The sequence below is a fragment of the Streptomyces sp. NPDC006923 genome (assembly GCF_040635655.1).
GTDB lineage: Bacteria > Actinomycetota > Actinomycetes > Streptomycetales > Streptomycetaceae > Streptomyces.
On record NZ_JBEYIF010000004.1, the window covers coordinates 36,952 to 151,592 of the forward strand.

The 114,641-nt window shown below is 71.0% G+C and carries 98 protein-coding genes, 2 tRNA genes, 2 pseudogenes and 1 riboswitch; of the genes and pseudogenes, 41 read left to right on the forward strand and 61 right to left on the reverse strand.

Annotated features, from left to right (window positions below):
- Positions 1–103: 103 nt before the first annotated feature.
- A complete protein-coding gene (locus ABZ707_RS08650; protein WP_360170017.1) occupies positions 104–1,276 on the reverse strand; it encodes an acyl-CoA dehydrogenase family protein in 1,173 nt (390 codons plus the stop codon).
- 195 nt (positions 1,277–1,471) lie between these two features.
- On the opposite strand from ABZ707_RS08650, the gene ABZ707_RS08655 reads away from it, so the two are divergent.
- Complete coding sequence (locus ABZ707_RS08655; RefSeq protein WP_360170020.1) at positions 1,472–2,818, forward strand: UDP-glucose/GDP-mannose dehydrogenase family protein; 1,347 nt, start codon at positions 1,472–1,474, stop codon at positions 2,816–2,818.
- Positions 2,819–2,841: 23 nt separating this feature from the next.
- On the opposite strand, the gene ABZ707_RS08660 is transcribed toward ABZ707_RS08655, so the two are convergent.
- Positions 2,842–3,369, reverse strand: coding sequence for a CGNR zinc finger domain-containing protein (locus tag ABZ707_RS08660; protein WP_360170023.1), 528 nt, complete (start codon positions 3,367–3,369; stop codon positions 2,842–2,844).
- 144 nt (positions 3,370–3,513) lie between these two features.
- Between ABZ707_RS08660 and ABZ707_RS08665 the strand changes: the two genes are divergently transcribed.
- Positions 3,514–3,876, forward strand: coding sequence for a VOC family protein (locus ABZ707_RS08665; protein WP_360170026.1), 363 nt, complete (start codon positions 3,514–3,516; stop codon positions 3,874–3,876).
- Between the two features lie 58 nt (positions 3,877–3,934).
- Here ABZ707_RS08665 and ABZ707_RS08670 read toward each other — a convergent pair.
- The 3 genes and pseudogenes from ABZ707_RS08670 to ABZ707_RS08680 form a co-directional block, all read right to left on the reverse strand.
- Positions 3,935–4,551, reverse strand: a pseudogene (locus ABZ707_RS08670) (membrane dipeptidase).
- 5 nt (positions 4,552–4,556) lie between these two features.
- On the reverse strand, positions 4,557–5,081 hold the full coding sequence (gene purE, locus ABZ707_RS08675) for a 5-(carboxyamino)imidazole ribonucleotide mutase (protein WP_360170029.1): 525 nt from the start codon (positions 5,079–5,081) through the stop codon (positions 4,557–4,559).
- Positions 5,078–6,229: a 5-(carboxyamino)imidazole ribonucleotide synthase gene (locus ABZ707_RS08680; protein WP_360170032.1), complete on the reverse strand. Its 1,152-nt coding sequence runs from the start codon at positions 6,227–6,229 to the stop codon at positions 5,078–5,080. The genes purE and ABZ707_RS08680 overlap by 4 nt, the downstream gene beginning before the upstream one ends.
- Positions 6,230–6,396: 167 nt before the next feature.
- Between ABZ707_RS08680 and ABZ707_RS08685 the strand changes: the two genes are divergently transcribed.
- Positions 6,397–6,903, forward strand: coding sequence for a GtrA family protein (locus ABZ707_RS08685; protein WP_360170035.1), 507 nt, complete (start codon positions 6,397–6,399; stop codon positions 6,901–6,903).
- A 24-nt stretch (positions 6,904–6,927) separates the two neighbouring features.
- Here ABZ707_RS08685 and ABZ707_RS08690 read toward each other — a convergent pair whose 3' ends face one another.
- The 4 genes from ABZ707_RS08690 to ABZ707_RS08705 all read right to left on the reverse strand — a co-directional run bounded on the left by ABZ707_RS08690 (position 6,928) and on the right by ABZ707_RS08705 (position 10,447).
- A complete protein-coding gene (locus ABZ707_RS08690; RefSeq protein WP_360170038.1) occupies positions 6,928–8,202 on the reverse strand; it encodes an ATP-binding protein in 1,275 nt (424 codons plus the stop codon).
- 196 nt (positions 8,203–8,398) lie between these two features.
- Positions 8,399–9,076, reverse strand: a complete 678-nt coding sequence (locus ABZ707_RS08695; RefSeq protein WP_030351003.1) for a response regulator transcription factor — start codon at positions 9,074–9,076, stop codon at positions 8,399–8,401.
- 342 nt (positions 9,077–9,418) lie between these two features.
- Complete coding sequence (locus ABZ707_RS08700) at positions 9,419–9,907, reverse strand: ATP-binding protein (RefSeq protein WP_360170041.1); 489 nt, start codon at positions 9,905–9,907, stop codon at positions 9,419–9,421.
- Positions 9,908–10,078: 171 nt separating this feature from the next.
- On the reverse strand, positions 10,079–10,447 hold the full coding sequence (locus tag ABZ707_RS08705) for an STAS domain-containing protein (protein ID WP_360170044.1): 369 nt from the start codon (positions 10,445–10,447) through the stop codon (positions 10,079–10,081).
- A gap of 281 nt (positions 10,448–10,728) precedes the next feature.
- Between ABZ707_RS08705 and ABZ707_RS08710 the strand changes: the two genes are divergently transcribed.
- Positions 10,729–11,634, forward strand: a complete 906-nt coding sequence (locus ABZ707_RS08710; protein ID WP_360171268.1) for an RNA polymerase sigma factor SigF — start codon at positions 10,729–10,731, stop codon at positions 11,632–11,634.
- A gap of 99 nt (positions 11,635–11,733) precedes the next feature.
- On the opposite strand, the gene ABZ707_RS08715 is transcribed toward ABZ707_RS08710, so the two are convergent.
- On the reverse strand, positions 11,734–12,591 hold the full coding sequence (locus tag ABZ707_RS08715) for an integrase (protein WP_360170047.1): 858 nt from the start codon (positions 12,589–12,591) through the stop codon (positions 11,734–11,736).
- Between the two features lie 225 nt (positions 12,592–12,816).
- Between ABZ707_RS08715 and ABZ707_RS08720 the strand changes: the two genes are divergently transcribed.
- Together ABZ707_RS08720 and ABZ707_RS08725 are read left to right on the forward strand one after the other, a co-directional pair.
- Positions 12,817–13,971: a DegT/DnrJ/EryC1/StrS family aminotransferase gene (locus ABZ707_RS08720; RefSeq protein WP_360171270.1), complete on the forward strand. Its 1,155-nt coding sequence runs from the start codon at positions 12,817–12,819 to the stop codon at positions 13,969–13,971.
- 10 nt (positions 13,972–13,981) lie between these two features.
- On the forward strand, positions 13,982–16,105 hold the full coding sequence (locus ABZ707_RS08725) for a lipopolysaccharide biosynthesis protein (protein WP_360171273.1): 2,124 nt from the start codon (positions 13,982–13,984) through the stop codon (positions 16,103–16,105).
- Here ABZ707_RS08725 and ABZ707_RS08730 read toward each other — a convergent pair.
- From ABZ707_RS08730 to ABZ707_RS08755, 6 genes are all read right to left on the reverse strand, one after another.
- On the reverse strand, positions 16,075–17,139 hold the full coding sequence (locus ABZ707_RS08730) for a glycosyl hydrolase (protein WP_360170050.1): 1,065 nt from the start codon (positions 17,137–17,139) through the stop codon (positions 16,075–16,077). The genes ABZ707_RS08725 and ABZ707_RS08730 overlap by 31 nt on opposite strands.
- The gene (locus tag ABZ707_RS08735; protein WP_360170053.1) at positions 17,136–17,552 is read right to left on the reverse strand and encodes a hypothetical protein; all 417 of its coding nucleotides are present in this window, start codon (positions 17,550–17,552) and stop codon (positions 17,136–17,138) included. Before ABZ707_RS08735 ends, ABZ707_RS08730 begins: the two co-directional genes overlap by 4 nt.
- A gap of 20 nt (positions 17,553–17,572) precedes the next feature.
- Entirely contained in the window at positions 17,573–19,492 is a 1,920-nt protein-coding gene (locus ABZ707_RS08740; protein WP_360170056.1) for a hypothetical protein, read from the reverse strand.
- Positions 19,493–19,660: 168 nt separating this feature from the next.
- The gene (locus tag ABZ707_RS08745; protein WP_360170059.1) at positions 19,661–20,497 is read right to left on the reverse strand and encodes a polysaccharide deacetylase family protein; all 837 of its coding nucleotides are present in this window, start codon (positions 20,495–20,497) and stop codon (positions 19,661–19,663) included.
- Positions 20,498–20,534: 37 nt separating this feature from the next.
- Positions 20,535–21,836: a glycosyltransferase gene (locus ABZ707_RS08750; protein WP_360170062.1), complete on the reverse strand. Its 1,302-nt coding sequence runs from the start codon at positions 21,834–21,836 to the stop codon at positions 20,535–20,537.
- Between the two features lie 47 nt (positions 21,837–21,883).
- Positions 21,884–22,981, reverse strand: a complete 1,098-nt coding sequence (locus ABZ707_RS08755; RefSeq protein ID WP_360170065.1) for a GNAT family N-acetyltransferase — start codon at positions 22,979–22,981, stop codon at positions 21,884–21,886.
- 344 nt (positions 22,982–23,325) lie between these two features.
- Between ABZ707_RS08755 and ABZ707_RS08760 the strand changes: the two genes are divergently transcribed.
- The gene (locus ABZ707_RS08760; RefSeq protein ID WP_360171276.1) at positions 23,326–24,555 is read left to right on the forward strand and encodes a cytochrome P450; all 1,230 of its coding nucleotides are present in this window, start codon (positions 23,326–23,328) and stop codon (positions 24,553–24,555) included.
- Between the two features lie 13 nt (positions 24,556–24,568).
- Here the strand turns inward: ABZ707_RS08760 and ABZ707_RS08765 are convergent, their stop codons facing one another.
- Positions 24,569–24,766, reverse strand: coding sequence for a hypothetical protein (locus tag ABZ707_RS08765; RefSeq protein WP_360170068.1), 198 nt, complete (start codon positions 24,764–24,766; stop codon positions 24,569–24,571).
- Positions 24,763–25,131: a DUF6415 family natural product biosynthesis protein gene (locus ABZ707_RS08770; RefSeq protein WP_360170071.1), complete on the reverse strand. Its 369-nt coding sequence runs from the start codon at positions 25,129–25,131 to the stop codon at positions 24,763–24,765. Before ABZ707_RS08770 ends, ABZ707_RS08765 begins: the two co-directional genes overlap by 4 nt.
- Positions 25,132–25,263: 132 nt before the next feature.
- Here ABZ707_RS08770 and ABZ707_RS08775 point away from each other — a divergent pair, with 132 nt between their 5' ends.
- Positions 25,264–26,616 carry a hypothetical protein gene (locus ABZ707_RS08775; protein ID WP_360170074.1) on the forward strand — a complete coding sequence of 451 codons (1,353 nt, stop codon included), beginning with the start codon at positions 25,264–25,266 and terminating at the stop codon, positions 26,614–26,616.
- A 70-nt stretch (positions 26,617–26,686) separates the two neighbouring features.
- Here the strand turns inward: ABZ707_RS08775 and hutI are convergent, their stop codons facing one another.
- The 4 genes from hutI to hutU form a co-directional block, all read right to left on the reverse strand.
- On the reverse strand, positions 26,687–27,913 hold the full coding sequence (hutI, locus tag ABZ707_RS08780; RefSeq protein WP_360170077.1) for an imidazolonepropionase: 1,227 nt from the start codon (positions 27,911–27,913) through the stop codon (positions 26,687–26,689).
- A gap of 86 nt (positions 27,914–27,999) precedes the next feature.
- Positions 28,000–29,439: a formimidoylglutamate deiminase gene (locus ABZ707_RS08785; protein ID WP_360170080.1), complete on the reverse strand. Its 1,440-nt coding sequence runs from the start codon at positions 29,437–29,439 to the stop codon at positions 28,000–28,002.
- Positions 29,436–30,626 (reverse strand): allantoate amidohydrolase, encoded by a 1,191-nt coding sequence (locus ABZ707_RS08790; RefSeq protein ID WP_360171279.1) that lies wholly within the window; start codon positions 30,624–30,626, stop codon positions 29,436–29,438. Before ABZ707_RS08790 ends, ABZ707_RS08785 begins: the two co-directional genes overlap by 4 nt.
- Before the next feature lie 83 nt (positions 30,627–30,709).
- Entirely contained in the window at positions 30,710–32,383 is a 1,674-nt protein-coding gene (gene hutU, locus ABZ707_RS08795; protein ID WP_360170083.1) for a urocanate hydratase, read from the reverse strand.
- A 112-nt stretch (positions 32,384–32,495) separates the two neighbouring features.
- Here hutU and ABZ707_RS08800 point away from each other — a divergent pair, with 112 nt between their 5' ends.
- A complete protein-coding gene (locus tag ABZ707_RS08800; RefSeq protein WP_360170086.1) occupies positions 32,496–33,899 on the forward strand; it encodes a diaminopimelate decarboxylase in 1,404 nt (467 codons plus the stop codon).
- Between the two features lie 13 nt (positions 33,900–33,912).
- A pseudogene (locus ABZ707_RS08805) lies at positions 33,913–34,167 on the forward strand (hypothetical protein); the annotation flags it as partial.
- Positions 34,168–34,191: 24 nt separating this feature from the next.
- On the opposite strand, the gene ABZ707_RS08810 reads toward ABZ707_RS08805, so the two are convergent.
- The 3 genes from ABZ707_RS08810 to ABZ707_RS08820 form a co-directional block, all read right to left on the reverse strand.
- Entirely contained in the window at positions 34,192–34,758 is a 567-nt protein-coding gene (locus tag ABZ707_RS08810; protein WP_360170089.1) for a hypothetical protein, read from the reverse strand.
- Positions 34,759–34,936: 178 nt separating this feature from the next.
- The gene (locus ABZ707_RS08815; RefSeq protein WP_360170092.1) at positions 34,937–35,773 is read right to left on the reverse strand and encodes a MurR/RpiR family transcriptional regulator; all 837 of its coding nucleotides are present in this window, start codon (positions 35,771–35,773) and stop codon (positions 34,937–34,939) included.
- Positions 35,770–37,347: an aromatic amino acid ammonia-lyase gene (locus ABZ707_RS08820; protein ID WP_360171282.1), complete on the reverse strand. Its 1,578-nt coding sequence runs from the start codon at positions 37,345–37,347 to the stop codon at positions 35,770–35,772. Before ABZ707_RS08820 ends, ABZ707_RS08815 begins: the two co-directional genes overlap by 4 nt.
- Before the next feature lie 141 nt (positions 37,348–37,488).
- On the opposite strand from ABZ707_RS08820, the gene ABZ707_RS08825 reads away from it, so the two are divergent.
- The 5 genes from ABZ707_RS08825 to ABZ707_RS08845 all read left to right on the forward strand — a co-directional run bounded on the left by ABZ707_RS08825 (position 37,489) and on the right by ABZ707_RS08845 (position 41,554).
- Positions 37,489–38,634: an ATP-binding cassette domain-containing protein gene (locus tag ABZ707_RS08825; protein WP_360171285.1), complete on the forward strand. Its 1,146-nt coding sequence runs from the start codon at positions 37,489–37,491 to the stop codon at positions 38,632–38,634.
- Positions 38,631–39,290 carry an ABC transporter permease gene (locus ABZ707_RS08830; RefSeq protein ID WP_360170095.1) on the forward strand — a complete coding sequence of 220 codons (660 nt, stop codon included), beginning with the start codon at positions 38,631–38,633 and terminating at the stop codon, positions 39,288–39,290. Before ABZ707_RS08825 ends, ABZ707_RS08830 begins: the two co-directional genes overlap by 4 nt.
- Positions 39,291–39,296: 6 nt before the next feature.
- Positions 39,297–39,959: an ABC transporter permease gene (locus ABZ707_RS08835; RefSeq protein WP_360170098.1), complete on the forward strand. Its 663-nt coding sequence runs from the start codon at positions 39,297–39,299 to the stop codon at positions 39,957–39,959.
- Positions 39,960–39,971: 12 nt separating this feature from the next.
- Complete coding sequence (locus ABZ707_RS08840) at positions 39,972–40,910, forward strand: ABC transporter substrate-binding protein (RefSeq protein ID WP_360170101.1); 939 nt, start codon at positions 39,972–39,974, stop codon at positions 40,908–40,910.
- Between the two features lie 146 nt (positions 40,911–41,056).
- Entirely contained in the window at positions 41,057–41,554 is a 498-nt protein-coding gene (locus ABZ707_RS08845; protein ID WP_360170104.1) for an FBP domain-containing protein, read from the forward strand.
- 60 nt (positions 41,555–41,614) lie between these two features.
- Here the strand turns inward: ABZ707_RS08845 and ABZ707_RS08850 are convergent, their stop codons facing one another.
- Positions 41,615–42,499: a prohibitin family protein gene (locus ABZ707_RS08850; protein ID WP_360170107.1), complete on the reverse strand. Its 885-nt coding sequence runs from the start codon at positions 42,497–42,499 to the stop codon at positions 41,615–41,617.
- A gap of 276 nt (positions 42,500–42,775) precedes the next feature.
- Here ABZ707_RS08850 and ABZ707_RS08855 point away from each other — a divergent pair, with 276 nt between their 5' ends.
- A complete protein-coding gene (locus ABZ707_RS08855; protein WP_360170110.1) occupies positions 42,776–43,648 on the forward strand; it encodes an alpha/beta hydrolase in 873 nt (290 codons plus the stop codon).
- Positions 43,649–43,699: 51 nt separating this feature from the next.
- On the opposite strand, the gene ABZ707_RS08860 is transcribed toward ABZ707_RS08855, so the two are convergent.
- On the reverse strand, positions 43,700–44,683 hold the full coding sequence (locus ABZ707_RS08860) for an aldo/keto reductase (RefSeq protein WP_360170113.1): 984 nt from the start codon (positions 44,681–44,683) through the stop codon (positions 43,700–43,702).
- Positions 44,684–44,968: 285 nt separating this feature from the next.
- Between ABZ707_RS08860 and ABZ707_RS08865 the strand changes: the two genes are divergently transcribed.
- On the forward strand, positions 44,969–45,385 hold the full coding sequence (locus ABZ707_RS08865) for a hypothetical protein (RefSeq protein ID WP_360170116.1): 417 nt from the start codon (positions 44,969–44,971) through the stop codon (positions 45,383–45,385).
- Positions 45,386–45,712: 327 nt separating this feature from the next.
- On the opposite strand, the gene ABZ707_RS08870 is transcribed toward ABZ707_RS08865, so the two are convergent.
- Complete coding sequence (locus tag ABZ707_RS08870; RefSeq protein ID WP_360170119.1) at positions 45,713–47,107, reverse strand: cystathionine beta-synthase; 1,395 nt, start codon at positions 47,105–47,107, stop codon at positions 45,713–45,715.
- Between the two features lie 134 nt (positions 47,108–47,241).
- Between ABZ707_RS08870 and ABZ707_RS08875 the strand changes: the two genes are divergently transcribed.
- From ABZ707_RS08875 to ABZ707_RS08885, 3 genes are all read left to right on the forward strand, one after another.
- Entirely contained in the window at positions 47,242–48,225 is a 984-nt protein-coding gene (locus ABZ707_RS08875; protein ID WP_360171288.1) for an SGNH/GDSL hydrolase family protein, read from the forward strand.
- Positions 48,226–48,398: 173 nt separating this feature from the next.
- A complete protein-coding gene (locus tag ABZ707_RS08880) occupies positions 48,399–49,619 on the forward strand; it encodes an acetyl-CoA C-acetyltransferase (RefSeq protein ID WP_360170122.1) in 1,221 nt (406 codons plus the stop codon).
- Positions 49,620–49,995: 376 nt separating this feature from the next.
- Complete coding sequence (locus ABZ707_RS08885; protein ID WP_360170125.1) at positions 49,996–50,874, forward strand: hypothetical protein; 879 nt, start codon at positions 49,996–49,998, stop codon at positions 50,872–50,874.
- On the opposite strand, the gene ABZ707_RS08890 is transcribed toward ABZ707_RS08885, so the two are convergent.
- Positions 50,858–51,178 carry a hypothetical protein gene (locus ABZ707_RS08890; protein WP_360170128.1) on the reverse strand — a complete coding sequence of 107 codons (321 nt, stop codon included), beginning with the start codon at positions 51,176–51,178 and terminating at the stop codon, positions 50,858–50,860. The genes ABZ707_RS08885 and ABZ707_RS08890 overlap by 17 nt on opposite strands.
- 101 nt (positions 51,179–51,279) lie before the next feature.
- On the opposite strand from ABZ707_RS08890, the gene ABZ707_RS08895 reads away from it, so the two are divergent.
- Positions 51,280–51,510 carry a DUF4287 domain-containing protein gene (locus ABZ707_RS08895; protein WP_360171291.1) on the forward strand — a complete coding sequence of 77 codons (231 nt, stop codon included), beginning with the start codon at positions 51,280–51,282 and terminating at the stop codon, positions 51,508–51,510.
- A gap of 109 nt (positions 51,511–51,619) precedes the next feature.
- On the opposite strand, the gene ABZ707_RS08900 is transcribed toward ABZ707_RS08895, so the two are convergent.
- Together ABZ707_RS08900 and ABZ707_RS08905 are read right to left on the reverse strand one after the other, a co-directional pair.
- On the reverse strand, positions 51,620–52,486 hold the full coding sequence (locus tag ABZ707_RS08900; RefSeq protein WP_360170131.1) for a Bax inhibitor-1/YccA family protein: 867 nt from the start codon (positions 52,484–52,486) through the stop codon (positions 51,620–51,622).
- A 449-nt stretch (positions 52,487–52,935) separates the two neighbouring features.
- Positions 52,936–53,020: transfer RNA gene (locus ABZ707_RS08905), tRNA-Leu, on the reverse strand.
- A 387-nt stretch (positions 53,021–53,407) separates the two neighbouring features.
- On the opposite strand from ABZ707_RS08905, the gene ABZ707_RS08910 reads away from it, so the two are divergent.
- Together ABZ707_RS08910 and ABZ707_RS08915 are read left to right on the forward strand one after the other, a co-directional pair.
- The gene (locus ABZ707_RS08910; protein WP_360170134.1) at positions 53,408–54,178 is read left to right on the forward strand and encodes an ABC transporter ATP-binding protein; all 771 of its coding nucleotides are present in this window, start codon (positions 53,408–53,410) and stop codon (positions 54,176–54,178) included.
- Positions 54,179–54,261: 83 nt separating this feature from the next.
- Positions 54,262–56,805: an ABC transporter permease gene (locus tag ABZ707_RS08915; protein WP_360170137.1), complete on the forward strand. Its 2,544-nt coding sequence runs from the start codon at positions 54,262–54,264 to the stop codon at positions 56,803–56,805.
- 95 nt (positions 56,806–56,900) lie between these two features.
- Here ABZ707_RS08915 and ABZ707_RS08920 read toward each other — a convergent pair whose 3' ends face one another.
- The 11 genes from ABZ707_RS08920 to ABZ707_RS08970 form a co-directional block, all read right to left on the reverse strand.
- Positions 56,901–58,199, reverse strand: coding sequence for a cyclopropane-fatty-acyl-phospholipid synthase family protein (locus tag ABZ707_RS08920; protein ID WP_360170139.1), 1,299 nt, complete (start codon positions 58,197–58,199; stop codon positions 56,901–56,903).
- Positions 58,200–58,594: 395 nt separating this feature from the next.
- Positions 58,595–59,977 carry an NAD(P)/FAD-dependent oxidoreductase gene (locus ABZ707_RS08925; RefSeq protein ID WP_360170142.1) on the reverse strand — a complete coding sequence of 461 codons (1,383 nt, stop codon included), beginning with the start codon at positions 59,975–59,977 and terminating at the stop codon, positions 58,595–58,597.
- 479 nt (positions 59,978–60,456) lie between these two features.
- Positions 60,457–61,398 carry a Ppx/GppA phosphatase family protein gene (locus tag ABZ707_RS08930; RefSeq protein WP_360170145.1) on the reverse strand — a complete coding sequence of 314 codons (942 nt, stop codon included), beginning with the start codon at positions 61,396–61,398 and terminating at the stop codon, positions 60,457–60,459.
- The gene (locus ABZ707_RS08935) at positions 61,395–61,958 is read right to left on the reverse strand and encodes a DUF501 domain-containing protein (RefSeq protein WP_360170148.1); all 564 of its coding nucleotides are present in this window, start codon (positions 61,956–61,958) and stop codon (positions 61,395–61,397) included. Before ABZ707_RS08935 ends, ABZ707_RS08930 begins: the two co-directional genes overlap by 4 nt.
- Positions 61,959–62,048: 90 nt before the next feature.
- Positions 62,049–62,522 carry a septum formation initiator family protein gene (locus ABZ707_RS08940; RefSeq protein ID WP_360170151.1) on the reverse strand — a complete coding sequence of 158 codons (474 nt, stop codon included), beginning with the start codon at positions 62,520–62,522 and terminating at the stop codon, positions 62,049–62,051.
- Between the two features lie 167 nt (positions 62,523–62,689).
- On the reverse strand, positions 62,690–63,973 hold the full coding sequence (gene eno, locus ABZ707_RS08945) for a phosphopyruvate hydratase (protein WP_360170154.1): 1,284 nt from the start codon (positions 63,971–63,973) through the stop codon (positions 62,690–62,692).
- A gap of 321 nt (positions 63,974–64,294) precedes the next feature.
- The gene (locus ABZ707_RS08950) at positions 64,295–65,026 is read right to left on the reverse strand and encodes a transglycosylase family protein (protein WP_360170157.1); all 732 of its coding nucleotides are present in this window, start codon (positions 65,024–65,026) and stop codon (positions 64,295–64,297) included.
- A 3-nt stretch (positions 65,027–65,029) separates the two neighbouring features.
- Positions 65,030–65,202: riboswitch (cyclic di-AMP (ydaO/yuaA leader) on the reverse strand.
- A 265-nt stretch (positions 65,203–65,467) separates the two neighbouring features.
- Entirely contained in the window at positions 65,468–66,385 is a 918-nt protein-coding gene (locus ABZ707_RS08955; protein WP_360170160.1) for a transglycosylase family protein, read from the reverse strand.
- 225 nt (positions 66,386–66,610) lie between these two features.
- Positions 66,611–67,852 carry a cytochrome P450 gene (locus ABZ707_RS08960; protein ID WP_360170163.1) on the reverse strand — a complete coding sequence of 414 codons (1,242 nt, stop codon included), beginning with the start codon at positions 67,850–67,852 and terminating at the stop codon, positions 66,611–66,613.
- Positions 67,853–67,974: 122 nt separating this feature from the next.
- On the reverse strand, positions 67,975–68,985 hold the full coding sequence (locus tag ABZ707_RS08965; RefSeq protein WP_360170166.1) for a nucleoside triphosphate pyrophosphohydrolase: 1,011 nt from the start codon (positions 68,983–68,985) through the stop codon (positions 67,975–67,977).
- Positions 68,986–69,034: 49 nt separating this feature from the next.
- A complete protein-coding gene (locus ABZ707_RS08970; RefSeq protein ID WP_360170169.1) occupies positions 69,035–69,691 on the reverse strand; it encodes a SurA N-terminal domain-containing protein in 657 nt (218 codons plus the stop codon).
- Between the two features lie 438 nt (positions 69,692–70,129).
- Here ABZ707_RS08970 and ABZ707_RS08975 point away from each other — a divergent pair, with 438 nt between their 5' ends.
- Complete coding sequence (locus ABZ707_RS08975) at positions 70,130–71,284, forward strand: acyltransferase (protein ID WP_360170172.1); 1,155 nt, start codon at positions 70,130–70,132, stop codon at positions 71,282–71,284.
- Between the two features lie 68 nt (positions 71,285–71,352).
- Here the strand turns inward: ABZ707_RS08975 and ABZ707_RS08980 are convergent, their stop codons facing one another.
- The 4 genes from ABZ707_RS08980 to ABZ707_RS08995 all read right to left on the reverse strand — a co-directional run bounded on the left by ABZ707_RS08980 (position 71,353) and on the right by ABZ707_RS08995 (position 76,226).
- On the reverse strand, positions 71,353–71,766 hold the full coding sequence (locus ABZ707_RS08980) for a GtrA family protein (protein WP_360170175.1): 414 nt from the start codon (positions 71,764–71,766) through the stop codon (positions 71,353–71,355).
- Positions 71,767–71,958: 192 nt separating this feature from the next.
- Positions 71,959–73,491 (reverse strand): serine/threonine-protein kinase, encoded by a 1,533-nt coding sequence (locus ABZ707_RS08985; protein WP_360170178.1) that lies wholly within the window; start codon positions 73,489–73,491, stop codon positions 71,959–71,961.
- Positions 73,488–74,078 carry a hypothetical protein gene (locus tag ABZ707_RS08990; protein ID WP_360170181.1) on the reverse strand — a complete coding sequence of 197 codons (591 nt, stop codon included), beginning with the start codon at positions 74,076–74,078 and terminating at the stop codon, positions 73,488–73,490. The genes ABZ707_RS08985 and ABZ707_RS08990 overlap by 4 nt, the downstream gene beginning before the upstream one ends.
- A 105-nt stretch (positions 74,079–74,183) precedes the next feature.
- A complete protein-coding gene (locus ABZ707_RS08995) occupies positions 74,184–76,226 on the reverse strand; it encodes an N-6 DNA methylase (RefSeq protein ID WP_360170184.1) in 2,043 nt (680 codons plus the stop codon).
- 293 nt (positions 76,227–76,519) lie between these two features.
- Here ABZ707_RS08995 and ABZ707_RS09000 point away from each other — a divergent pair, with 293 nt between their 5' ends.
- Positions 76,520–77,311 (forward strand): hypothetical protein, encoded by a 792-nt coding sequence (locus ABZ707_RS09000; RefSeq protein WP_360170187.1) that lies wholly within the window; start codon positions 76,520–76,522, stop codon positions 77,309–77,311.
- An 89-nt stretch (positions 77,312–77,400) separates the two neighbouring features.
- On the opposite strand, the gene ABZ707_RS09005 is transcribed toward ABZ707_RS09000, so the two are convergent.
- From ABZ707_RS09005 to ABZ707_RS09020, 4 genes are all read right to left on the reverse strand, one after another.
- The gene (locus ABZ707_RS09005; protein WP_360170190.1) at positions 77,401–78,144 is read right to left on the reverse strand and encodes an HNH endonuclease family protein; all 744 of its coding nucleotides are present in this window, start codon (positions 78,142–78,144) and stop codon (positions 77,401–77,403) included.
- Between the two features lie 75 nt (positions 78,145–78,219).
- The gene (mfd, locus tag ABZ707_RS09010; protein WP_360170193.1) at positions 78,220–81,771 is read right to left on the reverse strand and encodes a transcription-repair coupling factor; all 3,552 of its coding nucleotides are present in this window, start codon (positions 81,769–81,771) and stop codon (positions 78,220–78,222) included.
- 317 nt (positions 81,772–82,088) lie between these two features.
- Positions 82,089–84,665 carry an FtsX-like permease family protein gene (locus tag ABZ707_RS09015; protein ID WP_360170196.1) on the reverse strand — a complete coding sequence of 859 codons (2,577 nt, stop codon included), beginning with the start codon at positions 84,663–84,665 and terminating at the stop codon, positions 82,089–82,091.
- The gene (locus tag ABZ707_RS09020; RefSeq protein ID WP_360170199.1) at positions 84,662–85,450 is read right to left on the reverse strand and encodes an ABC transporter ATP-binding protein; all 789 of its coding nucleotides are present in this window, start codon (positions 85,448–85,450) and stop codon (positions 84,662–84,664) included. Before ABZ707_RS09020 ends, ABZ707_RS09015 begins: the two co-directional genes overlap by 4 nt.
- Positions 85,451–86,059: 609 nt before the next feature.
- On the opposite strand from ABZ707_RS09020, the gene ABZ707_RS09025 reads away from it, so the two are divergent.
- Positions 86,060–87,607 carry an MFS transporter gene (locus ABZ707_RS09025; RefSeq protein WP_360171294.1) on the forward strand — a complete coding sequence of 516 codons (1,548 nt, stop codon included), beginning with the start codon at positions 86,060–86,062 and terminating at the stop codon, positions 87,605–87,607.
- A 41-nt stretch (positions 87,608–87,648) separates the two neighbouring features.
- Here the strand turns inward: ABZ707_RS09025 and ABZ707_RS09030 are convergent, their stop codons facing one another.
- The 3 genes from ABZ707_RS09030 to ABZ707_RS09040 all read right to left on the reverse strand — a co-directional run bounded on the left by ABZ707_RS09030 (position 87,649) and on the right by ABZ707_RS09040 (position 92,094).
- Positions 87,649–88,539 carry a cellulose-binding protein gene (locus ABZ707_RS09030; RefSeq protein WP_360170202.1) on the reverse strand — a complete coding sequence of 297 codons (891 nt, stop codon included), beginning with the start codon at positions 88,537–88,539 and terminating at the stop codon, positions 87,649–87,651.
- A 217-nt stretch (positions 88,540–88,756) separates the two neighbouring features.
- Positions 88,757–91,111, reverse strand: a complete 2,355-nt coding sequence (locus ABZ707_RS09035; RefSeq protein WP_360170205.1) for an SUKH-4 family immunity protein — start codon at positions 91,109–91,111, stop codon at positions 88,757–88,759.
- A 5-nt stretch (positions 91,112–91,116) separates the two neighbouring features.
- Positions 91,117–92,094: an SMI1/KNR4 family protein gene (locus tag ABZ707_RS09040; RefSeq protein WP_360170208.1), complete on the reverse strand. Its 978-nt coding sequence runs from the start codon at positions 92,092–92,094 to the stop codon at positions 91,117–91,119.
- Between the two features lie 278 nt (positions 92,095–92,372).
- Here ABZ707_RS09040 and ABZ707_RS09045 point away from each other — a divergent pair, with 278 nt between their 5' ends.
- Complete coding sequence (locus tag ABZ707_RS09045) at positions 92,373–92,873, forward strand: YwqJ-related putative deaminase (RefSeq protein WP_360170211.1); 501 nt, start codon at positions 92,373–92,375, stop codon at positions 92,871–92,873.
- Between the two features lie 2 nt (positions 92,874–92,875).
- Entirely contained in the window at positions 92,876–93,364 is a 489-nt protein-coding gene (locus ABZ707_RS09050; protein ID WP_360170214.1) for an SUKH-3 domain-containing protein, read from the forward strand.
- 59 nt (positions 93,365–93,423) lie between these two features.
- Here the strand turns inward: ABZ707_RS09050 and ABZ707_RS09055 are convergent, their stop codons facing one another.
- Entirely contained in the window at positions 93,424–94,761 is a 1,338-nt protein-coding gene (locus ABZ707_RS09055; protein WP_360170217.1) for a histidine kinase, read from the reverse strand.
- Positions 94,762–94,917: 156 nt separating this feature from the next.
- Between ABZ707_RS09055 and ABZ707_RS09060 the strand changes: the two genes are divergently transcribed.
- The 7 genes from ABZ707_RS09060 (at position 94,918) to ABZ707_RS09090 (ending at position 100,591) form a co-directional block, all read left to right on the forward strand.
- Positions 94,918–95,790: a hypothetical protein gene (locus tag ABZ707_RS09060; protein WP_360170220.1), complete on the forward strand. Its 873-nt coding sequence runs from the start codon at positions 94,918–94,920 to the stop codon at positions 95,788–95,790.
- An 11-nt stretch (positions 95,791–95,801) separates the two neighbouring features.
- Positions 95,802–95,872: transfer RNA gene (locus ABZ707_RS09065), tRNA-Gln, on the forward strand.
- 109 nt (positions 95,873–95,981) lie between these two features.
- Complete coding sequence (gene glmU / locus ABZ707_RS09070; protein WP_360170223.1) at positions 95,982–97,439, forward strand: bifunctional UDP-N-acetylglucosamine diphosphorylase/glucosamine-1-phosphate N-acetyltransferase GlmU; 1,458 nt, start codon at positions 95,982–95,984, stop codon at positions 97,437–97,439.
- Positions 97,440–97,548: 109 nt separating this feature from the next.
- On the forward strand, positions 97,549–98,526 hold the full coding sequence (locus ABZ707_RS09075; protein ID WP_360170226.1) for a ribose-phosphate diphosphokinase: 978 nt from the start codon (positions 97,549–97,551) through the stop codon (positions 98,524–98,526).
- 202 nt (positions 98,527–98,728) lie between these two features.
- Positions 98,729–99,325, forward strand: coding sequence for a 50S ribosomal protein L25/general stress protein Ctc (locus tag ABZ707_RS09080; RefSeq protein ID WP_360170229.1), 597 nt, complete (start codon positions 98,729–98,731; stop codon positions 99,323–99,325).
- A gap of 134 nt (positions 99,326–99,459) precedes the next feature.
- A complete protein-coding gene (gene pth, locus ABZ707_RS09085) occupies positions 99,460–100,056 on the forward strand; it encodes an aminoacyl-tRNA hydrolase (protein ID WP_360170232.1) in 597 nt (198 codons plus the stop codon).
- Between the two features lie 64 nt (positions 100,057–100,120).
- The gene (locus ABZ707_RS09090) at positions 100,121–100,591 is read left to right on the forward strand and encodes a hypothetical protein (RefSeq protein WP_360170235.1); all 471 of its coding nucleotides are present in this window, start codon (positions 100,121–100,123) and stop codon (positions 100,589–100,591) included.
- Between the two features lie 143 nt (positions 100,592–100,734).
- Here the strand turns inward: ABZ707_RS09090 and ppc are convergent, their stop codons facing one another.
- Positions 100,735–103,464, reverse strand: coding sequence for a phosphoenolpyruvate carboxylase (gene ppc / locus ABZ707_RS09095; RefSeq protein ID WP_360170238.1), 2,730 nt, complete (start codon positions 103,462–103,464; stop codon positions 100,735–100,737).
- A 213-nt stretch (positions 103,465–103,677) separates the two neighbouring features.
- Here ppc and ABZ707_RS09100 point away from each other — a divergent pair, with 213 nt between their 5' ends.
- Together ABZ707_RS09100 and ABZ707_RS09105 are read left to right on the forward strand one after the other, a co-directional pair.
- Positions 103,678–104,676: a fatty acid desaturase gene (locus ABZ707_RS09100; RefSeq protein WP_360170241.1), complete on the forward strand. Its 999-nt coding sequence runs from the start codon at positions 103,678–103,680 to the stop codon at positions 104,674–104,676.
- A complete protein-coding gene (locus tag ABZ707_RS09105; RefSeq protein WP_360170244.1) occupies positions 104,673–105,371 on the forward strand; it encodes a TetR/AcrR family transcriptional regulator in 699 nt (232 codons plus the stop codon). Before ABZ707_RS09100 ends, ABZ707_RS09105 begins: the two co-directional genes overlap by 4 nt.
- Before the next feature lie 83 nt (positions 105,372–105,454).
- Here the strand turns inward: ABZ707_RS09105 and ABZ707_RS09110 are convergent, their stop codons facing one another.
- Positions 105,455–106,273, reverse strand: coding sequence for a trans-aconitate 2-methyltransferase (locus tag ABZ707_RS09110; RefSeq protein WP_360170247.1), 819 nt, complete (start codon positions 106,271–106,273; stop codon positions 105,455–105,457).
- Between the two features lie 129 nt (positions 106,274–106,402).
- Here ABZ707_RS09110 and ABZ707_RS09115 point away from each other — a divergent pair, with 129 nt between their 5' ends.
- Entirely contained in the window at positions 106,403–106,900 is a 498-nt protein-coding gene (locus ABZ707_RS09115; RefSeq protein ID WP_319680142.1) for a MarR family transcriptional regulator, read from the forward strand.
- Here ABZ707_RS09115 and ABZ707_RS09120 read toward each other — a convergent pair.
- Entirely contained in the window at positions 106,859–107,632 is a 774-nt protein-coding gene (locus ABZ707_RS09120) for a response regulator transcription factor (protein ID WP_360170250.1), read from the reverse strand. The genes ABZ707_RS09115 and ABZ707_RS09120 overlap by 42 nt on opposite strands.
- A 242-nt stretch (positions 107,633–107,874) precedes the next feature.
- On the opposite strand from ABZ707_RS09120, the gene ABZ707_RS09125 reads away from it, so the two are divergent.
- Positions 107,875–108,321, forward strand: a complete 447-nt coding sequence (locus tag ABZ707_RS09125) for an N-acetyltransferase (RefSeq protein WP_360170253.1) — start codon at positions 107,875–107,877, stop codon at positions 108,319–108,321.
- A gap of 74 nt (positions 108,322–108,395) precedes the next feature.
- Here the strand turns inward: ABZ707_RS09125 and galK are convergent, their stop codons facing one another.
- The 3 genes from galK to galT are packed head-to-tail and all read right to left on the reverse strand — an operon-like array spanning position 108,396 to position 111,570.
- Positions 108,396–109,565 (reverse strand): galactokinase, encoded by a 1,170-nt coding sequence (gene galK, locus ABZ707_RS09130; protein ID WP_360170256.1) that lies wholly within the window; start codon positions 109,563–109,565, stop codon positions 108,396–108,398.
- The gene (galE, locus tag ABZ707_RS09135; RefSeq protein ID WP_360170259.1) at positions 109,562–110,530 is read right to left on the reverse strand and encodes a UDP-glucose 4-epimerase GalE; all 969 of its coding nucleotides are present in this window, start codon (positions 110,528–110,530) and stop codon (positions 109,562–109,564) included. Before galE ends, galK begins: the two co-directional genes overlap by 4 nt.
- Positions 110,527–111,570, reverse strand: coding sequence for a galactose-1-phosphate uridylyltransferase (galT, locus tag ABZ707_RS09140; protein ID WP_360170262.1), 1,044 nt, complete (start codon positions 111,568–111,570; stop codon positions 110,527–110,529). Before galT ends, galE begins: the two co-directional genes overlap by 4 nt.
- A 254-nt stretch (positions 111,571–111,824) precedes the next feature.
- On the opposite strand from galT, the gene ABZ707_RS09145 reads away from it, so the two are divergent.
- Positions 111,825–113,495: a sodium:solute symporter family protein gene (locus ABZ707_RS09145; RefSeq protein ID WP_360170265.1), complete on the forward strand. Its 1,671-nt coding sequence runs from the start codon at positions 111,825–111,827 to the stop codon at positions 113,493–113,495.
- Positions 113,496–113,530: 35 nt separating this feature from the next.
- Positions 113,531–113,821, forward strand: a complete 291-nt coding sequence (locus ABZ707_RS09150) for a hypothetical protein (RefSeq protein WP_360170268.1) — start codon at positions 113,531–113,533, stop codon at positions 113,819–113,821.
- Positions 113,822–113,854: 33 nt separating this feature from the next.
- Here ABZ707_RS09150 and ABZ707_RS09155 read toward each other — a convergent pair whose 3' ends face one another.
- Positions 113,855–114,574 (reverse strand): response regulator transcription factor, encoded by a 720-nt coding sequence (locus ABZ707_RS09155; RefSeq protein WP_360170271.1) that lies wholly within the window; start codon positions 114,572–114,574, stop codon positions 113,855–113,857.
- Positions 114,575–114,641 lie beyond the last annotated feature (67 nt).

A 114,641-nucleotide genomic window follows, 5' to 3' on the forward strand; every position in this document is an offset into this window, starting at 1 on the left:
GGAGCGTCCGGCCGCCCGGAAGCTGGTGGAGGCTGCCGCCCGTAGCGAGCTGGCCCGGGTGGTCGGCCTCCCCCCCGGGGGGTGCCACCGGCCCGCCCGCGTACTACGGAAGGTTCCGCGCCATGACGATCCGCTGGATCTGGTTCGTGCCCTCGTAGATCTGAGTGATCTTGGCGTCACGCATCATGCGCTCCAGCGGGTAGTCCCGCGTGTAGCCGTAGCCGCCGAGGAGCTGGACCGCGTCCGTCGTTATCTCCATGGCGGCGTCCGAGGCGAAGCACTTCGCCGCGGCCCCGAAGAAGGTCAGGTCCTCCTTGCCGCCGCCCCCGGAGACGCGCTCCGACCGGGCCGCCGCCGCGTAGGTGAGCTGGCGCGCGGCCTCCAGCTTCATCGCCATGTCGGCCAGCATGAACTGCACGCCCTGGAAGTCACCGATCGGCTTGCCGAACTGCTTGCGCTCCTGGACATAGCCCTTGGCGTAGTCGAGAGCGCCCTGCGCGATACCGAGGGCCTGGGCCGCGATCGTGACGCGTGTGTGGTCCAGGGTCTTCATCGCCGTGGCGAAGCCCGTGCCCTCCTCGCCGATCAGCCGGCCGGCGGGGATACGGACGTCGTCGAGGTAGACCTCGCGGGTCGGGGACCCCTTGATGCCGAGCTTCCGCTCCGGGGCGCCGAAGGAGACACCGGGGTCGGACTTCTCCACCACGAACGCGCTGATGCCCTTGGTCCGCCTGTCCGGGTCGGTGACGGCCATCACCGTGTAGTACTCGGAGACACCGGCGTTGGTGATCCAGCGCTTCACGCCGTTCAGGACGTAGTGGTCGCCGTCCCGCACCGCCCTGGTCTTCATGCCGCCCGCGTCGGAGCCGGCGTCCGGCTCCGAGAGGCAGTACGAGAACATCGCGTCGCCCTTGGCCAGCGGGCCCAGATACTTCTTCTTCAGGTCCTGGGAGCCGGCGAGGATGACGGGCAGCGAGCCGAGCTTGTTCACGGCCGGGATCAGGGAGGAGGAGGCGCAGACCCGCGCCACCTCCTCGATGACGATCACGGTGGCGAGGGCGTCGGCGCCCGCGCCGCCGTACTCCTCCGGGACATGGACGGCGTGCAGATCGGAGGCGATCAGCGCGTCCAGCGCCTCCTGCGGGAAGCGGGCCTCCTCGTCCACCGCGGCGGCGAACGGCGCGATCTTCGCCTCGGCCAGCGCGCGCACGGTGTCGCGGAGCATGTCGTGTTCCTCGGACGGGCGGTACAGGTCGAAATCAGCCGATCCGGCCACGGTCTTTCACTCCCCTGGATGCTAACTACCGTTAAGTAACTCAATTTTAGGGGCGGAGCCGCCGTCGGTGAAGGTGAGTTTGCCGACAACGGTCCCGCAGCGGCATCACCCACCCGTGAGAGGCAGCAGCGAGGCCCCGGCGGCGCGCGGCTATGCTCGGGCACCGCACTCCCGCCCGAACTCTCTGGAGTACCCATGGCCCTCAAGATCACAGTGATCGGCACCGGCTACCTCGGCGCCACGCACGCCGCGGCCATGGCCGAGCTGGGATTCGAGGTCCTCGGACTCGATGTGGTGCCGGAGAAGATCGAGATGCTGTCGGCGGGCCGGGTCCCGATGTACGAGCCGGGCCTTGAGGAGCTGCTGCGCAAGCATGTCGCCGGGATCGAGGGATCGACCGGCCGGCTGCGCTTCACGATGGACTGGGCCGAGATCGCGGAGTTCGGCGATGTGCACTTCGTCTGTGTGAACACCCCGCAGAAGCACGGCGAGTACGCCTGCGACATGTCCTACGTCGATTCCGCCGTCGAGAGCCTCGCCAAGCATCTCGCCAGGCCCGCGCTGGTCGTCGGCAAGTCCACCGTGCCCGTGGGCAGCGCGGAGCGGCTCGCGGCCCGGATCGCCGAACTGGCCCCCGCGGGCGGCGAGGTGGAGCTGGCCTGGAATCCGGAGTTCCTGCGCGAGGGCTTCGCCGTACAGGACACGCTGCGTCCGGACCGGATCGTGGTGGGTGTGCGGAGTGAGCACGCCGAGCGGGTGCTGCGTGAGGTGTACGCGAAGCCGGTCAGCGAGGGGTCACCGTTCGTGGTGACGGATTTCCCGACCGCCGAGCTGGTGAAGACCTCCGCCAACTCGTTCCTGGCCACGAAGATCTCGTTCATCAACGCGATGGCCGAGCTCTGCGAGGCGGCGGGCGGCGATGTGCAGAAGCTGGCGGAGGCGCTCGGGCACGACGAGCGGATCGGCAAGAAGTTCCTGCGCGCGGGCATCGGCTTCGGCGGCGGCTGTCTGCCCAAGGACATCCGGGCGTTCATGGCGCGGGCGGGTGAGCTGGGCGCGGACCAGGCGCTGACGTTCCTGCGCGAGGTCGACTCGATCAATATGCGGCGCCGCGGTCATATGGTCGAGCTGGCGCGCGAGGCCGTGGGCGGCGACTCGTCCTTCCTGGGCAAGCGGGTCGCGGTGCTGGGCGCGACCTTCAAGCCGGACTCCGACGACGTACGGGACTCGCCCGCGCTCAACGTCGCCGGCCAGATCCATCTCCAGGGCGGCCAGGTGACGGTGTACGACCCGAAGGGCATGGAGAACGCCAAGCGGCTCTTCCCGACGCTGGGTTACGCCGACTCCGCGGTGGACGCGGTGCGCGGCGCGGATGTGGTGCTGCATCTGACGGAGTGGCGCGAGTTCCGCGAGCTGGACCCGGCGGTGCTGGGCGAGGCGACCGCGCGCCGGCTGATCCTGGACGGCCGCAACGCGCTGGACCCGGAGCTCTGGCGCGCGGCGGGCTGGACGTACCGCGCGATGGGACGCCCGCGCGCCTGACACCGGCCACTCCCGCGCCCGGCTTACGCGGGCCCGTCCTGCCGCGTGCGGCGGGCGCGGTAGGCGCGCATCTTGGCGCGGGCGCCGCACACCGACATCGAGCACCAGCGGCTGCGGCCGGCCGGGCTGCGGTCGTAGTACGCCCACTCGCAGTCGGCCGCCTCGCACGCCTTGAGACGCGCCCACGTACCGTCGGCGACCGCCGCCGCGATCGCCGCCGCGACCCGGGAGAGCAGCGCGTCCGGGGCGGCGGCGGGACGGAGCGCCGCCAGGCCCCGCGCGTCGACCGTGAGCCGCAGCGGGGCGCCCGCCAGCAGGTGGTCGAGGACGGCCGTCGAGCGGCCCGGCGGGTGATGGCCCGCATGGGCGAGGCAGACCGTGCGCAGGGCCTCCCGGAGTTCGCGGGCCCCGGAGACGTCCCGCTCGGTGAGCCCGAAGGGAGCGCGGCCGTCCTCCGTGTCGAGGGCGTCGGCGCCCGTCTCGATGTCGAGCGTGTTCACCAGCGCCTCGACCAGGGCGAGCCCTCCGGGTGCGGGCGGTCTGTCCGTCATGCTTGCGACGTTACCTCTTCTGCGGGAGCATGCAGTAACGGTTACCGGCGGCGACTTTTTGACGGTAACCGAGCGGCACTCCATGACCAGCACGCGAAGCGCCGGAACTCACAGCGCCGGACGGTGTAATGAGAGGGAAAAGACATGGCCATCGCCACTCTGGGCAGCGTCGTCCTGGACTGCCCCGACCCGGTCGCACTCGCCGGTTTCTACTCCCAGGTGCTGGGCGGTGAGATCGAGGACGACGGCAACGGCTGGGTCGATCTCACCGGCGCTCCCGGCGCCCCGCTCGCCTTCCAGTCGGCGCCCGGCTTCGTACCGCCGGTCTGGCCCCGCCCCGACGGCTCGCAGCAGTTCCATCTGGATCTGACCGTCGAGGACCTGGACACGGCGGAGAAGCAGGTGCTCGCGCTCGGAGCGACGCTGCTGGACGCGGCCGACCCCGCGCGCAACTGGCGGGTCTACGCCGACCCGGCGGGCCATCCGTTCTGTCTCTGCGCCGCCTGACACGGCGGACGTACGCGCCCGCTGTCGCGGTCGGCTGCGACAGCGGGCGGAGGTACCGTCAGACGGCCGTGCCGTCCAGCTCGCCGATCGTCGCCAGTGACGGTCCCCGCTCGGCCCGGAGGCTCCGGGCCACGTCTTCCGCCGCCCGCAGCGCCCGGACCGCGTTCTGCCAGGTCAGCTTGGACAGGTCCGACGCGGACCAGCGACGGGACAGCAGCTCCGCGATCAGGTTCGGATAGCCCGCGACATCCTCCAGGCCGGCCGGGGTGAACGCCGTCCCGTCGAAGTCCCCGCCGATGCCGATGTGGTCGACGCCCCCATGAGCGAGGCGATCCTGCCCTCGCCGCGCGCGGTCTCCATGTCGTCCGCCGTGAGCGCCCGCGCCAGCTCCCGGGGATGGCGGGCGAGCAGCCGGCCGACCACGTCGATCTGTTCCAGCGTCGCGCTGACCGCGTCGTCGCCGGCCACCGACCAGAACTGTCCGCCGACGCCGCCCCGGCGCAGCCGGGGGATGTCCGTGTGCAGCCGGCCGGTCTGGTCACCGGCGATGTCGAGGCGGTCGAGGTCGTAGCGGACGTGCTCCCGCAGCGCCCACGGCAGGTCGTTGTGACCGTCGACCACCGGGAAGGCGGCCAGCAGTTCGCGTGCCTCGTCGAGGAAGTCCGCGGCGGCCACCGGCGTCACTTCCCGAATCCGAAGTGGTCCGCGCCCTGGACCTTCGAGCGGAGCCGCTTGCCCTTCTCCGTCGCCTGGTCGTTCAGCTCCTGGAGGAAGTCACGCATCCGGGTCTGCAGCTCCGGGTCGTGGGACGCGAGGATCCTGGCGGCCAGCAGGCCCGCGTTCCGCGCACCGCCGACCGAGACGGTGGCGACCGGCACACCGGCAGGCATCTGGACGATGGACAGCAGCGAGTCCATGCCGTCGAGGTACTTCAGCGGTACGGGCACACCGATCACCGGCAGCGGGGTCACCGAGGCGAGCATGCCCGGAAGGTGCGCCGCTCCGCCCGCACCCGCGATGACGGCCCTGAGGCCGCGCCCGGCCGCTCCCTCGCCGTACGCGATCATCTCGCGCGGCATCCGGTGGGCGGAGACGACATCGACCTCATAGGCGATCTCGAACTCGTCCAGGGCCTTCGCGGCGGCCTCCATCACGGGCCAGTCGGAGTCGGAGCCCATCACGATGCCAACAACGGGGGAAGTCATTCGGTGATCGTTCCTCGGAGGTAGCCGGCGGCATGGCGGGCGCGTTCCAGTACGTCGTCCAGGTCGTCGCCGTAGGTGTTGACATGACCCACCTTGCGGCCGGGCTTCACGTCCTTGCCATACATGTGGATTTTGAGCTGCGGGTCCCGGGCCATGCAGTGCAGGTAGGCCGCGTACATGTCGGGATAGTCGCCGCCGAGGACGTTGCACATGACCGTCCAGGGCGCGCGCGGGCGCGGGTCGCCGAGCGGGAGATCGAGCACGGCCCGCACATGGTTGGCGAACTGCGAGGTGATCGCGCCGTCCTGGGTCCAGTGGCCGGAGTTGTGCGGCCGCATCGCCAGTTCGTTGACGAGGATGCGGGAGGTGCCGTCGTCGGAACGGACCTCGAAGAGCTCCACCGCGAGATGGCCGACGACACCCAGCTCGGCCGCGATCCGCAGCGCGAGCTGCTGGGCCTCGCCCGCCAGCTCGTCCGAGAGGCCGGGCGCGGGCGCGATGACGGTGTCGCAGACACCGTCGACCTGCTGCGATTCGACGACCGGATAGGCGACCGCCTGGCCGTGCGGTGAGCGGACGATGTTCGCCGCCAGCTCCCGTACGAAGGTGACCTTCTCCTCGGCGAGGACCGGGACCCCGGCGCGGAACGGCTGCTCGGCGTCCTCCTCGGAGCGGACGACCCAGACGCCCTTGCCGTCGTAGCCGCCGCGCACCGTCTTGAGGACGACCGGGAAGCCGCCCACCTCGGCGGCGAAGGCCGCGGCGTCGGCGGGGTCGGAGACGATGCGGTGGCGCGGGCAGGGGGCGCCGAGCTCGGTGAGCCTGGCCCGCATCACCCCCTTGTCCTGCGCGTGCACCAGCGCGTCGGGGCCCGGCCTGACGGGTATCCCGTCCGCCTCCAGGGCGCGCAGATGCTCCACCGGCACATGTTCGTGGTCGAAGGTGATCACGTCACAGCCGCGCGCGAAGGCGCGCAGCGTGCCGAGATCGCGATAGTCGCCGATGACGACCTCGTTCACCACCTGGGCCGCCGAGTCCTGCGGGGTGTCACTGAGAAGCTTGAATCTGAGGCCGAGGGGGATGCCCGCCTCGTGGGTCATACGGGCGAGCTGACCGCCGCCGACCATGCCGACTACCGGGAACGTCACGTCCCCAGGATATCCGCCGCCCGGACCCGGCCGGTCGCCGAGCGGCGGCGGTGCCCGGCGTCAGGGCGCCGTCACCGCCGGTAGCGGGGCGACCCATGGGCGACGCCCGGAGCCGCTCGTTAGCATGGCGGGTACTGACACTCGACCGGACGGGGCTGAACGGGCCAATGAGCGAACGGGGCGCACTCCGCGCGCGACTGGGCCGGCTCGCGCGCGAGGTGGCCAAGTTCGGCGCGGTGGGCGGCGCGGGGGTGCTGGTCAATCTCCTGGTCTTCAACCTCGTACGGCACACCACCGGGCTGCCCGTGGTGCGGGCCAGCATCCTGGCCACCGTCGTCGCGATCGCCTTCAACTACGTGGGCTTCCGCCACTTCACCTACCGGGACCGCGACAAGAGCCGCCGCACCAAGGAGCTGACGCTCTTCCTGGCGTTCAGCGCGGCCGGTCTGGTGATCGAGAACGGCGTGCTCTACACCGCGACCTACGGCTTCGGCTGGGACACCCCGCTGCAGAGCAATGTGTTCAAGTTCCTCGGCATCGGGATCGGGACCCTCTTCCGCTTCTGGTCGTACCGCACCTGGGTCTTCCGGGCGCTGCCGCCCGCCGGGGCCGGTGCGCCGGGCGAATCGTTCCTCGACGAGCAGCGGCCCCAGCCCGGCCGGGTCGGCGGCTGATCCGCGGCGGGGCGCCGTCGCGCGTCAGCGGACCGGCCGCTCCGGCTCCTTCGCCGCCTTGTGGGTACGGGCCTCGCGGCTGAGGAAGAGCGCGAAGACCGGCGGCTGCTGCTGGAGCAGCTCCAGCCGTCCGCCGTCCGCCTCCGCCAGGTCGCGGGCCACGGCGAGACCGATCCCGGTGGAGTTGCGGCCGCTGATGGTCCGCTCGAAGATCCGTGCCCCCAGGTCCGCCGGTACGCCGGGGCCCTCGTCGGTCACCTCGATGACGGCCTGGTTGCCGGTGACGCGGGTGCGCAGGGCGACCGTACCGCCGCCGTGCATCAGTGAGTTCTCGATCAGCGCGGCGAGCACCTGGGCGACCGCGCCGGGTGTGGCGACGGCCCGCATCCCGGAGCGGCCCGAGCAGACGATGGCCCGGCCGGCGCTGCGGTAGGCGGGGCGCCACTCCTCAAGCTGCTGTTTGACGACCTCGTCGAGGTCGAAGGCGACGGCCGAGCCGGTACGCGGATCGCGGGCGTTGGTCAGCAGCCGCTCCACCACGTCGGTCAGCCGCTCCACCTGGGCCAGCGCGATCGTCGCCTCCTCCTTCACGGTGTCCAGATCGTCCGTGGCGGAGATCTCCTCCAGCCGCATGGACAGCGCGGTCAGCGGTGTACGGAGCTGGTGCGAGGCGTCCGCGGCGAGCCGCCGCTCCGCCGTGAGCATCCGTGCGATCCGCTCGGCGCTGGAGTCGAGGACATCCGCGACCCGGTCCAGCTCGGGCACCGCGTACCGCTTGTGACGCGGGCGCGGGTCGCCGGAGCCGAGCCGCTCCGCGGTCTCCGCGAGGTCGGTGAGCGGCGAGGCCAGCTTGTTGGCCTGGCGTACGGCCAGCAGGACGGCGGCGATGACGGCGAGCAGTGCCACCATGCCGATGATCAGCAGGGTGCGGCCGACCTCACGCGTGACGGAGGAACGGGCCTCCTCCACGGTGACGACCTCGCCCTCCTCGCCCTCCTCCGTGCCCCGGATGACGCTGCCCTCGGGGCGCACACCGATCTCGACCGGGGCGCGGCCCGGGATCTCGATCCTGGCGTAGCGCTCGTTGTCGACCTGTTCGGCCAGGATCTGGGAGGTGATGTTCTCCCCGCCGAGGAGACGGCTGTCGACGATGCTCACCAGCCGCAGCGCCTCGGAGTCCACGCTCTCCTGGGCACTGCTGCTGATCGTGCGGGTCTCCACGATGACAAGGGAGACCCCGAACACGGCGATGACGACGAGCACCACGGCGAGCGTGGAGTTGATCAGACGACGGCGCAAGGTGCCCTCCGGGCGGGTGACGCGATGGCGGTGGTGCCCCTCCGAGCGTAAGCACCCGTGGCGGTCCCGGAGCCGCGGCCACCCGCCGGGCCCTGTCGGCGCCGGCTCTTCCCGAAGGCGTCAGCCTCTTCCCGGGGAAGGCGTCAGCCTCTCCTCGAAGACGTCTTCCCGAAGGCGTCAGCTCTTCTCGGAGGCGTCAGCTCTTCTCGAAGCGGAAGCCGACGCCCCGTACCGTGGCGATGTAGCGCGGATTGGCGGCGTCGTCACCGAGCTTCTTGCGCAGCCAGGAGATGTGCATGTCGAGGGTCTTGGTCGACGACCACCAGGTGGTGTCCCAGACCTCCCGCATCAACTGATCCCGGGTGACGACCCGGCCCGCGTCCCGGACCAGGACCCGCAGCAGGTCGAACTCCTTCGCGGTGAGCTGGAGCTCCTCGTCACCCATCCAGGCACGGTGCGACTCCACGTCGATCCTGACGCCGTGCGTCGCGGGGGCCGGGACGGGGTCGGAGGCGCCGCGCCGCAGCAGCGCCCTGACGCGCGCCAGCAGTTCGGCGAGACGGAACGGCTTGGTCACATAGTCGTCGGCTCCGGCGTCCAGGCCGACCACGGTGTCCACCTCGTCGGCGCGGGCGGTCAGCACCAGGATCGGCACCGCGTGGCCCTCGGCGCGCAGTCGGCGGGCGACTTCGAGGCCGTCCATCCCGGGCAGTCCCAGGTCGAGTACGACCAGGTCGACACCGCCCTGAAGTCCGGCGTCCAGCGCGGTCGGACCGTCTTCACGGACCTCGACCTCGTAACCCTCCCGACGCAGGGCGCGGGCCAGCGGCTCCGAGATGGAAGCGTCGTCCTCGGCGAGCAGTACACGGGTCATGGGGTGATGGTAGACCGCACGGGGCGGGCCCAGGGCCCTGCTCCGCAATGCCTTGAGGTAGGGGGTTCAATCCGAGGAACCACCTTCGGATATAAGCAGTTAGTTCCCTCGGACCCTGTGATCCATCTCTCAAAACCGTCATATCCCACTCCATCACGCCATGGGTCGATGACATGGATGACGTACCACCTGTGGACCTTTACCCCGTTGAGCGCCATAAGTCTCTTTTCCGTACCGCGTCCGGTCCCGGTCCCGCCGTGACCCGGCGGCAGCGAAAAAGAGCACGCCCCGGGGACGTGCTCTCGCTCACAAGGAGTGCCGGTGGCGGACCGGCGCGACGCGCTACTCCGGTGCGGCCAGCTCCGCCCAGACGGTCTTGCCGGTCTCACCCGGCGTCCTGACGACACCCCAGTCGAGGCAGAGCCGCTGGACGATGAACATGCCGTGGCCGCCGGGGCGTCCCGCGCGGTGCGGGGTGCGGGGCGCCGGCTGTCCCGCACCGAGGTCCGCGACCTCCAGCCGCAGCACCTTGGAGGTGGCCGATACCAGCAGCGACTCGGGCCCCTCCGCGTGCAGACACGCGTTGGTGACCAGCTCGGAGACGACCAGCAGCACATCCTCTGCCGCGGCACGCCGGTCCGCGCTCTCGCCCGGGAGCCATCCCCAGTCGTAGAGCGCCTGGCGGGTGAAATCGCGCGCCAGCGGTACGACACCGCTGGCGCCGGACAGCGCGAGCGTCCGTACCCGCCTGTCGGACGTCGCGGAAGGGGGTACCGCGCCGCCGGACTCGGGGCCGATGTCGCCCGGCTGAGGCTGCCGGGTGGTGCTCATCAGCGCTTCACCTCACCGATTCACCAATTGCCAGTTCATCAATACAGAGAGTGCAGGGTCCTGAGTGGCCTGCCGGGGGTCTTCTGCCCCTCCGGCTCGCGACAACACTTACTCCGCGATCCGGAAGTGGTGACGCGAGCGACACGCGGTGCGCCCAGGTCGGCGCGGGGCTCAGCCGGCGAGGGCCTCTTCGACGGTGGCGTGGACCGTGAAGACGGCGTCCGCTCCGGTGATCTCGAAGACTCTCGCCACCACGGGCAGCATCCCGGCCAAATGGACCCCTCCCCCGGCGGCGTCCGCCTTGAGGCGGGCACCGAGCAGCACATTGAGTCCGGTGGAATCACAGAACTCAAGCCGTGAACAGTCGACCACCAGCCGTACGCGGCCCTGTTCGATCGCATCGTCCAGAGGTTCGCGCAACAGTTCGGCCGTATGGTGATCCAACTCACCGGCCACTGTCACAACCTCGCTCCGGCCTTCGGTCCGAACTTCGACCCGAAGCCGGCCCCGGTTCGTGCTGCCGACCGTCTGGCGGTCCATGCCCGTCCCTCTTCGCCGTGTCGTGCGTCGTCGTCAGTTGGTGGTGTCTACGCCATCACAGTCGATGACGCCGGTCGAACATTACGCCTTTCGCACGCCCACCGGTAGCCGAACTCCCCCACAATACAGACATATAGAACAATTAGCACTTGCAACTGCCCATGCCGACCGGGTAGGGCTTGTAGGGACACACCCGAGACGGCCGGCTTCGGAGGCGCCCGCAGACCGCGGCAACACGTAGTGGCTTCGGCAGCCATATGCCGAGGACGATGGAGGAGACCATGTCACCCCGGCTCGACGCGACGCGTACCCCCCACGTGCCGTCGACAACTCCGCCCGTACCCGATGAGGCCGGTCTCACACCGGCCGCCGGCGCCGAGGGCCTGGAGGATCTGCCCGAGATCCCGCCCTTCGCCGAGGTGGGAGCCCTGGACGCCAGGGCCCTGTCGAAGACGCTGTTCGCCCGGCTGGAGACCCTCGAAGAGGGCACACACGCATACGCGTACGTCCGTAACACCCTGGTGGAACTGAACCTGGCCCTGGTGAAGTTCGCGGCCTCCCGGTTCCGCACGCGCAGCGAACCGATGGAGGACATCGTCCAGGTCGGCACGATCGGCCTGATCAAGGCCATCGACCGGTTCGAGCTGAGTCGCGGCGTCGAGTTCCCCACCTTCGCGATGCCGACCATCGTCGGCGAGATCAAGCGCTTCTTCCGCGACACGTCGTGGGCGGTGCGCGTGCCGCGCAGGCTCCAGGAACTCCGCCTCGACCTGGCCAAGGCCGGCGACGAGCTGGCGCAGCGCCTCGACCGCTCCCCCACGGTCGGCGAACTCGCCCAGCGGCTCGGCATCACCGCCGAAGAGGTCGTCGAGGGCATGGCCGCGAGCAACGCGTACACCGCCAGCTCACTGGACGCACAGTCCACCGACGACGAGAGCGAGGGCGCGCTCGCCGACCGGATCGGCTACGAGGACCACGGGCTTGAGGGCGTTGAGTACATCGAGTCGCTGAAGCCGCTCATCGCGAGCCTTCCCGCCAGGGACCGCAAGATCCTGTCCCTGCGCTTTGTCGCCAATATGACGCAGTCGGAGATCGGCGAGGAGCTCGGCCTCTCGCAGATGCATGTGTCGCGGTTGCTTTCGCGCACCCTCACCAGGCTCAGGAAGGCTCTGACGGTCGAGGAGTGAGGGCCGGCCCGGGCCCTTGGCCGCGCCGGTCGTTCGCCGGCGCGGCCCCGCACCGCACCCAGTCGTCGGCCCCGGTCCGGCCGGTCGGGCGGCGCGAGCTCAGCGGTCGGCTGCCGGCCGCGGCAGTTCGCCGGCCTCGGAGCGCGGCAGGTCGGTGCAGTGCGCCACCGTGGCGTCGTCAGGGACCGGAACGTCGGGGCCTCCGGGGGTGCGGGCCTCGGCCTGCCGGACGCGGCGGATGATCTCTGCCGGGCCGTGGGCGCCGAGCAGTTCCACTACGCCGGGCCAGTCGGTCAGGCCGTAGGGGTTGACGAGGCGGCCGGCGCCATTGCTGAGCAGCGCGAAGCCGTCCAGGTCATGAAGAGGCCGGCTGCCGGTGACCGCTTCCTCCGCCGCTCGCGGATCGTCCTTGGCGATCCAGTAACCGCCCGGCTGGTTCCGGCGAGCCCGCAGCGCCTGGACGCAGGATTCCCGGACGCGGTCGTACTCCGGTGTACCCGGAGGAATGCCGTCCAGCGGCTCCGAGCAGACGCGCCTGGCGGCGACCTCGCGCTCGTCGGTGATCACCTCCGGGCCGCCGCGGACCTGGTCGAGCAGGAGAAAGGAATCCGCGAGCAGGAGATGGTCCAGGCGGCCCCGGTCGGCGCGGACCATCAGCACCGTCGCCTGCGGGCTGCTGGGGTGCGCGAGGTCGCAGGTGGCGCGGTGATCGGCGGCCGTCTCACCGATCGCGGCGGCGAGGATCGCCGCGAGGTCCCGACCGTCGGCACGCGACAGCCGGCCGAGCAGCGCGCCGCCGAGGCGGTGCGTGTACCAGGCGACCCCGTGGGAGCAGACCGACTCACTGCCCGGGATGCCGGCGCCATCGAGCAGCACAGCGGCGCCGGGGACGGCGCCGACGAAGTCCTCGTTCGGCCGGTTGGCCCTGCCGGCGCTGGTCGCCATGCTGACACGCACTCATGGGCTCCTGAGTCAGAGGCGGGCGGGGACGGGCGTCGCTGTGCGGGAGGTGCGGGCAGGTCGTGGTCCTGCGCCGAGTGTGAACGAGTGGCGCCGCCGGGTGGGCCGTATTGACGGGGCCGTCCGGTATGGGCCACATTGAGCCGGGCAGGGGGGAACGGAATGGCTCTTGGGGAGAGCTGCCCGGCGGAGCACTCGGCGTACTCGGCGTTGGAGACGCTGATGCGCCATCGCCTCGGCAGGGAGTGTCTGTATGTGCCGTCGTGCCGGCTCGGGTTGTATGTGGCGCTGCGCCACTGGTGCCCGCCCGGCGGACGGGTTCTCATGTCGCCGGTCAACGACGATGTGATCTTCTTTGTGGTGCTGGCCGCCGGGCTGCGTCCCGTGCAGGCTCCGTTGGACGCGCGGGACGGTTCGATCGACATGGCGGCCGTTCCGGAGTCCGACTGGCGCGGTCTCTCGGCCGTCCTCACCACCAATCTGTACGGGAATCCCGATCCGGCGCCGGGACTGCGCGCCCGCTGCGACGCGTTGGGGATCCCGCTCATCGAGGACGCCGCCCACGCCATAGGGAGTGAGGTGGGAGGCCGGCCGGTCGGCGGTTTCGGTGACGCGTCCGTGTTCAGCCTCTCCAAACACGTGGGAGCGAAGACCGGTGGCTTTCTCACCGTCGCGGACCCGGCGCTGCGTAAGGGACTGGCGAAGGCCAGGGACGAGCTGCTCTCACCGTCCAGGCTGGGCGCCGAGATCCGCTACGCGTTACGGCCGTACGCCGAGGCCGGGGTGCGCGGGCTGCGGATGGTACGGGCCGCGCACGCGGCGCTGCGGCTGCTCGGCCAGGAAGAGCGTGAGGACATCCGGATGCCGCTGCGCCCCGGCGAGCTGCGGCGGGCGCTGGCCGGAGCCCCCGGGCTCACGGACTTCCACTCCTGGGTCCGGGTGGACATGCACGACTACCGGCTCCGGCCCGGCCGGACCCGGCTCAGAAGGACGGAACGGCTGCTCGCCGGGCTCGACGAACGGCTCGACGCCCACCGGAGAGGCACCGAACGGCTGTTGGCCACCGCGTGGGCGGCGCCCGCTGCCGAGGGCCCCGTACAGCCGCTGTTCCGGGTCCCGCTGCTGGTCGAGGACCGCGACGCGGCCATCGCCGCGCTCGCCGGACACCGCGTCAGCACCGGCTATCTCTACGATCCGCCGCTCGACGCCTACGCGGGCGCGGCCTTCACCGATCCTTCGCCGTCGCCGGGCCCGGCCGCCTGGTTCGCCCGCCACGCGCTGCCGGCCGATCCGCGCCGCGCGGACCAGGTGATCGCCGTCCTCACCGAACTGGGCGCCAGGCCCGCCGTGCGCGGAAGGGCCGGGGTCGGTGGCTGACACCGCCCGGATGGGGAAACCGGCCCCGGCCGGTCCAGCCCGGAGCGGCGAGCCGGCTCGGCCGCCCGACGGCGACTCGATGTTCCGCAACGCCTATGCGCTGATGCTCTCCACCGGTGTCTCCGCCGCTCTCGGACTGGGCTTCTGGCTGGTCGCGGCCCGCTACTACACGGAGGAGGCGGTCGGCCAGGGATCGGCCGCCATCGCCGCGATGCGGCTGCTGGCCTCGATCACCGCCACCACGATGATCGGCGCGGTGGTGCGGTATGTGCCCAGGGCCGGCCGGGCCACCGGTCCGCTGGTGTGGCGGGTGTACGCCATCAGTTCGCTGGTGGTCTGCGTCGCCTGCGTGGTGTTCCTGCTGACGCTGGAGCTGTGGGGCCCGTCCTACGCGCCGCTCGACGGGCTCACGGCGGGGCTCGTCTTCACCGCGTCCTGTGTCGCCTGGGCGCTGCTCACCCTCCAGGACGGGGTGCTGACGGGGCTCAGAAAGGCGTTCTGGGTGCCGGTCGGCAACGCCGTGTTCTCCCTCGGCAAGCTGCTGATGCTCGCCGCGTTCGCCACCGCGCTGCCGGTCCTCGGCGTCTTTGTCTCCTGGGCCGCCGCCATCGCCCTGTCCGTGCTGCCGCTCGGCTGGCTGATCTTCCGCAGGCTCATCCCCCGCCAGGCCGCGGCCGATCACGACCGGGAGCCGCCGCAGGCGCGGGACATCGGGCGGTTCCTCGCCGGTGACTCGGTCGGCGCGCTGTTCAGCCTGGCGATGATCAATCTGCTGCCGGTGATGGTCGCGGTCCGCTTCGACGCCGCGCACAACGCCTTCTTCTACACGGCGTACACCGTCGGCGGCACCATGGAGTTCATGGCCATCAACATGGCCTCCTCCCTCACCGCGCACGCCTCGCACAGCCCGGACCGGCTGGCCGAGGGCGTACGCGGGGCGCTGCGCCGGATGACCGTGCTGCTGGTGCCCGTCGTGCTGGTGCTGGTGGTGTTCGCACCGCGGGTCCTCGCGCCGTTCGGCGACGACTACGCGCGCCACGGCACCACGGTGCTGCGGCTGCTGGCCGCCGCGGCCCTGCCCAGGGTCGTGGTCGAGCTGTACATCGGAGTGCTGCGGGTCCAGGGCCGTACGGGCATGCTCGCCCTGCTCCAGGGCGTCATGTGCCTGCTCGTGCTGGGCAGCGCGCTGTTTCTGCTGGGCCCGGCGGGGATCTCCGGCGCGGGTCTGGCGATGCTGCTGTCGATGACCCTGGTGGCGCTGGTCGCGGCGCCGGGGCTGCGCGCGGCCCTGCGGGACGGCCACCGCCCGGGCGGCGACCTGAGCGGCGAAAGCCCGGAGGAGTACGGCACGCGCTGGGCCCGCGAGGCTGCCGGGCACGGTCCCGAGGCGGCCGGGGAGGCGGCGGCGTACGGCGCGGTCCTGGCCGGGTATCCGCACGGCCCGCACGACACCCCGCCCCTGACCGCAGGCCCGCCCGCGCCCGGCGGGCGGCCGGGCGGCGCGGAGTCCGTCGGCGGCGGCCGGCTGGTCACCCTGCTGTGGCTGCTGACCGGGCTTGCCGCCGGGCTGTTCTGGACCCCGCTGGTCCGCGCCGGGGACACCGGCCACGACCGGCTCGGCGGGGTCCGGCTCCTGGACGCCCTCCACCCGCTCACCCTGGTCGCCGGGATTCTGCTGGTCCTCGTGCAGGGCGCGGCGGTCTCGCTCGCCCGGCCGCGCCCGGTGCTGCTGACGACGGGGGTGCTGCTCACGTTCGCCGCGCTGCACACCGCGCTCCCGCTGCTGGGCACACGGCCCGACCCGGTGTCGGGCCACTGGCACGGCCCGGTCGCGGACCTCCTGGCCGCGCTCGCCCCACCGGCCGGTACCGACGCGCTGCTCAGGGCCCTGCCCGTCGCACTGCAACTGCTCTGCCTGGGACTGACCGCGGTCACCCTGCGGGCACTGCGGACGGATGGCCGGATCGCCGCCGCTGTGGTGTGGGCGCTCGCGGTGTGCGGCTGGGCGGCGCGGGACACGTTCGCGGCGGCCGCCCTGCCGCTGTCCCTGGGACTGGGACTGGGGCTCGCGGTGGTGGCCGCCGGCGCGCTGGGCGTACGCCGCTACCGCGGCGGCAGCGGCTGGTTGAAGTAGTCGGCGCGGCCCGCGTCGCGGTATCCCTCCAGCGCCGGGCCCTTGTCGACGGTGAGATCGCAGTTGTCCCCGGGCACCGGCCGGTTCCAGTGCACCAGCGCCTTCACCTCCGGCAGAGTCGGCGCCACCTGCGGGATCCGCCGGTACCAGTCGCGCTGCCGGTCCGGCCGCGCCGGGTCCGGCGCCGTACTGAACTCGGAGAGCATGTAGGGCTTCGTGTCGGAGATGTTGGCGCGCAGCCACTCGTAGGAGGGCCGCTGGCTGCGCTCGAAGTCCAGCCAGTCGGGCGAGTCGTGGCAGAGAAAGTAGTTGTACTGATCCATGCCGATCCAGTCCACGTACGCGTCGCCGGGATACAGCGACTTCATCAGCGCGGCGTTGCCCAGATAGCCCGAGACCGTCCACACCCACACCACGTTGTCCACGCCGAGCTTCTCGAACCGGTCGTGGACATGGCGGTAGGCGGCGATGAACTCCTCGGGGGTGCCGGCGTCCGGCGTGCGGAAATCGGTCTCCTGGTCGAAGGAGAAGAAGATGGTCCTGCCGTACTCCTTGATGCGCCGGGCCCCGGGATCGATGATCTTCGCGTCGAACTTCCCGGCGGCGACATCGCGCCAGCCGAGCTGGGTCTCGGTCCAGTTCCGGTGGTGCGGCTCGGTCCATACGGTGGACTCCCAGGCCAGCATCAGCATCCGGTCCCGGCCCAGTTCCCGCTCGTCGGGGGTGAGCAGCACGCCGTCCCGCTCGGTGTTGGACATGTCGTGGTAGTTGTAGACGAGATCGAGCCTGCGTCCGATCTTCTTCTCGAAGCCGTACACCGCGTCCTTGAGCGAGCCGTTCTCCGCGTACGGGACGTACGCGCCCCACCAGGCCCCGCACGGCGGTTCCAGGATCGCGCTGGGCGCGCACCGGCTCTCCTTCTCCTCCCGCGCGGTCCACCACACTCCGGCGACCGCCAGCAGCGCGCCCACCGCGGCCAGGGCGAGAGCCAGGCGGGTACTCCGGCGGGCGTCCTGGGCGTACTGTCCGCTCACCGGCCGGTCCAGGGGCCCGGTTTGACGCGCTCGGCCGCCCCCCGGGTCGCGGCGGGCAGCGGTACGGCGGGCAGCGGCGCCGCGACCGTGCAGATCACCGCGAGCGCCACCAGGAAGACCGTGGCCGAGAACGACTCGGCCAGGAAGAGCGCGGTGGCGGTGAGCGTCGCGAGGGAGAGGCTCAGCGGCGCCGCCAGCGCCAGCGTCTCCAGCCGGGCGGCGGGCCGGGGCGCGGCCGGTCCTGGGAGAAGCAGCGCGAGTCCCGGGCCGAGGGCGACGAAGAGCAGGACCGGGATCCAGCGCAGGGGCGATCCGCCGGGCAGCGCCGTCACCGCGAGCGCCGCCCATCCGGAGAGCGCGACGGCGGCCCGGGTGCGGCCCTGGCTGCCCGGCGGGGCGGCGTTCTGTGGCATGGCTGCGACCTCCGCGTAAGTCATCGAGTGGGTGCGGCCGGTACGTGTTCCAGTACGAGCCCGTGCGCGTTCTCCTCCACCACCCGGAAGAGCGGCGAGCGCCGCAGCGCCTCGCTCATCCGGTCGAACCCGCCGGCCGGCAGATATCCGTCGCCGGTGGTGGCCTGCTCCTGGGTCGGCGTGAGGATCACATACGCCGGGCGCCCGTCGGGGACACCGGCGTCGAGATACGCGGCGGGATCCTTGAGCATTTCCAGGTTCTCGGGCACTTCCTGTTCCGTGAAGAACCAGCGCTCGAAGTGGTCGTACCGGTAGTAGGCGCCGGGGAACGAACCGGTGGTGGCGAGGATCAGCGCGCCGTCCGGCGCCCGGTCGTAGGCCCGTTTCACCAGTGCGGTCTCCGCAGGCGGGGCGTACTGCATGCCCTCCTTGCCGTAGTACGACGGCAGGAAGCCGGCCAGCAGGGCGAACAGCGCCACGGGCAGCGCCACCACGGCGGTCCTGCCCGCGAGGCGCCGGGCCCTCCCGGCCCCGGCGGCGGCCGGGACGAGCGCGGCTGCGGCGAAGAACGCCGTGCCGGGCAGGCCGAACAAATACACCCGGAAGAGCATCTCGCCGCCGTAGTCGTTGACGGCGAACAACGGCACGGGCGCCGCGGCGGCCAGCAGCAGCGGCAGCGCGCTCCGGACGAGCCGGCGGCGCAGCAGCACCGCCGTGCCGGCCAGTCCGCCGAGCAGGACCACCATCAGGATGTTGGCGTCGCCGACCAGTTCGGGCCCCGGCCCCGTCGGTTCACCGGCGAAGCCGGCCCGGGAGTTGTTCAGCAGGTCGCCCGCCGAGTCACGCAGGGTGCTCAGGGTCTCCAGGAACAGCACCCGGCCCATGGTCAGGTCCCAGACGAGCATGATGACGCCGGTGACCGCCAGCAGCCCGACATTGCGGTAGCGGCGGGTGAGGCAGAGGGCCAGCAGGGTCATACAGAGCATCACCGGGGTGAGCTGGTGCGAGGCGTTGACGGCCACGACGAGCGGGACGAGCAGCGCCACACAGACCGCCCGCTGCCGGTTCCCGGTGGGCGGTGGCACGGAGGCCGCGGCCGGGTCGAGCAGGGAGCGGTCACGCAGCCGTCCTGCCGTTCCCGGCCGTACGAAGTGCCGTACGACCACGGCGAAGACGGTCAGGAAGAGCAGATAGGCGAAGCCCTGCGGGGAGAGGTAGTCCTGCCCGACCCAGTTGGCGAGCTGGAAGATCCACACCGCGGTCCACACCAGCCGCCGGTCGTCACTGAAGGTGCGGTAGATCAGCACCAGGACCGGCATCATCAGCAGGCCGAACGCGACGGGGGCCCAGTTGGTGTACGAGGCGGCGCCCGTCACCCCGAAGCCCCTGACCAGCGCCGCGTTGAGGGAGAAGAACCCGGGCCACTGGTCGTACGCGGACATCCCGCCGGACAGTTCGACGGAGGGACGGACCGTCCCCTCGGTCAGCAGCCGGGCGATCACGGCGTCGTGCTTGGACGCCCAGGGGTAGCGCACGGAGTCGTAGAGCAGGGCCGGCGGCGCCTTCAGCGCCACCAGCATGGCGACGCTGTAGACCGGGGGCCACCAGGGCGCGGCGGCCGCCCGGCGCAGGCTGATCAGAAAGCCGGCCGTGAGCACGGCCAATGAGGCGTAGAAGGCGATCGGGAAACGGTCGAGGAGTCCGAAGTCCCCGATGTCACGGAACCCGATCCGGGGTAACGACCAGGCCCAGAGGGCCGCCGCGACCGCCAGCGGCAGCCAGCGGACCAGGACGTGCGGCCGGATCAGCGCGGAAGGGGCCGGTCGGCGGCGGCGTGCCGCGTCCGGCGCGGCGGGCGGCTCGCCCGGGTCCGGACCGGACTCGGTCACGGCCGGCGGCTCGCCGCTCCCCGTGACCGGCGTGGGCACACGTTGCTGCACGGTGCGACTCCCCCCACAGATGTGGTCGCGGCCGTCACGCCGCTGTCCCTGAAGTGAAGTATAGGAACTGTCTACGTTTTTGTGTGGCTCTTGAACGTCTGCGTCGCACCGGGGAGTTGACCCGGGCCGGGTCCGCCCGCCACCGGGATCCGCCCCGGGGGCCGTCCCTCAGCCGGGGAACTCCGGGCCGCGCAGCCGGGCCCGCGCCGCGCGGTAGAGACGCCAGCCCAGCGTGGCCGGCGAATCCGGGAACGGAGCGACCCTGACCCGTTCGCCCCGGGCCGCCCCGCCGGCCATCCAGGAGGCGACGTCCGCCGCCGTGTGGTGCCGGCGCACGATGAGCCGCGCGATGCGGTAGCTCTCGTCCCGCTCCGAACTGAGCGCGTGGCGTACGGCGACGGCGGAGGCGTATCCGGCGCGCGCGGCGGCCCGGCGCACGGCGCGGCTGTTGTAGCCGTGCGGATAGGCGAGGTGCGCGACCTCGTGGCCGAGGACGTCCTCCAGCGTCTCCTTGGACTCGCGCAGCTCACGGCGGAGTGCCGCGGCCGGGAGCGTGTCGAGCTGGGCATGGGTGACGGTGTGGGCGCCCACCTCGATGCCGTAGGACCGCTCCAGCCGTGGCACCTGCGCGAGCGTCATCATCGGGGCCGGTGGCAGCAGGCTGGTCCGGCCGGGAGTGATGGCACCGGTGGTCAGATAGGCGGTGGCGGGCAGGCCGCGCGCGGCGAGCGCCTCGGCCGTGGCGCCCGGCAGATCGGCGAAACCGTCGTCGAAGGTGAGGACGACGGGGCGGGACGGCAGCGGCGCGCCGCCGGCCAGCCGGTCCGCCAGCGCGCCGGCCGGGACCGGGGTGCGGCCGCTGGCGACGACGGCGTCGAGCTGGGCGGCGAACTCCCGCGGGGTGACGGTGAACTCGGCGATCCATGCCGGTGGGTCGTCCGTCACGGCGTGATAGAGCAGCACCGGTACGACGGGGGCACCGGGCGGCTCGGGCGGGTGGGTCATGGCTGTCCTCCGTGCGTCGTGGCGTGCCCGGCATCCGTCATGGCTTCCCTCCGCCGCGCAGTCGTCCGCGCGCCATCGCGTAGCCGAGCGGCCCGTACAGCATCCCTCTGCGCTCCAGCCGGGAGAGGCCGCGCGGCCAGGGGTGGGCCCCGGCGCCGTGCGCGCCGGGCGCCGTCCCGCCGCCTTCGGCCCGGTGGGCGGTGATCGCGCGGGCGTGGGCCAGACCGCGCGGCACCTTCGCGAGCAGCGCGGGCAGCAGCGCGGGCCGGCGGACCAGCAGGGCGGTGAGACAGGCGGTCAGCCCGGCGCCGTAGCCGTACGCCTGGTTCCGCAGGTCCTGCCAGGTCTCGCGGTGGTGGTGCCAGACGAGCGCGCCGGGTGTGTAGCGCAGCCGGTGTCCGGCGGTCAGGATCCGGACGAAGGCGTAGAGGTCGTCGCCGCCCCTGGCGGGGGTGCCGGTGCCGGTGGCCGGGTCGAAACCGCCCACGGCCCGCAGGGCCCGGGTCCGGAACGCCATATTGGCGCCGGAGCCGAAGCTGCCCGCCGTGAACGGGAAGAGCGGTTCGTCGGCCGGCGGTCTGGCCGGGTCGTACAGCCGGGGCTCGAAGCCCTTGGCGAAGCCGCCGTGGCTCTCCAGCAGGATCTGCGCGGGGGTGGTCAGCCGGGCCGGGAGGATCAGGCCGGTGACGCACCCGAGGCCGGGGTCCGCCGCGAAGGGCGCGGTGAGCGCGGTGAGCCAGTGCGGGTCGGCGATCACATCGTCGTCGGTGAAGGCGAGCACCTCGCGGTCGGGGGCGGTGGTGAGGGCGCGGTTGTGCGCGACGGCCAGTCCGGGGACCGGCTCATGGACATAGCCGACGCGGCCGGCGTAGGCGCCCTCGACCAGATCGCGGGTGGCGGTCGTGACGGGCGCGTTGTCGACGACGAGGACACGGAAATCCGGATGATCCTGGGCGAGAAGCGAGTCGAGGGCGCGGGCGAGCGGTGCGGCGCGCTCCCGGGTGGCGACGACGACGGTGGTGGAGGGCGGGACGACGGGCTCGTCCGGCGGCGGTTGCCCGTACCGTCCGCCGCGCGCGCGGAAGGCCGCGGTGAGGACCTCGGCCGGGTCCTCACCAGGGGCCACCCGGCCGAGCACGGTGGCGGCGGGCCGGCCCCGGAGCCGTACCAGGGCGTAGATCCCGCCCGCGCCGAGGGCCGGGCCGCCGGGCACGGGCCGCAGGGAGAGCACCCTGCCGTCGGGCCCGTCGAGATCGAGCTCGGCGACGGCGATGGACGACAGCTCAGGCCCCCTCTCCGGCGCGTACGGCTGATTCGGCGTGCGTGCTGTGTACGGCATCGGCTCCCCCGTTCGTAGTGCCCTGGTGGTCCCGCGTCAGCCCCGGCTCAGTCGCGCCGCAGCCGGCCCGCCCGGCTCAGCGTCCGCTGCGCGTAGCCGGCCAGCCTCGGCCGGTCGCGCACAAAGCCATGGGCTCTTCGGAACGGCTCACGGCTCAGCCAGTGGAGCGCCGCCCCCGGTCCTGGCCGCACCGATGAGCCCTCGTACACCCGCAGCCCGCCGGTCTTGAGCGCGTCCTTGTACTCGGCGGCCCCGCGTCCCAGGTCGAGCATGCCGATGCCGTCGGCGGCGGCGGCCCCCGCCATCCGCAGATGCAGGATCAGCCCCGGCGAGTACCTGGCGAACTCCGGGTCGTACGCCGGGAACCAGCAGGACAGCACCGTGCGCGAACGCAGCCCGAAGTGCGCGGCGACGGGCCGGCCGGCCGCGTAGAGCACGGAGAGCACACCGGAGCAGCCGGGTGTCCGGGTCCCGGCCAGCGCCCGCACCAGTTCGCTGATCCACTCCTGGGCGAACCGGTCGCGGCGCCCCGTCCTGCGGTACTGCGCGGACTTCCACTCCATGAGGGTGCGCAGCACGGCGGGATCGCGTTCGTCGAACACGAACCGGACCTCGCCGGCCTGGCGGCCGAGTCTGCGTTCCTTCGCCGCCGTCGTCCTGAAGAACTTCGGCGACCGCTCGCGCAGACCCCTCTCGAACATCTCGGCGCCCTGCCCGACATCGATGACCGGGGACTCGAACTCCCCGGCGGCGGACGGCACGAACAGCTCCTGTCCCGCCTCCAGGTTGTCGAACTCCCAGGCCGACAGCGAGCAGGCCCTCAGCAGTTCACGGGCCGGCAGCCGCAGACCGGCGCGGAACACGGCGCCCTGCGCGTCGGACACCCCGAGGCCGATGGCCCGGCCGTGTCCCCAGGGCCCCTTCTCGTAGGGGAAGAAGCCGGCGAGCTCCTCGCCCTCCCGTATGACGGCGACCCGTGCCGCGGGCCGCACCCGGCCGACGGCACGGGTGAACTCCGGTTCCATGAACGGATTGGCCGGCGCACCGGACTTGACGCGCAGCTCGCGCCAGGCCTCGGCCTCCGTCTCGTCCAGCTCCTCCGGCAGGACCACACGCACGCGTGCGGCGGTGCGTTCCTCACTCAACTCGACCCCCCGGTCGCATCCCCCCGTGAGCCCGCTTCCCCACCGGCTCACGCACGCCCCACAGGACGGTACCGGCCCACATCCCTCCGGGACAGTGCCAGTCGCCCACCGTGTGACGGATCAGTGGAAAACGTGCGCCGGGTGAGGTCCGGGGGGCGGAGGGGACGGCCGAGGATGTCCGAAGAGCGCCCACCGGGGGCCGAACAACTACTGCCCGAAGTCGTGTGGTTGCTCATAGGATTGGACCGCCCGTGGCGCACCGCGCGGGCTCCGGCCGTCCGTTGGCCGGGTCGGCCGGCAGTCCGCGCCCGGGGAGGTGAGCTCCGTTGACCGCGTCACACCGGATGGATCCGGCGGGCGGCTGCCCGCACGCCGCCAACGCCGAGCTGCTCGCCGCCGGCGCGGTGGCCGGGGTGGCGCTCCCCGGTGGCATACCCGGCGTGGCGGTGCTCGGGCACGAGGCGCTGCGGGAGTTCCTCGGGCATCCGGATGTCGCCAAGGGGGCCGAGCACTTCACCGCGCTGCGCGAGGGACGGATACCGGACGGCTGGCCGCTGAAGACCTTCGCCACGGTACGGGGCATGACCACGGCGGACGGCGCCGACCACCGGCGGCTGCGGTCGCTGGTGAGCAGGGCGTTCACCCTCGCCCGGGTGGAGGCCCTGCGGCCGGGGATCGAGCGGCTGACGGCCGGACTGCTGGACGGTCTTGAGCGGGCCGCCGCCACCGGGGACGGCGTCGTGGATCTGCGCCGGCTCTTCGCGCTGCCGCTGCCGCTGGGCGTCATCGGCGAACTGCTCGGTGTGAACGAGGAGTACCGCGAGCGGCTGCATGAGCTGTCGACGCTGGTGGTGAGCACCGACACCGGCCCCGAGGAGGCCGTCGAGGCCAACCGTGAACTGCTGGCGCTTCTCGGCGCGGTCGCGGTGGCCCGTACGGCGGATCCGGGCGACGATCTCACCAGCGCGCTGATCGCGGCTCGCGAGGAGGACGGCGACCGGCTCAGCGAGCCCGAACTGATCGGCACGCTGCTGCTGATGATCGTGGCCGGGCACGAGACCACGCTGAGCCTGATCACCAACGCCGTCCGCGCCCTGTGCGCGCACCGCGATCAGCTCGGCCTGCTCATGGAGGGCCGGGCCGACTGGGCGGACGCGGTGGAGGAGACCCTGCGCTGGGACAGTCCGGTCAGCTTCTTCCCGTTCCGCTATCCGGTCCGTGATCTGACCGTGGACGGCACGGTGATCCCGCGCGGCACTCCGGTCCTGGCCGGTTACTCGGCGGCGGGCCGCGATCCGTCGGCGCACGGCCCCGACGCGGACCGGTTCCGGGTGACCCGGCAGGGGCGCCGTCATCTCTCGCTCGGCCACGGCGCCCACTTCTGTCTGGGTGCGCCGCTGGCGCGAATGGAGGCCGTGACAGCCCTGCGGCAGTTGTTCGTCCGCTTCCCGGAGCTGGATCTCGCGGTCCCGGAGCGGGAACTGCCGCGCCACCCGAGCTTTGTGGGCAACAGCGTCCGGGAACTGCCGGTGCGGCTGAGGCCGTTGGCCGGCGCCGGCCGGACGGGGGGATGACCCGGCTGCGGGGTCAGTCCCGGAGCGCGGGGCGCGACGCCGGGACCTCGCGGACGCTTCGCGCCGGGCTCACCGGGCCGTTCTTCGGCCGGGCCGGCGTGGCGATCATGGGCGGCAGTCCATGGCGGGCGATGAACACCCGGGCGGGCGGGTTCGCCGGGGCGGGACGTCGGGGCTGTTCGGGAGACGGCGGAGGTGCTTCGTCGGTCATGGTCGGCGTCGTCCTTCTCGTTCACGCAAGTAGTCCATGAAGGTACGGCACATACGGGCCATGGCGCGCATATAGACCCAGTTCGCCATGGCTCCCTCGCCGGGTCCGCCCCCGATCAGGTCGTGCCAGTCCTTCAGCGCCCCCTTCGCCCGGACTGTGTGCTCGGTCTCGGGGAAGCCGTTGACAATGTCGACGAGCAACGCGCCGTGGGTGATCAGCCGGGTGGTGAGATCGGCGATCTCCGCGGGCGGGGGCATCAGCCGGTGCGGCGCCAGGGCGCGGTCGGCGTCGAAGGCGACAGCGTCGTGGTCCAGTGCCGCGGTGTGCGCGTTTTCGCCTGTGCCACCTGCTCTGTGGTCTGTCACTGTGGTCACCTTGGCCCCCGTCTTCGTGTGATCAGCGTCCTCGAAGAGAGAACCGTGTAATCGCACTCCACGAGTACCGTGGAGAGCAGGTCTGATGATGAAAGCCATGAACGCTGTGGGGGAGTTGAAGGCATGGCGAGTAATTCACGCATACCCAACACCGGGCTGGCCCTCCTGCTTGAGCAGGCGCGGTGGTCCCGTTCGCAGTTCGCGCAGATCATCAACCGGATGGGCGCCGAAGCCGGTCTTGAGCTTCGTTACGACCAGTCGGCAGTGTCCCACTGGGTCGCGGGTACAACACCGAAGGAGCAGGTCAGGGCGCTGATCGTCGAGGCGTTCGCGCGCAAGCTGAAGCGTCCGGTCACTCATGCGGAAGCCGGCCTGCCGGTCGCGCCGTCCGCTCTCGCCTCCTCCCGCGTCGACACCTTCGAAGAACTCGTCGACATGGGAAAAGCCGATATGGACCCGTCGCGGCGGGGTCTGATCGCCGCGGGGCTGTTCTCCGCCGCCGTCGTGGTCCCGCTCTTCCCCGATCTGGCGCACGCGGCCACCGCGCCGGTCCCGCCTCCCGGGAAGCGGACGGTCCGGATCGGCGCGGCGCAGGTCCAGGCGGTGCGCACGATGACGGTCCGGATCGCGGACATACTCGACGAACTCGGCGGCGGTCACGCGCGTCCGATGGCCGCCGCGTTCCTGGTCAACACGGTCATGCCGTGGCTGAAAGCGGAAGCGGCCGGCGGAGTGCGCAACGACATGCTGGCCGCGGCGTCCGACCTGGTCTATCTGACCGGGTGGATGGCGATGTACGAACGGGCGCACGGGCTCGGCCAGCGGTACTACCTCCGGGCCCTGGAGCTGGCCGGCGCCGCCGAGGACCATGTCACGTACTGCCGCACCCTGCGCGGCATGTCCCTCCAGGCGTCGAACCTCGGCTACGGCAAGCGGGCGCTGGAACTCGCCGACTCGGCCGCCGAGGCGTCACCGAAAGCGGAACCGGGACTGCAGGCGTTTCTGTCCGGGCAGCAGGCGCACGCCGCGGCGATGGTCGGCGACAAGCGCCAGGCGTTCTCCCGGCTCCGGCAGACCGAGGCCGCTCTCACCAAAGCGGAGAACAGACGGGAGTCCATCGGCGGCTACGACCAGACCTCGTATCTCTTCCATGTGTCGCATGTGCTGTACGAGTGCAAGGACCTGCCGGGCTCGATCGCCGCGCTCCAGCAGTCCCTGAAGGCACAGCGCAAGAACGAGCGTCAGGGCCGGGTCCATTTCCTTGCCGTACTGGCCCAGCGCCAGTTGGAATTCGGCCATCTTGAGGCGGCTTGCGGAAGCTGGTCGCAGTTCCTCGACGACTACGAACACGTGTCGACGGCGCGTGGTGACGAGCACTTCGAAACGCTGCGGCGGCTGCTGAAGCCGTACGCGAAGACGCGTGCCGTACGGAGGCTGCGGCCGAGGATGGACGAGGTCGCCGCGCTGAAGGGGTGACGTCGGGCGTGCGCCGGGCCCCGCCCGGCACACGCGCGCGGCACACGCGCGCGGCACACGCACGCGGCACTCAGTGGACGCGTTCGCCGCGCCGCCACACCGCGGAGACCAGGGGGACTCCGGGGCGGTAGGCGAGATGGACATGGCTCGGGGCGTCGAGGAGGGCGAGGTCGGCGCGGGCGCCGGGGGTGAGGCGGCCGATGTCCTGGCGACGCAGGGCCGCCGCGCCGCCGGCCGTCGCCGACCAGACCGCCTCGTCCGGCGTCATGCCCATGTCGCGTACGGCGAGTGCGACGCAGAACGGCATGGACGAGGTGAAGGACGAGCCGGGGTTGCAGTCCGTGGAGAGCGCGACCGTCGCGCCCGCGTCGAGCAGCCTGCGGGCGTCCGGCCAGGGGGCGCGGGTGGAGAATTCCGCGCCGGGCAGCAGCGTCGCCACCGTGTCGCTGTGGGCGAGGGCGTCGACGTCCGCGTCGGTGAGATGGGTGCAGTGGTCCGCCGACGCGGCGTCGAGTTCGACGGCAAGCCGCACTCCGGGGCCCCGGGTGAGCTGGTTGGCGTGGACGCGCGGACGCAGGCCCCTGGCCCTGCCCGCGGTGAGGATCGCACGGGCCTGGTCGCCGTCGAACGCTCCCTCCTCGCAGAACACGTCGATCCAGCGGGCGTGCGGGGCGCAGGCGTCGAGCATCTCGCCGGTGACGAGCGCGACATAGCCCGCGGGGTCGTCGGCGTACTCGGCCGGGACGACATGGGCACCGAGATAGGTGACTTCGTCGGTGTGTTCCCGTGCGACACGGAGCGCGCGGGCCTCGTCCTCGACGGTCAGGCCGTAACCCGACTTGGTCTCCGCGGTGGTGGTGCCCTGGCGGAGCGCCTCGGCCAGATAGCGCGCGACATTCGCGCTCAGCTCGGCGTCGGTCGCGGCGCGGGTCGCCGCGACGGTGGTGCGGATGCCGCCGGCGGAGTAGGGGCGGCCGGACATCCGGGCGTTGAACTCCTGGGTGCGGTCGCCCGCGAAGACGAGGTGGGAGTGGGAGTCCACGAAACCGGGGACGACGGCCCTGCCACCGGCGTCGACGGCGTTGTCAGTGGCGGGTGCTTTGCTTGATTCACCGACCCAGACGACACGGTCGCCCTCGATGACGACGGCCGCGTCCTGGATCAGACCGATGGGGGTTCCGTCTCCGAGGGAGGGATCGTTGGTGACCAGGCCGGCGATGTTGGTGATGGTGGTCGACGCGGCCGGCGCGGTCGGCGCGGTCGGCCCGGTCGGGGGGTTTGTGCTGCTGGTCGTCATCGCGGGGATGTTCTCCTTCGGCGGCTTCGGTCCCGTCGGTGGTGATGGCGTCGGTGGTGGCGGTGGCCGGGTCATGGGCGGTGCGGTCAGCCGCGCAGGGCCCCGATGGACGCGGCGAGGGCGGCGGGGACGTCCGGGACAAGGGTGTGGACCCCGTCCCGTACGAGATGGCGCCCGGCCACGACGGTGTGGCGTACATCCGCCGCGGAGGCGGCGAATACGGCGGTCTCCGCTCCGAGCCTCGGCGGCGGGCCGGCCGTTCTGACCGAGTCCAGGGCGATCGTGACGAGGTCGGCGAGCGCGCCCCGCTCGATGCGGCCCGCCTCGGGCCAGCCGAGCGCCGCGTGACCGTCGGCTGTGGCGGCGTGCAGCAGTGCCGCCGCCGTCCAGTGCCCGCGGGTGCGGGAGCGCAGGCGTTCGTCGAGTTCCATGGCGCGGGCCTCTTCGAGGAGGTCGATCACGGCGTGGCTGTCGCTGCCGAGCGACAGGGGCGAGCCCGCGCGCTGGAGTTGGGCGGCGGGGCCGATGCCGTCGGCCAGATCGCGTTCCGTGGTCGGGCACATGCAGGTGCCGGTGCGGGTGGAGCCCAGCAGGGCGATGTCCTCGACGGTGAGATGGGTGTTGTGGACACCGGTGGTGCGGGCGTCCAGCACACCGTGGTCGGCGAGGAGCTGGGTGGGGGTGCGGCCGTGGACGGCGAGGCAGGCGTCGTTCTCCGCGGTCTGTTCGGAGAGATGCACATGGAGCGGCGCGGCGCGCTCGCGCGCCCACGCGGCGACGGTGGCGAGCTGGTCCGCGGGTACGGCGCGTACGGAGTGGATCGCCGCGCCGATCCGGGCGTGGTCGCTTCCCCGGAGGGCCGAGGCGCGCTCGGCCCAGGCGTCCGCGGTGCCGTCGGAGAAGCGGAGCTGGCGGCGGTCGGGCGGCGCCCCGCCGCGCCGCCCGGTGACGCCGGAGGAGACATAGGCGGTGTCGAGGAGCGTGATCCTGATCCCGGCCTCGGCAGCCGCCGCGATCAGGGCCTCGCCCATCGCGTTCGGATTGTCGTAGGGCGTGCCGCCCGGGGCGTGATGGAGGTAGTGGAATTCCCCGACGGAGGTGATGCCGGCGAGTGCCATCTCGGCGTACACGGCGCGGGCGAGCGCGTGATAGGAGTCCGGCGTGAGCCGGGCGGCGACCCCGTACATCACTTCGCGCCAGGTCCAGAAGGTGCCGGAGCCGACCTGGACGGTGCCCCTGAGGGCCCGGTGAAAGGCGTGGGAGTGGGCGTTGGCCAGGCCGGGGAGGGTCAGTCCGCGCAGGACGGTGGCGCCGGCGGGCGGGGTCTCCGTCCCGGAGCGGACCTCGGTGATCCGGCCGTCCGCGACGAACACGGCCACGCCGGGCTCGACATGGTTGTCGAGCCAGGCGTGCTCCAGCCAGTACGCGGCGCCGCCGCGCGTGTCCGGGGTCGCCCGCGCGCCGGATGTCTCCTGGGTGCTGTGTGCGGCCCGCGGCCCGCGCGGCCCCGCTGTGGACCCCGTCATGCGCACGCGAGTCCTTCCAGTACGTCGGCGAGTGCCAGCACTCCGGCCACGCAGTCGTCCTCGGCCGCGTATTCGGCCGGCGAGTGCGAGACCCCGGTGGGGTTCCGCACGAACAGCATGGCGGTGGGGACGGAGGCGGAGAGGATACCGGCGTCATGTCCGGCGCCGGTGCCGAGGACGGGGAGCCGCCCGCCGAGGATCTTGCCCAGCTCGTCCCGCAGGGCGTGCTCGAACTCGACGACCGGGGTGAAGGACTCCTGGACGACCCGCAGCTCGACACCGGCCCGGTCCGCGTGTTCGCGGGCGGCGGCCTCGATACCGGCGACGACGGTGTCCAGGGCGGCCTGGTCGGCGGCGCGGGAGTCCAGCCAGCCGCGGACGAGGGAGGGGATGGCGTTGACGCCGTTGGGTTCGACGGAGATCTTGCCGAAGGTGGCGAGGGCTCCGGCGAGTTCGGCCTCGCGGCGGGCGGCGAGGACGGTCTCGGCATAGGTCAGCATCGGGTCGCGGCGGTCGGCGAGACGGGTGGTGCCCGCGTGGTTGGCCTCGCCCCGGAAGTCGAACCGCCAGCGGCCGTGCGGCCAGATCGCGGAGGCGATACCGACGGGGTCGCCGGACAGGTCGAGCGCGCGGCCCTGTTCGACATGCAGCTCGATGAACGCGCCGATCCCGGCGAGGCGTTCGGAGTCGGGACCGATGGCGGACGGGTCGTGGCCGGCCGCCTCCATCGCGCGGGTCAGCGGGACGCCCTCGCCGTCGCGCAGCTCATGGGCCTTCTCGACGGTGAGCTGTCCCGCGGTGAGCCGGGAGCCCACGCAGGCGAGCCCGAAGCGCGCGCCTTCCTCGTCGCCGAAGTTGGTGATGGCCAGCGGCTTGGCGAACCGGGCTCCCCTGCGGCGGAGTTCGTCGAGAGCGGCGAAGGAGGACACCACACCGAGCGGCCCGTCGAAGGCGCCGCCGTCGGGCACGGAGTCCAGATGGGACCCGGTGACGACGGCGTCCCCGGCGGACGGGTCACCGAGCCAGGCCCACTGGTTGCCGTTGCGGTCGAGTTCGTAGGCCAGCCCACGGGTCTCGGCCTGCTCCCGGAACCACGCCCGGCAGTCGGCGTCGGCCCCGTTCCAGGCGTACCGCCGGTAGCCGCCGCTGCCCGCGTCGCGTCCGACAGGGGCGAGATCCCGCCACATCTCCTGGAAGGAGGGCGGCTCGAACGAGCCGGTGCCCGCGCGGTCCGCCGTGGTGCGTGCCCCCGCCGGTCCCTGGTCCCGTGTCACTTGCCCTCCCGCATCGGGACCCGGACACCGCGCTCGTCCGCGACCGCTTCCGCGATCTCGTAGCCGGCGTCGACATGCCGGATGACGCCCATGCCCGGGTCGTTGGTGAGGACACGGCGGATCTTCTCGCCCGCGAGCTTCGTACCGTCGGCCACCGTGACCTGGCCGGCGTGGATGGAACGGCCCATGCCGACACCGCCGCCGTGGTGGATGGAGACCCAGGAGGCCCCGGAGGCGACATTGACCATGGCGTTGAGAAGGGGCCAGTCGGCGATGGCGTCGGAGCCGTCGAGCATGGCCTCGGTCTCGCGGTACGGGGAGGCGACCGAGCCGGCGTCGAGATGGTCGCGGCCGATGACCACCGGCGCCGCCAGTTCGCCGCTCGCGACCATGTCGTTGAAGCGCTCGCCGGCCCTGTCCCGCTCGCCGTAGCCGAGCCAGCAGATCCGGGCCGGCAGGCCCTGGAAGTGGACGCGTTCGCCGGCCAGCTTGATCCAGCGGTGCAGCGACGCGTTCTGGACGGACTCGTCCTCGGGGAAGAGGTCGAGGATCGCCCGGTCGGTCTTGTGGATGTCGGACGCCTCGCCCGAGAGCGCGGCCCAGCGGAACGGTCCCTTGCCCTCGCTGAACAGCGGCCGGATATAGGCGGGCACGAAGCCGGGAAAGGCGAAGGCCCGGTCATAGCCAGCGAGCTGGGCCTCGCCCCGGATGGAGTTGCCGTAGTCGAAGACCTCGGCCCCCGCGTCCATGAAGCCGACCATCGCCTCCACATGCCGTGCCATCGACTCACGGGCGCGCTGGGTGAAGTCGGCGGGCTTCTCGGCGGCGTAGGAGGCCATGTCGGCGAAGTCGACGCCGAGCGGCAGATACGCCAGCGGATCGTGCGCGGAGGTCTGGTCCGTGACGATGTCGACCGGGGCGCCCTCGGCGAGCATCCTCGGCAGCAGCTCCGCCGCGTTGCCGAGCAGTCCGACGGAGAGCGGACGCCGGGCGTCCCGGGCCTCCGTGGCGAGCTGGAGGGCGTGCTCCAGGCTGTCGGCCCGCACATCGAGATAGCGGTGCTCGATCCGGCGGTCGATGGCACGCGGGTCGCAGTCGATACAGATCGCGACGCCGTCGTTCATGGTCACGGCGAGCGGCTGGGCGCCGCCCATGCCGCCGAGACCGGCGGTGAGCGTGATCGTCCCGGCGAGCGTGCCGCCGAACTTCTTCGCGGCGACGGCGGCGAACGTCTCGTAGGTGCCCTGGAGGATGCCCTGGGTGCCGATGTAGATCCATGAACCGGCCGTCATCTGGCCGTACATGGTGAGGCCCAGGGCCTCCAGACGCCGGAACTCCTCCCAGTTCGCCCAGTCGCCGACCAGGTTGGAGTTGGCGATCAGCACGCGCGGCGCCCACTCGTGGGTTTGCAGCACGCCCACCGGACGGCCGGACTGGACGAGCATCGTCTCGTCCTGCTTGAGCGTCCGCAGCGTACGCACCATGGCGTCGAAGGAGCGCCAGTCACGGGCGGCCCGGCCCGTGCCGCCGTAGACGACGAGCTTGTCGGGGTGCTCCGCGACCTCGGGGTCGAGGTTGTTCTGGAGCATGCGGAGGGCGGCCTCCTGCTGCCATCCCAGGGCGCTCAGTTCCGTACCGCGCGGTGCCCGTACGGGGCGGGGTCCTGACATGGCGGTGCCTCCTCCATGGTGGGCCTGTTGGCTTATCTATTCACATCCTGACTGGATGAATAGTTGTAGTCAACAGCTGCGGGGCCGCCCGCCCGGTGATTGGCTGACGCCCATGGCTTCGGATCAGCACAACGGTCAGAACACGGATCACGGCACGCCGGGCGCCCCGGACAGCGGCAGCGGCGCGGCGGCCCGCCGCCACCGGGCGGTGCGCGCGGCGGTGGAGCAGGGGCTGATCTCCGGGACGGAACCCGTCGTGGCGCTGCTCGACGTGGCGGGAATCCGCTCCTCCGCCGCCGCGCTCCGCACCGCCTTCGAAGAGGTCACCGCGCCTGGCACCGCTGTCCTGCACGCCTTCGCGGTAAAGGCCGCGCCGCTGGTGGCCGTCCTGCGCCTGCTGTCCGAGCAGGGCATCGGCGCCGAGGTGGCGAGCCCGGGAGAGCTGGCCCTCGCGCGCGCCGCCGGCGTCCCGGCCGGCCGCACCGTCCTCGACTCCCCCGCCAAGACCACCGCCGAGCTGCGTGAGGCGCTCGCCCAGGGCGTCGCCGTGAACGCCGACAACCCGCAGGAGCTGGCGCGGATCGACGCGCTGATCAGCTCGGGCGCCAGCCGCTCCCCGCTCGGCCTGCGGGTCAATCCCCAGCTCGGCGCGGGCTCCATCGGCGCCCTGTCCACCGCGACCGCCACCTCGAAGTTCGGCGTCGCGCTGCGCGACGAGGGCGCGCTCGACTGGATCGTCCGGGCGTTTCTGGACCGCCCCTGGCTGACCCGGCTGCACACCCACTCCGGCTCGCAGGGCGTTCCGCTGGAACTCATGGCCCAGGGCGTACGGACGGTCTACGAGCTGGCCGAGGAGATCAACGCGGCCGCCGGCCGCCGGCAGATCGACACCGTCGACATCGGCGGCGGCCTCCCGGTCAACTTCGGCTCCGACGAGGAGACCCCGACGTACGCGGACTACGCCCGGCTGCTCAAGGAGACGGTGCCGGGACTGCTGGACGGCCGCTACGGGCTGGTGACGGAGTTCGGCCGCTCCCTGCTCGCCAAGCACGGCCTGGTCCTCGCCCGGGTCGAATACGCCAAGTCCGCCGGCGGCCGGCCCATCGCGGTGACCCACGCGGGCGCCCAGGTCGCCGCCCGTACCGTCTACGTCCCCGCCTCCTGGCCCCTGCGCATCGCCGCGTACGACGCCGGGGGACGGCCGAAGCAGGGCCCCGCCGTGGCCCAGGACATCGCGGGCCCGGCCTGCTTCGCGGGCGACCTGCTCGCCGAGAACCGGCCGCTGCCGCTGCTCGAACAGGATGACCTCGTCGCGGCCCTCGACACCGGCGCCTACTACTTCAGCAACCACTACGCCTACAACAGCCTGGCGAGGCCCGGCATTCACGGCTTCACGACGGCCCCCGAGAGCGAGGGCGGCGGGGTGCGCTTCGCGACGGTACGGGCCCCGCAGACGGTCGAGGAGATCGTCCACGAGTCGGGCGGCACCTACCGCGACGCGCTGCTCGGCGGCTGACCGCGCCCGGGGCCTCGATCTGGCGGTCGCCGCGGCCGGCAACACCGATGTCGTCCGCGCCAAGGTCCGCACCATGGAACTGCTCGGCATCAAGGACGAGATCGAGGACATCCTGATCACTCTCGGCGGCCAGTACCACCTGATCCGGCTGCTCAAGGGACGCGGCAACGCCGGTCTCTTCCTTTATCTGGCGCTGGACAAGTCACGGGCGAATCTGGCGATGGCACGCCATCAGCTCATGAAGATCGAGGCCGGTCTGGAGGTCTGAGGCGGACGGCGCCGCCCCGCCGGTTCAGCGGCGGCGCCGTGCCCCGCCGGGCGCGGCGTCACCGGCTCCGGTCCCGGTGGTCCGGTAGCCCTTCACCAGCTTGCCGGTGGGCCGCCCGGCCCCGGCCCAGTCGGTACGCACCCACAGCAGCGCGTCGTCCCGGCGCTCACGGCGGCCCAGCCACACCGCCTTGAGCCAGAGTCCGGCGCCCGCGCCCGCCAGGGCCGCGCCGCCCGCCACCGGCAGCGCGAACGAACTCGCCACGGCCAGCAGGAAACCGGCCGCGAGCCACCAGCGGTGCGACCACCGCCAGTTCCGCAGGGTCACGGCGCGGTCCTGGAGGTAGTCGAACTTCCCGGCGCGCGAGGCCCGTTCCGCCCACGCCGTATATCCACGCCGGCGTACGAGCGCGACCACGGCGGCGCACACCACAAAGAGCGCCGCGCCCGCGTAGACACCGATCCTGCGCCCGGTCAGTCCGGGGATCAGGAATCCGATCCCGGCGGCGAGCACCCCCAGCCACCAGAGCGGGACCGCGCCCGCCCGCACGATCACTGCCACCCGTGCCAGAGACTGCCCTCCGCGCCCCACTGCCTGCCTCCTCATGCCTGTGTGTGGCGGCAGATTAATGGCGTTCTCTGAGCATTTCGTGAGAACGAGGGAAGCTCACCCGGGCTCGCCCTCACACACCCGGCTCCGCTCCGGCTCACGCGGGCGCGAGGGCTCCCGCCATTCGGCTGTTCGACTGTTCGGCTATGCGGCTATGCGGCTATTCGACGAACAGCCCGCGCGCCGCCGCGCGCGCGTCGAAGTCCTCCAGCCGCGCCTGCGCGTCCGGCAGGTCGTCGCACATCGCCTCCAACAGCACCCGTCCCAGCAGCATCGGCGCACACGCCGTGTCGAAGGCGAGGCCCGTGCCGACGGCCGCGGGGATCAGCAGATCGCTGTGTTTGGCGACCGGCGCGAAGGCGGAATCGGCGACGGTCACCACCGTCAGTCCGGCCGACCGCGCGTACGCCAGCGTCTCCACGACCTCCTTCGGATGGCGCGGCAGCGCGAAACAGAGCAACGCGCTGGCGCCCGCGTTCAGGGCCGCGTCGATCCGGTCGGGCAGCATCGTGCCGCCCTCGTCCAGCAGCCGTACGTCCGGATGGACCTTGGCCGCGAAGTACGAGAAACCACGGGCTTGCGAGGAAGCCGCGCGCAGCCCCAGCACCGGCAGCGGACGGGAGGCGGCGAGCAGCCGGCCGGCCCGCTCGACCGGCGCCGGGTCCGCGAGAAGCTCGGCGAGGTGCCGCAGATTCTCGATCTCGCCCTGGACGGCCTGCTGGTACTCGTTGTACGCGGACTCGCCGCCCGCCGGCTCGGCGGGCGCCACCTCCCGCAGATGTCTGCGCAGCGCCGGATAGCCGTCGAAGCCGAGGGCGACCGCGAAGCGGGTGACGGACGGCTGGCTGACCCCGGCCAGGTCCGCCAGCTCGACGCTCGACAGGAACGGCACGTCCGCGGCCCGCCGCACCATGCTGTGCGCGATGCGCCGCTGGGTGGGGGTCAGCCGGTGGCCCTCGAAGAGCTGCTGGAGTCGGGCGGCAGGGCTGTCGCTCATGCGATCCCCCTTGTGGTGTCGTGGCTCTGGTGGTCCGCCGGATCCTCCGCCGGACCGGACCGCGGGCCGTCCACCAGACCGGCGAACCGGTCGAGCAGCGCGGCTGCCGCCGTCACATCATCGGTCAACGGCCGGTCGGAGACCGCCTCGTCGAGCACGGTCTCGGCCAGCCCGAAGGCGCGGCCGACCGGAAGACCGGGCTCCGGCCGCAGCCCGCGCTGGCGCAGCGCCCTGACGGCGGCGACGAGTTCGCAGCCGACGACCAGGCGGTACGCGTTGCCCGCCCGGAGCGTCTGGCGCGCGGCCAGCGAGGCGAAGCTGGCCTGCTCCTCCACGCCCCGGGACAGTACCGCGTGGCCGAGCGAGGCCGGTGCGGAGTACGCGCGCAGATCGCCGAGCGCGGCCCCGGCCGCGTACTCCAGGATCATCACGCCGGAGCTGGCGGGTTCGGCGTCGGCGAGGAAGGGCCGCAGCCTGGTGAAGGCGGGTTCGTTCAGGGCCGAGAGCCGGGACGTGGACAGGCGCGCGGTCTGGACGAGGGAGAGCCTGAAGTGGTCCAGCGCCAGCGCGAGTTGGGCCAGATAGAAACCACCGTGGTGATAGGCGGCGGGGATCGGGTCGGCCTCCGTGCCGGCGATGATCAGCGGATTCTCGGCAGCCGCGTTGATCTCGACGGCGAGCGTGCTCTCCAGCGCGTCGGCCGCGTCGCGCGCCGGACCGTGGATCTGCGGTACGCAGCGGAAGCCGTACGGGTCCTGGATCCGGCCGAGCGGCGGCCCCGGCCGCGCGGGCGCGCCGAGGATCCGGCGCATCCGGGCGGCGACGGCGTACGAGCCCGGGTGCCGGCGGGCCGCGTGCACGGGCTCCGCGTACGCCTCGTAGGAGCCGTCGACGGCCAGCAGTGAGAGGGCGGCGACCAGTTCGGTGGCGGCGATGAGCCGGCGCAGCTCGTCGAGGGCGAGCGCGGACTGCCCCAGTGTCAGGGCGTTGCTGCTGATCAGCGCGAGGGCGTCGTTGTTGTCGAGAGGCTGTGGCTCGGGCGCCCGGCCGCCGCGCCAGGGATGTTCGCCGGCGAGGGCGAGGCCCAGCTGGGCGAGGGCCGCGATGTCGCCCGTGCCGACCGAACCGAATTCGTTCACCACGGGATGGGCGCCGTGCTCCAGGGCCTGGCAGAGCGCGGTGACGACGGTCGGCCGCAGCCCCGCGCCTCCGGCGAGGAGCTGATTGGCCCGGACGGCGAGCATGGCCCGGACCTCGCGGGCGGGCAGGGGTTCGCCGATCGCGCCCGCGTGGCTGCGCAGCAGACGCAGGCCGTGATCGGCGGCGGCCTCGGTGGGCACGGCCTCGGTGCGGTTGGCGCCGACGCCGGTGGAGCGTCCGTACACCCGGCCCGAGGCGGCCAGTTCCCGCGCGACGTGCCAGCTCCGCTCGACACGCTTCATCGCCTCGGTGCCGGGTACGGGACGGGCGGCGCCGTCGGCCAGCCTGACGACATCGGCGACCGGGAGGCTCAGTCCGTCCAGGACGACAAGGGCCGTGCTCGCGGCCGGCGAGTCCATCATGTGGGACGACATCATGCGCGAATGCCTCCTATTCGGACGCGATGTCTTGCCTCGCGGTCATCCGTAACCAGCGATTTACCCGCGGGCATTGACAATCTATTCAGTCACCAAGAACTCTGCATGACTATATGCAAGCCGGGCAAGGGACGAGTGATGATCGAATTCGACACCGTGCACAAACGCTTCCCCAACGGCACCACGGCGGTCCACGACCTCACGCTGGAGATGCCGGAGGGCGGTATCACCGTCCTGGTGGGCTCCTCCGGATGCGGTAAGACGACCACGCTTCGCATGATCAACCGGATGGTCGAGCCGACCTCCGGCACCATCCGGGTGGGCGGCAAGGACGTCCTGCGGCAGGACGCCGCCGAGCTGCGGCGCGGTATCGGCTATGTCATCCAGCAGTCGGGCCTCTTCCCGCACCGCACGGTCCTCGACAACATCGCGACCGTTCCGCTGCTGCTGGGCTGGGGCCGGAAGAAGGCCCGGGCAAGAGCGGCGGAGCTGCTGGAGACGGTGGGCCTGACGGCGGAGACCGGCAAGCGCTACCCGCACCAGCTCTCCGGCGGTCAGCAGCAGCGCGTGGGCGTCGCCCGGGCACTCGCCGCCGATCCGCCGGTGCTGCTGATGGACGAGCCCTTCGGCGCGGTCGACCCGGTCGTGAGGACCCAGCTCCAGGACGAACTTCTCCGCCTCCAGCAGGAGTTGAACAAGACCATCGCCTTTGTCACCCATGACATCGACGAGGCGGTACGGCTCGGTGACCGCATCGCCGTCTTCCGCACCGGCGGCCATCTCGTGCAGTGCGCCACACCCACCGAGCTGCTGGCCCGGCCCGCGGACGACTTCGTCGCGGACTTCCTCGGCGCGGAACGCGAACTCAAGCTGCTGTCGCTGACCACCCTCGGCGGCCTGCCCCGGCAGCGGGCCGTCACGGTACGGGCGGACGAGCCCCTCCCCCGGCCCGGCTCCGGACCCCATCTCGTCGTCTCCGCCCGGGACGAACCACTCGGCTGGCTCGACCCGGACACCGCGCGCGACGCGGACCGGTCCGGCGACGCGCCGCTGGGGCCGGTCCGTCCGCTGCGCGACACGGATTCCCTGCTCGCGGCCCTCAACGAGTCGATCGCCTCGCCCGCCGGCCTGATCGCCCGGGTCGACACGGACGGCGTCCTGACCGGCGTCACCTCCCGCGAGACGGTCCACGAGCACGCGGGCCGCCGCCATCAGGAGGCGGCGCGGGGCGCGACGCCCGTCAGGGCCGCCGCCACCACCGGTGACGGGAGCGCGACCGTATGACCATCGAGTGGGCGTGGATATCCGACCACGCGGGCGATCTCACCACCCTCACCCTCTCCCACCTCCAGGCCGCCCTGACGGCCGTCCTGCTCGGGCTGCTGATCTCACTGCCGCTGGCCGTCCTCGCACACCGGGTCCGGCCGCTGCGCGGCTTCCTCCTCGGGCTCTCCAACGTCCTGTTCACGATCCCGTCCATCGCGGTCTTCGTGCTGCTGCTGCCCGTCTCGGGACTGACCAGGACCACCACCGTCATCGGCCTGACGATCTACACGCTCGTGGTCCTGCTGCGGAACACCGTCGAGGGGCTCGACTCCGTCCCGGCCAGGGCCCGCGAGGCCGCGGTCGCCATGGGCACCCGGCCGCTGCGGACACTCCTCACCGTCGAACTGCCCCTCGCGCTCCCGGTGATCATGGCGGGCGTACGGATCGCCACGGTCATGTCGATCTCGCTCGTCAGCGTCGCCACCTACATCGGCGACGGCGGCCTGGGCCAGCTCTTCACCGACGGTTTCCAGCGCGACTTCCCGACACCGGTGATCGCCGGTGTCGTGCTGACCCTGCTGCTCGCCCTGGTCGCGGACGCGCTGCTGGTGGCCCTGCAGTACGTCCTCACGCCCTGGACCAGGCAGCGGCACACACAGGGCGGGAGGGCCTGACCCGACATGGACGAACTCTTCAAGAACCTCGGCTCCTGGCTGGTGTCGGGCGAGCAGTGGACAGGCCCGGACGGCATCGGCCACCGCCTCGCCGAGCACCTCCAGTACTCCCTGATCGCGACCCTGATCGCCGCCGCCATCGCACTGCCCGTCGGACTGCTCATCGGACACACCGGGCGGGGCGCGTTCCTCGCCATCAATCTCGCCTCGTTCGGGCGGGCCCTGCCGACCGTGGGCCTGGTCGTGCTGGTCTTCCTGGCCGGCGGGCTGTCCATGACCCCGGTGTATGTGGCGCTGGTCGCCCTCGCCGTCCCGTCCATCGTGACCAACACCTACGCGGGCATGACCGCCGTCGACCCGGAGGTGAAGGACGCGGCACGCGGCCAGGGCATGCGCGGCCGCCAGGTGCTGACACGGGTCGAGATCCCGCTCGCGCTGCCGCTGATCATGACCGGGCTGCGGCTCGCACTGATCCAGGTGGTGGCGACGGCGACCATCGCCGCGTACGTCAGCTTCGGCGGACTCGGCCGGTATGTCTTCGACGGCCTGGCCCAGCGCGACCTCGTCCAGGTGCTGGGCGGCGCGGTGCTGGTCGCGGCCGTCGCCGTCGTCCTCGATCTGGCGCTGTCCGCACTCCAGCGCGTCCTCTTCCGCCACCGCACCGCCTGAGGAGAACCACACATGAACCGCAGGACTCTGCTCGGCGGCCTGTTCGCCGCGGCCTCCGTACCCGTTCTCGCCGCGTGCAGCAGCGGCATCACCTCCCTGGAGGGCCAGGGAGGCGGCGGCGCGGGCGGCGGCTCCAGCGCCGGCGGCATCACCATCGGCACCGCCAACTTCACCGAGAACCAGATCCTCGGCCATCTCTACGCGGTCGTGCTCGAAGCCGCCGGTGTGAAAACGACCGTCCGGCCCAACCTCGGCACCCGGGAGATCCTGATCCCCGCGCTCAAGGGCGGTGACATCGATCTGCTCCCGGAGTACCAGGGCGCGCTGCTGCACTATCTCGCGCCCAAGGCGACCGCGACCGAGGAGGGCGAGATGCAGAACGCCCTGGCCGTCGCGCTGCCGACGGGCCTCCAGGTCCTCCCGTACGGCAGGGCCGAGGACTCCGACGCCTTCGCCGTCACCCGCGAGACCGCCGCGAAATACGGCCTCAAAACCCTCGCCGACCTGGCGAAACAGAACGGCCGGCTGGTGATCGGCGCCGCACCCGAGGTGAAGACGCGGGTCGTGGGCGTCGTCGGGCTGAAGGACGTGTACGGCGTGGAGTTCAAGGAATTCAAGTCCCTGGACTCCTCGGGCCCGCTGGTGAAGGGCGCGCTGAAGAAGGGCGACGTGGATGTCGCCAATCTCTTCACCACCGACACCGACATCGCCGCCGAGGGCTGGGTGGTCCTCTCCGATCCGAAGAATCTTGTCCCGGGCCAGCATGTCGTCCCGCTGATCGCCGACCGCAAGGCGGACTCGACCGTGCGCAAGGCGCTGGCCCGGCTGGGCAACGCGCTCTCGACGGAGGACCTCACCGAGCTGAACCGCCAGGTGGACAAGGACAAGAAAGACCCTGAGGACGTGGCCGCGGCCTGGGCCGCCGATCACGGGCTGACGAAGAAGGCGTAGCCGACACTCCCCGGACGGGGATGTCCGTGCGCGCTCCCTGTGCTCCGTGCGCGCTCTGTGCGCTCCGTTCGCGCTCCGTGCACCCCGCCAACCTAATCGAATAAACATTTTGCCTAAACATATTAGGCCAGCTAGCCTCGCTCGGCGTGAGACATCTGACCGAGACCGATATCCGCGCGTCCTTCATCAACTGCTCCAAGGGCGAGGCCCAGCGGCTGCGTATCCCCCATGACCTGGAGGAACGCCCCTGGGACGACCTCGACTTCCTCGGCTGGCGAGACCCCGGCGCCCCCGAACGCGCCTACCTGGTCGCCGAACACGGCGACGGCCTCCTGGGTCTGGCGCTGCGCGCGGTGACCGCCGCCTCGCGCGGCTTCACCTCCCGCAGCATGTGCTCGCTGTGCCTGACGACCCACACCGGCGGCGGTGTGGTGCTGATGACCGCGCGCCGCACCGGCGAGGCCGGCCGCCAGGGCAACACGATCGGGCAGTACCTCTGCACCGACCTGGCCTGCTCCCTCTATGTCCGGGGCAAGCGGCGCACGGCTGCCGGGCGGGGCTTCGAGGAGACACTTTCGACGGACGAGAAGACAGCCCGCACCCGGAGCAATCTGACCGCCTTCATCAGCACGGTAACCGCGTGACCGCGCGGCGCCGGGGGCCTGTCCGACGGACAGGCCCCCGTCCCGTCAGTCCCCGTCCCGTCAGTTCTTGGTGCCGTCCACAATCACCGGCGCGCCGTTCGCCCCCGTACCGCAGGGCACCGCGTACACGGCGTTCGCCTTCGCGGCCTCCTTGAACGCCTCGATGCACTGATTCTTCAGCACCCGGTCCGTAAGCGACCGCTCCAGGATTCCATTGGCCCTGGCTATGCCCTCCGCCTCGATACGCCTGCGCTCCGCCTCCGCCTTCGCCGTGCGCGACGCCTCGACCGCGCGCTCGGTGGCCTGCTCCTGCTGGAGCTTCTTGTCTATCTGCTGCTGAAGCTGGTCGGACGGCCGCACATTGCGCAGGTTGACATGGGTGACATCGATACCGCGGGGCTTCAGCCGTTCCTTGATCAATGACTCGATCTCCGAGGCTATGGGCCCCCGGCCGGAGGCATAACCCTCCTCGCTGCTGTGCTTGGCGAAGACATCACGGACGATCTCCCGGCTGTCCGGCAGCACCAGCCGCTCCTGAATCGCCTCCTGGCTTCCGGCCAGCCGGTACAGCTCCACGGCGTTCGACGGTGTGACCGCCCACTTGACGGTGACATCCGCGTACAGCACGCCGCCCTGCGCGGAGCGGACCTCGACCACGTCCTTGTCGTTGAGGTTGAGGTCCACCGGGCGGGTGGAGAAGGTCGTCACATCGGTGAAGGGCGTCTTGAGGTGCACCCCGGACCTCAGCGGGGCGCCGGTCTTCCCGAAGAGGACCGGCACGCCGACCTCGTAGGCGCTCACCACATAGACGCAGCTCAGGACCGCGAAGGTCAGCCCGGCCACTCCGGCGAGCGCGGCGCCGAGCTTCCAGCCGCCGGTGCGGCTGCGGGCGAGTACGGCCAGTACGACGGCCGCGACGATAAGCACGATGGACAGCGCGAACATAAGACAGGTCCCCCCGGGTGATGTGACGTACGAACGCGGCCGGCGCCCACCAAAGTGGCTCCCCCCGCCACGAGTTGGCGCATCGTAGCCGGGCGGACACCCCGACCGGGCGACGAGACGCTGTACGAATCCCTACAGCCGCGTCACAGTTCGACGCCCCCGATCACCGCCCGGCAGCGAGCCGGCCGCCGTCGCGACGGCGGTCGCCGGAGCCGGACCGGACGTAAGGTGAGAGGAGATTCTCCTGACCCTGCCGGGCCATCGAATGGAAGCCGTATGACCGGCGAGAAGAGAAGCAGCGTCACGACCGGCGACGGTGTGCGCATTTCCTGTGCCGAAGCCGGCGAGGGCGCCCCCTTGCTGTTGATTCCCGGTATCGCGCAGAGCGCCGCCGAATTCCGGAAACAGATGGACGATCTCAGCCGGGACCACCGTGTGATCGCCATGGACCCTCGCGGGCACGGCGAATCCGAGAAACCGGACCACGGTTACCGGGTCTCCCGGCTCGCCGCCGATCTCCGGGATCTCATCGAGACGCTGGAACTTAGGGACATCACCCTGCTGGGCCACTCACTCGGCTGCTCGGTGATCTGGTCCTACTGGGACCTGTTCGGCGGCGACCGCATCAGCAGGCTCGTCCTGGTGGACGAGCCCGCCGTGGTCGCGGCCGACCGGGTACCGGAAGAGCGGGCTGCCGAACTGGGCGCCATTTTCTCCGCCGAGACGGCTCTTGGAATAGCCGCCTCCCTCCGGGAGGCCGACGGCGCCGACTTCTGGCGGTCGCTCGTCCACACGATGCACACCCCGTCGCTCAGCGCCGCGGATTTCGACTGGATCATTCAGCAGAACGCGCGGCTCCCGCTGGAGCACACCGCCACCCTGCACCTCGACCATTGCGGAAACGACTGGCGCGATGTGCTGCCGCGGATCACCGTGCCGACCCTGGTCATCGGCGGTGAGGTGAGCATCTTCCCGCCGGGCGTCGCGCGATGGACGGCTTCGCGGATTCCGGGCGCGGAGGCGCGTGTCTTCTCCGAGGCCGAGGGCGGAAGTCATCTGATGTTCTGGGAGAACGCGGAACTCTTCAACGCCGTGGTCCGCGACTTCGTCTCGCGCACGGGCTCGCCCGGCGCGCGGCCGGCCTTCTGACAAGGGACCCGCCCGAGCCGGTGCGGTCCGGCGGCACAGATGCCCGGCGGCTCACATGTCCTGCGGAGTGGCATAAGTGTCCTCCTCGTAGCGGCTGCCGGCCGGAGCCGCCAGGGAGCTGAGCCGGTCGATCTGTTCCGGGGTCAGTTCCACGTCCAGGGAGCCCAGGTCCTCCTCCAGCCGGGACACGCGCTTGGTCCCCGGGATGGGCACGATGTCGTCCCCCTGCGCCAGCAGCCACGCGATGGCGACCTGCGCGGGCGCGGCTCCCACGTCCATCGCGACGGCCCGGACCTCGTCGACGATCCGCGTGTTCCGGTCGAAGTTCTCGGCGCTGAACCGCGGATTGTTCCGGCGCCAGTCGTCCGTACCGAGGTCCTCCCTGGAACGGATCCTGCCCGTCAGGAACCCCCGGCCCAGCGGGGCATACGCGACAAATCCAATGCCCAGCCGCCGCAGCAGCGGAAGGATCTCCGCCTCGGCATGGCGCGTCCACAGGGAGTACTCGGTCTCCAGCACGCTGATCGGATGTACGGCGTTCGCCCGGCGTATCTGGTCCGGCGGCGCCTCGGAGAGCCCGAGGTGCCCGGCCTTTCCCTCGATCACCAGCTCGCCCATCGCGCCCACGGTTTCCTCGATCGGGATATCGGGATCGACGCGGTGCAGGTAATACACATCGACATAGTCGGTGCCGAGCCGCCTGAGCGATCCCTCCAGCGCCAGCCTGACATTCTCCGGACTGCCGTCGAGAGTGTCCGTCCTGTCGCCGTCCGGATGCGAGATGAAGCCGAATTTCGTCGCCACCACCGCGCGGTCACGGCGGTCCGCTGTCGCGCGGCCCACCAACTCCTCATTCGTATAAGGACCATAGGCTTCCGCGGTGTCCAGCATATTGACACCGAGGTCGAGCGCCCGGTGGATGGTGCGGATCGACTCGTCGTCATCCATGGGGGATTGCGTGTAGAACGCCGACATCCCCATGCATCCGAGGCCCATGCGGGAAACGTCCATTCCGGGAATCACGGCGTGCTCCATATGATCAGCCTCCTCCTCGGGAACAAATCACAAGTTTAGGTCCGGCCTGCCCGCACAGCATTTCCTCCCGCCGGAATTCCGTACCCGGCGGTCACCGGCGCCGGAATCGACGGCCGGAAACGGTTCTTGGCCGGCCGCGGCGGTACGCGGCGCGGTGTCCCGTACCGGCGGGAAACGGCGGTCCGCCCGCCCGGCCGGGGACCCGGTGCGCCGGGACAAACGCCGGGCCAAAGAGGGGTGCTAGCCCCACTGTGCGGGACGCTTTCCGCTTTCTACCGTGGCTTCATGGAACCCCGCGATCCTGAGCTCAAGAAGGAGCTCGACGCCACCCTTCAGGCCCGCAGAGAGCTGGGAGCGGAGTACGAGTCCGCGCTCATCGAGTCGTTCCTGGAGAAGATCGAGCAGCGCCTCGACAGCACCACCGACCGCCGCGTCCGGCGCCGGCTCGCCGAGCAGCAGATGGTGGTGGCCCGGGGCGCCCGTTCGCCCGGCCCGGCGGAGGGGTTCGGTGAGCGCTTCGGATTCGGCGTCATCTCGCTCATCCTCGCCATCCCGCTCTCCACGATCGCCGCCGTGCAGACGGGCTTCAAGGGCCTGGTCGTCTGCTGGCTGGGCATTGTCGCGGTGAACACGGTGCACGCGGCCCGGCAGTGGCCCTGGCGGCCGCGCGGGCGGCGCGAGACGTCCGACTGGGAGAACTGAGCGGGGCGCCCGCCGGGGAAAAGAATCCGCCGGGCCGTTCTGCCCAGCGAGGGCCACCGGGACAGCGTGCTACCAGGACAGCCGGGAGAGGGATAGTCGCGGGGACCGCCGCACCCCCGTTGCCGGGGGGCGGGACGACGGCGGTCCCCGCGAGGGACACGGTCCGGGTCAGGGCCGACTCCGTGTCCAGGCGTCCATGGAGGTCCGGGAGCCGCTCCGGAGGTCCTTGACGCCGACAACCACCAATGTGCCGGACGCTTGTTAAGCGGGTGCTGCGCGGACGTGTCGCGCTCGTACCACTTTCGCGAATCCGCGTTCCGTCGCTGGTTACTTCACGCCCTTGGAGAGGTACGCCAGCAGATCCTGCCTGCTCACGACGCCTGTCGGCTTGCCCTCGACCAGCACGATCGCGGCGTCGGCGCCGTCCGATCCGCTCAGCGCGGCCATCAGGTCCGCCACCGGTTCGCCCGAGCCGACCTGCGGCAACGGCGGGGACATGTGCTTCTCCAGCGGGTCTCCGAGCGAGGCCCGCTGGGTGAACAGCGCGTCCAGGAGTTCACGTTCCACGACGGAACCGATGACCTCCGCGGCCATCACGTCCGGATGCCCGGCGCCGGGCTTCACGATCGGCATCTGCGACACGCCGTACTCCCGCAGGACCTCGATGGCCTCGCCGACCGTCTCCTCGGGGTGCATGTGGACGAGCGTCGGGATGGGGCCTTCCTTGTACTGGAGGACATCCGCGACGCGCGGCGCGTCGCCGTCCTGCTCCAGGAAGCCGTAGTCGTTCATCCACTCGTCGTTGAAGATCTTGCTGAGATAGCCGCGGCCACTGTCCGGCAGCAGGACGACCACGACATCGTCCGGGCCCAGCCCCTCCGCGACCCGCAGCGCGGCCACGACCGCCATCCCGCAGGAGCCGCCGACCAGCAGGCCCTCCTCCTTGGCCAGGCGCCGGGTCATCTGGAAGGAGTCCTTGTCGGAGACGGCGACGATGTCGTCCGTCACCGTACGGTCGTACGCGGTCGGCCAGAAGTCCTCGCCGACGCCCTCGACCAGATAGGGCCGCCCGGAGCCGCCGGAGTAGACCGACCCCTCGGGGTCGGCGCCCACGACCCGGACACGCCCCCCGCTGACCTCCTTGAGATAGCGGCCGGTGCCGGAGATGGTGCCGCCCGTGCCCACACCCGCGACGAAATGGGTGATTTTCCCGTCCGTCTGCTCCCACAGTTCCGGACCGGTCGTCTCATAGTGCGAGCGAGGGTTGTTCGGATTGCTGTACTGGTCGGGCTTCCAGGCGCCCGGCGTCTCGCGGACCAGCCGGTCCGAGACGTTGTAGTACGAGTCGGGGTGCTCGGGATCGACCGCCGTCGGGCAGACGACCACCTCGGCGCCGTACGCCCGCAGGACATTGATCTTGTCCGTGGAGACCTTGTCGGGGCAGACGAAGACGCACTTGTAGCCCTTCTGCTGCGCCACGATGGCAAGGCCGACGCCGGTGTTGCCGCTCGTCGGCTCCACGATCGTGCCCCCGGGCTGGAGCTCACCGCTCTGCTCGGCCGCCTCGATCATGCGAAGGGCGATACGGTCCTTCACCGAACCGCCGGGGTTGAAGTATTCGACCTTGGCCAGGACTGTCGCCTGAATGCCCTTGGTCACGCTGCTCAGCTTCAGCAGCGGGGTATTGCCAACCAGACTGATCATCGAGTCGTGGAATTGCACCGTTGTCTCCGGGGTCTCCGTGATGGTCCGGCCAGCGTATGCGTCCGCGCGTGAGATTGGGCGACGGTCCCGACGGGGCAGTACGTACTCATAAGTACGGCAGGGAGGAGGCTCGGACTGTGTCGAGGGCGAGGGTGGCACGGCGGATCGCCGCCGGCGCGGCCTACGGCGGCGGGAGCATCGGCCTGCTCGGGGCGGCGGGCGTCGGCGTACTGCTGGCGGAGGTACAGCTTGCGAAGCGTTCGGTGGGCGGCGGGGTCGCACCTCTCCCGCCCAGCGGGGACGGGTGGTACGGGCTGGCCTACGGGCACACCGAACCGCTGCGGATGGGGATGCTGGGCGACTCCACGGCGGCGGGCCAGGGGGTGCGCCGGGCGGGGCAGACCCCGGGCGCGCTGCTCGCCTCGGGGCTCGCGGCGGTCGCGGAGCGCCCCGTCGACCTGCGCAATGTGGCACTGCCGGGGGCCAGGTCGGACGACCTGGACCGCCAGGTGTCACTGCTGCTGTCGGACACAGCCCGGGTCCCGGACGTCTGCGTGATCATGATCGGCGCCAATGACGTGACCCACCGGATGTCGGCGACACGCTCCGTGCGCTATCTGGCGGCGGCGGTACGGCGGCTGCGGACCGCCGGGGCGGAGGTGGTCGTCGGCACCTGCCCTGATCTCGGCACCATCGAGCCGGTGTACCAGCCGCTGCGCTGGCTGGCCCGCCGGGTGAGCCGCCAGCTCGCGGCGGCCCAGACGATCGTGGCGGTCGAGCAGGGCGCCCGCACGGTCTCCCTGGGCGACCTGCTGGGCCCGGAGTTCGCCGCCAATCCGCGCGAGCTGTTCGGCCCGGACAACTACCACCCGTCGGCGGAGGGCTACGCCACCGCCGCCATGGCCGTGCTGCCCACCCTGTGCGCCGTACTGGGCCTGTGGCCGGAGACGGACCGCCTGGACGCGTCCCGCGACGAGGACATGCTCCCGGTGGCGAAGGCGGCCTCGGCGGCGGCCTCGCAGGCGGGCACCGAAGTCACCGGCGCACGCGCTCCCTGGGCGCTCCTCAAGCACCGCCGGCGCCGTCATCTCCCGACGACGGCGGAAGCGACCCCGACGGAAGTCCGCCCGGCATAGGGCTCCACTGAGCAAGCGCTTAGAAAAGAGGTCCGCATCACACGTCCGGCCCGGTGACCCGGGCACTACGTACGGGTAACTTCCCCCTCAGTACCGCCCTCTTCCCAGCCCGTCGCCCGACCGCCGGCCGCACCCCCGCACGGCGCCGGGGCGCAACCCTCTCTGGAGCCGTGATGCCCGAAGCCGTGATCGTCTCTGCCGCCCGCTCCCCCATCGGCCGGGCCTTCAAGGGCTCGCTCAAGGAACTGCGGCCCGACGACCTGACCGCCACGATCATCCAGGCCGCGCTCGCGAAAATCCCCGAGCTCGACCCCCGGGACATCGACGACCTGATGCTCGGCTGCGGGCTGCCCGGCGGGGAACAGGGCCACAACCTCGGCCGTGTCGTCGCCGTGCAGATGGGCATGGACCATCTCCCCGGCCTGACGGTCACCCGCTACTGCTCCTCCTCCCTCCAGACGACCCGGATGGCGCTGCACGCCATCAGGGCCGGCGAGGGCGACGTCTTTGTCTCGGCCGGGGTCGAGATGGTGTCGCGTCAGGTCAACGGCTCGTCGGACGGCATGCCGGGCACCCACAACCCGCTCTTCGCGGACGCCGAGGCCCGTACCGCCGCCGTCGCGGGGAGCGAGGGCGCCGAGTGGCACGACCCGCGCGAGGACGGCCTGATCCCGGACGCGTACATCGCGATGGGCCAGACCGCCGAGAACCTGGCCCGGCTCAAGGGCGTCACCCGCCAGGACATGGACGAGTTCGGCGTACGGTCGCAGAACCTCGCCGAGGAAGCCATCAAGAACGGCTTCTGGGAGCGCGAGATCACGCCCGTCACCACCCCTGACGGCACGGTCGTCAGCAAGGACGACGGCCCGCGCGCCGGCGTCACCATGGAGGGCGTACAGGGCCTCAAGCCCGCCTTCCGCCCGGACGGCCTGGTCACGGCGGGCAACTGCTGCCCGCTCAACGACGGCGCCGCCGCGCTCGTGATCATGTCCGACACCAAGGCGCGCGAACTGGGCCTGACCCCGCTGGCCCGGATCGTCTCCACCGGTGTCACCGGCCTGTCGCCGGAGATCATGGGATACGGCCCGGTCGAGGCGTCCCGGCAGGCGCTCTCCCGCGCCGGGCTGACCATCGGGGACATCGACCTCGTCGAGATCAACGAGGCGTTCGCCGCCCAGGTCATCCCGTCGTACCGGGATCTGGGGGTCCCGCTGGAGAAGCTGAACGTCAACGGCGGCGCCATCGCCGTCGGCCACCCCTTCGGCATGACCGGCGCCCGGATCACCGGCACGCTGATCAACAGCCTTCAGTTCCACGACAAGCAGTTCGGCCTGGAGACCATGTGCGTCGGCGGCGGCCAGGGCATGGCGATGGTCATCGAGCGGCTGAGCTGAGGGGCGCGCCGCGACACCGTGACGCCATGACGCCGTGACGCCATGACGCCATGACGCCGTGACGCCGTGACGCCATGACGCCGTGACGCCGTGACGCCTCAATGAAGAAACGAAACAGCAAAAAACAGCGGAGGGTAGCCGGCCGATCCTGCACCGTACGCGCCAACCCCACCGATCCCCAGTCGTGACTGAATCTCCCCCAGGATGTGACCTATCTCCGGGGGAGATTCATTTGCCCAGGTCAGATAGGCAATCAGACTAAACATAAGGCCCAAAGACCTGTCCAATTCGTGACGTAATGCACTGACAGCGGGCGCCCACCCCCGACAAGCTGAGGTAGGAAGTCGGGGGTATCGATTGGAATCGGGAGTAGTCAGTGAGCGCCATGTCTCTTGCCTTGCTGCTGACCACGGCCGCCGCCACGGCTGTGGGCGTGGCCGCCCTGCACGCCGCCCATGGGCTGCGTCAGCAGGTCACCGCCCTGCGCGGCGAACTGGCGGCGGCGAACCCGAGCGGCCTCACCGCCGCCGTACCGCATGCCAGAAGCGCGAACCACACCGATGACATACGGACCGCCGTGGCGGAGGCCCTCGCCGAGGAGCGTGAGCGCGAACTGGCCGAGGCGCGTGCCTTCTGGGCCGCCCAGGAGGCCAGGGACGCCACCGACGCCCCCTCCCTGCTGAGCGGGCTGCCCGGCCTCGGCACCGACGACGCCGGGTTCTATGTCCCCCGCCAGGTGGACTTCGTCGGCGTGGAGGCCCTTGATCTTGACGCCGCCGAGGGATTCGATGACTTCGCCGACTACCCGGACCTCACCGAGGTCAGTGGTGTGAGCGAGGCCGGTGAAAGCACCGAGGAGTCGTCCGAGCTGGCCGCCGCCCGCCGCAGGCACCCGTCGCACCCGGATTTCGTGCCCGTACGGACACCTGTTGTCAACGACCATGAGCGCACCGTGGCGCGGCTCGAAGAGCTCGCCGAGACCCGTATGGCCCTCGCCGACGTACGTCCGGGACCGCTGGGCACGCTCGATGTCTATGTCTTCGCCGACGGCACCACGCTCTGCATGACCCCGGGCCACCGCGAGACCGCGGAACGGCTCGCCGACGCGCTGCGCGCGGGCGACGCCCCGTTTCTGCTGGGCGGCTCCGGCGTCTCCGGCGCGTACACGCTGACCTTCTCGTGCGGTCGGGCCGACGACGCCGACACCTCGGAGCACATCTACATCCTGGCGGACCGCGTCATAGCGTCGCTCTAGCCGCCGCCCTGCCGACCGACCGCACGGCCTCGTCCAGCTCCGCCACGGACGGGGCCGTTCGCAGTGCCTCGGCCAAGTCTCCGGCCGCGACGGTGAGTTGGTCGGCGACCGCGAAGACACCCGCGTCCGGCATGATCCTGGGCTCCTCGCCGGGAGCGTCGAGCCGCTGGGCCCGTACGGAGAGTTCCCTGGCCAGGGCCAGTGCCTCCGCGGCGGCTCCCCGTTGCAGCCGGCTCTGCGGAGCGGCCCGCAGCCGGTCGGCGAATCGGTCCACGGCGGCCGTCAGCGGCGTTGTATCAAGCACATCGTGACCCTACGCGGCCGTCCCGCACTGTTGCCAACAGGCAAACGCTCAGGCACGGTGGCGTGAAGGACCAGTACGTGCGAAAGCGTCCGGAGGCGCCGATGTCCCTTGTCTTCTCCGAAGAGACCCATCGCAATCTGCTCTCCCGCATCCCTGACCGCACCGGTCGCGAGATCTCCGACTGGCTACGCACCATGGAGGAAGGCCCCTCCCTCGTCCGCTTCGAGGAGAAGGTGAGCTGGCTGCGGAGCGAATACGACCTGGCGTACGGACACGCGAAAGCGATCGTCCACGAGTACGACCTGAGGCGGGCGGCCCGCCGCCTGCTCTGACCCCGGCCGGGCGGCCCGGCGGCGGCCCGGCGAGGACAGCAACAAAAAGGGGTCCGCGGGCCGATGCCCGCGGACCCCTCGCCGTCGCGATCGCTCGCGGCGGCCGATGTCAGTCGTTGCCTTGCAGGATGGAGAGCAGCCGCAGCATCTCCAGGTAGATCCACACCAGGGTCACGGTGAGGCCGAAGGCCGCCAGCCACGACTCCTCGCGCGGCGCGCCGTAGGCGACACCGTCCTCGACCTGCTTGAAGTCGAGGGCCAGGAAGCAGGCGCCGAGGATGATGCCGATGACGCCGAAGAGGATGCCGAGACCGCCGCTGCGGAAGCCGAGGCCGTCACCGCCGCCGAAGGCGGCGAAGATCAGGTTGACCACCATCAGGAGCAGGAAGCCCATGGCGGCGGCCATGACGAAACCGTAGAAGCGACGGGTGACGCGGATCCAGCGCATCTTGTACGCGATGAGCACACCGGCGAAGACCGCCATCGTGCCCAGCACCGCCTGCGCCACCACGCCCGGCGCGATGTAGGTGCTCACCGTGTTGCTGATGACCCCGAGGAAGACACCCTCGAAGGCGGCGTACGCCAGGATCAGCGCCGGGACCGGCTTGCGCTTGAAGGACTGGATCAGCGAGAGGACCAGCGCCACCAGCATGGCGCCGATCGCGATGCCGTAGGACTTGCCGAGGTTGTTCTCGTCGATCGGCAGCAGGAACCACGAGAGGACCGCGGTGAGCACGACCGTGCCGAGGGTCATGGCGGTACGGGCCACGACATCGTCGATCGTCATGACACCGGCGCGCGCGGGCGCCTGCGGGCCCGCTCCGTACTGGGTGTCCTGCTGCGGCGCGTAGGGGTTGGTCGCGTACGGGTTGGTTCCAACAGCGGCGCCCCCGGCCTGCGGCGTCGCGTTGAAGCCCGCGTGGCCGTTGTCGCGGCTGAAGCCCCGTCGCGAGAAGACCGGGTTACTGCTCCTCATCTCACTCCTCCATGGCGGCCACCTTGCGCGGCCTTGCGTCAAGAGTAATAGGCGAGCAAAGGGAACACCCTAGTGCTCGGGGAGGATCTTTCCAGGATCGTGACGTCAATGGCGTGCTACGCGTCACACCTGTCCGCCTGAGACGGGCTCACACCCGGTGCGCCGCCGCCGTCATGGCCGTGCGGGCGCCCCTGCGGTCGGCCGGGCCCGCCGAGCGGGTGCGGGCGGACCCCCGCCGGGCGCGTACCGCCATCGGAGCGACGGCGGCGGGCGTCATGGCCGCGCCGGAACCGGCCGAACCGCCGGATACGGGGCCGGAGCGGGCCGCGTACCGGGGCCGCGTCCACACGGGCCGGGGCGTCACCGGCGGAGTCCGCGCTGCCCGTGCCCGGAAGGGTCGGCGGGCGCCGGACGTACCGTCCCCGCCTGCCCGTCGGCGCTGACCGATGTGGTGCCCGGAGCCGGACTTGAACCGGCACGCCCGCGAGGGCAGCGAGGTTTAAGCTCGCCGTGTCTGCATTCCACCATCCGGGCAGGGCGCGCGGCTCCGCGTTGGCACACGAGCCTATCGGGACGCACCCGCCCGAACAGCCGAGTGACAACCCGATGTTGTCTTATTTTATTGACGTCTGAGGGTGCGTCAGCGCACGTAACGCGCCATCGGCACATGCCGGGAGCGGATGGTCATGTCGTACCGCGGCGTACGGGAATGACGAAAAGTCGCCGCCCGGTCACTCATTTGGCACCGTCGCCCTCACGGTGGACGTGCCCGGCGCCGGTGTCATACCCGAGGAGGACGGTCCGTCCCCGCGGTCAGACCCAAGGCTGTCCCGGGAACGGGTACGGGGGCTGACGCCCCGTGGCGGCGCGGCCATGACGATGGAGTGGTTCCCGCAGCGCGTCCGACAGGAGTGTCCTCCCGTGACCACCACCCCGATCGCCCACCGCGCCACCGCCGTGGCCGCCCGCGCCTCCGATCTGTCGAAGGTCTACGGACTGGGCGAGACCCAGGTGGTCGCCCTTGACCAGGTGTCGGTGGACTTCCGCCAGGGCGAGTTCACCGCGATCATGGGGCCGTCCGGCTCCGGCAAGTCCACCCTGATGCACTGCGTGGCCGGCCTGGACAGCTTCAGCGGCGGGTCGGTGCGGATCGGTGAGACCGAACTCGGCTCGCTCAAGGACAAGCAGCTCACCCAGTTGCGCCGGGACAAGATCGGCTTCATCTTCCAGGCCTTCAATCTGCTGCCGACCCTGACGGCCCTGGAGAACATCACGCTCCCCATGGACATCGCGGGGCGCCGGCCCGACAAGCAGTGGCTGGAGCAGGTCATCACGATGATCGGACTGTCCGACCGGCTCAGCCACCGGCCGACCGAACTCTCCGGCGGCCAGCAGCAGCGCGTCGCCGTCGCCCGCGCCCTGGCCTCGCAGCCCGAGATCATCTTCGGTGACGAGCCGACCGGAAACCTGGACTCGCGCTCCGGCGCGGAAGTGCTGGGCTTTCTGCGCAACTCCGTACGGGAGCTGGGTCAGACCGTCGTCATGGTGACGCACGACCCCGTGGCCGCCTCCTACGCGGACCGCGTCATCTTCCTCGCCGACGGCAGGATCGTCGACGAGATGCTCCACCCCACCGCCGACGGTGTGCTCGACCGGATGAAGGCGTTCGACGCCAAGGGCCGTACGAGCTGACGCCCCGTCCGCCGGCGCTCTCCGCCGGCTCCCGCCAGCCGCGTCCCTCCGCCCGCCCGGCCCATCCCACCAGGACTTCCACCATGCTCCGTACCGCCCTGCGCACTGTGCTCGCGCACAAGGCCAGGCTGCTGATGACCGTACTCGCCGTCATGCTCGGCGTGGCCTTCGTCTCCGGCACCCTGGTCTTCACCGACACCCTCGGCAACGCCTTCCGCAACCAGTCGGCGAAGAGCTACCGGGACATCGCCGTCGCCGTCACCTCGTACGACGGCCGCGACGACCGCGACGCCGCCGACGGGGCACAGACCCCCGGCGTCAGCGCACAGCTCCTCGACAGGATCGGCGCCGTCGACGGCGTCGCCTCCGCCGTCGGACGCGTCGACGGTTTCGCCGGGGTCGCCGACCCGGACGGCAGGCTCATCGGCAACGGCTGGTCCAACAGCGGCGCCAACTTCGCGCCCGGCAAGGACGGCAAGGACCCCGCCTACACCTTCACCGACGGTTCGGGTCCGGTGCGGGACGACCAGATCGCACTCGACAGGGCCACCGCGGCCACGGGGAAGTACCGGGTCGGTGACCGTGTGCGGGTCGCCACCAACGGGCCGGTGAAGGAGTACACCCTCACGGGGGTCTTCACGACGGAGGACGGCGCGGTCAACGCGGGCGGCAGCCTGGTCCTGTTCGACACGGCCGTCACCCAGAAGCTCTATCTGGAGCCCGGCTTCTTCAAGGACGTCTCGGTCGTCGCGGCGCCCGGCGCCTCCGACGGAGAGATCCTCCGCGCCGTCAAGAGCCTGCTGCCGGAGAACGCCACGGCACAGACCGGCCGGCAGCTCGCCGACGACCAGGCGGCCCAGATCGAAGAGGGTCTGGGGAGCCTCAACCAGATGCTGCTGGCCTTCGCCGCCATCGCCCTGTTCGTCGGGGTCTTCCTGATCTCCAACACCTTCACGATGCTGGTCGCCCAGCGCACCAGGGAGCTGGCGCTGCTGCGCGCCGTCGGTGCCTCCCGCCGCCAGGTCAAGCGCTCCGTGCTGATCGAGGCCGCGGTGGTAGGTGTGATCGCGTCGGTGGTCGGCTTCGTCCTCGGTGTGGGCCTGGCGACCGCGCTGCGGTCCGCGATGGGTGTCATCGGCGCGAAGGTCCCGGCGGGTCCCCTGGTGATCTCACCGACCGCGGTCGGCGCGGCCCTCGGCGTCGGTGTGCTGATCACGCTGCTCGCCGCCTGGCTGCCCGCCCGCCGGGCCGCGAAGATCCCGCCGGTCGCGGCGATGAGCAGCGTGCACGCCGTGGCCACCACCCGGTCGCTGGTCGTGCGCAACTCCATCGGCGGCGCGCTGACGCTCCTCGGCGCCGCCGGAATCGTCGCGGGCGCCTCGGCGGGCTCCGACGGCCGGATGACCGTCGGCGCCGGCGCGTTCCTGGCGATGATCGGCATCATCGTGCTGATCCCGCTGCTGTCGCGTCCGGCCGTCGCGCTGATACGGCCGCTGCTGCTCCGGTTCTTCGGGGTGTCGGGCAAGCTCGCCGCGCAGAACGCCGTCCGTAATCCGCGCCGCACCGGAGCCACCGCTTCCGCGCTGGCCATCGGTCTCACCCTGGTCACCGGGCTGTCGGTGCTCGGCGTCACGATCGGGCAGGCCGTCGACAGGATGACGACCGACAACATCCGGGCCGACTACATGGTGACGATGGCGGGCGGCGGCACGCTCGACGCGTCGGCGCTGGCCGCGCTGGAGAAGACGCCCGGCGTGAGCGCGCTGTCGCCGGCCCAGAGCGCCGGACTGAAGCTGGCGGACGACTCCGTCCACGCCGCCGCTGTCACCCCCGGGGACATCGAGAAGGTCTTCAACCTGACGGTGGTCTCCGGCTCGCTGGACACGCTCGGCCGGGGCGGACTCGCGGTCGACGAGAAGGCCGCGAAGTCCGGCGGCTGGAAGACCGGTGACACCGTGCCGGTGACGTACGACGACGGGAAGACCGGCTGGCTGGAGATCGGCGCCGTGTTCGCGGAGAACCCGCTGCTCTCGCGGGTACTGATCTCGACCGGCACCGTCGCCCCGCACGAGCCCAGGCCGCACATCTCCGAGATCTGGGTGAAGGCGGACGGCGGCGCGAGCGCGGCCCGTGAACAGGCCCTGGTGGACGCGCTGGGCGACAACCCGGCGATCAGCATCCAGGACCGGCAGGACATCCGGAACACCTTCAGCGGCTTCATCAGCACCGCGCTGAACATCATGTACGGCCTGCTGGCCATGGCGCTGATCATCGCCGTCCTCGGTGTCGTCAACACCCTGGCCATGTCCGTCTTCGAACGGCAGCAGGAGATCGGCATGCTGCGCGCGATCGGCCTGGACCGCGGCGGGGTCAAGCGGATGATCCGGCTGGAGGCGGTGGTGATCTCGGTCTTCGGAGCGGTGGTCGGCGTGGCCCTGGGCACCTTCCTGGCCTGGGCGATCGGCCAGACGGTCAAGTCCGGGATCCCCGGCTTCGCGCTGGTCGTCCCGTGGGACCGGATCGCGGTCTTCCTGGTGCTGGCCGGGCTGGTGGGTGTGCTGGCCGCGCTCTGGCCGGCCCGCAGTGCCGCGCGGCTGAACATGCTGACGGCGATCAAGACCGAGTAGCCCGGGCGCGGCGGCGGACGCCGCACACGGGACAGGGCCGGACTCCGGGGAGTCCGGCCCTTCCGGTTCGGTCCGCCGCGCTGCTCCCGGGGCCGTCAGCCGCCCCAGACCCGGGCGCGGGCCGGCATCCCGGACGCGCCGCTCTCCGTCGTCTTCACGGCGAGGATCTGGTTGACACCGATCTTGTTGCGTTCGAACGAGATCGCGGACGCCGCCATGTAGAGGCGCCAGACGCGGGCGCGGCCGGGCGAGGTGCTGCGTACCGCCCGGGCCCAGTGCTTCTCCAGATTGCTCACCCAGCGGCGCAGGGTCAGGGCGTAGTGCTCCCGGATCGACTCGACGTCACGGGCCTCGAAGCCCGCCTCCTCCAGGGTGGCGAGGGTCCGGCCGAGCGGCGCCAGTTCGCCGTCCGGAAAGACGTACGCGTCGATGAAGTCGTCGATGCGGTACTCGTCCTCGTTCTGCTCGGGGCGCCGGGCGATCTGGTGATTGAGCAGCCGCCCGCCCGGCCTGAGCAGGGCGTAGAGAGCGTCGGCGTACTCGCGGTACTGGACCGAACCCACGTGTTCGGCCATACCGATGGAGGAAATCGCGTCGTACGGGCCGTCCCTGACATCGCGGTAGTCCTGGACCCGGATCTCGATCCGGTCGGTGAGCCCCTCCTCCGCGATGCGCTTACGGGCGTACGCGGCCTGCTCCCGCGAGAGGGTGACGCCGGTGACGCGGGCGCCGTAGTGACGGGCGGCGTGGATGGCCATGGAACCCCATCCGCAGCCGACGTCGAGAAGCCGGTCGCCTTCCTTCAGAGCGAGCTTGCGGCAGATCAGGTCGAGCTTGTCGCGCTGTGCGTCTTCGAGGGTGAAGTCGGCGCCGGAGTCCCAGTACGCGCACGAATAGACCATGGACGGGCCGAGCACCAGCTCGTAGAAGTCGTTGCCCACGTCGTAGTGATGGCTGATGGCCGCCTTGTCGCGGCGCTTGGTGTGCAGCGCGCCGTGGCGCCCCCTGATCTCCTCGGCGGGCGGTGCGGGCGGCGGCCAGGGGCCGGCGATCTGGACGAGCCCCAGCGCGGCGGCCCGCATCCGCGGGTCGCGTACCGGATGGACCGTGTCCTTGGCGTCCGCGCCGCGCTCCCAGATGAGCCCGGCGAGCTGCTCCAGAACCGCGTACAGATCGCCCTCCACGTCGATCTCGCCACTCACCCAGGCCCGGGCCAGGCCGAGTTCACCGGGCTTCCACAGGAGGCGGCGCAGGGCGCGCCGGTTGCGGATGATCAGAGTAGGGGCGTCCGGAGGGCCCGATTCGCTGCCGTCCCAGGCGCGGATACGGACCGGGAGCGGCGCTCCCAGCAACTCTTCGGCAAGAGTGGTCAGCCGCAGCGCGGCGTCGGCCATGGCGTACACCTCCGTGGTGGTGGATACCGGACATGCTCAACACCACGTAAACACCGGCGACGTGCCGATGCAGTCCCGTCCGCACGCAATGGGACGGCAAAATGCCTGCATGCACCACACAGTCTGGTGCGCCGTGCGTCCTTTCTCCCGGGGCTCGTTGGACCGGGCACCGGCCGGAGAACCGCTCCCGGCGGGCCTCCGGGCCGCGCAGCGGACCCCGGCCCGCTGGGCCGTCCGGGCGATCCCGCCGGCCCCTGTGGCGGCGCTCCTGGCACGCGCCGCGACGGCGCGCGAGCACCGGGGCGGGCCGGGCGCGCGGGACGCCGCCGGACACACCGGAGGGCCGCCCGCACCACGGATGGCGGACGGCCCTCTGGGAGTTCGGCGCGACGGGGTCAGGAGGCCTTGGCCCGCTCCGGCGCGGGCTGGGCCGCTGCCGCCGGGGCCGGCTTGGCGGCCTCGTAGAACTCCTCGCGCGGCGTCTCCATGGCGCCCAGCGAGACGACCTCGCGCTTGAGGAACATCGCGAGCGTCCAGTCCGCGAAGACCCGGATCTTGCGGTTCCAGGTCGGCATGGCGACACCGTGGTAGCCACGGTGCATGTACCAGGCCAGCCGGCCCTTGAGCTTGATCTTGACCTTGCCCATGACGATCATCGCGACGCCCTTGTGCAGGCCGAGACCGGCGACCGCACCCTTGTTGGCGTGGCTGTACTCCTTCTGCGGGAAGCCCCGCATACCGGAGATCACGTTGTCACCGAGCACCCGCGCCTGACGCAGCGCGTGCTGCGCGTTCGGCGGGCACCAGGCGTTCTCGACGCCGGCCCTGCGGGCGGCCATGTCCGGGACCTGGGCGTTGTCGCCCGCGGCCCAGATGTAGTCGGTGCCCTGCACCTGGAGCTTCTCGCTGGTGTCCACGTGGCCGCGCGGACCGAGCGGCAGACCGTAGCGCGCGAGCGCGGGGTTCGGCTTGACGCCGGCCGTCCACACGATGGTGTTGGAGTCGACCTCAAGTCCGTTGTTCAGGACCACATGGCCGTCCACGCAGGAGTCCATGCCGGTCTTGAGGTAGACCTCGACCCCGCGGCCCTCCAGGTGCTCCTTGCCCCAGGTGCCCAGCTTCGGGCCGACCTCGGGAAGGATCTTGTCGGCGACGTCGACGAGGACGAAGCGCATGTCCTCGCGCTTCACGTTCGAGTAGTACTTGGCAGCGTCCCGCGCCAGGTCCTCGACCTCACCGATGGTCTCCGCGCCGGCGAAGCCGCCGCCCACGAAGACGAAGGTCAGCGCCTTGCGGCGGACCTCCTCATCGGTCGTCGAGTCGGCCTTGTCGAGCTGTTCGAGGACGTGGTTGCGCAGGCCGATGGCCTCCTCGATGCCCTTCATACCGATGCCCTGCTCGGCGAGGCCGGGGATCGGGAAGGTACGGGAGACCGCGCCGAGCGCGACGACCAGATAGTCGAAGGGCAGCTCGTAGGCCTCGCCGACGAGCGGCGCGACCGTGGCGACCTTGCGGTCCTGGTCGATGGTCGTGACCCGACCGGTGAGCACCTCGGCCTTGGGCAGCACGCGTCGCAGCGGGACGACGACATGCCGAGGCGAAATGCTGCCGGCGGCGGCTTCGGGGAGGAAGGGCTGGTACGTCATGTACGAGCGAGGGTCGACAACCGTGACGGTCGCCTCCCCGTAGCGCATCTTCTTCAGAATGCGACGAGCTGCGTACAGGCCTACGTACCCACCGCCTACAACGAGGATCCTGGGACGCTCCGTGGTGCTCATGCCATCGAGTATCCACCCCTCTCAGAGGGGTGGCTCGTGAGCCCCTTCACAAGGACCTGCGCACCTGGTGCTACACTGCGCGGCCCTCATGATCGCGGTCATGATCCGGCAAGGGAACCGGGCGGTGGCGCCGGCCCGTGTCCACCCCTTGTGAGCTGGCCCTCCACCCTTTACACGGAGTGGACCACCCGAACAGTTCATGGGGCTGTAACGCGCCCGGAACCGCCCCGTCCAAGGGTGCGGGGGCCCTCCGGAGCCCCCGGAGGGCCCCCGGAAAGCGGAACGCCACCCGGGGGAGCCAATTTCCTTGTGAAGAACTTCACGAACTTTTAGCGGGGACCCCGCCGGAGGGCCGCCGAACGGCCCCGGGCGACCGCCCGGACGGCGCCGTCGGGCTCGCCCCGCCGGAGTGCGGCGCGGGTAATTCCGCCACGTCTGAGGGCGGCCCCGAGCCTGCGAGCGGCGTCCGCCCCGCGACGTCAGCCCGCGTCTTCCGCCGCGCTCCAGGCGATCCCGTCCAGGATGTCGTGCTCGCTGACAACGACCTCCCGGCAGCCGGTCCGCTCCATGACAGACAGCAGGATGAGGGCCCCGACGCCGATGACGTCCACCCGTCCCGGGTGCAGTACGGGGATCGCCGCCCGCTCGTCGTGCGTGGCCGCGAGCAGCCGGCCGGTGATCTCCTCGACCTGTTCGTAGGAGATCCGGGAGTGGTGGATCGCCGCGGAGTCGTACTCCTTCAGTCCGAGCGCGATCGCGGCGACGGTGGTCACGGAACCGGCCAGCCCGACCAGGGTCCGCGGTTCGCGCAGCGGGACGGTCTCCTCGGCCAGATCGAGCGCCGCCTCGATGTCGGCGCGGATCGCGGCGATCTCCTCCGGCGCCGGCGGATCGCTGACCACGCCGTCCCGTACGAGATGCCGCTCGGTCAGCCGTACACAGCCGATGTCCACGGACCGGGCGGCCCGCACCCGGTCCTCCCCCACCACGAACTCGGTCGAGCCGCCGCCGATGTCCACGACCAGATAGCTGTCCCGCCCCGGCAGTTCCCTGGTGGCGCCCGTGAAGGAGAACTCCGCCTCCTGGTCACCGGTGATCACCTCGGGCTCCACCCCCAGGATGTCGAGGACACCGCCTATGAACTCGTCGCGGTTCTCGGCGTCGCGCGAGGCGGAGGTGGCGACAAAGCGGATCCGCTCGGCGCCGTGCGCCTCGATGGCTGCGGCGTACTCACGGCAGGCGGCGAAGGTGCGCTCCAGTGCCTCGGGCGCGAGCCGGCCCGTCCTGTCCACTCCCTGTCCCAGCCGGACGATCTCCATCCGCCGGTCGAGGTCGGTCAGTTCGCCCGTGCCGGGATCGGCGTCGGCGACCAGCAGCCGGATGGAGTTCGTACCGCAGTCGACGGCCGCGACCCTGGTCATGCGCTGTCCTCCCGCTTGTCTTCCGCCGCTTCTCCGGCCCGCGCCACGCACGGCGTGACACACGGGCCCTTGCTCCACCACTCGGGCAGCATCGCCAGCGCCTCGTCGCCCAGCGGGTTCACCCCGGGGCCCGCCGCCAGCGAATGGCCGACCAGGACATGCAGACACTTGACCCGGTCCGGCATACCGCCCGCGCTCGGGAAGCCCGCCAGCACCTCGATGGCGTCACGGCGCGCCAGGTAGTCCTCGTGGGCCGCGCGGTACGCGGCGGCCAGCTCCGGGTCGGTGGCGAGGCGTTCGGTCATCTCCCGCATGACGCCGTTCGCCTCCAGCGTGCCGATGGCCGAGGCCGCGCGCGGGCAGGTCAGATAGTAGGTCGTCGGGAAGGGGGTGCCGTCGGGAAGACGCGGAGCGGTCTCGACCACATCCGGCTGACCGCAGGGACAGCGGTGCGCGATGGCGCGCAGTCCGCGCGGCGGGCGGCCGAGCTGTTCCTTGAAAGCCTCGACGTCCGCGTCGGTGGGCTCGGTGCGTTCGGTCTGCGGAGGGGGCGTGTCCATGCCTGCCTTGGTTCTACGGTGCGGTTCTGCGGTGCCGCGTGAATTCGGGTTCTGGTCTGTGCCGGCCGGTGGCGCCGGTACCGGCCGGCGCTAACCGGCCGGGCGGTCGGCGGTGTCGACGCCTTCCAGCACGTTCGAGTACCAGGGACGGTCGGCCGCTCCCTGCTCCTCGCGCTCCTGCTCCGCCGCGCCCGGGTCGATCACCGTGTAACCGGTCTCTCCCGGCAGCAGATAGTGCAGATGCTCGCGGGCCAGCCGCTGGATGTACGCGTCGTCCTGGAGCCTGGCCTTCTCGTCGCGCAGCTCCTCGACCCGCAGCCGCGCCTCGCGGGCCAGCCGTTCCTGCTCGGCGATCTCGTTCCGCTGCGACACGTACTGCCGCATCGGATACGCGAGCGCCAGCACCAGCGTGCACACGATCAGGGCGAGAAAGGCCGCCCGGCCGGTGAGCCGGGACCGCTGGTCCTGCCTGCGGTTCTGCGAGCGGTAGACACGGGCGGCGGTCTGCTCGCCGAGCAGCCGCAGCCTGGTCGCGGTGGAGAACCGGTCCCGGTTCCCGGCCATGGCTCGCCTCCACTGTTACGTGCGTACGTCCCCGGACACGGTACGGGACCGCGGCCGGGGACGCGTCACTACGCTCCGCCTGTGTGCCCTGTCCGGTCTCCCGGACACCGGGCGCGGACGACGGGCCGGCCGGCCCTCGCCCTCGTACCGCCTGCTGAAGTCCGCGCTTACGCGGAACGGAAGCGCGGGAAGGCGCTGCGGCCCGCGTACACCGCCGCGTCGTCGAGGATCTCCTCGATGCGCAGAAGCTGGTTGTACTTGGCGACGCGCTCGGAACGGGCCGGGGCGCCGGTCTTGATCTGACCGCAGTTGGTGGCGACGGCGAGGTCGGCGATGGTGACGTCCTCGGTCTCACCGGAGCGGTGGGACATCATGCACTTGAAGCCGCTGCGCTGGGCCAGCTCCACGGCGTCCAGGGTCTCGGTCAGCGAACCGATCTGGTTGACCTTGACGAGCAGCGCGTTGGCGGCGCCCTCCTCGATACCGCGCGCCAGACGCTCCGGGTTGGTGACGAACAGGTCGTCACCGACGATCTGCACCTTGGCGCCGAGCTTGTCCGTGAGGATCTTCCAGCCGGCCCAGTCGTCCTCGAACAGCGGGTCCTCGATGGAGACCAGCGGGTAGGAGGCGACGAGGTCCTCGTAGTACTCGGTCATCTCGGCGGCCGAGCGGGACTTGCCCTCGAACTCGTACGAGCCGTCCTTGTAGAACTCGGAGGCGGCGACGTCGAGCGCGAGCGCGATGTCCTTGCCGGGGGCGTAACCGGCGGCCTTGATGGCTTCGAGGATCAGGTCCAGCGCGGCGCGGTTGGAGTCGAGGTTCGGCGCGAAGCCGCCCTCGTCGCCGAGGCCGGTGGAGAGCCCCTTCTCCTTCAGGACCTTCTTGAGCGTGTGGTAGACCTCGGCACCCCAGCGCAGCGCCTCCGAGAAGGACTCCGCGCCGATCGGGGCGATCATGAACTCCTGGATGTCCACGTTGGAGTCGGCGTGCGAGCCGCCGTTCAGGATGTTCATCATCGGAACGGGCAGCAGGTGCGCGTTCGGGCCGCCGAGGTAGCGGAAGAGCGGGAGGTCCGAGGCCTCGGAGGCGGCGTGCGCGACGGCGAGGGAGACGCCGAGGATGGCGTTGGCGCCGAGCGACGACTTGTCCGGGGTGGCGTCCAGGTCGAACATCGCCTGGTCGATCAGGCGCTGCTCGGTGGCGTCGTACCCGACCAGCTCCGGGCCGATCTGCTCGATGACGGCGAGGACGGCCTTCTCGACACCCTTGCCCTGGTAGCGGTTCTGGTCACCGTCGCGGAGCTCGAGGGCCTCGAACGCACCGGTGGACGCACCGGAGGGGACAGCAGCACGACCGGTGCTGCCGTCGTCGAGGCCGACCTCGACCTCGACCGTGGGGTTGCCTCGGGAGTCGAGGATTTCCCGGGCTACGACGACGTCGATGGACGGCACGAGCATCTCCTTCTGGGATGTGACGCTTGAAGTGCAGGGTCTTCTTGGCCTTGCGACATGAGCCTAACCGGCCCGGGGTCGCCGACTGGCCGGTGCCCGCCCGCTGGGACGAAATGCGGCACGAATCCCGGTCGGAGCGGGCGGAGCGGATGCCGGGATTCCGTATGGAAGGGCCGGTGACAGCGGAAACCCCGGCCCGGCGCGTACGGGGGAAGCGCGCCGGACCGGGGTGACCCGCGCGGCCGCGGGGACGGCCGCCGCGGGGCCGGCGGGGGCAGCCGGCCGAGGCCGGCCTGGAGGGGTCGCCGGCCCGGGAAGGGGTCAGCTCAGATGGAGCTGCTGACCCGGGAAGATCAGATCGGCGTCGTGGACGATGTCCTTGTTCAGGTCGAACAGCTTCTGCCAGCCGCCCTTGACGTCATGGGCCCGGGCGATCTTCGAGAGCGTGTCGCCGGGCTTGACCTTGTACTCGCCGTCGCCCTTCTGCACGGCGGGGCGGGCCTCGCCGCGAGAGGCGGGCTGCGCCTCGCCCCGGGCCGGCCGCTCGGGCCGCGACTGCTGGGGCTGGGCCTGCTCCGGCTGAGACTGCTGAGGCTGCTCCGGCTGCGACTGCTCGGGCTGAGACTGCTCCGGCTGCGACTGCTGGGGCGTACCGGAGTCGGCGGAGCCGCCGTCATAGGGGGCGTTGGACAGGTTCACGCCGCAGGTCGGCCACGCGCCCTTGCCCTGGCCGGCGAGGACCTTCTCGGCGACGGCTATCTGCTGTGCCTTGCTCGCCTGGTCGGCCCGGGGCGCGTAGGCGGTGCCGCCGTATCCGGCCCAGGTGGAGTTGGTGAACTGGAGCCCACCGTAGAAACCGTTGCCGGTGTTGATCGACCAGTTGCCGCCGGACTCGCACTGGGCGACCTGGTCCCACTCGCCGGCGGTCGCGGCGGAGGCGGACGTGGCGCCGATCAGCGGGACCGCGACGGCGGCACCGGTGATTCCGGCGAGGGTGGCGTAGCGGGCGGTCTTGGACGGGCGGCGGTGCTTGCCCTTGCTGGAACGCGGCATGGAACATCTCCTCACCGACGCCTACGAGGTCAGCTGTCGGGTTCGGGCCAAGTGAGTTGCCCGGCCGTGTGCTCGCGCACACGACTTCACCCCTAGCCGGTCGTCAGCCGTCTCTCGACAGCCGGGCCCGGCGCCTTCCTTGGGTCCCCCGCTCCTGCCTTCGGCGCTTGACGCGACGACTACTCCCTTCGACCGACGGCAGGATTCGGCGTGACGGTCGACGGGGCCCGCGGTGCGAGCGGTTCAGACCGTAATCACAGGTCTCCCCGTTGTTCAATGGAGCACAACCAGGGGTAAATCGCCCTTATCTCTCCTTGACGTGACCGCGTTTCCGCAGGTGAGAGACGGATCAGCCACACCATGAGCCCAAAGGACCCCAGTTGTGGCGAAGAGACCCATCTCTCACTTGCACAGAAGCGGACATACGGGGGCCAATTCCCGCTACTTCACGCTGAGATCAAGGCTCTGGCCAGGGAGGATCAGGTCGGGGTCGGAACCGACGGCCTCCTTGTTCGCCTCGTACAGCGCGGACCATCCGCCGGGCACCTTCCGCTCGTCGGCGATCTCCCAGAGGCAGTCCCCGGCCTGGACGGTGTACTCGCCGGACGCATCCGACACCCCGGGCGCGTCGGACGTGCCGGACGCGTCGGCCACCACGCCCGCCTCGTCGGTGATGCCGTCCGCGTTACGTGTCGATCCGTCACCCCGTGAGGCATGACGGCCGGATTCACGGTCTTCACCCGAATTGCCCGCTGTGGAATCGTCCGGGGCCGCGCCGCCGCGGTGCTTGCCCTTGACGGAAGCGACACCGCCCTCGCCGGATCCGTCCTCGGCGGAGTCCTTCGCGCCGGAGCCGGTCGTGGACTTCGGCGCTCCGGGCGTGGCGGCGGAGGCCGGCTCGTCCGTCCTGTCCGTCCGCTGCCTGTCGGCCGTGGAGGTCTTGGCGTCCGCGGTGGCCGAGTCGTCGTCGGAGGGACCGGCGTCCCGCTTCCCCTCCGGAGTCCCGGTCACGCCGGCGGCGGCCCCCGGGTCGACCGCGGGCGCGGCACCGTCGTTCGTCAGCCCCGAGACGGACGCGCAGCTCGACCACGCGTCCGGGCCCTGTGCGGCGAGCACCTTCTCGGCTATCGCGATCTGCTGGGCGCGGCTGGCGAGGTCGGCGCGGGACGCGTACTTCCCGCCGCCGAAGGTGTCCCAGGTCTCCTGGGACATCTGGAGCCCGCCGTAGTAGCCGTTGCCGAGGTCCGCGCTCCACATGCCGCCGCTCTCGCATTCGGCGACATGGTCCCAGGTGGAGGCTTCCGCCGCGCCAGCGCCGGTGGCACCGAGCAGCGGGATGGCGATGGCCGATCCGGTCACCCCCGCCGCGACGATCAGAGCCGGTGCCTGGCGAGGTCGACGGTGTCGGCCGTTCCCGGAGCGCATGCGATTGCCTTCCGTGTGACTGTCAAAACGACTACGGCGTGTGGCTGCCGAGTCGTCGGTGAACGTAGCGGTACTCGAACGCTTGTCACAAGTCGATGCAGCGGAGATCACGTGAAAGTCACATTCCTGACGGTACGTCAGTTGTGCTCTGATCATCCGTCAGCCGGACAATGGCGTGAACTGCACCGGAAGTGTGCGCAATCCACGCATGATGAGCCCACCACGCCAGCGCAAATCGGCAGGATCCTCCGCAAGCCGTACATCCGGAAGGCGGGTCAGAAGCGTGGCGAGTGCGGTCTGTCCCTCCAGCCGGGCGAGCGGCGCGCCGAGGCAGTAGTGGATGCCGTGCCCGTATCCGAGGTGCTGATTGTCACGCCGTGCGAGGTCGAGCGTGTCCGGATCCGTGAACCGCGCCGGATCGCGGTTGGCGGCGGCGAGTACGACCAGCACGGGATCGCCCGCCGCGACGGACTGCCCGCCCAGCGTCAGCGGTTCGGTCGCGAACCGCCAGGTCGCCAGTTCCACGGGGCCGTCGTAACGCAGCAGTTCCTCGACGGCCGTCGCCAGCGCCTCCGTCTCCCCGGCGTCGAGCGAGCCGCGCAGCAGGGCACGCTGCTCCGGGTTCCGCAGCAGGGCGTACATACCGTTGCCGATCAGATTGACCGTGGTCTCGAATCCGGCGAAGAGCAGAATGAAGGCCATCGCCGCGGCCTCGTTCTCGGTCAGGTGCTCGCCGTGGTCGCTGGAGCGGATCAGTCCGGAGATCAGATCGTCGCCGGGGTTCTCCCTCTTACGGTGGATGAGTTCGGCGAGATAGCCGCGCATCTTCTTCACCGACCGCGCGACGCCGCCGCGCGGTCCCCCGCCGTGGCGGATCATCATGCCCGCCCAGTCCCGGAAGTCGTCCTGGTCCTCACCCGGCACCCCGAGCAGATCGCAGATCGCGTAGATGGGCAGCGGGAACGCGAAGTCGTGGATCAGATCCGCCTGCCCCTTCCCGGCGAAGTCCGCGATGAGGCGGTCCGTCAGTTCCTGTACGCGCGGGGCGAATTCGGCGACCCGGCGCGGTGTGAACGCCTTGGACACCAGGCGCCGCAGCCGGGTGTGGTCGGGCGGATCGATATTGAGCAGGTGTGTCATCAGTTCCGCGCCGCGCTCACCGGGGATACCCGTCTTCGCCTTGGCGTGCGCCGTGCCCGCGTGATGCGTGGGGTTCTTGGAGAGCCGTGTGTCGGCGAGGGCCTGCCTGGCGTCCCCGTACCGCGTCACCAGCCATGCCTCGACCCCACTGGGCAGCGCGGTCCGGTGCACGGGCGCGTGCTCGCGCAGCCAGGCGTATGCGGGGTACGGATCGGCGGCGAACTCCCAGGTGAAGAGCTCGGGCACGGGCGATGTGGACATCCCCCGACAGTAACGCCGCCGCGGGGCGCGGCCGGAACCGAGCCCGGCGGGATCCGGACGGGAGGCCCCGGGCGCGCTTCGGACGTCCCGGCCGGCTCAGGGCGCGCGGCGGGCGGGCGACGCTACTTCTCCGCCACGCCCCGGCTCTTCCGCTCCTCGGCGGCGCGGATCGCGTCCCGGTAGGCGCGGGCGGCGGCCCGCAGCGCGGTCTCCGGGTCGACACCGGCCTCCTCCGCCCGGACCGCCAGCGCGAGCAGCTCGTAGCCGACGCCCTGGCCGCGCGGCAGCGGCACGTCCAGTCCGGCGGCACGGACCCGGCCGCCGAGCTTCGAGGCCAGGGCGAGACCGGGCTGGCCCAGCGGCACTCCGTCGGTGACCGAGTCCCGCTGCTTCTCGACCGCCTTGGTACGGAGCCAGTGCGCCTTGACCTCTTCCGGTGTGTCCGCCTTCTCGTCTCCGAAGACATGGGGATGGCGGTGGATCAGCTTCTCCACGATCGTGGCGGCCACGTCGTCGATGGAGAACGGCTCGATCGCCTCGTCCAGACCGTCCTGCGCGATACGGGCGTGGAAGACGACCTGGAGGAGCACATCGCCCAGCTCCTCGCGCAGTTCGTCGCCGTCGCCGTCCTCGATCGCCTCGACGAGTTCGTACGCCTCCTCGATGCCGTACTTGGCGAGGCCCTGGTGCGTCTGGGTCGACGACCACGGGCACTCGACCCTGATCCGGTCCATGACCTGGACGAGATCGAGGAGCCGGGCGCCCGGCAGGTCGTACGAGCCCGGCAGCAGCTCCAGGTCCGGCATCCGGAACCGGCCGGAGCCGGCCAGCCGGGCCAGGCCGTCGGTGAGCGCCGCGTCGGTCCCGTCGCCCTCGCCGGAGGGGACGACCACGACGGTGCGGCCGCCCGCGCAGTCGTCGACCAGTTCCCGCGCGGTGGGCGCGGCCCGCTCGACGGTGATGCCGGCCTCGCGCAGATACGGAAGCTGCGGATGGCCGGCATCGGCGCACAGGACCCGGTCGGCGGCGCGCAGCGTCTGCCAGGCCGGCCAGGACAGCAGACCGGGCGCGACCCGGTGGCTGGCGGTCAGCAGGACGATACGGCCGGGGGCGGCGGGAGCTTCGTCTGTCACGTCTCGAACCTACCTCCGGCCCCGGACCGCCGGTCGGGCACCGTCCCTGTCAGGCGCCCGTGGGCTCCTGCTCCGGCGCCTGGCGGGTGACCTGGGTGATCCAGGGCGTCTTGGCCTCGCCGAGCTGGACCTTCTTGTAGTCCCAGCTTCCGTAGCGCGGATTGACGTCGATGCCGAGCTGCTCGGACGTCTTCGTCAGCGTCGCGAGGACCTGCTGCTGGCCCTGCGGCGAGGTGGTGTTGGCGCCGATGGCCCGGGCCAGCTTCGTCAGCAGGACCTCGCGGCGGACCGCCGCGTCGATCTGGCCCGAGGAGAGCGCGCCCTGCTGGAGCAGCATCGAGGCGAACTGCTTCTCGCCGCCCGACTGCGCCGCGGCCTGCTGCCGGGTGCTCTGGATCTCCTTGCGGCTGATCCGCACCCCCGCGTCGTCGGCGGCGCGCTGGAGAATCCGGTCGAAGATCATGCTGTTCAGCTTGGCCTGGCTGAGCTGTCCGGTGTTCTTGATGAGCTGCGCGGCTTCCGGTGAGGCGTCCTGCGCGTCCCGGACGTCCCGTACCTCGGCCTGGAGCGTGGACACCTCGATCCGCTGCCCTCCGACGACCGCGGCCGCTCCCGGGTGGGCGTCACTTCCGCAGGCGGTGAGGAGAGGGGCCGCGGCGAGAAGCGCGACGGAGACGGAGAGCGCGGTGCGACGGCGGCGGTGCAAAGGGGGCCTCCCGGTGATTGTGCGGCGATGCACAAGGCCTTGCAGTGATCGATGTTAGGCAGTCGGCGTGGCCTGGGCCACTGGTTCGACCAACGATTCACCGGGAGATTGGGGTGCGCGGTGCGACGTGTCCGCCACACGGGGCCACCGGAGTGAGTCATGGCCACGGCCCTACCTACAGTTCACTTGACCGTCACCCGTACGGAGTACTTGTTCATCCAGCCGATATCGCACCGTTCATCGGATGCCGCCTAGCGTCTTCCTGCCGGCGCCTGCCGCCGTGCCACCCTCCACAGACCCCAGGAGTGCCGCCCGGGCGACGGGCCGGACTGCCCGCGACAGGTGCCGGGCCCCCCACACCGCACCGCCGCATCCGGCCCGGCCCGGGCGTACTCACGCGCATCGCGCGCGCAGACGCCTACGGACGGAACGAACGGAATGACTCAAGCGACCCTGGCTCGGCTGCCGGATCCGGTGCCGGGACCGGAGAGCCCGTCGGTGCCCCGGGCGACACCCTCGCCGAAGCACGACCGGATGCGCGCCCTCGACGGCCTGCGCATCCTGGCGGCGCTCAGCGTCTGCGTCTACCACTACGCGGGACGGGGCGGCCAGATCAGTGAGGTCTGGGGCCAGTCGCCGAGGGAGCTGTTCCCCGATCTGTCGGCGGCCGCCGCCTACGGCTGCCTGGGCGTGCAGGTCTTCTTCGTCATCAGTGGCTTCGTCATCTGCATGAGCAGCTGGGGCCGTTCACTCGGGGACTTCTTCCGCTCGCGCGTCTCCCGTCTCTACCCGGCGTACTGGGCGGCCGTCGTCCTGATCACCGCCGCGTGCGTCGTGCTCCCGTCGGTCAGCGAACCGCTGCGCGTCAACGAGGTACTGGTCAACCTGACCATGCTCCAGCAGCCGATGGGCGTGCACCGGGTGCTCGGCGTGTGCTGGACCCTGTGGGTCGAGGCGCGCTTCTATCTGCTCTTCGCGCTCTTCGTGGTGTGGAAGGGCGTCACCTACCGCCGGGTGGTGATCTTCTGCTGCCTGTGGACCGTCGCGACCGTGCTGGCGGTCGTCGCCGACACACCGCTGCTCGACGAGATCGTGATGTCGCAGTACGCGCCGTTCTTCATCGGCGGCCTCGCCCTCTACCTCATCCACCGGTACGGCAGTGATCTGCTGCTCTGGGGGATCGTGGGCACGAGCTGGCTGCTGGGCCAGCGCTTCGCGACGGTCTCCCTGTGGAGCCCCGACGCGCACAACGTCTTCTACGAGCGTTCCCCGTACGTGATCCTGCTGATAGTCACCTTCGCCTTCGCGTCGGTGGCCGCCGTCGCGCTGGGATGGCTGCGCTGGGCGAACTGGCGCTGGCTGACGTTCGCCGGGATCCTCACCTACCCGTTCTACCTGGTCCACGAGCACCTCGGCTGGTTCGCGATCACCATCCTGCGCCAGCACGCCGGCCTGGACGCGCGACTGACCCTCATCACCACCATCGTCTCGATGCTGGTGCTCGCGTGGCTGCTGCACCGGCTGGTGGAGAAGCCCTTCGGCCCCCGCCTCAAGCGGGCGATGAAGCTCCAGTCCGAGCGGCTGCGCGCGTAGGCGCCCTCGGGCTCGGTTCGCCCGCTGGGCGCCTTGTGCCCCGGCGCTTCACTCACCCGCACCGGCGGTCATCGGGCCGGCGCGCCCTCCGGGTCGCGCCGGCTCCGGTCGTTGTCGGGGCGGAGCAGGATCGTCCTGGAGACCACGAAGGTGATCGGGACGGCCGCCGCCGCCGCGAACAGCGGCGCGTAGCGGCTGCTGAAGTGCAGGACGTCCACCAGCAGATAGACCCCGCTCGTGGTGATCACGAAGTTCGCGGCGTTGGTGAGCGGGAAGAACAGGAACTTCCGCCAGGTCGGCCGGGTCCGGTAGGTGAATCTGCTGTGCAGGAAGAACGAGCCGGTCATGCTCAGCAGAAAGGCCACGACGTGCGACACGACGTACGGCAGCCGGTTCAGCAGCAGCAGATAACAGGCGTAGTACGTGCCGGTGTTGACCACGCCGACAAAGGCGAATCTGACCATCTGGACCCGGACCGTCATCTGCGTACGAGCTCTCCCTGACTCAGCGGGCCCTGTCACCGGAGCGCGGTAATGGCCACCAGGAGTGTGGCACAGCCGGACGCTTTCACCCGGCGTGCCCGTGCGGCGCACGCCGACTTCCTCCGCCGGACGCCCCGAATGCGGGTCCCCGGCCGGGCGCCGCCGCGCGTGCCCAGGGCCCCGGCGGCGGTCTCAGAGGCCCCGGAACCGCTGCTGGTGGTCGAGCGCGCGGCGGAGCTCGGCGGCGAGCGGGTGGTAGGGGCCGTAGGCCCGCTCGGCGTCCCACAGCAGGGACTGCAACTGCATGCGGGCCGCCGTGTGATCGCCCACCGCGAGCAGCAGATGGCCGATCCGGTGCCGGATGTCGAACGCCCGGCCGGGGTCGGTGCCGGGCCCGAGGCCCTGCTCGTAGTACGGCAGGACGGCGCGGTACTCGGCCAGTGCGGCGGCCGCCTCGCCGAGCTGCTCCAGGCACTGCGCGGCGTCGTAGCGGAACTGGAGCGCCTGGGAGTCGGCCGGTCCCGCCTCCGCGGCCCGGTGCTCGGCGAGACGGCGCAGCTCCGGCAGCGCGCGGCGGTACTGGCCGTCGTTCATCAGCGTCGACGCGTACTGCTTGCGCAGGATGCGGACGACCGGCGAATGCTCGCCGTGTTCGGCGGCGGCCGCCGGGAGTATGCCGCCGAGGATGTCCACGGCCCGGGTGATGCTGCCCTCGCCGAGGAGGCGTTTGACCTCGTCGACGGCGGCCGCCACATCGGGCCGTTCCGCCGGGACGGGCGGCTGCTGGGGTGCGGCCACGGACGGCGGCGTGCTGACCCGGTCGGGCCAGGGCGCGTGCGGACGCAGGAAGGGGCGGCTCGGGTCGAGCGGACCCGCCGCCGCGCCGCCGCGGGACGGCAGCAGCGCCGCGAGGTCCTCGTACACCTCCTGGGCTCCGGACGGACGGGCTCCCGGGTCCTTGGCCAGCAGCCGCAGGACGAGTCCTTCGAGCGGCTCGGGGATCTCGGGTCTGAGTCGGCGGACGGGCAGCGGTGGCTCGTACAGATGGCGGTGGAGCACTCCGAGGACGGTGGATCCCGCGAACGGGACAGTGCCGCTGAGGAGTTCGTGCAGCAGGACACCGAGGGCGTAGAGGTCGGTGTACGGGCCGACGGCGCCGCCCATCGCCTGTTCGGGCGCCATATAGGCGGGGCTGCCTAGGGGAGAGCCGGTGTGGGTGAGGCGGGTGGTGTCGGTGTCGATGACGGAGGCCACCCCGAGGTCCAGGACGATCACCGTGCCGTCGGGCTTGACCATGACATTGCGCGGCTTGAGGTCGCGGTGGACGATGGGCACCGCGTGCACGGCCGCGAGCACGGCGCAGAGCTGGGCGGCGACCGAGACGGCCCACGGCCACGGGTACGGGTCGTGTTCGGCGAGATGGTCCGCGAGGTCGGCGCCCTCGACGTACTGCATGACGAGATAGAGATCCTCGTCGTCACTGCCCGCGTCATGGACGGTGACCAGACCGGGGTGGTCGACCTGGGCCGTGACCCGGCACTCGCGCACGAAGCGGCGGCGCATCTCGTCGGCGCCCGTGGCGGCCGCCATCCGGTCGGGCCGGAGCAGTTTCACGGCGACGCGGCGGTCGAGCCGCTGGTCGTACGCCGTCCAGACCTGGCCCATGCCGCCCTGGCCGATGACGGTGGACAGTTCGTAACGGCCCGCTACCACGCGTCCCTTCAACGGTCCTCAGGTCCTTTGCCCTTGCGCAGGATGTCGCTCAGCTCGTCCAGCTCCGCGCGCACCTGGTCGAGGCCGCCGGGAGGCCGCGGCGGCTGGTGCGCGGCCGGCGGCTGCGCCGGGACCACCGGGTCCGCCGGGGGACCCATGGGCGGGTAGCCGTATCCGTACCCGGGCGCTGCCGGTGGGGGCTGCACCGGCGCCGGATGCGCGCCGTAGCGCGGGTAGCCCGGCGCGGACCGCTCGTAGTGGCGTATGTCCGCCACCAGGTAGTACGTGATGCCGCCGCAGACGAGCGTCAGCAGTCCGACGATCAGCGTGACGGCCTGCCCGTCGGTGAGCTCCTCCGATTCGCCCGTCGCGACCATGAAGGCGAACAGGGCCGCGTCCAGCAGGATCGCCACCCCGAACACCATCCAGTTGAGCCGGCTGCGGGTCACGATCGCGAGCCGCAGGAGCGCGGCCCAGGCGAGCACTCCACAGGTCAGGAATGTCGCCACGGAGAAAATCACGCGCAGCGTGACCAGCGTGCCGTTCGACGGGCGGCGCCGGTCCTCCCGCGGTGGTGGGGCATAGCCGTGGCCCTGCAATTCTGCTCCTGGGGAAGCGCGTACGGACGTGTCCGGTGAGGATCCGAGCGTATACACCGACACGGACAACGGCCCCTGGGTTGTACTGAACCGTTGTCGTCCCGGTCACGTCGCGACGGTGCCGTCCGTCAGGCCGTCGTACATCCCCCGCACCATCGTCTCGCCCAGCCGTCCCACGCGGCGCAGCGCGTCCTCGAAGGCGGCCAGGGCCCGGAACTGTTCACCGTATCGGCGCTGGTCGGCGAGAGGAAGCCGGGGGAGCTGGAGGCGGCGCACATCGAGCCGGGTCGCGGTCGACGCATAGCTGCTCGCCTGCCGGTTGTTGGCGGTGCCGCGCAGGAATCCGGCCAGGAACCACGGGTCCAGCTCGGCCGGGTCCGGACGCAGCAACTGGAGGTTGCGGCCGAGCGCGGCGCCGGCCGTCGCCGCGTCGACGACGCGCGCGACGGATCCGCCGCCGAGCACGGGCACGATCACATCGCCGGCCCGGACCAGGACGGGTTCTTCGCCGGGGCCCTCGGGGAGGGTGCCGGAGGGGCCGGTGCCACCGAGGACGTCCTGCTCGGTGAGGACACGGCCCGGCCCTGTCCCGGTGCCGCCCGCGCGCAGCTCCAGGGCGCCGGCCCGGGCGAGTTCGCCGACGGTGACACCGGGCCGGCGGCCCGGCTCCGACGGGCCGGGGCGGACGGGCGGCGGGGTGAGTTCGACGGTGAGCCGCAGGGTGTCCGCGAGCCGCTCCCGGACCTCGGCCAGTTCGGCCGCGCCGCCGCCGGCGGCCGGTGGCGGCAGATGCCGGGCGGGGGCCAGGTCCACGTCGTCGTCGAGGAGTTCGATGACGGGCAGGGCGCGGCTGACGCCCGGCCGTTCCCCGGTCGTGCCGTCGCGGTCGAAGGGCCGCCAGGCGTCGAGGACGCCGGTCTGGACGGCGCCCCAGTCGAGTCCCTCGCGGCCGCCGCGCGGGGACAGCTCCGCGGTGTCGACCAGCAGCAGCTCCGGCGAGGTCCGCTCGCCGGAGGCGGGCTTGCGCAGCACCCAGATGTGCAGCGGGACGCCGTACGGCGGCGCGGCTCCGGCGGGCAGCGCGACCACGGCGCGCAGCGCGCCGCGGCGCAGCAGATCGGCGCGGACGCGGCGGCCCGAGCGACGGGACGCGGCGGCCGGCGGCATCAGCAGGACGGCGGTGCCGCCGGGGCGCAGCCGGGCCAGCGCGTGCTGGACCCAGGCCAGTTCGGACTCCGTACGGGCCGGGAATCCGTACTCCCAGCGCGGGTCGTAGGCCAGCTCGTCATGGCCCCAGTTGCGCTCGTTGAACGGCGGATGGCAGAGCACGGCGTCGGCGGCGAGGTCCGGGAACGCGTCCGCCCGCAGGGTGTCACCGGCGCGCGCGCGGATGTCTGCGTCCGTGTGGAGGGCGAGGCGCAGCGCGGTGAGCGCGGCCAGCTCCGGCGACGCCTCCTGTGCGTACAGGGCGGCCGGATGCGGGACGGCGTGCAGCAGGGTGCCGGTGCCCGAGGCGGGGTCGAGGACGGTCACGCCCTCGGCCGACGCGCCGGCGAGCGCCGCCATCAGCGCGGCGGCCTCGGGCGGAGTGAGGGTGTACTGGCGCGGGTTGGCGTCGAGGTACCGGCCGAGCAGGAACTCGAAGGTCGCGCGGGCGCCCGTCTCGGCGGCCAGTTCGGCGGCGCCGCGCAGCAGTGGTACGGAGGCGAGGAGTTCCGGGGGCGGCGGGGTGTGGACGGCCCGGCCGGCCGCCTCCGCGAAGCGCGGTACGAGGACCTCTTCGAGGGCCGGGGGCAGCAGCTCGGTGAGGCGGGCGTCGGAGGCGGTGGCCAGCTCCCGCCACCGCGCCGGTCGCTCCCGTACGAGCAGCAGGACGCTGCCCACGCGGACCAGCGCGGTGGCGGCGCCCGCGGGGTCGGCGGTGAGCTGCTGCCAGATCCGTTCCCGCGGCGGCACCTCGGCGATCTTTCCCTGGTCACGCAGCCACCGCTCGATCTCGCCGAGCGCGAAGGACGGGCTGGTCTCGGTGCCGCCTACGGGCTGCGGGAAGTCGGCGTGCCGGCGCCGCCAGTTGCTGACCGCCGCGCGCCCCACCCCCGCGAGCCTGGCGATCCCGGCAGCCGTCACTTCTGCTGCGTTCTCCGGCACCTGACTGCCTCCTTCACCACGCGGCTGCTGTGGCGTCGAGCATAGCGGCGACCGCGAGACAGATCGATTCACAGCGCGGACACGAGTAACGAGGGCTTTCCATGTTGACTCGGTTCACAGGCTCTGCTGTTATTGACTCATCGCTACACCAGCACGTCCCGCCGAAGGGCAACCCACGAGATCCACCGGGGCCCCGCCCCTGACTCGTGCCCGCGTGACCTGAAGCTCCGCCTCCCGGCCCCGGGCCGGCCCGCCCGCTCACGTCCATCCTCAGCGTCTTCCGGAGAACCCTCATGTCCCTCACCGCCTCTCCTCGTGTCCGTCGTGGCGTACTCGGCGCGCTCTGCGCGGTCGCCGCCCTGACCCTGCCCGCCTGCGGCCCGCTCGGCCAGGACGCCAAGGACCCCGGCAAGCCCGCCGGAAGCCGCACCGACAAGAAGCCCGCGCCGTTCGCGGATCTCTCGGGCCCCGAGATAGCCGACAAGGCGGTCAAGGCCACCCGCGGCGCCTCCTCACTGACCCTCAAGGCCGATCTGCGGGACCCGGAGGAGGGCCACATCGTGTTCGACATGGCCCTCTCCACCAAGGGCGACTGCACGGGCACCCTGTCGATGAACGACGAGGGCACCGTGATCATCACGAAGGTCGCCAAGACCGTCTACATGAAGTACGACGAGGAATTCCTGCGGGCCCAGGGCAAGGGAGAGCCGAAGGCCGACACCGACGCGGTGGTCAAGATGCTCGCCAACCGCTGGGTGAAGACCGACGCCTCGTCCGCCGACGCCAAGGACTTCACCGGTTTCTGCGACCTGGACCAGCTCCTGTCCGACTACGAGGGCGGCTCACTGGCCCGCAAGGGACCTCTGAGCACCGTGAACGGCCGGCCGGCGATGTCGCTCAAGGAGGTCGACGCGAAGGACACCTACACGATCCATGTCGCCACGGAGGGCGAGCCCTACCTGCTCAAGATCGTCTCCACCGGCAGTGACCCCGCCACGATGGTCTTCAGCGACTACAACAAGCCGGTGCCCGCGAAGGCTCCCACCGACAAGGACATCCTGGACCTGGACAAGCTCGGCGGCTGACGCACCGCTCCACACACCGGGGAGGCCGCCGGAGGGGGGCGGCCTCCCCGGCTCCCCCGTGCCCGCGTCAGCCGCCGGTCAGCCGCCGGTCAGCCGCCGCACTGGCGCTGCATCATCCGCTTGTCCGCCGCCGTCACCGGCAGCTCGTACTTGAGGGAGACCTGCGCGAACCGCACCACGTACGAGCACCGGATCCGCCTGTCCGGGGGCAGCCACGAGGCGGGGCCCGAATCGCTCTTGGAGCTGTTGGTGGGCCCGTCGACCGGAATGAGATTCAGGGGATCGTTGGCTATCTGCTCGCGCTTGTCCTTGCTCCAGTGCGCCGCGCCCATCTGCCAGTCGTACGACAGCGGCATCACATGGTCGATCTGCACCTTCGACGCCTGCGCCTTGCGCCACTCGATGGTCTTGCCGGTGTACGGATCCCGCAGCGTCATGGCGACGACCACACAGTCGGAACCGGACCGGAAGCGCAGCTTCTCGCCGTCGCGGTTCAGCAGATCGTTCCGCGTGTCGCAGCCGTTGTGCGCCAGCGGCACCCCGTCGGCCGAGTCCATCCACGCGTAGCCGAACTCGTCCCGGTCGTAGCCGGTCTTCGGCCCCCGGCCCGCGGTGTGCACCCGGGCGATGAGCTGCCGCGCGGCCTCCCGGTCGGACTCCGACGTGATCGGCGCCAGCCCCGGCTTCGTACCGTCGGGGTTGGCCAGCGGCCCGGCGCCGTACGTACCGGCCGGTGCCGGGAGACCCGGATCCGCGCCGAGTTCCTCCCCGCAGCCCGCGAGCACCAGTAGCGAGAGGACAACAGCCCCTCCACGACGACACGTTCGTGACATCTGCCCCCCAAGTCCGCCCACGTACGCACCCTACGTCTCAGGCCGGACCGTCCCGGCATCAGACGTGTGCCCCGGTCACGAACCCAGAATCGTCGTGAGAAACTCCCCCGTCCACACCAGCAGTTCACGCCCCACCACCGGCTTGCCGCCGATCTTGCCCGCCGTCGGACGCGGGACCAGGATCTGATGCGCCGCCGGCTTGATGACCGTCCGGGGATGGAGCCGCTTCAGCCGCAGCTCCTGGGACTCCCGCAGCTCCACCGGAGCGAAGCGGATGTTCGGCCCCTGGAGCACGATCTCGCCGACACCGCACGCCCGCGCGAGCATCCGCAGCCCCGCCACCAGCAGCAGATTCTCCACCGGCTCGGGAAGCTTGCCGTAACGGTCGGTGAGCTCCTCACGGACCGCCCTGATGTCCTCCTCCGTGTTCGCGGAGGCGATCGCCCGGTACGCCTGCAGACGCAGCCGCTCGCCCGGCGCGTAGTCGTGCGGGACATGCGCGTCGACGGGCAGCTCGATCTTGACCTCCAGCGGCGCTTCCTCCACCACCCCGCCGTCGAGGGAGGCGCGGTAGTCGGCCACGGCCTCGCCCACCATCCGGACATACAGATCGAAGCCGACACCCGCGATATGGCCGGACTGCTCACCGCCGAGCAGATTGCCCGCGCCCCGGATCTCCAGGTCCTTCATGGCGACATACATGCCCGCGCCCATCTCGGTGTGCTGGGCGATCGTCGCCAGCCGCTCATGAGCCGTCTCCGTCAGCGGCTTCTCCGGCGGATAGAGGAAGTAGGAGTAGCCGCGCTCCCGCCCCCGCCCGACACGGCCGCGCAACTGATGCAACTGCGACAGACCGAAGTTGTCGCCGCGCTCCACGATCAGGGTGTTGGCGTTGGCGATGTCGATACCCGACTCGACGATCGTCGTGGAGACCAGCACATCGAACTTCTTCTCCCAGAAGTCCACCACGACCTGCTCCAGGGCCTGTTCGGACATCTGCCCGTGCGCCGTGGCGATCCGCGCCTCCGGGACGATCTCGCGCAGCCGGGCGGCGGCCCGGTCGATCGACTCGACACGGTTGTGGATGTAGAACACCTGGCCCTCGCGCAGCAGCTCACGCCGGATGGCCGCGCCGATCTGCTTCTCCTCGTAGGGGCCCACGAAGGTCAGCACCGGATGGCGCTCCTCCGGCGGCGTGGTGATCGTCGACATCTCACGGATACCGGTGACGGCCATTTCGAGCGTGCGGGGGATGGGCGTCGCGGACATCGTGAGCACGTCGACATTGGCGCGGAGCTTCTTGAGCTGCTCCTTGTGCTCCACGCCGAAGCGCTGCTCCTCGTCGACGATGACCAGGCCCAGATCCTTGAACTTGGTCTCCGAGGAGAACAGCCGGTGCGTCCCGATGACCAGGTCGACCGAGCCCTCCCGCAGGCCCTGGAGCGTCGCCTTCGCCTCCGCGTCCGTCTGGAAGCGGGACAGCGCCCTCACGACGACCGGGAACTGCGCGTACCGCTCGGAGAACGTGCCGAAGTGCTGCTGCACCAGCAGCGTCGTCGGTACCAGCACCGCGACCTGCTTGCCGTCCTGGACGGCCTTGAAGGCCGCCCGTACGGCGATCTCTGTCTTGCCGTAGCCGACGTCGCCGCAGATCAGCCGGTCCATCGGGACCGTCTTCTCCATGTCCTCCTTGACCTCGGCGATCGTGGAGAGCTGGTCCGGTGTCTCCACGTACGGGAAGGCGTCCTCCAGCTCCCGCTGCCAGGGGGTGTCCTGGCCGAAGGCATGGCCGGGCGCGGCCATCCGCGCCGAGTAGAGCTTGATCAGGTCGGCGGCGATCTCCTTGACCGCCTTCTTGGCCCGCTGCTTGGTCTTCGTCCAGTCCGCGCCGCCCAGCCGGTGCAGCGTCGGGGCCTCGCCACCGACGTACTTGGTGACCTGTTCGAGCTGGTCGGTGGGGATGTACAGCCGGTCGCCGGGCTGGCCGCGCTTGGCGGGGGCGTACTCGACGAGCAGGTACTCACGGGTCGCGCCCTGGACCGTACGCTGCACCATCTCCACATAGCGGCCCACGCCGTGCTGCTCGTGGACGATGAAGTCGCCCGCCTCCAGCGTGAGCGGGTCAATGGTCTTGCGTCGCTTGGCCGGCATCCGCTGGCCGTCCTTGCCGGCCGCCTTCTGGCCGGACAGGTCCGTCTCCGTGAGCACGGCGAGCTTCAGCGCCGGGTCCACGAAGCCGTAGTCGATCGAGCCGCAGGCGACATGCACGACGGACGGGCTGATCTCGGCGAGACCGGCGGCGCTGCGCGCGCCCGGCGTGTCCAGCCGGGCGGGGATGCCCTCGCCGCCGAGGACCTCGACGGTACGGGACGCCGTGCCGTGGCCCTCGGTGACGAACACCGTGCGCCAGCCGTCCGCCAGCCAGCCCTTGGTGTCGGCCAGCGCGCGGGCGGTGTCGCCGCGATAGGTCTCGGGCGCGCGCATCCCCAGCGTGATGGACTCCTCCGTGATCTCCTCGTCGACGGCGAACGGGGAGACCGACCACCACATCATGCCCAGCTCACGCGCCCGGTCCCGGACGTCCGCGATGGACCACAGCGAGGCCGCGCCGACATCGATCGGGGCCTCTCCGCCGCCCGCGCTGGCGGCCCAGGACGCCTGGAGGAACTCCTGACTCGTCGCCACCAGGTCCGACGCCCTGGTCCGCACCCGCTCCGGGTCGCAGACCAGGGTCATGGAGCCCTTCGGCAGGACGTCCAGCAGGAGTTCCATGTCGTCGACGAGGACCGGCGCGAGGGATTCCATGCCCTCGACCGCGATCCCTTCGGCGATCTTGCCGAGCAGCTCGCCCAGCTCCGGGTGGAGCTCGGCGAGCGCGGCGGCCCGCTGCCGTACCTCGGCCGTCAGCAGCAGCTCACGGCAGGGCGGTGCCCACAGGCCGTGCTCGGCGACCTCCAGGGACCGCTGGTCGGCCACCTTGAAGTACCGGATCTCCTCGACGTCGTCGCCCCAGAACTCCACCCGCAAGGGGTGCTCCTCGGTGGGCGGGAACACATCCAGGATGCCGCCGCGTACGGCGAACTCACCGCGCTTCTCGACCAGCTCCACCCGGGCGTACGCGGCGGCGGCCAGCGCCTCGGTGACCTCGTTCAGGTCGGCGCTCTGCCCGCTGCGCAGGGCGACGGGCTCCAGCTCGCCGAGCCCCTTGACCTGCGGCTGGAGTACGGAACGCACGGGCGCGACCACAACGCTCAGCGGCCCGGCCGCCGGGTCGTCCTGCGCGGGATGCGTGAGCCGGCGCAGCACGGCGAGCCGGCGTCCCACGGTGTCCGAGCGGGGTGAGAGCCGCTCGTGCGGCAGGGTCTCCCACGACGGGTACTCGACGACGGTGTCCGGGTCGAGCAGGGAACGCAGGGCCGCCGCCAGATCCTCCGCCTCCCGGCCCGTGGCCGTCACCGCCAGCACCGGCCGTCCGGCCTCCCGTGCCAGCGCCGCCACCGCGAACGGCCGCGCGGCGGGCGGTCCGATCAGGTCGACATGCATGCGGTGACCGTCGGTGGCGGCCTTCACCGCTTCGGCGAGCGCCGGGTCACGTACTACGGCGTCCAGCAGACCGTGCAGGCTCATGAAGGGGGTTCCGTCCGGGTGGTGAGAGGCGAGGCGATGGAACGTGCGATGAGAGGCGGTGGTGAGGCGGGAGGGAGGCGGGAGGGATGGACAACGCGAAGGACCCGACACGTCTCACGGGCCGGGGGTTGTCCAGCGTACGACGCCGCCGGGCCACTCGCGGTCGCCGCCCGCCGCCGGTTGCCGCCGCCGGCCGCCCGGCCCCGCGGCCCCGGGTCGTCCCCGGCCGGGCGCGCCGCCCCGGGGCGGACAGCACTCCGGCCCCGGTGGGCGTTGGAGGACGCCCACCGGGGCCGGAGGGCCCCTACGGTATCGCCCTACTCGGTGGCGATCGCGTTGAGGACGTTCATCCGTCCGGCCCGGAAGGCCGGGACCAGCGCCGCGAACAGTCCGACGAAGGCCGAGGCCACAAAGACCGTCAGGATCGTCGGCCACGGGATCTCCAGCACTCCGAGCCCCTCCAGCGCCAGCAGCTTCTGCGCCGCCGTGCCCCAGCCCATGCCCAGACCGAGGCCGAGCAGGGCACCGAAGAGGGCGATGACCACGGACTCCAGCCGGATCATCCGGCGAAGCTGGCGGCGGGAGAGCCCGATCGCCCGCAGCAGACCGATCTCGCGGGTCCGCTCCACCACCGAGAGGGCCAGGGTGTTCACCACACCCAGTACCGCGACGATGATCGCGAGAGCCAGCAGGCCGTAGACGATATTGAGGAGCTGGCCTATCTGGTCCTTGAGATCCTGCTTGAAGTCGGTCTGGTCCTGCACCTTGTACTGCGGATACGCGGCGAGCGAGTCCTTCAGGGCGGCGTACGCCTCCTTCTCCTTGCCGTCCTCCGCCGCCGCGAACATGATCATGTTCTTGGGCATCTTGTCGGCGGGCACATACAGCTCGGCGGTCGTGATGTTCGTGTACATCGCGCCCTTGTCGACGCTTGTGTCGTCCGAGGTGATCGCCGCGATCTTCAGCCCGGCGGTCTTTCCACCCGGGAAGCTGACGGACATCTCGTCACCGACCTCGATGCCGTGCTCCTTGGCATAGGCGTCGCCGACCGACATCGCGTTCTTCCCGTACGCCGCCGCCAGCTCCCCCGCGACGGTCTCCCGCCGCAGGTCCTGGGCATAGCTCGGATCGGCGGCCACCAGCCCCACGTCGTCGGTCTTCCCCGACGGATCCGTCAGCTTGACGTCGACCCACTTGTACTCGGTGACATGCGCGAGGTCCGGAGTCTTCTCCAGCGCGGCCTGCGCCTGCGGCATGATCGGCTGGCCGTTCCCCGACTGGATGATGAAGTCCGCGCCGACCGACTTGTCCAGCTCGTCGGTGGCCGAGGCGACCATGGAGGAGCCGACCACCGAGAGACAGGCGACCAGCGCGAGCCCGATCATCAGCGCGGCGCCCGTCGCTCCCGTGCGCCGCGGATTGCGCAGCGCGTTGCGCTCCGCCATCCGGCCGACCGGGCCGAACATCCGCAGCACGACCACGCTCAGCACCCGGACCAGACCGCCCGCGAGCAGCGGACCGATGACCACAAAGCCTATGAGGGTGAGGACCACCCCGGCACCGAGGAAGAGTGAGCCCTCGCTCGCCTCGTCGGCCCCCGCCGATGTGAGGAGAGCGGCGGCGCCGGCGCCCGTGAGGACCAGTCCCAGGGCCGCCCGGATCCAGCCGGCCCTGCCGTCCGCCGGGGTACCGGCGTCACGCAGCGCGGCCATCGGTGAGATCTTCCCCGCCCGCCGGGCCGGGACATAGGCCGCGAGGACAGTGACCACGACGCCGAGCACCAGCCCGATCACCGGGGTCGTCCACTTCACGGTCAGATCCTGCGTGGACAGCTCCATGCCGATGGCGGACATGACCTTCATCAGTCCGACGGCGAGCCCCACGCCGGCGCCGACACCGGCCACCGAGCCGACGATTCCCAGCAGCACGGCCTCCAGCAGCACCGAGCGGTTGACCTGCTTACGGCTGGAGCCGAGCGCCCGCATCAGGCCGATCTCACGGGTCCGCTGGGCGACCAGCATCGAGAAGGTGTTGACGATCAGGAAGATGCCGACGAGGAAGGCGATCCCGGCGAAGCCGAGCATCGCGTACTTCATCACGTCGAGGAAGGAGCCGACGTCCGAGCGGTTCGCGTCCGCGGCCTCCTGCTGCGTCTGGAGCTTGTAGGGACCGGAGCCGAGCGCGGCCGCCACGTCCCGCTTGAGCCGGCTGTCGCTGACGCCCTGCTCCGCGGTCACAAAGAGCTGGGTGAACCGGCCCGTGTCGCCGAGCAGTTGGCGCTGGGCGGTGGCGGTGTCGAAGTAGAGGACCGTCGCGCCCGGGTTGGTGACCTTGAAGGTGGCGATACCGGCGATCTTCGCCGTGAAGTCACCCGTGACCGCGATGGTCCGCAGCGAGTCACCGAGGGCGAGGTGGTGCTTCTCCGCCGTGTCGGCGTCGACCATCACCTCGGTGGGGCCGCGCGGCGCGTGGCCCGAGGTGATCTCCATCGAACGGAGGTCGTTGCGGGTCCAGTTGCCCGCGATGGTCGGCGCGCCACTGGTCGCCCCGACGTTCTTGTTGTCGGCGTCGACAACGGTCACGCTCATGCTGCTGACGGCGCCCTCGACGGACTTCACACCGTCCGCCGCCCCGACCCTCTCGACGGCCGAGGCGGGCAGCGTCTCGGGCTTGCCCGTCTGCGAGGTCTCGTTCGCGCCCTTGGCGGCCTTGGGGCTGACCGTGACATCGGCGGAGGTCGCGGCGAAGAGCTTGTCGAACGTCGTGTTCATCGTGTCGGTGAACACGAGCGTGCCCGACACGAACGCGACCGACAGCAGGACGGCCACGGCGGAGAGCGCCATCCGCCCCTTGTGCGCGACGAAATTGCGCAGTGAGGTCTTGACCACGGTCACGACGTCCGCCCCCGCGCGTCGAAGTCCTTCATGCGGTCGAGGACGGCGTCGGCCGTCGGCCTGATCATCTCGTCCACGATCCGGCCGTCCGCCAGATACAGCACCCGGTCCGCGTAGGACGCGGCGACCGGGTCGTGCGTCACCATCACGATCGTCTGTCCCAGATCGTCGACGGACCGGCGCAGAAAGCCCAGCACCTCGGCGCCGGCGCGCGAGTCCAGATTTCCGGTCGGCTCGTCACCGAAGATGATCTCGGGGCGGGCGGCGAGCGCCCTGGCCACCGCGACCCGCTGCTGCTGTCCCCCGGAGAGCTGGGTGGGCCGGTGCTTGAGCCGGTCCGCGAGCCCCACCGTGTCCACGACCTGCCGCAGCCACGCGGGGTCCGGCTTACGGCCGGCGATGTCCATGGGCAGAGTGATGTTCTCCAGGGCGTTCAGCGTCGGCAGGAGGTTGAACGCCTGGAAGATGAAGCCGATCCGGTCCCTGCGCAGTTGGGTGAGCCGCTTGTCCTTGAGCTTCGTTATCTCCGTCGCGTCGAGGTGGATCTCCCCCGAGGTGACGGTGTCCAGACCGGCGAGGCAGTGCATCAGTGTCGACTTGCCGGAGCCCGACGGGCCCATGATCGCGGTGAACTGCCCCCGTGCGATGTCCACATCGACATGGTCGAGCGCGACGACCCGCGTCTCCCCCGAGCCGTACGCCTTGACGACCTGGCGCGCTCTCGCCGCGACGGCCGTAGGCCCTCCAGTACCCCCGTGCCTGGGAATGGTCACAGCCGTTGTCACGGTAAATCTCCTATGTCAGTCGATACATTGATGGAAGCCGCGACAGCCGGTGATGAGGTCGAATCACCGCTGTCGTCCTGTGTGCTCTGAGTCTGCTGACTCCGGGGCCCCGGCGCGCTGGTGCGCAGCGCAGTCTTCGCCTGAGGTTTTCCCCACCCCCCTGCTCCGGTGAGCCCCCGCCGGACGCCCGCGGGCCCTCCGTAGCCGTAAGACAAAGTTAAGGAACGGGCGGCCGTCTTCTCGTCGTCCGCCGGGACGAACGACCCCTGGCCGTAGGTAAGGAGAACCCCCTAGGGGACCCGGCCCCGAGGGAAGCCCCCAGAGAAGGACGCGGGCGGAGAGCACGGACAGCCCCGGGGCGCGGCACCGGCCGGGACCCGCGCCCTCCCGCACCACGCCACGCGGGTGAGAAGGTGTCCCACGGAAATACATGCATAGGGAAGGGATCCCGTGAGCGGCGCCGGCGGAAGTACCGAGGACACCGGACGTACCGAAGCGACACCGGAGGCCCCGGCACCCGCGGCCGTCCCCGCGCCCCCCGGCCCCCGAAGCCGCCGCGGCAGCCGGCCGGACGGCGAGCGGGGCCGCGGGCCGGTCGTCGCCGCACTGATGCTCGCCATGGCGCTCGCCGCGCTGGACGGCACCATCGTCTCCACGGCCGTCCCGCAGATCGTCGGCGACCTCGGCGGATTCGCCGTCTTCTCCTGGCTGTTCTCCGGCTATCTGCTCGCCGTGACCGTCACCCTGCCCGTGTACGGCAAGCTCTCGGACACCTTCGGCCGCAAACCGGTCCTGATCGCCGGGATCGTCCTCTTCCTCATCGGCTCCGTGCTCTGCGCGACCGCCTGGAACATGGCCTCCCTGATCGCGTTCCGCGTCGTCCAGGGCCTCGGCGGCGGCGCGCTCCAGGGCACGGTGCAGACCATCGCGGCCGACCTCTACCCGCTCAAGGAACGCCCCAGGATCCAGGCCAAACTGTCGACGGTCTGGGCCATGTCGTCCGTCGCGGGACCCGCTCTCGGCGGGCTGCTCGCCGGATACGCGGACTGGCGCTGGATCTTCCTGATCAATCTGCCGGTGGGCGCCGTCGCGCTCTGGCTGGTGGTCAGGCACCTGCGGGAGCCGGGCCGTACCCCTGCCCCCACAGCCGGTGCCACGCCGGCCGTCCGGAAGGACGCGTCCCCACCGCCCGCCGGCACGTCCGGCCGCGCCGCCCGCACCGTAGGGGCGCCCCGCCCCCGTATCGACTGGGCGGGCGCCCTCGCCGTCTTCGCCACCGGCGCGCTGCTGCTCACCGCCCTCGTCCAGGGCGGCATCGCCTGGCCCTGGCTGTCCGCGCCCTCGTTCGCCTTCCTGGGCGGCAGCGCCGTGCTCGCCGCCCTCACGGTGGTCATCGAGCGGCGCGCGGCGGAGCCGATCATTCCGGGATGGGTCTGGCGCCGCAGGACCATCGCCGCCGTCAATCTCGCACTCGGCGCCCTCGGTCTGCTGATGGTCGCCCCGACCGTCTTCCTCCCGACCTACGCGCAGTCCGTGCTCGGCCTCGGCCCGATAGCCGCCGGCTTCGTCCTCTCCGCGATGACGCTGAGCTGGCCGGTCTCCGCGGCCCTCGCCAACCGGCTCTACAACCGCATCGGCTTCCGCCGGACCGCGATCACCGGAATCTCACTGGCGATGCTGGTGCTGCTGGCCTTCCCCCTGCTGCCCTTCCCCGGCAAGCCCTGGCAGCCGGCCCTGATCATGCTGCTGCTCGGCGGCGCGCTCGGGCTGTTCCAGCTCCCCCTGATCGTCGGCGTCCAGTCGACCGTCGGCTGGTCGGAGCGCGGCACGGCCACCGCGTCCATACTCTTCTGCCGCCAGGTCGGGCAGAGCGTGGGCGCCGCGCTGTTCGGCGCCGTCGCCAACACCGTCCTCGCCGCCCGGCTCGCCGACCCGCCCACGCCGGGACTCCCCGACGACCTCGACTCGGTCTCGCGCGCACTGGAGAACCCCGGCGCGCTCACCGCCGAAGCCGCGGACTATCTGCGCCGGGCGGTGGACGCGGCGGTCGACCACGTCTACCTCGGCGCGGCCGGGGCCGCCGCCGTCGCCCTGCTGGTGCTCCTCTTCGTGGCACCGCACCGCTTCCCCGTCATCGCGGAGAAGGACGGCGACTGACACACGCGCCCGCCGGCGCACGGCACCGGGCCCCCGCCGGCTCAGCCCGTCACCGGGACGCGCCCGGTCAGCGCCGCCAGACTGCTCCGCACCTGCGCCAGGTGCGCCCGCATCTCCTCACATGCCTCGTTGTGCTCCCGCAGCACCCGCTCCGTGTCCCGCGCGATCCGGTCCGCCCGCGCCCGCGCCTGCCCGACCAGATCGGCGGCCCTGGCCCGGGCGTTCTGCTGACCGGACCGCGCCCGCTCCCCCGCCTCGAAGAAGAGCCGCTGCGCGTGCATGAGCCGGACCTCCGCGTACGCCGCGAGTTCCGCCTGCTGGAGCTCCACCGCGGCCTCCCGCTCGGCGAACTCCCGCTCCGCCGCCACCAGCCGCTCGATCTGCCCCTGCTGGGGACCGCCGACCGCGGCCTGGGCCCGGCGGCGTGTCTCCGCCAGCATCTCCAGCGCCGCCTCGCGCTGCTCGTCGGCGTCGCGGCGCGCCTCTGCCAGCTCCGCGTCGGCCGCGCTCCTGGCCGCCTCCAGCACCCGACCCGCGTAGTGCTCCGCCGCCGCCCCCACGGAATCCGCCTGGGCGCGGGCTCTCTCCCTGAGCTGGTCCGCCGTGGCCCCCGCCCCATCGATCACCGCCCGCGCGTCCTCGTGCGCCCGGGCCCGTACCGCCTCGGCCTGCTCCACGGTGAGAAGCAGGATCTGCTGGGCACGATGGCCGAGCGTCTCGTACGACTGCGGCGCCAGGGACGCCACCCGCTTGCGCATCCCCGCCGTCTCGTCCTCCATCCGCGTGACGATGCCGGTGAGGCGCGCCGCGCGCTCCCAGGCATCGGCACGCTCCCGGTACAGCGCCGTAACCCGCTGATCGACCTGCGCCGGGCAGTAGCCACGCCCCCGTACCGACGCGAAGCCGTGCGCCGACAGCCATGCAGCACCCATCGTTGAAACCCCTTTCCGACACAAAACACCATCCGGAGTAATCCTGTCGGAAAGGACCGAACTGCCCATACCGCGACACTCCCCCCGGCCGGCCAGGTCCAGGACACGGCTCGCGGTGCACGGCACCGGAAAACGCGAACGGCCGAGGCGCCCACCGCATCTCGCGGGGAGCGCCTCGGCCGTTCACCTGTCGCGCGGCCACCGGGCCGCGGTCAGCTCAGAGCAGACCGTCCCACATCTGCTCCAGCAGCACCGACCACCAGCTCTCCGGCGACGACAGCGCCGCCGGATCGAGCACCGAGAGCTGCGCCTGGAAGTCGACCGTCCAGCGGCCCGCCTGCTCCGGGTTGAGACCGAAGCGCAGCCGCCACATCCGGCCGAGCAGCGCCAGCGAACGCGCGAACTCCGGCAGCCCGGTGTTCACGAACTGCGCCGGCAGCGACTGCCCGCCGGGACCGGCCTCGACCGGCACCGCCATGATGTGCGCCGTGCCGTACTGGACACAGATCGCCCGGCCGAAGTCGCTGCCCATCACCAGATACGAGTTCGCGTCCGGCGCGGCCGGCACCTGCCGCTGCGCGGCCAGCTCCGCCAGCGTGGGCACCACCGGCTGCGGCGGCTGGGCCCAGAAGAACGGCCCGAAATCGGCCGGCAGACCCGCCCACACCAGCGTCCGCGCCACAATCTCCGGCACCCCCTGACGGGACACCGCCCGCTGGTCGAACCGGCAGATGCCCGCCGGGCCGAACGCCCCCATCAGCTCCTGCGCGACGCCCTCCGGCGGGACGGGCGGCGCGGGGGGCAGCGGCGGCAGCGGCGCACGCACCGGCGCGGGCCGCGCGGGGCCGTCCGCGACCTGATGCAACTCACCCTGATGAGTGAGGAGATGCCGCATGCCCTGTTGCCGGCCCGCGTGGTCCTGGCCGTACGGGGCGACGCTGGTGATCCGCACCTGCGGCCAGGTCTCCCTGATCATGCGCGCGCAGTAACCGCCGGGCAGCTCGCACGACTCCAGCTCCGTATGCAGCTCCAGCACCTGCTGCGGCGGCACATTCAGGGCGCGCAGCTCATGCAGGAGCTGCCACTCGGGATGCGGAGTGCCGGGCGCGGAACGCCTGATGAGCCGGGCCTCGGAGCCGTCGGGCGCGCGATAACGCAGCACGGCCTGATAGCCGGGGCCGACCGTCGGAAGCGCGGGCGGCTGCTGCGGATAGCCGTACCCCGCCGGGACCGGCGGCGGCACGGGGCCGGGACCGGCCGGCGGCACACCGGGCGGCCCGGGAGGCGCCGGCGGCGGACCCGCCCGGCCGGGACCGGCGAGCATCGTCTCGGCGTGCTGCGCGCCCCCCGGGACACCCGGCGGACCGGGCGGACCCGGCACCTGGGGCGGAGCCGGGGGCGGGACCTGCCCGCCCCGCGCCGGGCCCGCGAACATCGTCGGCGCGTGATGCGGCTCGCCCCCGGGCACACCGGAAGGCCCGGGCGCACCGGGCGGCGGTGCGGCCGGAGGCCCGGAAGGCCGCGGCCCGCCGGGACCTGCCTGCGGGACAAGCTGCGTCGGCAGATAGCCGCCCGCCGGAGCACCGGGCGCACCCGGCCCAGAAAGCGGCGGCGGAACGGACGGCCGCGCGCCCGGCACCCCCGGAGCACCGGGCGGCGGCGGAGGCGTCGCTCCGCCACCACCGGGACCGCGCCGCGGTGCCTGCGCCTTGCTCGTCGCGGCGTCCGCGATGTCCGCGGCCCCGGGACCGGCCGGCAAGGGCGCGCCAGGACCCGCCGCCCCGCCGCCCAGCACCGGATTCACCGTGGTGGGCGGCAGCTCGCCGCCGCCCGGCAGAAGCGTCGTCGGCGCGTCACCGGGCGCCACGGGCGATGCGGCACGCACCTCGTCCGCCGCCGGGAGCGGCGCCGCGAAGACCGTCGCAGGCAGCGGCACGGAACCGTCCTCCGCCGACCCGGGCGACGCGTTCGTGTCGGTACCGGCCCAGGGTGTGGCCCCGGCCGGCACCCCGTCGTTGGCGGTGGGCACGTACGCCCCGCCGCGACCGCCCGGCGCACCCGGCGCGGCCCAGGGAGAGCCGCCGCCCGGCGCGTTCGCCGCCGTACCGGCGCCCGAAGTCGGCCCCGAGGACGGACCAGAAGCCGCCGCGGCACCCGAAGAGCCCGCAGAACCCGGAGCGGTTGCCGGCCGCCGGTCCGAAATCCCCAGCCTGTCCGCCGCCTCCTGGAGCCACTCGGGCGGAGTCAGCAGGAACGACGTCTGATTCAGATCGATCCGCTGCGGCGGCTCGGCCGCCGAAGGCGCCTCGACCGGCGCCCCGTACTCCTCCTCGTACCGCCGGATCACCTCACCCACCGGCAGCCCCGGCCACAGCGTCGCCTCACCACTGTCCCGGGCTATCACCAGCCGCTGCCGCCCGCCGTCCGACGTGGGACCGTCCTCGCGGTCCTCCGCCCACACGACAAAACCCAGCTCGAACTCCCGCACCCGCACCTCACGGTGCTGGTAACCCGGCACATCGCCATTGACCCAGTCGTCCGCGCGCTCCTGCGCCTGTGCGAAGGTCACCATCGCGCTCACCCCTCCACCGGGACGGCGCGCGCGAAGCCGCCGTCCACCATCAGGTTCGCCACGGTCTCCAACTCGGGCGGACTGCCCGCCAACCGCCCCAGAAAGACATCGAAATCGTCCCCGCAGGGCAGCAACAGCCGCTCCACCCGCTCCCGCACATCCCACTCGCCCCGGTCCCGGGCGTCGTCGTACGCACAGAACCAGACCGAACCGCGCCGCTCACCCTTCACCTTGACCGCGAGAATGCCACCCTGGACAAAACCGACACCCAGGTAATCCTTGGTCACATGGTCCCGCAGGCACTTGTTGACATACACCAGGTCATTGACCGCCGCCTCGTCCCGCACCGTGAAAAACGGCTGATCCACCAGCAGCCCCAGCTCCGCGTCGAGCGCCACCCCCACCGGCGCGCACCCACCCGCCGCCTTCAAAAACGCGCGATAGGCACCCGGCAGCCGATACCCCAGATCCTCCTCCACCCCCAGAAGCTGCTGCTCACTCACCGACAACGACGCCTTCGGCAGCCCGAAATGCACCGGCCGGGTCTCCCGCAACGGCCGCGTACCGCGCTTGTCATGATCCACACGCGTCGTCGCCAGACCACCGTGATGCCGCAGCAACGCCTTCACCTCAACAGGCACCAGCACCAGCCGCCGCGAAGCCGGCACATGGTGCCAGGTCAGACCATGCGGAGTGGCCACCGGGGGAATCGTGTCCCACAACTCGTGCCCCGCCGCGTGCAACGCCGTGTTCGCCGACACATAGTCCGTGAGCCGCAACTCGTCCACGCCGAACCCCTCCGGAGGATCCGCGATCTCCGCGGCGGCGCGCGCGTACGGCGAGAAATCCGGATAGCCGTCCTCGTCCACCCGCACCCCCCTCGGATGGCGAGCGGCCCGGACCGGGTCCGGAAAATGCACGACCTGCCCGGCATAGGCCGCGTTCGGTGGCGCGGCTTGCTGCCCGAGCCGACCTGTCGTCATGGCGGTTGCCCCCTGCTGCTTCCGGCTGGTTCAGCACAGCCCTGGTTCAGCACAGCCTATTCGGTGGGGCAAGAGGGACTCAGGTACTTCTCCCAGCCGCCGCCACACCCCTTCGAACCCGTGACCAACCGTCACTCAAGAGTGACCCAGAGCCGACACAACCCCCCGAAACGCGCCCCAGCTTCCCCACGGCCCGTCACATTTGGCAGGCTGTCCCCGCAAACTCGGGGGACGTGACACCAGCGGCTACCCGCCGCGGGCACGGGAGGGACAGCACCTTGCACACAGCACCGACCGGCACATCCGGTGACCCACGCCTCAGTTGGAGCAGCACGGAACCAAGCCGGCCGCCCGCACTCCACCGGCGCCGCGACGGCATCCTGCCCGCCGTCGCCGCCGCACTCTCCGTCCGCGGCGAAACCCTCACCAGCACCGCGGGCAAAGGCGACCAGCCACCCACGCTCCACCCGCTCGTACAGGACTTCCTCGACACCCTCATCAGCGGTCAGCGAGAGCGCTTCACCGGCCGCTGCCCCGAAGCCATACTGCTCTCCCGCCACCTCACCGCCACCGAGGAGAACCGCTCCAAACGAGCCCGGCGAAAACCCCTCACCCACAGCGAGGCACGCCGCTCCCTCAAACACTCCAAACTCACCGCCCGCCACATCCGCGAGGACGGCGACCCCCTCCACGGCAGCTACGCCCCGCCCTGCCGCTCCTGCACCCCGCTCCTCGCCCACTTCGGCGTACGGCCCGTCGACCCCACCGAGAACGGCTGACCATGCCCGACCTCAGCACCACCCGATTCCCCGTCCCCGTCGACGCCGCACTGCGCGAAGCCGGCTGGCAGCCCGGCCGCTGGGACATAAAGCAGGCCGAGGAATGGGCCGACACCCTCAGCGCCCACATCACCCCCGCGGGCCACCGCCACACCGTCCTCCCCGCCGCCGTCGAAGTCTGGGCCGAATTCGGCGGACTCCGCATCACCGCCTCCGGACCAGGACGCCAAATCGCCCCCGCCACCCTGCGCATGGACCCCATGGCCGGCATCCACCTCGCCCGCACCCTCGCCGACCTCGGCCGGTCCCTCGACACCCAGATCAGCCCCCTCGGCGAAGAAGGCGAAGGACAAGCCGTCCTCGCGATCGACACCGCAGGCCGCGTCTTCAGCATCGACCACACCGGCGACTGGTACCTCGGCCCCGACATCGACCACGCGCTCGGCACCCTGCTCACCGGCCTGGAACCCGCCCGGCTCACCTCAAGCTGACCCCCCACCCCGGAAACCCCACCCCAGGGGCCCGCACAACCGGACCGCCGCGCCCCCGCTCAGGCAGCCGCACCACGATCCGGCAGCACCGCCGACACCCGGAAACCCCCCGCGTCCGTCTCCCCCGACACAAACGCCCCACCCAGAGCCATCACCCGCTCCCGCATCCCCACCAGACCATTACCGCCACTCGGCAACCCGGCGTCCTGCGCGCCACCGTCCGAAGGCCCGTTCTCCACCTGCATGGCCACCTCCGCGTCACGATGCGCCAGCCGGACCCTCACCTTCGCGCCCGCCGCGTGCTTGTGCACATTGGTCAACGCCTCCTGCACCACCCGGTACGCCGTCTGCTCGACCTCCCGCGCATACGAACGCCACTCCCCCTGCACCGACAGCTCCACGACCATCCCCGCATCCCGGGACTGCCCCACCAACGCCTCGATGTCCCCCATGCCCGGACCGTCCTCAGCCGCCGCCGCGGCCGCGGCCGCCGCAGCCGCGAGCCCCACCGCCGCCAACGGCACCGAAGCAGGCGGCCCCGCATCCGCCGCCTTCCGCGCCGCCACCTGCTCCCCCGCCCGCAGCACCCCCAGCATCTCCCGCAACTCCGTCAACGCCTGCCGCCCCATGTCCCCCACCAGCGCCGCGTTCTTCACCGCCTTCGACGGATCCTTCAACGCCACCGCCTGCAACGCCGCCGCATGCACCACCATCAGACTCACCCGGTGCGCCACCACGTCATGCATCTCACGGGCGATCCGCGTCCGCTCCTCCGTACGCGCCCACTCCGCACGCTGCTCCGCACGGTCAGCCAGCAGCGACAACTCCTGCTCCAGGCTGTCCGCCCGCTCCCGCAGACTCTCCATCAACCGCCGCCTCGCCCCCACATACAGCCCGAACAGCACCGGCGGCGCAGTCATCCCCACCGACATCAGCACCGCCACCAGCGGCACATACCACCGGCCCGAATCGAACCCCGTGTCCGCCACGTTCTGCCGCGTCCGCACAAACGTCACGATCAACGTCCCCACCAGCGACATACCGGCCAACGCGACAATCAACCGGCGCGGAGTCTCCGAAGCGGCGAGCGTGTACAGCCCCACCAGCCCCATCAGAAAACCCATCTCCGCCGGCGTGATCGCGATCGTGACAAGCACCACCGCCAGCGGCCACCGCCGCCGCACCAACAGCACCGAACCGGCCAGCAGCCCGAACATCACCCCCACCGGCACCGGCAGCGCCGCCGTGTCCGCGAACCGCACCCCCTCCAGCCCGCACTCCAGAGCCGACACCACCGCCAGCCCCACATCCAGCACGACACTGCGCCGCCGCGCCCACCACCACAGGCCGCGAGCGGTCTCGCCCGCAGCGTCCTGGTGTGCCCCCGTTGTGGTCATGTCTCCCAGCCTACGGGCGCCCGCGACCCAATTTCCGGCGACCGCGACAGCACAGAAAGCGACCACACACGCCACGAACAAGCATCGATCCCTCGAACTGGCGAATCGCCCAGACATTCGAGCCGGACGTCCGTATTCCGGACGATGATCTCCGACATGACAGCGACCCACGGCACCTACGCCGACTTCGAGGGACTCCGCGAACAAGCCGTCGCGCTGCGCCGGGAGGGGCTCAGCCTGCGCCAGATCCGCGACCGCCTGAAGATCCACAACAACGACATCCTCAACCGCCTCGTCAAAGGCGAACCACCACCGGACTGGACGAAACGCCCGAACGCCAAGGACGACCTGCGTGACAGGGCCCGCGAGCTGCGCCTTGAGGGCCTCACCTACGACCAGATCCAGCTCGAACTGGGCTGCTCGAAGAGCTCGATCTCGCTGTGGGTGCGGGATCTGCCGAAACCGGAGCGGCGCGACTCCGTGGAACAGGCGAAGCTGGCCGCCCGGAAGCGCTGGGACCACGAGCTGGCGGTCCGGGAGGAGGAACGCCGGCGGACGAAGTCGGCGGCCACCGACGACATCGGGGCGATGTCCGAGCGGGAGCTGTTCCTGCTGGGGGTCGGGCTCTACTGGGCCGAAGGCTCAAAGGCAAAGCAGCACCGCCCCCAGGAACGGGTCACGTTCATCAACAGCGATCCACACATGATCGAGGTCTTCTTCGCATGGCTCGATCTGCTGGGCGTCGGCCGCGACCGGCTGCGCTACCAGGTACAGATCCACGAGTCGGCCAATGTCTCCGCCGCCGAGCGCTTCTGGGCGGACGTCGCGGGCGTCGATGTGGCGGCCCTCGGGAAGACCACGCTCAAGAGGCACAACCCGAAGACTGTTCGAAAGAATGTCGGCGAGGACTATCGCGGCTGTTTCGCCATTCGGGTCCTGCGAAGTGCCGACTTGTACCGTCGCATCGAGGGCTGGTGGTACGGCATAGTAGTTGCTGCACTCACGCCCGATCCCAAAAATCGGACATAGGCGGCAAACTATCCCGGGTCGTCTAAAGGCAGGACAAATGGTTTTGGTCCATTGAATGAGGGTTCGATTCCTTCCCCGGGAGCAGCTCGTCACGGGTCCCGACCACACCGGTCGGGACCCGTATTCGTTTCCACTCCGAGACCCCCCGGTATCCTGCGGTTGTCCACCACTCGAAGCCGAAGGGCATTCCCGTGAGCGCCAACCGCCCGGCAGCCGTCATCGTCCTCGCAGCGGGTGAGGGAACCCGCATGAAGTCGAAGACTCCCAAGGTCCTGCATGAGGTCTGCGGGCGCTCGCTCGTCGGACATGTCGTGTCCGCGGCCCGTGAGCTCGATCCCGAGCATCTCGTCGTTGTTGTCGGCCACGCCCGTGAGCAGGTCGAGGGGCATCTCGGCGACGCCTACCCCGGTGTGCGCACCGCGCTCCAGGCGGAGCAGAACGGCACCGGCCATGCCGTCCGGATGGCGCTCCAGGAGTTGGGGAGCACTCCGGACGGGACCGTGGTCGTTGTGTGCGGGGACACTCCGCTGCTCTCCGGGGAGACGCTGAACGCGCTGGCCGCGGCCCACGCGGCGGACGGCAACGCGGTGACGGTGCTGACGGCCGAGGTGCCGGACGCCACGGGGTACGGGCGGATCGTCCGGGACGGCGCGAGTGGCGCGGTGACGGCGATCGTGGAGCACAAGGACGCCACCGAGGCGCAGCGGGCGATCCGTGAGATCAATTCGGGGGTGTTCGCGTTCGACGGGCAGTTGTTGGCGGACGCGCTGGGGAAGGTGCGTACGGACAACAGTCAGGGTGAGGAGTATCTGACTGATGTGCTCGGGATTCTGCGGGGGGCGGGGCACCGGGTGGGTGCGGCGGTGGCGGCGGATCACCGGGAGATCGTGGGGATCAACAACCGGGTGCAGCTCGCGGAGGCGCGCCGGTTGCTGAATGACCGGTTGTTGGTGCGGGCGATGCTGGCGGGTGTGACGGTGGTGGATCCGGCGTCGGTCTTCGTCGATGTGACGGTGACGTTCGAGCAGGATGTGGTGGTGCATCCGGGGACGCAGTTGCTGGGTGGGACGCATCTGGGCGAGGGGGCCGAGGTGGGGCCGAATTCGCGGTTGCGGGACACGTCGGTGGGTGCGGGTGCGCGGGTGGACAACACGGTGGCGGACGGCGCGGTGGTGGGTGAGGCGGCGACGGTGGGGCCGTACGCGTATCTGCGGCCGGGGACGAGGCTTGGCGTGCGGGCGAAGGCCGGTACGTATGTGGAGATGAAGAACGCGACGATCGGTGAGGGTACGAAGGTGCCGCATCTGTCGTATGTGGGGGACGCGACGATTGGTGAGTACACGAATATCGGCGCGGCGAGTGTCTTTGTGAACTACGACGGCGAGTCGAAGCATCACACGACGGTCGGCTCACACTGTAAGACGGGTTCGGACAACATGTTTGTGGCGCCCGTCACGGTGGGGGACGGTGCTTATACGGCGGCGGGGTCGGTCATCACGAAGGATGTGCCGGCTGGTTCGCTGGCGGTTGCCCGGGGCCAGCAACGGAATATTGAAGGCTGGGTGGCCCGGAAGCGTCCGGGCAGCGCCGCGGCGCGGGCGGCTCTGGCCGCGCGGGAGGCGGGTGGGTCGGCTGAGATCGAAAGCTGACCGGAAACAGGTGCGTCGTTCTCGGCGTACCGTGATATCTGCACGATTCGGCTGGCTCGCAGGGACGCGCGGGTGCAGTGGCCGTCGACACGTCTGAGGAGACTGTGCTGTGACCGGGATCAAGACGACCGGCGAGAAGAAGCTGATGCTCTTTTCCGGCCGCGCCCACCCCGAGCTTGCGGAGGAGGTGGCGCAGCAGCTTGGTGTCGGGATTGTGCCGACCAAGGCGTTTGATTTTGCCAATGGTGAGATTTATGTCCGTTATCAGGAGTCGGCTCGTGGTGCGGACTGCTTCTTGATTCAGAGCCATACCGCTCCGATCAATAAGTGGATCATGGAGCAGTTGATCATGATCGATGCTCTGAAGCGGGCTTCGGCCCGGAGCATCACGGTGATCGTGCCGTTCTACGGTTACGCGCGGCAGGACAAGAAGCACCGTGGGCGGGAGCCGATTTCGGCCCGTCTGGTGGCTGATCTGATGAAGACGGCGGGCGCTGACCGGATTCTGACGGTGGATCTGCACACGGATCAGATTCAGGGCTTCTTCGACGGTCCGGTTGATCATCTGTTCGCGCTGCCGGTGCTGGCGGACTATGTCGCGGGGAAGGTGGACCGGTCCAAGCTGACGGTGGTGTCCCCGGACGCGGGCCGGGTGCGGGTCGCGGACCGCTGGTGTGACCGTCTCGGGGCGCCGCTGGCGATCGTGCACAAGCGGCGTGACAAGGATGTCGCGAATCAGGTGACGGTCCATGAGGTCGTCGGAAATGTGGCCGGCCGGGTGTGTGTGCTGGTGGACGACATGATCGACACGGGCGGGACGATCTGTGCGGCGGCGGACGCGCTGTTCGCGCACGGTGCTGAGGACGTCATCGTGACGGCGACGCACGGGGTGCTGTCGGGTCCGGCGGCGGACCGTCTGAAGAATTCACAGGTCAGTGAGTTCGTCTTTACGAACTCACTGCCGGATCCGGGCAATCTGGACCTCGACAAGATCACGGTGCTGTCGATCGCGCCGACGATCGCGCGTGCGGTGCGTGAGGTGTTTGAGGACGGATCGGTGACCAGCCTCTTCGAGGAGCAGGCGTAGTCGTACGGCTGTGCCCGGTCGTGTTCCGGGTGCGGAAGATCGATTTCTGGGGCGGCCTTCCCGCCGGGTAGACTCATGGAGTTGCTCGGCGAGGGAGGCCGCACTTCTGTGCGGCGGTCCGTTATCGGCGCGCTCTTCGTAGCAGGCCTGTTGTGGCCGGGTGACGGCCGACTTTTCTGTCACCTACTACGAGGAGTGCATCATGGCTGAGCTGAAGCTGACCGCCGAGACCCGTACCGAGTTCGGCAAGGGCGCTGCCCGCCGTACGCGTCGTGCCGGCCGGGTTCCCGCGGTGATCTACGGTCACGGCGCCGACACCGTTCATGTCACGCTGCCGGGTCATGACCTGATGATGGCGCTGAAGACCGCGAACGTGCTGATCGGTCTGGACCTTGAGGGCCGCCAGTCGCTGGTGATCCCGAAGGCCGTGCAGCGTGACCCGGTCAAGGGTTTCATCGAGCATGTCGACCTGCTCGCGGTGAAGCGCGGCGAGAAGGTCACCGTCGAGGTGGCCGTGCACACCGAGGGTGAGCTGGCCCCGGGCGCGAACCTGCTGGAGCACGTGCTGTCGACGCTGACCGTCGAGGCCGAGGCGACGCACATCCCGGAGTCCGTGACGGTGTCGATCGCGGGTCTGGACGCGGGTGCGTCGATCCTGGCGAAGGACATCCCGCTGCCGTCGGGTACGACGCTGGTCATCGACGAGGACGCGGTCGTCCTCCAGGTCCTGGCCGCGCAGGCCGAGGAGCCGGCCGCGGACGAGGCCGGCGAGGGCGAGGGTGCGGGCGCCGAGGCCTGATCCTCTGCTGTGCCCCACGGGGTGGCGGGCCATGGCCCGCCACCCCGTTCGCCTGTTCGGGACCGCGGGCCGTCCGGGGCCCGTGCGGGATTTCTGATTCACCTGATGCCGGTATGTGAGGAGACGCTGCGCGGATGACGACGGATGCGAATGCCCCTTGGCTGATCGTGGGTCTGGGGAATCCCGGGCCGGGGTACGCGGCCAACCGGCACAACGTCGGGTTCATGGTGGCCGATCTGCTCGCGGAACGTATCGGCGGTTCGTTCAAGCGGGCGCAGAAGGCGCAGGCCCAGGTGATCGAGGGGCGGCTCGGGGCACCTGGTCCTGCGGGCCGGCGGGTGGTGCTGGCCAAGCCGATGTCGTTCATGAATCTTTCCGGTGGCCCGGTGGTGGGGCTGCGTGATTTCTACAAGGTGCCGACAGAGCGTGTGGTGGCGGTCCATGACGAGCTGGACATCGACTACGGCGTGCTGCGGGTGAAGCTGGGCGGCGGGGACAACGGGCACAACGGTCTGAAGTCGATGACGAAGGCGATGGGTGCCGAGTATCACCGGGTGCGGTTCGGAATCGGCCGGCCGCCGGGGCGGATGCAGGTGGCCGATTTCGTGCTGAAAGATTTCTCGTCGGCGGAGCGCAAGGAGCTGGGTTATTTCGTGGATCGGGCGGCCGACGCGGTGGAGTGCCTGGTGACGGAGGGGCTGGAGCGGGCCCAGAGCGCGTACAACTCCTGACAAGGCCCCGCATTCGGGACCACAGGTTGACCGAATGTGTTCCCATGGCCAAAGATCGCGCTCCATGAAGCGGAGTTCGCCCCATCCTTTGCTGTCGTTCGGCCGTCGGGCCGCACTGGGCTGTGTCGTCCTTCTGCTGCTCGCGGCGGGCGTCTGGTCGTCCTGGGGCGCCGCGCAGCATGTGATGCTCGCGAAGGGGCGTGAGCACGGCATGTTTTCGGTCACGGGCTGCGAGGACGGGACATGTACGGGGTCGTACGACCCGGAGGGCGCCGCGCCGCCGCGCGGCGGGATGACCGTCGAGCAGTCGGTGGCGGTCAAGAAGGGCGGCCGGTTTCCGGTCGTGGTGAAGCCGGACACGCATGAGCTGGTCCGTACGGGCACGCCGGGGCTGCTGTACGCGTGGGTGCCGTTGGGCGGCGGTCTGCTGCTGGCGTCCCTGGTGATCGGCGGCGGGCTGCGTCTGACGCGGACGGCCTGGGGGGCGGCGCTGGCGGGCGGGGCGCTGCTGCTGGCGGCGTTCTTCGCGCTCTGACGGGCGCCGCCGCGTACCACCCGCGTACCACCCGCGTGCCGGCTGCTCACCACCCGCGTATCTCCGCGTATAGAAGAGGCTGCCCCCGCTCCGGAGGTCCGGAGCGGGGGCAGCCTCTTCGTGTGTGCGGGTGACGGGACGGGTCAGCCGGTGTTGCGCAGACCTGCCGCGACCCCGTTGACCGTCAGGAGCAGCGCCCGGGAGAGCAGCGGGTCGGGGTCTTCCTCGCGCGCCGCGGCGGCGCGCTGGCGGGCCAGCAGCGAGACCTGGAGGTAGGAGATCGGGTCCAGGTAGGCGTCCCGGATCGCGAACGTCTGCTGGAGGGCGGGGTTGGAGTCGAGCAGTTTCTCACCGCCGGTGATCCGCAGTACCTCCCGCACGGTGAGGGCGTGCTCGGCCTCGATGTCGGCGAAGACGTGCTTCAGCTCGTCGGGCACGAGGGTGTCCACATAGTGGCGGGCGATCCGCAGGTCGGTCTTGGCGAGGGTCATCTCGACGTTGGCGAGGAAGTTCTGGAAGAAGTGCCACTGGCCGTACATCTCGTCGAGCACGGTGTCGGGGCCTGCTTCGCGCAGTGCCTTCAGTCCTGAACCGACGCCGAACCAGCCGGGCACGATCTGCCGTGACTGGGTCCAGCCGAAGACCCAGGGGATGGCCCGCAGGCCGTCGAGGCCCGCGCCGGAGTCGGGCCGCCGGGAGGGGCGGGAGCCGAGGTGGAGATCGGCGAGCTGGTCGACGGGGGTGGAGGCGAAGAAGTACGCGGGCAGGTCGGGGTCCTCGACGAGCTTGCGGTAGGCGCCGTGGGCCGCGTCGGAGACGGTGTCCATGGCCGCGTCCCAGCGGGCCAGTGCTTCGTGGGACTGGCGGGGCGCGGTGTGCAGCGCCGATGCCTGGAGGGTGGCGGCGACGGTCAGTTCCAGGTTCTCCCTGGCCAGGGAGGGGATCAGATATTTGTCGGAGATGACCTCGCCCTGTTCGGTCACCTTGATCTCGCCTTCGAGCGTGCCCCAGGGCTGGGCGAGGATCGCGTCGTGCGAGGGGCCGCCGCCGCGGCCGACGGTGCCGCCGCGGCCGTGGAAGAGCCGCAGTCGCACGCCGTGGCGGTGCGCGACGTCACGGAGCCGCCGCTGCGCCCGGTGGATCTCCCACTGGGAGGTGGTGATACCGCCGAACTTGGAGGAGTCGGAGTAGCCGAGCATGACTTCCTGCACGTCGCCGCGGAGGGAGACGAGCAGGCGGTAGGAGGGGTCGGCGAGCATCTCGTCGAGGATGACGTCGGCGGCGCGCAGTTCGTCGGTGGTCTCCAGCAGCGGCACGATGCCGATCTTGGCCCAGCCGCCGTGCAGGTCGAGCAGGCCGGCCTCGCGTGCCAGAACGGCCGCGGCGAAGACGTCGTCCGCGCCCTGGCACATGGAGATGATGTACGACTCGATGACCTCGGGGCCGAACCGTTCGAATGCCTGCCGGACGGTGTGGAAGACACCGAGGGTCTTCTCGCCCGCGGCGTCGAGCGGTGCGGGGGTGGGCGCGAGCGGGCGGCGTGAGCGCAGTTCCTTGGCGAGGAGCTTCTGCCGGTACTCGCGCGGCATGTCGGCGTAGCGCCAGGACTCCTCGCCGAGGCGGTCGAAGAGCTGTCCGAGCGCGTGGTGGTGGGCGTCCGCGTGTTCGCGTACGTCCATGGTGGCGAGCTGGAGGCCGAACGCGGCGAGGGTGCGGATGGTGCGGTCCATGCGGCCGTCGGCGAAGAGGCCGCCGCGGTGTTCGCGCAGGGAGGTCTGGATCAGGGTGAGGTCGTCGAGGAGTTCGGCCGTGCCGAGGTAGTCGCGGCCGGCTTCGTGCGGGGTGTTCCTGGCGAGGCGTTCGCGGGTGTTGACGAGTTTCTGGCGGACGCAGGTCGCCTTGAGGCGGTAGGGCTCCTCGGCGTTGAGCCGCTTGTAGCGGGGGCTGATCTCGGGGAGGAGTTCGAGGTCGGTGCGGAGCGAGTCGAGCAGTTCTTCGGTGGCGCCGGTGTAGCGGATGGAGTTGGAGAGCAGGCCGCGCAGGTAGTCGATGAGTTCCAGGGCGTCGGTGATGCCGTGTTCGTGCTGGAGGATCAGCACTTCGCGGGTGACTTCGGGGGTGACATTGGGGTTGCCGTCGCGGTCACCGCCGATCCAGGTGCCGAAGGTGAGCGGGCGGGTGCCGGGGGGCAGTTCCACGCCGACCCGTTCGAGTTCGGCGACGAGGTCCTCCAGTACGTCGCCGACGGCGCCGCCGTGCAGTTCGTCGAGGTAGTAAATGGCGTTGCGGGCCTCGTCGGCCGGTTCCGGCCGTACGACGCGGAGTTCGTCGGTCTGCCAGATGAGGTCGATGGACTCGGCGAGCCGCAGGTCGTGGCGGCGCCGGTCGGCGGAGATGACCGGGGCTTCCAGCAGCTCGGCGATGCGGCGGAGTTTGTTCAGTACGGAGCGGCGTGCGGCTTCCGTGGGGTGCGCGGTGAACACGGGCCGTACGTTGAGGTTCTTGACGGTCTCGCGCAGATGTTCGGGGTCGGCGTCCTTGAGCCGGTCCGCGGTGCGGGCGAGCAGTCCGCCCTCCGCGGCGCGGCGGGCGCGCATCTCCCGGCCGCGGTGGACCTGTTCGGTGACATTGGCCAGGTGGAAGTAGGTGGAGAAGGCGCGTACCAGCTTGGCGGCGGTTTCCAGGTCGGTGTCGCCGAGCAGCTCGGCGGCGGCTTCGCCGTTCTCGCGCGTCAGTGCGCGTACCCGCTCGACGAGCTCAAGGAGCTCGGGGCCTTCCTGGCGTACGAGGGTCTCGCCCAGCAGGTCACCTAGACGGCGGATGTCGGAGCGCAGCTCCGCGCTGGCGGATGGGGTCTGGTCGGCACTGCTCACAGGTGCGGCTCCTTGCAGTGTTTGAGCACGTCTGGAGGGTTCTGGAGACTTCGCGGACCGCGCTGTCCGACGACTCCAAGGATAGGTGGCCTTTCCCCGGCGTTATCCACAGGTCTCTTGTCGCGGCGTGGGACGCTGCCATACTTACGATGCCGTAGGTTACGCACCCGTATCCGGGCATCAGCCGTATTCCTCACCCCGAGGGGACCCCCCATGACGACGACCCCCGACGACGTGATCGAAGACTCCTCCACTCCCCCATCGCCGGCTGACGGCGCCCCGCTTCCCTCCGCCACTCTCGGCGCGGACAGCAAGGGGTCCATCGAGCAGTTCGCTCTGCTGCTCTTCATCGCGGTGCCCTTTGTGGCTCTGCTCGCGGCGGTGCCGCTGGCATGGCGCTGGGGCGGCGTGAGCTGGCTCGATCTGGGCCTGATGGTGACGATGTACTACATCGGCTGCCATGGCATCACGATCGGTTTCCACCGCTATTTCACCCATGGCGCGTTCAAGGCGAACCGCACGCTGCGGATCGTGCTGGCCGTGGCCGGTTCGCTCGCCGTGGAGGGCCCGCTGGTCCGCTGGGTGGCGGACCACCGCAAGCACCACAAGTTCTCCGACGCGGAGGGCGACCCGCATTCGCCGTGGCGGTTCGGCGAGACGCTGCCGGCGCTGATGAAGGGCCTGTGGTGGGCGCACATCGGCTGGCTGTTCGACGAGGAGCAGACACCGCAGCAGAAGTACGCCCCCGATCTGATCAAGGATCCGGCCATCCGCGCGGTGTCCCGGCAGTTCGCTCTGTGGACGGTCGTTTCGCTGGCGATCCCGCCGCTGGTCGGCGGACTGGTGACGATGTCCTGGTGGGGTGCCTTCACGGCGTTCTTCTGGGGGTCGCTGGTCCGGGTGGCGCTGCTGCACCATGTGACCTGGTCGATCAATTCGATCTGCCACGCCGTCGGCAAGCGTCCGTTCAAGTCGCGGGACCGTTCGGGCAATGTCTGGTGGCTCGCCGTGCTGTCCTGCGGGGAGTCGTGGCACAACCTGCATCACGCGGATCCGACGAGCGCACGCCATGGCGTGCTGCGGGGCCAGATCGATTCCAGTGCCCGGCTCATCCGCTGGTTCGAGCTGCTCGGCTGGGCGTCCGACGTCCGCTGGCCGAGTGCTTCACGTCTGGACTCCCGGCGCAAGGGCGCACCCTCCAACGCGGCATGATGGGCATTGTGGCGATCGACGGCAGTACGAACAGCGCGGGCGGTACCGACAAGGGCCGGGCTCCGGTGGGCCGACGGGCCCGGCGGGTGCGCATGACCGGTGCGGAGCGCCGCGAGCAACTGCTGGACATCGGCCGCACCGTCTTCGCCGAGAAGGGTTTCGAGGCCACCTCGGTCGAGGAGATCGCCTCCAAGGCCGGGGTCTCGAAGCCCGTCGTCTATGAGCATTTCGGCGGCAAGGAGGGGCTGTACGCGGTGGTCGTGGACCGTGAGATGCGCCAGCTCCTGGACATGGTGACCGGCGCGCTGACCGCCGGTCACCCGCGTGAGCTGCTGGAGCAGGCGGCCTTCGCTCTCCTCGACTACATCGAGACGTACACGGACGGCTTCCGCATCCTGGTGCGTGACTCGCCGGTCGCCCAGTCCACGGGCACCTTCGCCTCGCTGATCAGCGATATCGCCACTCAGGTCGAGGACATCCTGGGCATGGAGTTCAAGGCGCGCGGTTTCGATCCGAAGCTCGCTCCGCTGTACGCGCAGGCCCTGGTGGGCATGGTGGCGCTGACCGGCCAGTGGTGGGTGGACGCCCGCAGGCCGAAGAAGTCGGAGGTCGCCGCGCATCTGGTGAATCTCGCCTGGCACGGTCTGGAGGGCCTGGAGCCCAAGCCCCGGCTGATAGGTCACCGCAAGTCCTGAGCCGCCCCCCCGTCACCCCGGGACACGGAGATGACCGTGGTGCTGGACCGGCGGTGAGGCCGGGCCCGGCCTCACCGCCGGTCTCAGCTCTCCTTGCGGGCGACCGCGAAGATCCGGCGGAACGGGAAGACCGTGCCGTGCGGGCCCGGCGGATATGCCTCGCGGAGCAGCGCGCGGTACTGGCTGGTGAACTCCTCGGTGGCCTCCCGGTCACCGTCGAGCGCGGTGAGGACGGGCCGCAGCGCGGTGCCTTTCACCCAGTCGAACACCGGGTCGTCGCCGGTGAGGAGCTGGACATAGGTGGTCTCCCAGACGTCCGTGGCGCAGCCGAGGTCCATCAGGCGCGCGAGGTAGTCGGCGGGCTCCAGGACATGGCCGGGGTGTGCGCCGGTGAGGCCGAGCCGCTCGCGCCAGGGCGGGGCGGCGATCAGTCCGGCGAGCAGGGTGTGGCTGGGGGCGTTGAAGTTGCCCGGGACCTGGAAGGCGAAGGTGCCGCCGGGCGCGAGGCTCTCGATCCAGCCGGCGAAGGAGTCGGGATGGTTCGGCACCCATTGCAGGGCCGCGTTGGAGACGATCAGGTCGTACGGTTCTGCGGGTGTCCAGTGCGTGGCGTCGGTGCTGCGGAAGGTCATGGTGCCGCCGCCCGGGGTGGGGCCGGCGTACTCCTTCCGGGCGCGGTCGAGCATGTCCGGCGAGTTGTCGAAGCCGGTGATCGAGGCGCCGGGCCAGCGGTCGGCGAGGAGCGCGGTGACATTGCCGGGGCCGCAGCCGAGGTCGGCGATCGTGGCGGGCGCGCCGGACGGCGGGTCGGGGACACGGGCGAGCAGGTCCAGGAACGGGCGGGTGCGGTGCCCGGAGTGCCTGAGGTACTGGTTCGGGTCCCAGGTCGGTGAGGAGTGCACGGTTGAGCTCCCTTGCGGGTACAGAGCGTCCTGCCGCGCGCCGGGCGGTGGCGGCACGGACCAGCCTGCACGCATATGTATCTTGACGTCAAGAGACTTCATGTCGAGGGACCCTTTACACTGACCGTTATGGAGGACGAGGTCGACCGACTGGTCGCAGCATGGCGCCGGGAGCGCCCCGACCTCGACGTGGAACCACTCGAGGTGCTCAGCCGGGTCAGCAGGCTGGCCCGCCATCTTGACCGCGCGCGCCGGATCGCGTTCTCCGAGCACAGCCTGGAGCCGTGGGAGTTCGACGTCCTGACGTCGCTGCGGCGCGCGGGAGCGCCGTATCAGCTCTCCCCGGGCCAGTTGTTGACGCAGACCCTGGTCACATCGGGCACGATGACAAACCGCATTGACCGGCTGGCCAAGAAGAGCCTGGTCGAGCGGTTGCCGGATCCCAGCGACCGGCGCGGTGTGCTGGTCCGGCTCACCCCTGAGGGGCGCGACCGCGCGGATCAGGCGCTCGCCGGGCTGCTCGCCCAGGAGCGCGCGATCCTCGCCGAGCTCTCCCGGGCGCAGCGTGGTGAACTGGCCGCCCTGCTACGCCAGTTGACCGCCCCGTTCGACAACGTCCCCAGCTAGCTCGGCCGGCCCGACGCCGGCCCGGCGCGCCAGGGCGACGGCGGCCAGCGTGGAGTGCACGCCCAGCTTTCCCAGCACGTTCTGCATATGGGTGCGGACGGTGTGCGGAGAAAGATACAGGCGCTCCGCGACGGCCTTGCGCCCGAGCCCCGCGACCATGCAGCGCAGTACTTCGCGCTCGCGCGGGGTGAGCGACTCGACGAGCTGCTCGCTCTCCGTGCGGTGCTTGCGCGCGGCCGTCAACTCCCGCAGTACGCCCGTGAGCAGGGCGGGCGGCAGATGCGTCTCGTCGCGCAGGACGCCTCGTATCACGGCGAGGAGCCGTTGCAGCGAGCAGTCCTTCGCGACCCAGCCGGAGGCGCCCGCCTGGAGCGCCAGGGCGGCGCGGCGCTGGTCGTCCTTCTCGGCGAGCACGACCGTACGGACGGACGGCTGGCCCGAACGGACCCCGGCGACCAGCGAGATGCCGTCGACCGGCGCCACTTCGCCGTTGTCGGGCACGGCGCGGGCGACCGGCACCTGAACCGGTCCCGCGGCCGCGCCCAGGTCGGCGTCGACGAGCATCACATCGAATCTGCGGCCCTCGGCCGCCGCCCGTTCCAGACAGCGCAGCGCGGCGGGGCCGCTGCCGGCCGCCGCGACGTCCACGTCCGGCTCGGCCGCGAGAGCTGCGGCGAGCGACTCGGCGAAGATGCGGTGGTCGTCCACGACCAGGACCCGGATACGTACCAATGGACACCCCCTGAAGGTGGGGAGCGGACTGCGCGGGTGCGGCGCCCGGTGCGCGGTGGATCCGTCAGTGGCACGGCCGCCGCCGTGTGATCACCGCCACCTGCCCCGGGCGTCGACCCGACTTGTCTCCACCCCTGAACAGCACCGGCCCCCACCGGTGCTGTGCATCAGGGTACGGCTGTGGGCCCGTAGCGGAAGGAATTTCGCAGAACTCATCGGCGGGTCTGTTTAGGGTGAGACCCATGTTCCGTATGGAAACAGAAGTCGACAAGGAATGGCGTTCCGTGCTCGGTGAGCGGCTGCGTGAGGCCAATGCCGACCGTTCGCCGGTGATGCGGGCTCTGCGCGACGGGCCCATGGGCGAGGAAGTCCCCCTCCATGTCTGGCTGCTGGACGACTCCTCGGGCGAGCTGGCCGGTGGCCTGACGGGCCGGACCTGGGCCCGCTGGCTCCATGTGGATCTGCTCTGGGTCGACGAACGCCACCGGGGCGCGGGCCTCGGGACGCGACTGCTGGCCGAGGCGGAGCGGGTGGCACGGGCGGAACGCGGCTGCGCGCGGGCGCGCCTGGAGACCTGGGACTTCCAGGCGCCGGTCTTCTACCGGAGGCATGGCTACGAGATCGCCGGTCAGGTCCCCGACTATCCGCCGGGCGTGACGGAGTACATCCTGGTCAAGACCCTGGCCTGAGCCGGCTGGCGCCGCCGTCCCGCGCCGCGCGCGGCCCGCCCGCCGGGCGCGGGAGGGCGGGCCGCGCGCCGGGGTCAGACCAGACGGTGAGCGCCACGCGCCGGGATGGCCGGGAAGACGCGCGGCGCCGTGTGGCCCGCCGCGGCGAACGCCTCGGTCACCGACTTCGACACCGCGTCCGCGTCGGACTCCTCGACCAGCACGATCGCCGAACCGCCGAAGCCCCCGCCGGTCATCCGGGCGCCGAGGGCGCCGGCCGCGGTGGCGGCGGTGACCACCAGGTCGAGTTCCGGGCAGGAGACCCGCAGGTCGTCGCGGAGGGAGGCGTGGCCCTCGGTGAGGACGGGGCCGACGGCGCGGACATCGCCCGCGTCCAGCAGTCCGATGACCTGCTCCACCCGGCGGTCGTCGCTCACGACATGCCGGACATAGCGGCGGACGTTCTCGTCCTCCCCCGACAGCCGGTCCAGCGCCGCCGGCAGCTCGCCGTACGCGATGTCGCGCAGCGCGCGGACCCCGAGGGCCCGCGCGCCCGCCTCGCACCCCGCGCGCCGCTCGGCGTACGCGCCGTCGCCGAGCGCGTGCTTGACCCTGGTGTCGACGACCAGCAGCCGCAGTCCGTGGGCCGCCAGATCGAACGGCACCTGACGCTGCGTCAGGTCACGGGTGTCCAGATACAGGGCGTGCCCCTCGGTGCAGCACGCCGACGCCATCTGGTCCATGATCCCGCACGGGACGCCGACGAAGTCGTTCTCGGCGTGCTGGGCGAGCACCGCCAGCTCCGCCCCCGACAGGCCCAGTCCGAAGAGGTCGTTCAGGGCGAGGGCGGTGACGACCTCCAGCGCCGCCGACGACGAGAGTCCCGCGCCGGTCGGGACGGTCGAGGCCAGATGGATGTCGGCGCCGGTGATCGGGTGGCCCGCTTCTCGCAGCGCCCAGACGACACCGGCCGGATAGGCGGCCCAGCCGGTGTCGGAGCGCGGGACGAGGGCGTCGGGGCCGAGCCGGACCACGCGCTGGGAGACATCCGCGGAGTGCACCCGCAGGACCGAGTCCGTACGGCGGGACACCGCGGCGACCGCGGTGTGCGGCAGCGCCAGCGGCATCACGAAGCCGTCGTTGAAGTCGGTGTACTCCCCGATCAGGTTCACCCGGCCCGGGGCCGCCCAGACCCCTTCCGGCTCGGCCCCGTACAGCCGCCGGAAATCCCGCGCGACCTGCTCCGCCCCGACGCTGTCACTCACCCTTGGTTCTCCTTCCGGCGTGCGAACGCCCACGCGTCCGCGACGATGCCCGACAGATCGGCGCGGCTCGGGGTCCAGCCGAGGCGGCGGTGTGCCGTCTCCGCCGACGCGACCAGGACGGCGGGGTCGCCGCCGCGCCGCCCGGCCACGACCTCCGGGACGGGATGCCCGGTGACCTTGCGTACGGTCTCGATGACCTCGCGGACCGAGAAGCCGTTGCCGTTGCCGAGGTTGCAGATCAGGTGTTCGCCCGCCACCGCCGCGTCCAGCGCGCGCAGATGGGCCTCTGCGAGGTCCGCGACATGGATGTAGTCGCGGACACAGGTGCCGTCCGGCGTCGGGTAGTCCTCGCCGAACACCGAGATCGACTCCCGGCGGCCGAGCGCGACCTGGAGGACCAGCGGAATCAGATGCGACTCGGGGTCGTGGCGCTCGCCGCTGTCGCCGTAGGCGCCCGCGACATTGAAGTAGCGCAGCGAGACGGCCGCGAGGCCGTGCGCGGCGCACTCGCCGCCGATCATGTGGTCGACGGCGAGTTTCGTCGCGCCGTAGGGACTGGTCGGGGCGGTGGGGTCGGCCTCCGTGATGGGCGTGGAGACCGGCTCGCCGTAGGTGGCGGCGGTGGAGGAGAAGACCAGTGTGCGTACGCCGGCGGCGCGCATCGCGGCGAGCAGCGCCATGGTGCCGCCGACGTTGTTGTCCCAGTACTTCTCGGGCTTGGCGACGGATTCGCCGACCTGCGAGAACGCGGCGAAGTGCAGCACCGCGTCGTACGAGGAGTCCACCCACCTGGCCGCGTCCTGGATCCGGCCCTCGATGAACTCGGCGCCCGCCGGGACGCCCTCCCGGAATCCGGTGGAGAGGTCGTCGAGCACGGTCACCTCGTGCCCCGCCTCCAGCAGATGTGCCGCCACCACGCTGCCGACATATCCCGCGCCACCCGTGACCAGGTACTTGTTGCTCACTCGCTCGCTACCTCTCGCAGTCGCTCGGCCGCGGTCTCCGGCGGCACGTCGTTGATGAACACACTCATGCCGGATTCGGAACCCGCGAGGAACTTCAGCTTGCCGGAAGTTCGGCGAACGGTGAAAAGCTCGAGGTGAAGTGCGAAATCGTCGCGCCCGGCGGCCCGGAACGGCGCCTGGTGCCAGGCGGCGATGTACGGCGTCGGCGGTTCGCCCTCGCCGAAGATCCGGTCGAAGCGCTTCAGGAGTTCGAGATAGACCCGGGGGAACTCGGCGCGCGCCGCGTCGTCGAGCGCCCGCAGGTCGGGCACCCGGTGGCGCGGGTAGAGATGGACCTCGTAGGGCCAGTGCGCCGCGTACGGCACGAACGCGACCCAGTGCTCGCTCTCCAGCACCACCCGGGTGCCCGCCGCGGTCTCCCGTCCGACGATCTCGTCGAAGAGATTGCGGCCCGTCTCGGCGCCGTGCTCGCGGACCGAGCGGAGCATCAGCTCGGTGCGCGGGGTCACGAAGGGGTACGCGTAGATCTGCCCGTGCGGATGACCGAGTGTGACGCCTATCTCGGCGCCCCGGTTCTCGAACACGAAGACCTGCTCGACCTGGGGCAGTCCGGCCAGTTCGGCGGTGCGGTCGGTCCAGGCGTCCAGCACCAGCGCGGCCTGTTCCTCGCTGAGGCCGGCGAACGAGGCGTCGTGGTCGGAGGTGAAGCAGACGACCTCGCAGCGTCCGGCGTCGCCGGCGAGCGAGGGGAAGCGGTTCTCGAAGACGGCGACGTCGTAGCCGGAGTCCGGGATCTCGCTGAGCCGGCCGTCCCGGGAGGGGCAGAGCGGGCACTGGTCGGCGGGCGGCAGATAGGTGCGGCCCTGGCGGTGCGAGGCGATGGCGACGGCGTCCCCGAGCAGCGGGTCGCGGCGGATCTCCGAGGTGGTGGCGACCGGGCCGAGGGGCCGCCGGTCGACGGCGTCGCGCACGGCGTCGTCCCGGGAGTCGTAGTAGATCAGCTCGCGGCCGTCGGCGAGCGTCGTCACCGTCTTCTTCATCGGTTGCCTCCCGGCCCACACTCAAACATAACCGAACACAACAAACCACAACTCAACAGATGCGTCAACGCTCGAACGGCGGGCATACGAGCAGACGCCACGCACCGCGTACAGGGACGATATGTCCGGGATAAACCGATATAGCTGCCAACTCGATCACAGTCGAACAAAGAACACCAACAGAACTGTTCATTTCTTGAACGCGGAGGCGTAGGTTCCGGCTGAGTTATTTATTGCGACGAAGCGAGTACCCCATGCGATACCTGGCCGAAGGGCTCCGGCTCCCCACAAACGGGCTCGATTACACCATCCTCGCGATCTACTTCGTGGTGGTCCTCGGCATCGGGTTCGCGGCCCGCGCCAGTGTGAAGACCAGCCTCGACTTCTTTCTCTCCGGGCGCTCCCTGCCGGCCTGGGTGACGGGCCTCGCCTTCGTCGCCGCCAACCTCGGCGCCACCGAGATTCTGGGCATGGCCGCCAACGGCGCCCAGTACGGCGTGTACACCGTGCACTGGTACTGGATCGGCGCGATCCCCGCCATGGTCTTCCTCGGCCTGGTGATGATGCCCTTCTACTACGGCTCGAAGGTGCGCTCCGTACCGGAGTTCCTGCTGCACCGCTTCGGGCCCTCCTCCCACCTGCTCTCCTCGATCATCTTCGCGGTGTCGTCCGTGCTGATCGCGGGCGTCAACCTGTACGCGATGGCGATCGTGCTGGAGGCGCTGCTGGGCTGGCCCGAGTGGGTCGCGATCGTCATCGCGGGCTTCTTCGTCCTCGCGTACATCACCATCGGCGGCCTCTCCTCGGCGATCTACAACGAGGTGCTCCAGTTCTTTGTGATCCTCGCGGCGCTCATACCCCTGACCATCGTCGGTCTCAAGCGGGTCGGCGGCTGGGACGGGCTGACCGACTCCCTCACCGGCTCGCACGGCGGCGCCTTCCTCAGCGCCTGGGAGGGCACCGGCGTCGGTTCGCCGAACCCGCTCGGCGCGAACTGGCTGACGATCGTCCTCGGTCTCGGCTTTGTGATGAGCTTCGGCTACTGGACCACCAACTTCGCCGAGGTGCAGCGCGCGCTGTCCGCGAAGAACCTCTCCGCCGCCAAGCGCACCCCGCTGATCGCGGCCTTCCCCAAGATCTTCATACCGATGGTCGTGGTCGTGCCCGGCCTGATCGCGCTCGTCATGGAGCCGACGCTGGGCAAGACCGGCAGCGGCCTCCAGTACAACGACGCCATTCCGGTCCTGATGCGCGATCTGCTGCCCAACGGCGTGCTGGGTATCGCGGTGACCGGTCTGCTGGCCGCCTTCATGGCCGGTATGGCCGCCAACGTCTCGTCGTTCAACACCGTCTTCACCAATGACATCTGGGGCGCGTACCTCAAGAAGGACCGCGAGGACGCCTACTACCTCAAGACCGGACGCGTCGTCACGGCGGTCGGTGTGCTGATCGGCATGGGCACGGCGTTCATCGCCTCCAGCTTCAGCAACATCATGAACTACCTCCAGACGCTGTTCTCGTTCTTCAACGTCCCGCTGTTCGTGGTCTTCATCATCGGCATGTTCTGGAAGCGGACGAGCCCCGCGGCCGGTTTCTGGGGCCTGCTCTCCGGCACGGTCGCCGCGATGGTGAACTACTTCTGGTTCTACAAGCAGGGTGTCATCGACATCCCCAGCGACCAGGGCGCGAACTTCGTCTCCTCCATCGTCGCGTTTGTCGTCGGTGCCGTGGTGATGGTGATCGTCTCCTACGCCACCAAGCCCAAGCCGGCCGAGAAGCTCGCCGGCCTGGTGTACGGCACCCGCTCGCCCGGGATGGACGAGCTCTCCGCCGAGGGCGACGACGCGTGGTACCGCAAGCCGGCCCTGCTGGGCTGGGGCGCGATCGTCCTCGCCGCCATCTGCTACGTCCCCTTCTCCTTCTGACCGGCTTCGACCGAGGCTGAGAGGAACGCATCACCATGAGCGAGTATCAGAACCAAGTCCAGGAGCTGGAGGCCAAGTCCGCGACGGCGGCGCGGCTCTTCGACATACGCCGCATCATCGGCGGACTCTTCGTGCTCTACGGGATCATCGTCACGATCGCGGGGATCACCGCGTCCGACGCCGATCTGAAGAAGGCGCAGGACATCAACATCAATCTGTGGACGGGGCTGGGCATGCTGGCGCTCGGCGTGTTCTTCCTGGTGTGGCTGAAGCTGCGCCCGACGGCTCCGCCGACCCCGCCGGCCGGGGATCACCCCGTCGACTGACGGCGGGCCGGTGTCTTCCGGCGGGGCCGGACCTCACGCGCGGAAATCGCGCCGGTCCGGCCCCGCCGTCGTGTCCCCGGGGCCGCCGTCCGGCGCGGCCCGGTCCAGCAGTCCCGTACGCGCCGCCAGCGCGGCGGCCTCCAGCCGGGAGCCCACTCCCAGCTTCATCAGCACCCGCTGCACATGGGTCCTGGCGGTGCTGGGCGCGATACGCATCCCGGCGGCGATCAGCCGGGTGTCCTCGCCCTCCGCGACCCGCACCAGCACCTCGATCTCGCGCGGTGTGAGCATGCTCAGCAGCCGCTGTCCCTCGTCGTCGGGCTGGGCCGCCGGATTGAGCAGCTCGGTGAAGGCGCCCTGGAGAAGCTGCGGGGCGACCGCGGCCTCACCCGCCCGTGCCTTGGCCATGGCCCGCTCGACGCCCTCGATGCGCTCGTCGTGGCGTACATACCCGGAGGCGCCCGCCGCGAAGGCCGCGGCGATCCCGCGCGGGCTGGGCACCGGCCCGAGCACCACCACCGCCACCTGGGGGCGCTCCCGCTTGATCCGTACGATCGGGTCGAAGACCCCCGGCTCGGCCGGCATCGCCGTGCCCATCAGACAGACCTCGGGCGCCCTGCTCACCACCAGCTCCGCGACGCCCGCGGTGGGCGCCGCCGCCGCGAGCACCCGGTGTCCGCGCAGTTTCAGCGCCGAGGCGAGCGCCTCGGCGAGCAGTCTGTGATCATCGACCACCATGAGCCGCACGCCCATCGGCCAACCCCCCGTCACGGCTCCGGCCCGGCCCCCGGCCTCTTGACCCGGCAAGCTACACGCTTGT

Coding starts and splice junctions, on each gene's coding strand:
- ABZ707_RS08815 (WP_360170092.1), bottom strand. CDS start 35,773: ATGAGCGACAGCCCTGCCGCCCGACTCCAGCAGCTCTTCGAGGGCCAC.
- ABZ707_RS08750 (WP_360170062.1), bottom strand. CDS start 21,836: ATGCCGTACACAGCACGCACGCCGAATCAGCCGTACGCGCCGGAGAGG.
- ABZ707_RS08655 (WP_360170020.1), top strand. CDS start 1,472: ATGGCCCTCAAGATCACAGTGATCGGCACCGGCTACCTCGGCGCCACG.
- ABZ707_RS09115 (WP_319680142.1), top strand. CDS start 106,403: ATGGAGGACGAGGTCGACCGACTGGTCGCAGCATGGCGCCGGGAGCGC.
- ABZ707_RS09080 (WP_360170229.1), top strand. CDS start 98,729: ATGGCTGAGCTGAAGCTGACCGCCGAGACCCGTACCGAGTTCGGCAAG.
- ABZ707_RS09055 (WP_360170217.1), bottom strand. CDS start 94,761: ATGACCACAACGGGGGCACACCAGGACGCTGCGGGCGAGACCGCTCGC.
- ABZ707_RS08825 (WP_360171285.1), top strand. CDS start 37,489: ATGATCGAATTCGACACCGTGCACAAACGCTTCCCCAACGGCACCACG.
- ABZ707_RS08820 (WP_360171282.1), bottom strand. CDS start 37,347: ATGTCGTCCCACATGATGGACTCGCCGGCCGCGAGCACGGCCCTTGTC.
- ABZ707_RS09145 (WP_360170265.1), top strand. CDS start 111,825: ATGCGATACCTGGCCGAAGGGCTCCGGCTCCCCACAAACGGGCTCGAT.
- ABZ707_RS08725 (WP_360171273.1), top strand. CDS start 13,982: ATGGGGAAACCGGCCCCGGCCGGTCCAGCCCGGAGCGGCGAGCCGGCT.
- ABZ707_RS08710 (WP_360171268.1), top strand. CDS start 10,729: ATGTCACCCCGGCTCGACGCGACGCGTACCCCCCACGTGCCGTCGACA.
- ABZ707_RS09040 (WP_360170208.1), bottom strand. CDS start 92,094: ATGACGACAGGTCGGCTCGGGCAGCAAGCCGCGCCACCGAACGCGGCC.
- ABZ707_RS09155 (WP_360170271.1), bottom strand. CDS start 114,574: ATGGGCGTGCGGCTCATGGTGGTCGATGATCACAGACTGCTCGCCGAG.
- ABZ707_RS08700 (WP_360170041.1), bottom strand. CDS start 9,907: ATGAGCACCACCCGGCAGCCTCAGCCGGGCGACATCGGCCCCGAGTCC.
- ABZ707_RS08925 (WP_360170142.1), bottom strand. CDS start 59,977: ATGAGCACCACGGAGCGTCCCAGGATCCTCGTTGTAGGCGGTGGGTAC.
- ABZ707_RS08735 (WP_360170053.1), bottom strand. CDS start 17,552: ATGCCACAGAACGCCGCCCCGCCGGGCAGCCAGGGCCGCACCCGGGCC.
- ABZ707_RS08920 (WP_360170139.1), bottom strand. CDS start 58,199: ATGGCCGACGCCGCGCTGCGGCTGACCACTCTTGCCGAAGAGTTGCTG.
- ABZ707_RS08665 (WP_360170026.1), top strand. CDS start 3,514: ATGGCCATCGCCACTCTGGGCAGCGTCGTCCTGGACTGCCCCGACCCG.
- hutU (WP_360170083.1), bottom strand. CDS start 32,383: ATGTCAGGACCCCGCCCCGTACGGGCACCGCGCGGTACGGAACTGAGC.
- ABZ707_RS08980 (WP_360170175.1), bottom strand. CDS start 71,766: ATGACGGTCCGGGTCCAGATGGTCAGATTCGCCTTTGTCGGCGTGGTC.
- ABZ707_RS09125 (WP_360170253.1), top strand. CDS start 107,875: ATGTTCCGTATGGAAACAGAAGTCGACAAGGAATGGCGTTCCGTGCTC.
- ABZ707_RS08960 (WP_360170163.1), bottom strand. CDS start 67,852: ATGTCCACATCGCCCGTGCCCGAGCTCTTCACCTGGGAGTTCGCCGCC.
- mfd (WP_360170193.1), bottom strand. CDS start 81,771: ATGAGCCTGCACGGTCTGCTGGACGCCGTAGTACGTGACCCGGCGCTC.
- ABZ707_RS09105 (WP_360170244.1), top strand. CDS start 104,673: ATGATGGGCATTGTGGCGATCGACGGCAGTACGAACAGCGCGGGCGGT.
- ABZ707_RS09090 (WP_360170235.1), top strand. CDS start 100,121: ATGAAGCGGAGTTCGCCCCATCCTTTGCTGTCGTTCGGCCGTCGGGCC.
- ABZ707_RS08685 (WP_360170035.1), top strand. CDS start 6,397: ATGAGCGAACGGGGCGCACTCCGCGCGCGACTGGGCCGGCTCGCGCGC.
- ABZ707_RS08860 (WP_360170113.1), bottom strand. CDS start 44,683: ATGGAGCACGCCGTGATTCCCGGAATGGACGTTTCCCGCATGGGCCTC.
- ABZ707_RS08930 (WP_360170145.1), bottom strand. CDS start 61,398: ATGACCAGGGTCGCGGCCGTCGACTGCGGTACGAACTCCATCCGGCTG.
- ABZ707_RS09050 (WP_360170214.1), top strand. CDS start 92,876: ATGCCCGACCTCAGCACCACCCGATTCCCCGTCCCCGTCGACGCCGCA.
- ABZ707_RS08790 (WP_360171279.1), bottom strand. CDS start 30,626: ATGTGGCGGGATCTCGCCCCTGTCGGACGCGACGCGGGCAGCGGCGGC.
- ABZ707_RS09005 (WP_360170190.1), bottom strand. CDS start 78,144: ATGTCACGAACGTGTCGTCGTGGAGGGGCTGTTGTCCTCTCGCTACTG.
- ABZ707_RS08855 (WP_360170110.1), top strand. CDS start 42,776: ATGACCGGCGAGAAGAGAAGCAGCGTCACGACCGGCGACGGTGTGCGC.
- ABZ707_RS08785 (WP_360170080.1), bottom strand. CDS start 29,439: ATGACGGGGTCCACAGCGGGGCCGCGCGGGCCGCGGGCCGCACACAGC.
- ABZ707_RS09060 (WP_360170220.1), top strand. CDS start 94,918: ATGACAGCGACCCACGGCACCTACGCCGACTTCGAGGGACTCCGCGAA.
- ABZ707_RS08940 (WP_360170151.1), bottom strand. CDS start 62,522: ATGGCCGGGAACCGGGACCGGTTCTCCACCGCGACCAGGCTGCGGCTG.
- ABZ707_RS08835 (WP_360170098.1), top strand. CDS start 39,297: ATGGACGAACTCTTCAAGAACCTCGGCTCCTGGCTGGTGTCGGGCGAG.
- ABZ707_RS08950 (WP_360170157.1), bottom strand. CDS start 65,026: ATGCCGCGTTCCAGCAAGGGCAAGCACCGCCGCCCGTCCAAGACCGCC.
- ABZ707_RS08900 (WP_360170131.1), bottom strand. CDS start 52,486: ATGAGGAGCAGTAACCCGGTCTTCTCGCGACGGGGCTTCAGCCGCGAC.
- ABZ707_RS09025 (WP_360171294.1), top strand. CDS start 86,060: ATGCTCGCCATGGCGCTCGCCGCGCTGGACGGCACCATCGTCTCCACG.
- ABZ707_RS08760 (WP_360171276.1), top strand. CDS start 23,326: ATGGATCCGGCGGGCGGCTGCCCGCACGCCGCCAACGCCGAGCTGCTC.
- ABZ707_RS08850 (WP_360170107.1), bottom strand. CDS start 42,499: ATGTTCGCGCTGTCCATCGTGCTTATCGTCGCGGCCGTCGTACTGGCC.
- ABZ707_RS09150 (WP_360170268.1), top strand. CDS start 113,531: ATGAGCGAGTATCAGAACCAAGTCCAGGAGCTGGAGGCCAAGTCCGCG.
- ABZ707_RS08895 (WP_360171291.1), top strand. CDS start 51,280: ATGTCCCTTGTCTTCTCCGAAGAGACCCATCGCAATCTGCTCTCCCGC.
- purE (WP_360170029.1), bottom strand. CDS start 5,081: ATGACTTCCCCCGTTGTTGGCATCGTGATGGGCTCCGACTCCGACTGG.
- ABZ707_RS08660 (WP_360170023.1), bottom strand. CDS start 3,369: ATGACGGACAGACCGCCCGCACCCGGAGGGCTCGCCCTGGTCGAGGCG.
- ABZ707_RS08975 (WP_360170172.1), top strand. CDS start 70,130: ATGACTCAAGCGACCCTGGCTCGGCTGCCGGATCCGGTGCCGGGACCG.
- ABZ707_RS08880 (WP_360170122.1), top strand. CDS start 48,399: ATGCCCGAAGCCGTGATCGTCTCTGCCGCCCGCTCCCCCATCGGCCGG.
- hutI (WP_360170077.1), bottom strand. CDS start 27,913: ATGACGACCAGCAGCACAAACCCCCCGACCGGGCCGACCGCGCCGACC.
- ABZ707_RS08705 (WP_360170044.1), bottom strand. CDS start 10,447: ATGGACCGCCAGACGGTCGGCAGCACGAACCGGGGCCGGCTTCGGGTC.
- galT (WP_360170262.1), bottom strand. CDS start 111,570: ATGAAGAAGACGGTGACGACGCTCGCCGACGGCCGCGAGCTGATCTAC.
- ABZ707_RS08840 (WP_360170101.1), top strand. CDS start 39,972: ATGAACCGCAGGACTCTGCTCGGCGGCCTGTTCGCCGCGGCCTCCGTA.
- ABZ707_RS08720 (WP_360171270.1), top strand. CDS start 12,817: ATGCGCCATCGCCTCGGCAGGGAGTGTCTGTATGTGCCGTCGTGCCGG.
- ABZ707_RS08695 (WP_030351003.1), bottom strand. CDS start 9,076: ATGACCCGTGTACTGCTCGCCGAGGACGACGCTTCCATCTCGGAGCCG.
- ABZ707_RS09030 (WP_360170202.1), bottom strand. CDS start 88,539: ATGGGTGCTGCATGGCTGTCGGCGCACGGCTTCGCGTCGGTACGGGGG.
- ABZ707_RS09035 (WP_360170205.1), bottom strand. CDS start 91,111: ATGGTGACCTTCGCACAGGCGCAGGAGCGCGCGGACGACTGGGTCAAT.
- ABZ707_RS09100 (WP_360170241.1), top strand. CDS start 103,678: ATGACGACGACCCCCGACGACGTGATCGAAGACTCCTCCACTCCCCCA.
- ABZ707_RS08775 (WP_360170074.1), top strand. CDS start 25,264: ATGGCGAGTAATTCACGCATACCCAACACCGGGCTGGCCCTCCTGCTT.
- ABZ707_RS08935 (WP_360170148.1), bottom strand. CDS start 61,958: ATGGACACGCCCCCTCCGCAGACCGAACGCACCGAGCCCACCGACGCG.
- ABZ707_RS08830 (WP_360170095.1), top strand. CDS start 38,631: ATGACCATCGAGTGGGCGTGGATATCCGACCACGCGGGCGATCTCACC.
- ABZ707_RS08765 (WP_360170068.1), bottom strand. CDS start 24,766: ATGACCGACGAAGCACCTCCGCCGTCTCCCGAACAGCCCCGACGTCCC.
- pth (WP_360170232.1), top strand. CDS start 99,460: ATGACGACGGATGCGAATGCCCCTTGGCTGATCGTGGGTCTGGGGAAT.
- ABZ707_RS08745 (WP_360170059.1), bottom strand. CDS start 20,497: ATGACCCACCCGCCCGAGCCGCCCGGTGCCCCCGTCGTACCGGTGCTG.
- ABZ707_RS08915 (WP_360170137.1), top strand. CDS start 54,262: ATGCTCCGTACCGCCCTGCGCACTGTGCTCGCGCACAAGGCCAGGCTG.
- ABZ707_RS09000 (WP_360170187.1), top strand. CDS start 76,520: ATGTCCCTCACCGCCTCTCCTCGTGTCCGTCGTGGCGTACTCGGCGCG.
- ABZ707_RS08865 (WP_360170116.1), top strand. CDS start 44,969: ATGGAACCCCGCGATCCTGAGCTCAAGAAGGAGCTCGACGCCACCCTT.
- ABZ707_RS08800 (WP_360170086.1), top strand. CDS start 32,496: ATGGCTTCGGATCAGCACAACGGTCAGAACACGGATCACGGCACGCCG.